The organism is Halanaerobium hydrogeniformans (assembly GCF_000166415.1).
Taxonomy (GTDB): domain Bacteria; phylum Bacillota; class Halanaerobiia; order Halanaerobiales; family Halanaerobiaceae; genus Halanaerobium; species Halanaerobium hydrogeniformans.
In genome coordinates, this window is record NC_014654.1 from 2,018,503 (window position 1) to 2,133,845 (window position 115,343).

The 115,343-nt window shown below is 33.8% G+C and carries 128 protein-coding genes and 1 other annotated feature (2 of these 129 only partly in view); of the genes, 5 read left to right on the top strand and 123 right to left on the bottom strand.

Annotated features, from left to right (window positions below; genetic code table 11):
- The 6 genes from HALSA_RS09250 to HALSA_RS09270 all read right to left on the bottom strand — a co-directional run.
- Positions 1-315, bottom strand: the start of a protein-coding gene (locus HALSA_RS09250) for a phosphatase (RefSeq protein WP_013406304.1). Its footprint begins 438 nt before the window's first position; 315 of the gene's 753 nt are visible here — the first part of the coding sequence; its start codon is at positions 313-315; the stop codon falls past the left edge of the window.
- 213 nt (positions 316-528) lie between these two features.
- Complete coding sequence (gene pyk, locus HALSA_RS09255; RefSeq protein ID WP_013406305.1) at positions 529-2,283, bottom strand: pyruvate kinase; 1,755 nt, start codon at positions 2,281-2,283, stop codon at positions 529-531.
- 23 nt (positions 2,284-2,306) lie between these two features.
- Positions 2,307-3,305, bottom strand: coding sequence for a 6-phosphofructokinase (gene pfkA, locus HALSA_RS09260; protein WP_013406306.1), 999 nt, complete (start codon positions 3,303-3,305; stop codon positions 2,307-2,309).
- An 18-nt stretch (positions 3,306-3,323) separates the two neighbouring features.
- Positions 3,324-3,500: a hypothetical protein gene (locus HALSA_RS12835; RefSeq protein WP_013406307.1), complete on the bottom strand. Its 177-nt coding sequence runs from the start codon at positions 3,498-3,500 to the stop codon at positions 3,324-3,326.
- A 30-nt stretch (positions 3,501-3,530) separates the two neighbouring features.
- Positions 3,531-3,761, bottom strand: a complete 231-nt coding sequence (gene mtrB, locus HALSA_RS09265; protein WP_013406308.1) for a trp RNA-binding attenuation protein MtrB — start codon at positions 3,759-3,761, stop codon at positions 3,531-3,533.
- Between the two features lie 122 nt (positions 3,762-3,883).
- A complete protein-coding gene (locus HALSA_RS09270; RefSeq protein WP_013406309.1) occupies positions 3,884-7,243 on the bottom strand; it encodes a DNA polymerase III subunit alpha in 3,360 nt (1,119 codons plus the stop codon).
- A 114-nt stretch (positions 7,244-7,357) separates the two neighbouring features.
- On the opposite strand from HALSA_RS09270, the gene HALSA_RS09275 reads away from it, so the two are divergent.
- Positions 7,358-7,579 (top strand): NifU family protein, encoded by a 222-nt coding sequence (locus HALSA_RS09275; RefSeq protein WP_013406310.1) that lies wholly within the window; start codon positions 7,358-7,360, stop codon positions 7,577-7,579.
- 37 nt (positions 7,580-7,616) lie between these two features.
- Here HALSA_RS09275 and HALSA_RS09280 read toward each other — a convergent pair whose 3' ends face one another.
- From HALSA_RS09280 to rlmD, 6 genes are all read right to left on the bottom strand, one after another.
- Positions 7,617-7,997, bottom strand: coding sequence for a YlbF family regulator (locus HALSA_RS09280; RefSeq protein ID WP_013406311.1), 381 nt, complete (start codon positions 7,995-7,997; stop codon positions 7,617-7,619).
- Complete coding sequence (locus tag HALSA_RS09285; RefSeq protein ID WP_013406312.1) at positions 7,997-8,491, bottom strand: metallophosphoesterase family protein; 495 nt, start codon at positions 8,489-8,491, stop codon at positions 7,997-7,999. Before HALSA_RS09285 ends, HALSA_RS09280 begins: the two co-directional genes overlap by 1 nt.
- Positions 8,492-8,508: 17 nt before the next feature.
- Complete coding sequence (locus HALSA_RS09290) at positions 8,509-9,651, bottom strand: DUF362 domain-containing protein (protein ID WP_013406313.1); 1,143 nt, start codon at positions 9,649-9,651, stop codon at positions 8,509-8,511.
- A gap of 58 nt (positions 9,652-9,709) precedes the next feature.
- Positions 9,710-9,925: an FmdB family zinc ribbon protein gene (locus HALSA_RS09295; protein WP_013406314.1), complete on the bottom strand. Its 216-nt coding sequence runs from the start codon at positions 9,923-9,925 to the stop codon at positions 9,710-9,712.
- A gap of 23 nt (positions 9,926-9,948) precedes the next feature.
- A complete protein-coding gene (locus HALSA_RS09300) occupies positions 9,949-10,221 on the bottom strand; it encodes a hypothetical protein (RefSeq protein ID WP_013406315.1) in 273 nt (90 codons plus the stop codon).
- Between the two features lie 160 nt (positions 10,222-10,381).
- Positions 10,382-11,752, bottom strand: coding sequence for a 23S rRNA (uracil(1939)-C(5))-methyltransferase RlmD (gene rlmD / locus HALSA_RS09305; RefSeq protein ID WP_013406316.1), 1,371 nt, complete (start codon positions 11,750-11,752; stop codon positions 10,382-10,384).
- Between the two features lie 186 nt (positions 11,753-11,938).
- On the opposite strand from rlmD, the gene HALSA_RS09310 reads away from it, so the two are divergent.
- Positions 11,939-13,321 carry an MATE family efflux transporter gene (locus tag HALSA_RS09310; protein WP_013406317.1) on the top strand — a complete coding sequence of 461 codons (1,383 nt, stop codon included), beginning with the start codon at positions 11,939-11,941 and terminating at the stop codon, positions 13,319-13,321.
- Positions 13,322-13,359: 38 nt separating this feature from the next.
- On the opposite strand, the gene HALSA_RS09315 is transcribed toward HALSA_RS09310, so the two are convergent.
- From HALSA_RS09315 to HALSA_RS09355, 9 genes are all read right to left on the bottom strand, one after another.
- The gene (locus tag HALSA_RS09315) at positions 13,360-15,123 is read right to left on the bottom strand and encodes a CoA-disulfide reductase (protein ID WP_013406318.1); all 1,764 of its coding nucleotides are present in this window, start codon (positions 15,121-15,123) and stop codon (positions 13,360-13,362) included.
- Positions 15,124-15,170: 47 nt separating this feature from the next.
- The gene (locus HALSA_RS09320) at positions 15,171-15,506 is read right to left on the bottom strand and encodes an ArsR/SmtB family transcription factor (protein WP_013406319.1); all 336 of its coding nucleotides are present in this window, start codon (positions 15,504-15,506) and stop codon (positions 15,171-15,173) included.
- 118 nt (positions 15,507-15,624) lie between these two features.
- Positions 15,625-16,239, bottom strand: coding sequence for an NUDIX hydrolase (locus HALSA_RS09325; RefSeq protein WP_013406320.1), 615 nt, complete (start codon positions 16,237-16,239; stop codon positions 15,625-15,627).
- Between the two features lie 48 nt (positions 16,240-16,287).
- On the bottom strand, positions 16,288-17,733 hold the full coding sequence (gene gatB, locus HALSA_RS09330) for an Asp-tRNA(Asn)/Glu-tRNA(Gln) amidotransferase subunit GatB (protein ID WP_013406321.1): 1,446 nt from the start codon (positions 17,731-17,733) through the stop codon (positions 16,288-16,290).
- Positions 17,734-17,754: 21 nt separating this feature from the next.
- Positions 17,755-19,197 (bottom strand): Asp-tRNA(Asn)/Glu-tRNA(Gln) amidotransferase subunit GatA, encoded by a 1,443-nt coding sequence (gene gatA, locus HALSA_RS09335; RefSeq protein ID WP_013406322.1) that lies wholly within the window; start codon positions 19,195-19,197, stop codon positions 17,755-17,757.
- A 20-nt stretch (positions 19,198-19,217) separates the two neighbouring features.
- Complete coding sequence (gene gatC, locus HALSA_RS09340; protein WP_013406323.1) at positions 19,218-19,505, bottom strand: Asp-tRNA(Asn)/Glu-tRNA(Gln) amidotransferase subunit GatC; 288 nt, start codon at positions 19,503-19,505, stop codon at positions 19,218-19,220.
- Positions 19,506-21,518, bottom strand: coding sequence for an NAD-dependent DNA ligase LigA (ligA, locus tag HALSA_RS09345; protein WP_013406324.1), 2,013 nt, complete (start codon positions 21,516-21,518; stop codon positions 19,506-19,508).
- A 12-nt stretch (positions 21,519-21,530) separates the two neighbouring features.
- Complete coding sequence (gene pcrA / locus HALSA_RS09350; protein ID WP_013406325.1) at positions 21,531-23,678, bottom strand: DNA helicase PcrA; 2,148 nt, start codon at positions 23,676-23,678, stop codon at positions 21,531-21,533.
- A gap of 23 nt (positions 23,679-23,701) precedes the next feature.
- Positions 23,702-24,163, bottom strand: a complete 462-nt coding sequence (locus tag HALSA_RS09355; RefSeq protein ID WP_013406326.1) for a GIY-YIG nuclease family protein — start codon at positions 24,161-24,163, stop codon at positions 23,702-23,704.
- Between the two features lie 389 nt (positions 24,164-24,552).
- On the opposite strand from HALSA_RS09355, the gene hflX reads away from it, so the two are divergent.
- Positions 24,553-25,785: a GTPase HflX gene (gene hflX / locus HALSA_RS09360; RefSeq protein WP_013406327.1), complete on the top strand. Its 1,233-nt coding sequence runs from the start codon at positions 24,553-24,555 to the stop codon at positions 25,783-25,785.
- Here hflX and hslO read toward each other — a convergent pair.
- From hslO to HALSA_RS09400, 8 genes are all read right to left on the bottom strand, one after another.
- Positions 25,782-26,672 carry an Hsp33 family molecular chaperone HslO gene (hslO, locus tag HALSA_RS09365; protein ID WP_013406328.1) on the bottom strand — a complete coding sequence of 297 codons (891 nt, stop codon included), beginning with the start codon at positions 26,670-26,672 and terminating at the stop codon, positions 25,782-25,784. The two genes, hflX and hslO, sit on opposite strands and share 4 nt — an antisense overlap.
- A gap of 109 nt (positions 26,673-26,781) precedes the next feature.
- Positions 26,782-27,066 (bottom strand): hypothetical protein, encoded by a 285-nt coding sequence (locus HALSA_RS09370; RefSeq protein ID WP_013406329.1) that lies wholly within the window; start codon positions 27,064-27,066, stop codon positions 26,782-26,784.
- A 16-nt stretch (positions 27,067-27,082) separates the two neighbouring features.
- Positions 27,083-29,386, bottom strand: a complete 2,304-nt coding sequence (gene recJ / locus HALSA_RS09375; protein WP_013406330.1) for a single-stranded-DNA-specific exonuclease RecJ — start codon at positions 29,384-29,386, stop codon at positions 27,083-27,085.
- A gap of 53 nt (positions 29,387-29,439) precedes the next feature.
- Positions 29,440-30,243, bottom strand: a complete 804-nt coding sequence (locus tag HALSA_RS09380) for a PD-(D/E)XK nuclease family protein (protein ID WP_013406331.1) — start codon at positions 30,241-30,243, stop codon at positions 29,440-29,442.
- The gene (locus tag HALSA_RS09385; RefSeq protein WP_013406332.1) at positions 30,233-32,443 is read right to left on the bottom strand and encodes an ATP-dependent helicase; all 2,211 of its coding nucleotides are present in this window, start codon (positions 32,441-32,443) and stop codon (positions 30,233-30,235) included. Before HALSA_RS09385 ends, HALSA_RS09380 begins: the two co-directional genes overlap by 11 nt.
- Before the next feature lie 2 nt (positions 32,444-32,445).
- The gene (locus tag HALSA_RS09390) at positions 32,446-34,425 is read right to left on the bottom strand and encodes a UvrD-helicase domain-containing protein (protein ID WP_013406333.1); all 1,980 of its coding nucleotides are present in this window, start codon (positions 34,423-34,425) and stop codon (positions 32,446-32,448) included.
- A gap of 11 nt (positions 34,426-34,436) precedes the next feature.
- Complete coding sequence (locus HALSA_RS09395) at positions 34,437-34,916, bottom strand: DUF456 domain-containing protein (RefSeq protein WP_013406334.1); 480 nt, start codon at positions 34,914-34,916, stop codon at positions 34,437-34,439.
- A 156-nt stretch (positions 34,917-35,072) separates the two neighbouring features.
- Positions 35,073-35,534, bottom strand: a complete 462-nt coding sequence (locus tag HALSA_RS09400) for a redoxin domain-containing protein (protein ID WP_013406335.1) — start codon at positions 35,532-35,534, stop codon at positions 35,073-35,075.
- A 242-nt stretch (positions 35,535-35,776) separates the two neighbouring features.
- On the opposite strand from HALSA_RS09400, the gene HALSA_RS09405 reads away from it, so the two are divergent.
- Positions 35,777-37,177 (top strand): NAD(P)/FAD-dependent oxidoreductase, encoded by a 1,401-nt coding sequence (locus tag HALSA_RS09405; protein ID WP_013406336.1) that lies wholly within the window; start codon positions 35,777-35,779, stop codon positions 37,175-37,177.
- Positions 37,178-37,238: 61 nt separating this feature from the next.
- On the opposite strand, the gene HALSA_RS09410 is transcribed toward HALSA_RS09405, so the two are convergent.
- From HALSA_RS09410 to cdaA, 35 genes are all read right to left on the bottom strand, one after another.
- Positions 37,239-37,538 carry a YerC/YecD family TrpR-related protein gene (locus HALSA_RS09410; protein WP_013406337.1) on the bottom strand — a complete coding sequence of 100 codons (300 nt, stop codon included), beginning with the start codon at positions 37,536-37,538 and terminating at the stop codon, positions 37,239-37,241.
- A gap of 23 nt (positions 37,539-37,561) precedes the next feature.
- Positions 37,562-39,100, bottom strand: a complete 1,539-nt coding sequence (gene guaA / locus HALSA_RS09415) for a glutamine-hydrolyzing GMP synthase (protein WP_013406338.1) — start codon at positions 39,098-39,100, stop codon at positions 37,562-37,564.
- A gap of 167 nt (positions 39,101-39,267) precedes the next feature.
- Positions 39,268-41,892, bottom strand: coding sequence for a pyruvate, phosphate dikinase (gene ppdK / locus HALSA_RS09420; RefSeq protein ID WP_041595818.1), 2,625 nt, complete (start codon positions 41,890-41,892; stop codon positions 39,268-39,270).
- Positions 41,893-41,906: 14 nt separating this feature from the next.
- The gene (locus HALSA_RS09425) at positions 41,907-42,716 is read right to left on the bottom strand and encodes a pyruvate, water dikinase regulatory protein (protein ID WP_013406340.1); all 810 of its coding nucleotides are present in this window, start codon (positions 42,714-42,716) and stop codon (positions 41,907-41,909) included.
- Between the two features lie 316 nt (positions 42,717-43,032).
- The gene (gene groL / locus HALSA_RS09430; RefSeq protein ID WP_013406341.1) at positions 43,033-44,697 is read right to left on the bottom strand and encodes a chaperonin GroEL; all 1,665 of its coding nucleotides are present in this window, start codon (positions 44,695-44,697) and stop codon (positions 43,033-43,035) included.
- Between the two features lie 197 nt (positions 44,698-44,894).
- Positions 44,895-45,188 carry a co-chaperone GroES gene (locus tag HALSA_RS09435; RefSeq protein ID WP_013406342.1) on the bottom strand — a complete coding sequence of 98 codons (294 nt, stop codon included), beginning with the start codon at positions 45,186-45,188 and terminating at the stop codon, positions 44,895-44,897.
- Between the two features lie 223 nt (positions 45,189-45,411).
- Positions 45,412-46,761 (bottom strand): DUF512 domain-containing protein, encoded by a 1,350-nt coding sequence (locus HALSA_RS09440; protein ID WP_013406343.1) that lies wholly within the window; start codon positions 46,759-46,761, stop codon positions 45,412-45,414.
- Between the two features lie 8 nt (positions 46,762-46,769).
- Positions 46,770-47,810, bottom strand: coding sequence for a tRNA (adenosine(37)-N6)-threonylcarbamoyltransferase complex transferase subunit TsaD (tsaD, locus tag HALSA_RS09445; protein ID WP_013406344.1), 1,041 nt, complete (start codon positions 47,808-47,810; stop codon positions 46,770-46,772).
- A 5-nt stretch (positions 47,811-47,815) separates the two neighbouring features.
- On the bottom strand, positions 47,816-48,544 hold the full coding sequence (gene tsaB / locus HALSA_RS09450; RefSeq protein ID WP_013406345.1) for a tRNA (adenosine(37)-N6)-threonylcarbamoyltransferase complex dimerization subunit type 1 TsaB: 729 nt from the start codon (positions 48,542-48,544) through the stop codon (positions 47,816-47,818).
- A complete protein-coding gene (locus HALSA_RS09455) occupies positions 48,525-49,010 on the bottom strand; it encodes a bifunctional tRNA (adenosine(37)-N6)-threonylcarbamoyltransferase complex ATPase subunit type 1 TsaE/phosphotransferase (RefSeq protein WP_013406346.1) in 486 nt (161 codons plus the stop codon). The genes tsaB and HALSA_RS09455 overlap by 20 nt, the downstream gene beginning before the upstream one ends.
- Positions 49,011-49,814 carry a pyrroline-5-carboxylate reductase gene (gene proC / locus HALSA_RS09460; protein WP_013406347.1) on the bottom strand — a complete coding sequence of 268 codons (804 nt, stop codon included), beginning with the start codon at positions 49,812-49,814 and terminating at the stop codon, positions 49,011-49,013.
- A 19-nt stretch (positions 49,815-49,833) separates the two neighbouring features.
- Positions 49,834-51,090: a glutamate-5-semialdehyde dehydrogenase gene (locus HALSA_RS09465; RefSeq protein ID WP_013406348.1), complete on the bottom strand. Its 1,257-nt coding sequence runs from the start codon at positions 51,088-51,090 to the stop codon at positions 49,834-49,836.
- Entirely contained in the window at positions 51,080-52,216 is a 1,137-nt protein-coding gene (proB, locus tag HALSA_RS09470; RefSeq protein ID WP_013406349.1) for a glutamate 5-kinase, read from the bottom strand. The genes HALSA_RS09465 and proB overlap by 11 nt, the downstream gene beginning before the upstream one ends.
- 81 nt (positions 52,217-52,297) lie before the next feature.
- Positions 52,298-52,777, bottom strand: coding sequence for a PTS sugar transporter subunit IIA (locus HALSA_RS09475; RefSeq protein WP_013406350.1), 480 nt, complete (start codon positions 52,775-52,777; stop codon positions 52,298-52,300).
- 182 nt (positions 52,778-52,959) lie between these two features.
- Positions 52,960-54,684: an NADH-dependent [FeFe] hydrogenase, group A6 gene (locus tag HALSA_RS09480; RefSeq protein ID WP_013406351.1), complete on the bottom strand. Its 1,725-nt coding sequence runs from the start codon at positions 54,682-54,684 to the stop codon at positions 52,960-52,962.
- Positions 54,685-54,711: 27 nt separating this feature from the next.
- The gene (nuoF, locus tag HALSA_RS09485; protein ID WP_013406352.1) at positions 54,712-56,514 is read right to left on the bottom strand and encodes an NADH-quinone oxidoreductase subunit NuoF; all 1,803 of its coding nucleotides are present in this window, start codon (positions 56,512-56,514) and stop codon (positions 54,712-54,714) included.
- A 22-nt stretch (positions 56,515-56,536) separates the two neighbouring features.
- A complete protein-coding gene (locus HALSA_RS09490; protein ID WP_013406353.1) occupies positions 56,537-56,902 on the bottom strand; it encodes a (2Fe-2S) ferredoxin domain-containing protein in 366 nt (121 codons plus the stop codon).
- Positions 56,902-57,459 (bottom strand): ATP-binding protein, encoded by a 558-nt coding sequence (locus tag HALSA_RS09495; RefSeq protein WP_013406354.1) that lies wholly within the window; start codon positions 57,457-57,459, stop codon positions 56,902-56,904. The genes HALSA_RS09490 and HALSA_RS09495 overlap by 1 nt, the downstream gene beginning before the upstream one ends.
- Position 57,460: 1 nt before the next feature.
- Positions 57,461-57,943 (bottom strand): NADH-quinone oxidoreductase subunit NuoE, encoded by a 483-nt coding sequence (gene nuoE / locus HALSA_RS09500; RefSeq protein ID WP_013406355.1) that lies wholly within the window; start codon positions 57,941-57,943, stop codon positions 57,461-57,463.
- A gap of 21 nt (positions 57,944-57,964) precedes the next feature.
- Positions 57,965-58,705, bottom strand: coding sequence for a PHP domain-containing protein (locus tag HALSA_RS09505; protein WP_013406356.1), 741 nt, complete (start codon positions 58,703-58,705; stop codon positions 57,965-57,967).
- Position 58,706: 1 nt separating this feature from the next.
- A complete protein-coding gene (locus tag HALSA_RS09510; RefSeq protein ID WP_013406357.1) occupies positions 58,707-59,036 on the bottom strand; it encodes an iron-sulfur-binding protein in 330 nt (109 codons plus the stop codon).
- Positions 59,026-60,363 (bottom strand): [Fe-Fe] hydrogenase large subunit C-terminal domain-containing protein, encoded by a 1,338-nt coding sequence (locus tag HALSA_RS09515; protein ID WP_013406358.1) that lies wholly within the window; start codon positions 60,361-60,363, stop codon positions 59,026-59,028. Before HALSA_RS09515 ends, HALSA_RS09510 begins: the two co-directional genes overlap by 11 nt.
- A 19-nt stretch (positions 60,364-60,382) precedes the next feature.
- Complete coding sequence (locus HALSA_RS09520; RefSeq protein ID WP_013406359.1) at positions 60,383-60,808, bottom strand: ATP-binding protein; 426 nt, start codon at positions 60,806-60,808, stop codon at positions 60,383-60,385.
- A gap of 37 nt (positions 60,809-60,845) precedes the next feature.
- The gene (locus tag HALSA_RS09525; RefSeq protein WP_013406360.1) at positions 60,846-61,208 is read right to left on the bottom strand and encodes a hypothetical protein; all 363 of its coding nucleotides are present in this window, start codon (positions 61,206-61,208) and stop codon (positions 60,846-60,848) included.
- Between the two features lie 157 nt (positions 61,209-61,365).
- Positions 61,366-61,716: a type II toxin-antitoxin system PemK/MazF family toxin gene (locus HALSA_RS09530; protein WP_013406361.1), complete on the bottom strand. Its 351-nt coding sequence runs from the start codon at positions 61,714-61,716 to the stop codon at positions 61,366-61,368.
- Entirely contained in the window at positions 61,697-61,993 is a 297-nt protein-coding gene (locus tag HALSA_RS09535) for a hypothetical protein (RefSeq protein WP_013406362.1), read from the bottom strand. The genes HALSA_RS09530 and HALSA_RS09535 overlap by 20 nt, the downstream gene beginning before the upstream one ends.
- Before the next feature lie 40 nt (positions 61,994-62,033).
- On the bottom strand, positions 62,034-62,180 hold the full coding sequence (locus tag HALSA_RS12840) for a hypothetical protein (protein WP_013406363.1): 147 nt from the start codon (positions 62,178-62,180) through the stop codon (positions 62,034-62,036).
- Between the two features lie 100 nt (positions 62,181-62,280).
- A complete protein-coding gene (locus HALSA_RS09540; RefSeq protein WP_013406364.1) occupies positions 62,281-64,530 on the bottom strand; it encodes an IGHMBP2 family helicase in 2,250 nt (749 codons plus the stop codon).
- A 15-nt stretch (positions 64,531-64,545) separates the two neighbouring features.
- A complete protein-coding gene (gene dcd / locus HALSA_RS09545; protein WP_013406365.1) occupies positions 64,546-65,088 on the bottom strand; it encodes a dCTP deaminase in 543 nt (180 codons plus the stop codon).
- Positions 65,089-65,125: 37 nt separating this feature from the next.
- Complete coding sequence (locus tag HALSA_RS09550) at positions 65,126-66,727, bottom strand: bifunctional ADP-dependent NAD(P)H-hydrate dehydratase/NAD(P)H-hydrate epimerase (protein WP_013406366.1); 1,602 nt, start codon at positions 66,725-66,727, stop codon at positions 65,126-65,128.
- 2 nt (positions 66,728-66,729) lie between these two features.
- Complete coding sequence (gene acpS, locus HALSA_RS09555) at positions 66,730-67,107, bottom strand: holo-ACP synthase (RefSeq protein ID WP_013406367.1); 378 nt, start codon at positions 67,105-67,107, stop codon at positions 66,730-66,732.
- Positions 67,108-67,264: 157 nt separating this feature from the next.
- Complete coding sequence (gene glmS / locus HALSA_RS09560; protein WP_013406368.1) at positions 67,265-69,094, bottom strand: glutamine--fructose-6-phosphate transaminase (isomerizing); 1,830 nt, start codon at positions 69,092-69,094, stop codon at positions 67,265-67,267.
- Positions 69,095-69,439: 345 nt separating this feature from the next.
- A complete protein-coding gene (gene glmM / locus HALSA_RS09565) occupies positions 69,440-70,792 on the bottom strand; it encodes a phosphoglucosamine mutase (RefSeq protein WP_041595819.1) in 1,353 nt (450 codons plus the stop codon).
- Between the two features lie 43 nt (positions 70,793-70,835).
- Entirely contained in the window at positions 70,836-71,228 is a 393-nt protein-coding gene (locus tag HALSA_RS09570; protein WP_013406370.1) for a YbbR-like domain-containing protein, read from the bottom strand.
- Positions 71,229-72,005 carry a diadenylate cyclase CdaA gene (gene cdaA / locus HALSA_RS09575; RefSeq protein WP_013406371.1) on the bottom strand — a complete coding sequence of 259 codons (777 nt, stop codon included), beginning with the start codon at positions 72,003-72,005 and terminating at the stop codon, positions 71,229-71,231.
- Between the two features lie 179 nt (positions 72,006-72,184).
- Here cdaA and HALSA_RS09580 point away from each other — a divergent pair, with 179 nt between their 5' ends.
- The gene (locus HALSA_RS09580) at positions 72,185-72,907 is read left to right on the top strand and encodes a hypothetical protein (protein WP_013406372.1); all 723 of its coding nucleotides are present in this window, start codon (positions 72,185-72,187) and stop codon (positions 72,905-72,907) included.
- Positions 72,908-73,119: 212 nt separating this feature from the next.
- Here the strand turns inward: HALSA_RS09580 and amrS are convergent, their stop codons facing one another.
- The 59 genes from amrS to gltX form a co-directional block, all read right to left on the bottom strand.
- The gene (gene amrS, locus HALSA_RS09585) at positions 73,120-74,112 is read right to left on the bottom strand and encodes an AmmeMemoRadiSam system radical SAM enzyme (protein WP_013406373.1); all 993 of its coding nucleotides are present in this window, start codon (positions 74,110-74,112) and stop codon (positions 73,120-73,122) included.
- Positions 74,105-74,632 carry an AmmeMemoRadiSam system protein A gene (gene amrA / locus HALSA_RS09590; RefSeq protein ID WP_013406374.1) on the bottom strand — a complete coding sequence of 176 codons (528 nt, stop codon included), beginning with the start codon at positions 74,630-74,632 and terminating at the stop codon, positions 74,105-74,107. Before amrA ends, amrS begins: the two co-directional genes overlap by 8 nt.
- A gap of 28 nt (positions 74,633-74,660) precedes the next feature.
- A complete protein-coding gene (amrB, locus tag HALSA_RS09595) occupies positions 74,661-75,479 on the bottom strand; it encodes an AmmeMemoRadiSam system protein B (RefSeq protein ID WP_013406375.1) in 819 nt (272 codons plus the stop codon).
- An 87-nt stretch (positions 75,480-75,566) separates the two neighbouring features.
- A complete protein-coding gene (rpsI, locus tag HALSA_RS09600; protein WP_013406376.1) occupies positions 75,567-75,962 on the bottom strand; it encodes a 30S ribosomal protein S9 in 396 nt (131 codons plus the stop codon).
- 35 nt (positions 75,963-75,997) lie between these two features.
- Positions 75,998-76,426, bottom strand: a complete 429-nt coding sequence (gene rplM, locus HALSA_RS09605) for a 50S ribosomal protein L13 (RefSeq protein WP_013406377.1) — start codon at positions 76,424-76,426, stop codon at positions 75,998-76,000.
- A gap of 139 nt (positions 76,427-76,565) precedes the next feature.
- The gene (gene truA, locus HALSA_RS09610; RefSeq protein ID WP_013406378.1) at positions 76,566-77,312 is read right to left on the bottom strand and encodes a tRNA pseudouridine(38-40) synthase TruA; all 747 of its coding nucleotides are present in this window, start codon (positions 77,310-77,312) and stop codon (positions 76,566-76,568) included.
- Between the two features lie 9 nt (positions 77,313-77,321).
- Entirely contained in the window at positions 77,322-78,113 is a 792-nt protein-coding gene (locus HALSA_RS09615; RefSeq protein ID WP_013406379.1) for an energy-coupling factor transporter transmembrane component T family protein, read from the bottom strand.
- A gap of 1 nt (position 78,114) precedes the next feature.
- Positions 78,115-78,963 (bottom strand): energy-coupling factor transporter ATPase, encoded by an 849-nt coding sequence (locus tag HALSA_RS09620; RefSeq protein ID WP_013406380.1) that lies wholly within the window; start codon positions 78,961-78,963, stop codon positions 78,115-78,117.
- Positions 78,957-79,778 (bottom strand): energy-coupling factor transporter ATPase, encoded by an 822-nt coding sequence (locus HALSA_RS09625; RefSeq protein ID WP_013406381.1) that lies wholly within the window; start codon positions 79,776-79,778, stop codon positions 78,957-78,959. The genes HALSA_RS09620 and HALSA_RS09625 overlap by 7 nt, the downstream gene beginning before the upstream one ends.
- Positions 79,779-79,798: 20 nt before the next feature.
- Positions 79,799-80,140 carry a 50S ribosomal protein L17 gene (rplQ, locus tag HALSA_RS09630; RefSeq protein ID WP_013406382.1) on the bottom strand — a complete coding sequence of 114 codons (342 nt, stop codon included), beginning with the start codon at positions 80,138-80,140 and terminating at the stop codon, positions 79,799-79,801.
- Between the two features lie 13 nt (positions 80,141-80,153).
- Positions 80,154-81,098: a DNA-directed RNA polymerase subunit alpha gene (locus HALSA_RS09635; RefSeq protein WP_013406383.1), complete on the bottom strand. Its 945-nt coding sequence runs from the start codon at positions 81,096-81,098 to the stop codon at positions 80,154-80,156.
- Between the two features lie 52 nt (positions 81,099-81,150).
- Positions 81,151-81,777, bottom strand: a complete 627-nt coding sequence (gene rpsD / locus HALSA_RS09640) for a 30S ribosomal protein S4 (protein ID WP_013406384.1) — start codon at positions 81,775-81,777, stop codon at positions 81,151-81,153.
- A 27-nt stretch (positions 81,778-81,804) separates the two neighbouring features.
- Positions 81,805-82,203: a 30S ribosomal protein S11 gene (rpsK, locus tag HALSA_RS09645; protein WP_013406385.1), complete on the bottom strand. Its 399-nt coding sequence runs from the start codon at positions 82,201-82,203 to the stop codon at positions 81,805-81,807.
- A gap of 22 nt (positions 82,204-82,225) precedes the next feature.
- Complete coding sequence (gene rpsM / locus HALSA_RS09650) at positions 82,226-82,612, bottom strand: 30S ribosomal protein S13 (RefSeq protein WP_013406386.1); 387 nt, start codon at positions 82,610-82,612, stop codon at positions 82,226-82,228.
- Between the two features lie 19 nt (positions 82,613-82,631).
- A complete protein-coding gene (gene rpmJ, locus HALSA_RS09655) occupies positions 82,632-82,745 on the bottom strand; it encodes a 50S ribosomal protein L36 (protein WP_013406387.1) in 114 nt (37 codons plus the stop codon).
- 23 nt (positions 82,746-82,768) lie between these two features.
- Positions 82,769-82,993, bottom strand: a complete 225-nt coding sequence (infA, locus tag HALSA_RS09660; protein ID WP_013406388.1) for a translation initiation factor IF-1 — start codon at positions 82,991-82,993, stop codon at positions 82,769-82,771.
- A 129-nt stretch (positions 82,994-83,122) separates the two neighbouring features.
- Entirely contained in the window at positions 83,123-83,872 is a 750-nt protein-coding gene (gene map, locus HALSA_RS09665; protein WP_013406389.1) for a type I methionyl aminopeptidase, read from the bottom strand.
- Complete coding sequence (locus tag HALSA_RS09670) at positions 83,872-84,522, bottom strand: adenylate kinase (protein WP_013406390.1); 651 nt, start codon at positions 84,520-84,522, stop codon at positions 83,872-83,874. The genes map and HALSA_RS09670 overlap by 1 nt, the downstream gene beginning before the upstream one ends.
- Positions 84,523-84,537: 15 nt before the next feature.
- Entirely contained in the window at positions 84,538-85,806 is a 1,269-nt protein-coding gene (gene secY / locus HALSA_RS09675; protein ID WP_013406391.1) for a preprotein translocase subunit SecY, read from the bottom strand.
- A 1-nt stretch (position 85,807) separates the two neighbouring features.
- Positions 85,808-86,251: a 50S ribosomal protein L15 gene (gene rplO, locus HALSA_RS09680; protein WP_013406392.1), complete on the bottom strand. Its 444-nt coding sequence runs from the start codon at positions 86,249-86,251 to the stop codon at positions 85,808-85,810.
- Positions 86,252-86,270: 19 nt separating this feature from the next.
- Positions 86,271-86,771: a 30S ribosomal protein S5 gene (gene rpsE, locus HALSA_RS09685; RefSeq protein WP_013406393.1), complete on the bottom strand. Its 501-nt coding sequence runs from the start codon at positions 86,769-86,771 to the stop codon at positions 86,271-86,273.
- Positions 86,772-86,787: 16 nt separating this feature from the next.
- Positions 86,788-87,144, bottom strand: a complete 357-nt coding sequence (gene rplR, locus HALSA_RS09690) for a 50S ribosomal protein L18 (protein ID WP_013406394.1) — start codon at positions 87,142-87,144, stop codon at positions 86,788-86,790.
- 18 nt (positions 87,145-87,162) lie between these two features.
- Positions 87,163-87,696: a 50S ribosomal protein L6 gene (gene rplF, locus HALSA_RS09695; protein ID WP_013406395.1), complete on the bottom strand. Its 534-nt coding sequence runs from the start codon at positions 87,694-87,696 to the stop codon at positions 87,163-87,165.
- Positions 87,697-87,735: 39 nt separating this feature from the next.
- Positions 87,736-88,134 carry a 30S ribosomal protein S8 gene (rpsH, locus tag HALSA_RS09700; protein WP_013406396.1) on the bottom strand — a complete coding sequence of 133 codons (399 nt, stop codon included), beginning with the start codon at positions 88,132-88,134 and terminating at the stop codon, positions 87,736-87,738.
- A 20-nt stretch (positions 88,135-88,154) separates the two neighbouring features.
- On the bottom strand, positions 88,155-88,340 hold the full coding sequence (locus HALSA_RS09705; RefSeq protein WP_013406397.1) for a type Z 30S ribosomal protein S14: 186 nt from the start codon (positions 88,338-88,340) through the stop codon (positions 88,155-88,157).
- Between the two features lie 29 nt (positions 88,341-88,369).
- A complete protein-coding gene (gene rplE, locus HALSA_RS09710) occupies positions 88,370-88,909 on the bottom strand; it encodes a 50S ribosomal protein L5 (RefSeq protein ID WP_013406398.1) in 540 nt (179 codons plus the stop codon).
- A gap of 21 nt (positions 88,910-88,930) precedes the next feature.
- On the bottom strand, positions 88,931-89,245 hold the full coding sequence (rplX, locus tag HALSA_RS09715; protein ID WP_013406399.1) for a 50S ribosomal protein L24: 315 nt from the start codon (positions 89,243-89,245) through the stop codon (positions 88,931-88,933).
- Between the two features lie 14 nt (positions 89,246-89,259).
- On the bottom strand, positions 89,260-89,628 hold the full coding sequence (gene rplN / locus HALSA_RS09720) for a 50S ribosomal protein L14 (protein ID WP_013406400.1): 369 nt from the start codon (positions 89,626-89,628) through the stop codon (positions 89,260-89,262).
- Positions 89,629-89,657: 29 nt separating this feature from the next.
- On the bottom strand, positions 89,658-89,912 hold the full coding sequence (gene rpsQ, locus HALSA_RS09725; RefSeq protein ID WP_013406401.1) for a 30S ribosomal protein S17: 255 nt from the start codon (positions 89,910-89,912) through the stop codon (positions 89,658-89,660).
- A gap of 24 nt (positions 89,913-89,936) precedes the next feature.
- Positions 89,937-90,140 carry a 50S ribosomal protein L29 gene (gene rpmC, locus HALSA_RS09730; RefSeq protein WP_041595821.1) on the bottom strand — a complete coding sequence of 68 codons (204 nt, stop codon included), beginning with the start codon at positions 90,138-90,140 and terminating at the stop codon, positions 89,937-89,939.
- The gene (gene rplP, locus HALSA_RS09735) at positions 90,130-90,564 is read right to left on the bottom strand and encodes a 50S ribosomal protein L16 (protein WP_013406403.1); all 435 of its coding nucleotides are present in this window, start codon (positions 90,562-90,564) and stop codon (positions 90,130-90,132) included. Before rplP ends, rpmC begins: the two co-directional genes overlap by 11 nt.
- A gap of 29 nt (positions 90,565-90,593) precedes the next feature.
- A complete protein-coding gene (rpsC, locus tag HALSA_RS09740) occupies positions 90,594-91,235 on the bottom strand; it encodes a 30S ribosomal protein S3 (protein WP_013406404.1) in 642 nt (213 codons plus the stop codon).
- Positions 91,236-91,238: 3 nt separating this feature from the next.
- Complete coding sequence (rplV, locus tag HALSA_RS09745; RefSeq protein ID WP_013406405.1) at positions 91,239-91,580, bottom strand: 50S ribosomal protein L22; 342 nt, start codon at positions 91,578-91,580, stop codon at positions 91,239-91,241.
- A 27-nt stretch (positions 91,581-91,607) separates the two neighbouring features.
- Positions 91,608-91,892, bottom strand: coding sequence for a 30S ribosomal protein S19 (gene rpsS / locus HALSA_RS09750; protein ID WP_013406406.1), 285 nt, complete (start codon positions 91,890-91,892; stop codon positions 91,608-91,610).
- A gap of 18 nt (positions 91,893-91,910) precedes the next feature.
- The gene (gene rplB, locus HALSA_RS09755) at positions 91,911-92,747 is read right to left on the bottom strand and encodes a 50S ribosomal protein L2 (RefSeq protein ID WP_013406407.1); all 837 of its coding nucleotides are present in this window, start codon (positions 92,745-92,747) and stop codon (positions 91,911-91,913) included.
- Positions 92,748-92,775: 28 nt separating this feature from the next.
- Positions 92,776-93,066 (bottom strand): 50S ribosomal protein L23, encoded by a 291-nt coding sequence (gene rplW, locus HALSA_RS09760; protein ID WP_013406408.1) that lies wholly within the window; start codon positions 93,064-93,066, stop codon positions 92,776-92,778.
- Complete coding sequence (gene rplD, locus HALSA_RS09765) at positions 93,063-93,692, bottom strand: 50S ribosomal protein L4 (protein ID WP_013406409.1); 630 nt, start codon at positions 93,690-93,692, stop codon at positions 93,063-93,065. The genes rplW and rplD overlap by 4 nt, the downstream gene beginning before the upstream one ends.
- 26 nt (positions 93,693-93,718) lie before the next feature.
- The gene (gene rplC / locus HALSA_RS09770; RefSeq protein WP_013406410.1) at positions 93,719-94,339 is read right to left on the bottom strand and encodes a 50S ribosomal protein L3; all 621 of its coding nucleotides are present in this window, start codon (positions 94,337-94,339) and stop codon (positions 93,719-93,721) included.
- A 21-nt stretch (positions 94,340-94,360) separates the two neighbouring features.
- The gene (gene rpsJ / locus HALSA_RS09775; RefSeq protein WP_013406411.1) at positions 94,361-94,672 is read right to left on the bottom strand and encodes a 30S ribosomal protein S10; all 312 of its coding nucleotides are present in this window, start codon (positions 94,670-94,672) and stop codon (positions 94,361-94,363) included.
- 87 nt (positions 94,673-94,759) lie between these two features.
- Positions 94,760-95,953: an elongation factor Tu gene (gene tuf, locus HALSA_RS09780; RefSeq protein WP_013406412.1), complete on the bottom strand. Its 1,194-nt coding sequence runs from the start codon at positions 95,951-95,953 to the stop codon at positions 94,760-94,762.
- Positions 95,954-95,994: 41 nt separating this feature from the next.
- On the bottom strand, positions 95,995-98,061 hold the full coding sequence (gene fusA, locus HALSA_RS09785) for an elongation factor G (RefSeq protein WP_013406413.1): 2,067 nt from the start codon (positions 98,059-98,061) through the stop codon (positions 95,995-95,997).
- Positions 98,062-98,106: 45 nt separating this feature from the next.
- Positions 98,107-98,574, bottom strand: coding sequence for a 30S ribosomal protein S7 (gene rpsG / locus HALSA_RS09790; protein ID WP_013406414.1), 468 nt, complete (start codon positions 98,572-98,574; stop codon positions 98,107-98,109).
- 15 nt (positions 98,575-98,589) lie between these two features.
- Positions 98,590-98,961, bottom strand: a complete 372-nt coding sequence (gene rpsL, locus HALSA_RS09795; RefSeq protein ID WP_005488205.1) for a 30S ribosomal protein S12 — start codon at positions 98,959-98,961, stop codon at positions 98,590-98,592.
- Between the two features lie 20 nt (positions 98,962-98,981).
- Positions 98,982-99,224, bottom strand: a complete 243-nt coding sequence (locus HALSA_RS09800; RefSeq protein WP_013406415.1) for a ribosomal L7Ae/L30e/S12e/Gadd45 family protein — start codon at positions 99,222-99,224, stop codon at positions 98,982-98,984.
- A 177-nt stretch (positions 99,225-99,401) separates the two neighbouring features.
- On the bottom strand, positions 99,402-102,881 hold the full coding sequence (rpoC, locus tag HALSA_RS09805) for a DNA-directed RNA polymerase subunit beta' (RefSeq protein ID WP_013406416.1): 3,480 nt from the start codon (positions 102,879-102,881) through the stop codon (positions 99,402-99,404).
- A gap of 26 nt (positions 102,882-102,907) precedes the next feature.
- Complete coding sequence (gene rpoB / locus HALSA_RS09810) at positions 102,908-106,162, bottom strand: DNA-directed RNA polymerase subunit beta (protein ID WP_013406417.1); 3,255 nt, start codon at positions 106,160-106,162, stop codon at positions 102,908-102,910.
- A gap of 208 nt (positions 106,163-106,370) precedes the next feature.
- Entirely contained in the window at positions 106,371-106,739 is a 369-nt protein-coding gene (gene rplL / locus HALSA_RS09815; protein ID WP_013406418.1) for a 50S ribosomal protein L7/L12, read from the bottom strand.
- A 24-nt stretch (positions 106,740-106,763) separates the two neighbouring features.
- The gene (gene rplJ / locus HALSA_RS09820; RefSeq protein ID WP_013406419.1) at positions 106,764-107,279 is read right to left on the bottom strand and encodes a 50S ribosomal protein L10; all 516 of its coding nucleotides are present in this window, start codon (positions 107,277-107,279) and stop codon (positions 106,764-106,766) included.
- Between the two features lie 79 nt (positions 107,280-107,358).
- Positions 107,359-107,489: a sequence feature (ribosomal protein L10 leader region), on the bottom strand.
- Positions 107,490-107,530: 41 nt separating this feature from the next.
- A complete protein-coding gene (rplA, locus tag HALSA_RS09825) occupies positions 107,531-108,235 on the bottom strand; it encodes a 50S ribosomal protein L1 (RefSeq protein WP_013406420.1) in 705 nt (234 codons plus the stop codon).
- Positions 108,236-108,317: 82 nt separating this feature from the next.
- A complete protein-coding gene (rplK, locus tag HALSA_RS09830) occupies positions 108,318-108,740 on the bottom strand; it encodes a 50S ribosomal protein L11 (protein ID WP_041595823.1) in 423 nt (140 codons plus the stop codon).
- 51 nt (positions 108,741-108,791) lie between these two features.
- Positions 108,792-109,322 carry a transcription termination/antitermination protein NusG gene (gene nusG, locus HALSA_RS09835; protein WP_013406422.1) on the bottom strand — a complete coding sequence of 177 codons (531 nt, stop codon included), beginning with the start codon at positions 109,320-109,322 and terminating at the stop codon, positions 108,792-108,794.
- Positions 109,323-109,358: 36 nt separating this feature from the next.
- The gene (secE, locus tag HALSA_RS09840; RefSeq protein WP_013406423.1) at positions 109,359-109,562 is read right to left on the bottom strand and encodes a preprotein translocase subunit SecE; all 204 of its coding nucleotides are present in this window, start codon (positions 109,560-109,562) and stop codon (positions 109,359-109,361) included.
- A 37-nt stretch (positions 109,563-109,599) separates the two neighbouring features.
- Positions 109,600-109,749: a 50S ribosomal protein L33 gene (rpmG, locus tag HALSA_RS09845; RefSeq protein WP_013406424.1), complete on the bottom strand. Its 150-nt coding sequence runs from the start codon at positions 109,747-109,749 to the stop codon at positions 109,600-109,602.
- A gap of 253 nt (positions 109,750-110,002) precedes the next feature.
- Entirely contained in the window at positions 110,003-111,196 is a 1,194-nt protein-coding gene (gene tuf / locus HALSA_RS09850; RefSeq protein ID WP_013406412.1) for an elongation factor Tu, read from the bottom strand.
- Positions 111,197-111,342: 146 nt separating this feature from the next.
- Positions 111,343-111,996, bottom strand: coding sequence for an RNA polymerase sporulation sigma factor SigH (sigH, locus tag HALSA_RS09855; protein WP_049773933.1), 654 nt, complete (start codon positions 111,994-111,996; stop codon positions 111,343-111,345).
- Positions 111,997-112,059: 63 nt separating this feature from the next.
- Positions 112,060-112,800: a 23S rRNA (guanosine(2251)-2'-O)-methyltransferase RlmB gene (gene rlmB, locus HALSA_RS09860; protein WP_013406426.1), complete on the bottom strand. Its 741-nt coding sequence runs from the start codon at positions 112,798-112,800 to the stop codon at positions 112,060-112,062.
- Entirely contained in the window at positions 112,800-113,495 is a 696-nt protein-coding gene (thyX, locus tag HALSA_RS09865) for an FAD-dependent thymidylate synthase (RefSeq protein ID WP_013406427.1), read from the bottom strand. The genes rlmB and thyX overlap by 1 nt, the downstream gene beginning before the upstream one ends.
- 1 nt (position 113,496) lies before the next feature.
- A complete protein-coding gene (gene cysS / locus HALSA_RS09870; RefSeq protein WP_013406428.1) occupies positions 113,497-114,951 on the bottom strand; it encodes a cysteine--tRNA ligase in 1,455 nt (484 codons plus the stop codon).
- Positions 114,952-115,043: 92 nt separating this feature from the next.
- A protein-coding gene (gene gltX / locus HALSA_RS09875) for a glutamate--tRNA ligase (protein ID WP_013406429.1) crosses the window boundary here: on the bottom strand, positions 115,044-115,343 show its end. It continues 1,167 nt past the right edge of the window; only the last 300 of its 1,467 coding nucleotides appear in the window; the start codon falls outside the window, past its right edge; it ends in the stop codon at positions 115,044-115,046.

Sequence of the window (115,343 nt, forward strand, 5' to 3'; positions counted from 1 at the left end):
TGTTTGACGGTGGATACCTGCACTAACAAAATCAAGGGTTTTTAGCATATCATTTTCTAGATCCAGTCTGCCTTCATCTAGTATATTTGCCTCAACACCTTTTAAAATAGTAACCCCGTATAATTTATTAGGAATGACATTAATATTGCCAAAATGATATAAATGAGGGCCTCCTGGCATTTTTGGCCCATGATCAGTTATCGCAATCAATTTTATATCATTTATAAAAGCTCCTTTGGCCATTTCATCTACTGTAGAATAAGCATGACCACTAGCTACAGTATGAGTGTGTAAATCACTTTGTATTTCTAACATATTAGCACTTCCCTTCTTTATTATTTACTTATAATCTTATAGAAGTTATGTTAATGATATATTGAATTATCATTAATTATCTGTAAACATTTTAACAATACTTTGCGCTAAAAGCAAGTATTTATTCAAAACATATTCTTAGATTTAAATAATCAAGCTGCGGCAATATAACCGCAGCTTGATTATTAATTATGAAAAAAATTATTTTTGATATTATTTTAAGTGAGCCTGTCCTCTGTAGACCAAACCTCTTACACCATCAACTGTAATGATTTCTCCATCTTCAAATAAATCTGAGAGGTCCCCAGTATTAACTACAGCAGGAATACCAATATTTAAACCGACTATAGCTGGGTGAGAGGTTAAACCACCACTATAAGTAACAACTGCAGAAGCTTTCTTTAAAGCAGGAATATAATCTCTATCTGTAATCCGGGTGATAAGTATATCTCCCTCTTCAACTTTCTCCATTGCTTCCTCTGCTGAACTTACAACTCTAGCTTTACCAACAACAATACCTTTACCAATACCCTGGCCTTCTGCAACTGGTTTACCAACAACATCAATTTTGATTAGGTTAGTAGTGCCAGAAATACCAACAGGTGTACCAGCAGTAATTGTTACCAAATCACCTTCTTCAATCAATCCATGCTCAAGAGCAGAATCAATTGAATTCTCCATCATTTCATCTGTATTACTACTTCTAGCAGCAAGTAAAGGATAAATACCCCAGCTTAACACCAGCTGATGTAATACCCTTTTGCTTGGAGTTACAGCGATAATAGGAGTTTGAGGTCTATATTTAGAAACCGTTCTTGCGGTTAAACCTGAACCGGTAGAAGTAATTATGGCATCTGCTCCCAGTTCTTCCGAGGTTTCACAGGTAGCTAAACTTATAGCACCAGTTACTGAGTTAGCTTTAAACTTATAATCCTTAACAAATTTTTCTTTATAACTTTGTGATTCCTCAACTTCTATAGCAATTTGAGCCATTGTTTTTACAGATTGAACTGGATATTTCCCGGCTGCTGATTCTCCGGAGAGCATAGTTGCATCTGTTCCATCAAAAATAGCATTTGCAACATCAGAAGCTTCTGCTCTTGTTGGTCTAGGATTTCTAATCATAGAATCAAGCATTTGAGTTGCTGTAATAACAGGTTTAGAAGCTTCATTACATTTGCGAATCATCATTTTTTGGACAATCGGAACCTTTTCTGCAGGAATTTCTACTCCTAAATCTCCTCTAGCTACCATAATTCCATCTGCAACCTTTAAAATATCATCAAGATTTTCTACACCTTCCTGGTTCTCTATTTTAGCGATAATAAAAATATCTTCATTTCCACTTTCTTCTAAAAGCTTTCTGATTTCTATAACATCATCTGCTTTTCTAACAAAAGATGCAGCGATAAAGTGAACTCCTTCTTTAACTCCGAAGCGAATATCTGAAATATCTTTTTCAGTTAAAGATGGTAAATTTACACTAACTCCAGGTAGATTAACCCCTTTTCTTGAACCAACTTCACCACCATTTAATACTTTAGTAACTAGATCATCACCGTCTATCTCCATAACTTCTAATTCTATTAAACCATCATCAATTAAAATTTTATCCCCAATATTCATATCTTTAGCAAGTTCTTTATAAGATACGGAAATCTTTTCGGAATTACCAATTATATCTTCACCAGAAATAATTAGTTGATTACCTTCTTCTAAAGTGATTTTATCCCCATCCATATCACCAGTTCTTATTTCTGGGCCTTTAGTATCAAGCATAATTCCAATCGGGTTACCTGTTTCTTTTTCTACTTCCCTAACTAAATCAAATCTCTCTTTATGTTCTGCGTGATTACCATGAGAAAAATTGAATCGGGCCACATTCATTCCGGCCTCTACTACCTTCTTAATAGTTTCTTTATCATTTGTTGCAGGTCCTAATGTACAAACAATCTTTGTTTTTCGCATGTTTACCTCCCAATATAATTTGTTTACATGGATAATATACTAGATAAATTATATATATCCATATCTATTTGCTGTTTTTCCACAATAGCATCAGCAATTTTACAACTGCCAATGGAATTATCTTTATAATTTATCATAATATCTCTATGACCTTCAATTAACAGATCAACTGCTTTTGCTCCCATCCGACTGGCAATGATTCTATCAATTGCAGTTGGGCTACCACCTCTTTGCAGATGGCCTAATATAGTAACTCTTGTTTCCATGCCAGTTTTTTCTCTAATTAAATCTCCCATTGCAAGACCAGGGCTACCATTATAACCGGTCAGATCAACAAAAGGTGCTTTTACACCTTCCGCTATTAAAATAAGGCTGTGCAATTTACCTTTATTAAATCCCTGTACTATTCTATTTGTTACCTCCTGAGGAGTGAAGTCAATTTCTGGTACTAAAATAAATTCTGCTCCTCCAGCTAAACCTGTCATTAAAGCTAAATATCCTGAATCTCTTCCCATACATTCAATCACAAATGTTCTTTCATGAGAAGTAGCAGTATCTCTTATCTTATTTATAGCATCAAGTATTGTATTCATTGCTGTATCTACACCAATTGTATAATCAGTACATGATAAGTCATTATCTATAGTTGCAGGAATACCCACAGCACTAATCTCACTTTCTTGATTAATTTTTTGTACTCCGTGTAAAGAACCATCTCCACCAATTACTACAAGAGCATCAATTCCTTCTTCTCTCATATTTTGATAGGCTTTTTCTCTTCCTTCTCTTGTTCTAAATTCTTCACAGCGAGCAGAAAAAAGAACAGTTCCTCCTTTCTGAATTATATCTGCAACTGAACTTCTCTTCATATCAAAAAAATCTTTTTCTATTAAACCTTTAAATCCATATCTGACCCCTACTACTTCGATGTTATAAAAAATAGCTGTTCTAGCAACTGCTCTAATAGCAGGGTTCATTCCTGGAGCATCTCCACCACTTGTTAATATTGCTATTTTATTCATCTATACTATTCCTCCATTTTAAAAATTTTCATGCAAACATGTGTAGGCTTCCTCAGCCTCACTAGCAGGTACCTTGATTTGATAATTGTTTGACCCAATATCATCTATTTCTATCATGAATCCTTCTCTTTCCATTATAAATAATATTTCTTCTGCTTCTTCTTTTGAAGAAGCTATATATAATACCTGCCACATTTTAAAGCTCCTTTCAATAAAAACTCTCAATTAATTACTTTGTGAACTATCAGCTTCAATTTTGCCATGTTTACTTAATAATTCGGCTTTTCCTCTAATTTTCATAGCTGAAACATTTTCTGTGAATTGAGCAGCAAGAATCTCTCCTTTATCCAACTTTTCTGTATGATTAAATCTAGTATCTTTCCCTCGGGTTAGCCCTATTATTGTCACCCCATCTTCTAAAGCTTTAATTATAATAAAATCAGCATTGACATCCATGGTTATTCCTCCTTTATTCTAATTAATAATATAATAAGAAAAAAAGCATTGTCAAGAAAATTTACAATTTTTACTTGTATATTTTAATATGTTGAGATTTTTTTCTCAAATAATTTTTATCTTTAATCAATAAATTCAAAAGATGATGCCCCGATTGCCTTGCCCAGTTCTTTAATTGTTCTTCTATTCTTAGTTAAGTTAAAAGATGAATCGGTAATAACCATCTTATTATCTTTTTTCAACAGAACAATTACATCACCTTCTTTTTTAGACAAATATTTTTTTAAGCCAATTATTTTTTGTTTTTTCAATTTAGAAATATCAATAATCAAATAATTATTGTCTAAAGATAAAATCTTTTCTGCTATTAGTTGATTGTCGTTTTTGCGTGCCAGGACACCAATGGCATTTTGATCTGAAAGCACAAAGTTAATGCTTTTAAATAAATCAGCGAAAACTATGATCTCTATTTTATCATTCTGATCACTGATTGTTAAGAAAGCCATCTTATTATTTCTTTTAGTAATATGTTCTTTATAAGAAATTATATTGCCAGCGGTAAAAACTTTTTCTCCATCAGATGCCTTTATCGCTTGAGAAATATTAGCAATATTCAATTTAGTAATTTTATGCTGATAATTGTCTAGGGGATGAGCTGACAAATAAATACCTAAATATTCTTTTTCCTGTTTTAATATTGTTTCAGTTTCCAGCTCTTTTATATCCTCATATTTAAGATCTTCCTCGATAAATTTATTTTCTTCTCCAAAAAGTTCAGCGAAGGATCTCTGGCCCTGTGCCCTCTGTCTGGAAAGATTATTATATTTTTGATATAATTCCTCATAATTTATTAAAAGAGCAGCTCTACTTTCTACAATATCATCAAAAGCTCCTGCTTTAATAAAAGCCTCAAAACTTTGAATATTTAACGCACTCATATCTATTCTTTTTAAAAAATCTACAACTGATTTGAACTCTTTTTCTTTACGAGCATTTTCAAGAGCATAAATAGTATTAGAACCAACATTTTTTATAGCTTTAAGTCCATAACGAATCTTATTATCTCCTTCTGCTTTAAAATCATGATAGCTTTTATTTATATCAGGTGCTAAAATTTCTAAATCAATTTCTCTTGCTGCTTTAATATAATCTGCAATTTTATCCTGATTACCCATTACCGATGAAAATAAAGCTGCCATAAATTCAGCCGGATAATAATATTTTAAATAAGCAGTTTGATATGCCAAAAATGCGTAAGCAGTAGAATGTGATTTATTAAATCCATAACCAGCAAAATATTCCATTTGATCAAATATTTTTTCTGCTGTTTCTGCTGCTATTCCATTATTTACAGCACCCTGAACAAATTTCTCTCTTTCTGCTGCTACAATTTCTAATTTCTTTTTCCCCATCCCTCTTCGCAAAAGATCTGCTTCTCCCATTGAATATCCACCAAGACTACTGGCTATTTCCATTACCTGTTCTTGATAAAGAATCATACCAAAGGTTTCTTCTAAAATTGCTTTTAATTTAGGATGAAGATAATCGGCTTCTTTTTCACCATGTCGAATTGCGATAAAATCATCCACAATGTTACTGCCAAGTGGGCCTGGTCTACCTAAAGCTAACATAGCAATTAAGTCATTAAAACGTTCAGGTTTAAGTCTTTGATTCAAAGACTTAAACAAATAGGACTCCATTTGGAAAACACCTGCTGTTTTACCGGTACTTAAAAAATCATAAACATTTTTATCATCAAAAGGTATAGAATTAATATCAATTTTTTCATTTTTCCTGCTTTCTATTAATTCTAAAGTGTTTTTTATAACTGTTAAATTTCTCAGACCCAAAAAATCCATTTTCAATAAGCCCAAAGCTTCTAAATCATCCATTGGCAGCTGAGTTATTATATTCTCATCCTGTTTTTGTAAGGGAACAATTTCAGCTAAAGGCTCAGCACCAATTATTACTCCTGCTGCATGGGTAGATATATGCCGGGGAAAACCTTCTACTCCCTTAGCATAATCAATCATTTTTTTTATCTGTCCATCTTCCTTATATAAATTTCTCAATTTTTTATTATTATTTAATGATTCTTCAATCCCAGAACGAGAGGAGATTAATTTAGCAGCCTTATCAACTTTTCCATAAGGAATCCCAAGTGCTCTACCAACATCCCTTACTGCAGCTCTAGCTGCCATAGTACCAAAAGTACCAATTTGTGCTACTCTGTCTCGACCATATCTATCCCTTACATATTCTATTATTTGATCTCTATTTTCATCAAAGTCAATATCAATATCAGGCATAGTTACTCTTTCTGGATTTAAAAATCTTTCAAAAATTAAACCATATTTTAAGGGATTAACCTTGGTTATCTTTAATAAATAAGCTACTAAACTACCGGCAGCTGAGCCCCTGCCAGGGCCAACCATGATATCATTATTTTCTGCATATTTCACAAAATCATAAACGATCAAAAAATAGGCTGCATAACCCATTTCAAAAATTATTTTAAGCTCATATTGAAGTCGTTCAACAGCTTTTTCATCTTCAGCCATTCCTCTTTCTTTAAGCGCTTTTTTGCAGAGCTTTTCCAATAATTCCTCTGGGTTTTTATTGTCTTTAAGATCCGGATAATCTGGTAAATAAAAATGATTGAAATCCAATTCTAAATTTACCCTATCTGCAATTTTAACCGTATTTTCATAAGCAGAATCCAAATCAGGAAAAAGCTTTTTCATCTCTGAAGGAGATTTGTAATAATATTCCTGACCACTAAAACTCATTCTGTTTTCGTCATCAATAGTTGTTCCTGTCTGTAAAGCAAGTAATATATCCTGTAATTCAGAATCTTCACGTTCTAGATAGTGAGAGTCATTACTCACAACCAGGGGAATATTTTCTTCATTGCTAAGCTTAATCAGACCCTGAGCAGCTTCTTTTTCCTCTTTTAGGTTATGGTCCTGCAGTTCAAGAAAAAAGCTGTCATGACCAAATATAGCCTGATAATCAGAAACTGCTTTTTTAGCCAGATCATAATTGCCATTTAAAATAAGTTGTGGTACTTCTCCCTGTAAACAAGCAGAAAGACAGATTAATCCATCACTGTGTTTAGCCAGGAGTTCTTTATCAACTCGTGGCTTATAATAAAATCCTTCCAGCCATGATTTAGTAACCAATTGGATTAAATTATGATAGCCCTCATTGTTCTCAGCTAATAAAACAAGATGGTAGTTCTTTCTATTTCTATTGCTTAATTTGTTTTCAGCTAAATATAATTCACAACCAATAATAGGTTTAATATTCTCCTTTTTAGCCTGCTGATAAAATTCTATCATCCCATATAAAACTCCATGGTCAGTTATGCTAACTGCAGGTAGAGAATATTCTTTGCTTTTTCTGATTAAGTCCTTAATTCTGATAGCACCATCTAAGAGACTATAAGCTGTATGGTTGTGCAAATGAACAAAATTGGCCATTTTAATCATTCTCCCACTATTATATGATCTAAAAAATAAGAAAAAGATTTTAAAGCTTGTAAAAACTTGAGTTTTTTTGTATAATAAAACAAAGTCATTTTAGGAGGTGCAAGTATGAAAGAAGAAGTTCAAAAATATCTTGATAAAATAAGACCAAGCCTTCAAGCTGATGGTGGAGATGTAGAATTGGTTGAAGTAACTGAAGAAGGCATCGTAAAAGTAAAACTTCTTGGCGCATGTAGTGGTTGTCCAATGTCAACCTTAACCATTAAAAATGGTATAGAACGCACATTGAAACAAAATGTAGATGGAGTTAAAGAAGTCCAACCTGTTTAAATTATGCACTTTTTAAAAGCACCCAAATTGGGTGCTTTTATTTTTCTGAATTTTCTTCTTCGGTTTCTGCTTCTAGTTCTTCTTCAGCTATCCCAATCTCTAATTCGGAAAAAACTATTTTCTGAATGTCATTAATCATTTTGCTTAACTGGTATTCAGCCTCTAAATATTTTTTTACATTACTATTAATTTCAATTAAATTTTGCAAATTCTGCAATTTTTCTTTATCTTCTTCAGCAAGTTCTTCGCCAGCAATCCTTTTATTCTGTAATTTCATCATCAAGTTTTGATAATCAATTAGCATTTTTTTGGAACCTGATTTTTCCATTACTTTTTCTCTTAGCTCTTGATAGTTCTGGTATTCTTTAGAATCTTTAAGCTTTCTTTGTAATCGTCTTGCGTGATCATAAACAGACATTAAGACCCCTCCTCCAAAATTTTTATCTCACCATTAACCTTATCTCCAATATCTATTATACCAAAAGTATGGTTTTTCTCCAATCTTTTATCTGTTGGAGAACCAGGGTTAAAAAATAATTTGCCCCCTAATTCTTCGTTAACTGGTCGATGAGTATGACCAAAAATAATTACATCACTTTCAGGAAAACTATAATTCAAACTCTGCAAGACATTTCTACCACCAAATTGATGGCCATGAATGACAGAAATTTTCTTATTTGCTATCTCAAAGCTAAGTTGCTCATTTAATTTTTCCTGAAGTGGAAAACTATCTCTATTACCTGCAACTGCCTTAACTTCATTTAAAGATTTTAAACAATTTAAATATTTTTCCTCAGTAAGATCTCCAGCATGCACAATTAAATCGACTTTTCTTAATTCTTCAAGTAATTTTTTTGGTAATTTTCTTCCTACACCTGGAAGATGGGTATCTGAAATAACTCCAATTTTCATTTATTTTTAAACCCCCATTATTTTGCAAAAAACAATCTGGCCAGCAGCGGATATTTTATCTCTACAGCATCATAAGGACATAATTCTTGACAGCAAAAACAGCGTATACAACCATCAAGCTCTACTTCTGGAAAATTATCTACCATAGTTATAACCTTCGGTGGACAATTTGCAGCACAGTTACCACAACCCACACAATTATCTTTTTTAAAAACTGGTTTTGGTCGAAGAAGATTTTCCAAAATATCGGCCAAAAAGTCAGGCATCCTTTTCTTTAAAAAATTAGTTTCTTTTTCTATTTTCGGAATATCTACTGAGGCAAAAGGAATAAAATCATCACCTTTTAAGATTAATTTATCTTTTTCAATAATCGAATCTTCAACTGCAGCTTTTATAGATGGGACCCTTTCAGCAGGATTAATGCCCAGTAATTTTACTGCTGCTAAATCTAAATAAAAAGGTGATTTAGAAGCCAATAAATAATTAAATCTTTTTGGACTCCCATTAGAAGGCCCTTCTCCTTCCATCCCAATTACTGCATCCATTATAGTTAAACTTGGGTTAACAAGTAAAGCTAAGTCATTAAGCATTCTAGAAAAATCATAGGCAGACTGCATCCTTAAATGGTATTCCGCTTTAATAACTCCCGGTATACAACCAAAGAGATTTTTTACAGCTCCTGTATACATAGTTAATCCATGAGTTTTAAGTTTGGGCAAATTAATTATTAAATCTGCCTCATTGATAAAATCAACCAATTGAAAAGATTTATTTGCTTTCCCCTCAGCAAACTCTACTTTGTTTGATTTAGTATTAAAATTTAATTTAAAATTATTTTTTGTGGCAATTTCTGTAAGTCCACTTTTAGCATAGGCTCTTTCTAATAATTTCCCATTAAATGGTCCGCCTGGACTATCAGCTATAATCACCTCAGCCCCTAAAGCCTGAATTTTTTTGCCCAATGCTGCAATTAATTGAGGATTAGTAGTTACAGCAGTTTCAGGTTTTTTACCCATTAATAAATTAGTTTTCAATAATACTTTTTGCCCTTTTTTGACAAATGTAGATAGACCACCTAATTCATTAAGCAGTTCATCAATTTGTTTATCTAATTCTTTGTCTTGATAAGAATTGCATTTTTTTAAAACAACTTCAGACATATTTCTACCTTCTTTCTTGTCTAAAATTAAAACCGGCTCAAAGGCCGGCTCATCTTATTTAAGAAGCTTTATGATCTTTTTTGTTACTTTTAGATGAATCTTTTTTAGCCTGATTAACATAAAAGTTTGAGCTCTTAAAAAGAATCCCCGGAGAACCTATTATTCTCTTCACTTCAGACCCACATTCAGGGCATTTTTTTAAAGCTTCATCTTTAATATTTTGAAATTTTTCAAACCTTCCACATTCTTCACATTCATACAAATATGTCGGCATTTTTTATTCCTCCTTCAAAGCTTTTATTTCATTTGAGCATTTAATAATCCCCAGTAATTATATAACTGAATAAATATAAATAAAGCTAAAATCAACCATTCTTGAGAATATATAAAATAGCCTCCACCAATTAGGGTAGTTGATATTATAGATGTTAAAACAAATTTTTTCTTCATTTTAATTTTCAAAACCTGCCAGGGAATAAGACCAAATCCAATAAAAACACCAGCATCAACATTATAAAAAAGTCCAGCAAAACCAATTATTACAAAAACAATTAATAAAAACAGATTCATTTATTCTACCCCTTCCTTAAATGGAGTATTATAAAGTAACTTTATAATATAATATATCATAAATATACCTATTTTAGCAAGTAATCAAGCTATTGGCCCTCCTTGGGGCAAGCCCATGAGGTTTACAAGCAGAATTTTACTCTTTCACAACTATATCTGACTATATTTCACCAGACTTATTTTTAAGTTTTAATAAAGCTACAGATTCAATATGATAGGTATTAGGAAACATGTCTACTCCCTGTATTTCAATTAACCGGTATTTGCCTTTAAGCTTTTTAAGATCTCTTGCCTGAGTAGCGGGATTACAGGATATATAAATTACCTTTTCTATTTCCAAATTATTTAATAAATCAATTGTTTTTTCAGCTAAACCTTTACGAGGTGGATCAAAAATAATGCTATCAATTTTTTCTTCAGCAAGTATTTTAGCTAATTCATCTTCTACAAGACCATTAATAAATTTTATATTTTTAATTTTATTTAATGCTGCATTCCTTTTTCCATCTTTTACGGCTGGTTTTAATGATTCAACAGCAAAAACTTTTTCTGCTTTTTCAGCAATATATAAGGCTATACTCCCGGTACCAGAAAAGGCATCTACTATTTTTTGCTCATTATTTTCTTCTAAAAAATCTAAAACTTTATTATATAATTTTTCTGCTTGAAGGGTATTGACTTGAAAGAAAGATCTGGCAGATATTAAATAAGCTGTTTTATTTATATATTCCTTAATATAGTTCTCTCCTCTGATAATTATATCTTTTTTGCCAAAGATAACATTGGTATTTTTATTATTTATATTTTGAATTACTCCTTTTAATTCAGGAATAGCAGCCAATATCTTCTCAGCAATATTCTCTTTAGCTTTAAATTCATTTCCGTTTGTAACAAAAATTAATAAAGCCTGATTTGTACACACTCCAACCCTAATTACTAAATGTCTTAATAATCCTTCAGCTGTTTCTTCATCATAAACGCTTATCTCTCTTTTATTTAATTCTTTTAAGGTTGTCTTTAATATTCTATTGATTAATGGATGCTGAATTAAACAATCATGATAGGGAACAACCTCATGGCTGCCCCTTTTATAGAAACCAGCAGTTATTTCCCCACTTTCTTTAGTAGTTAAAGGAAATTGAGCTTTATTACGATAACGAAAATCATCTTCTGCAGCCAGCACTTCATTTATTTTATATTCATCAATTCCAGCAATTCTTTTTATGATCTGCTGAAGATTGTTATTTTTGAGTTCCAGTTCTTTTTTGTATTCTAAATGCTGTAGTTGACAACCTCCACAATCATTATAAACTGGACAGGGTGGCTTTTTTCGGCCTTTTCCTGCTTCTATGATTTCAATTAATTTAGCAAATGCATAGTTCTTTTTTATTTTGGTTATTTTGGCTTTGATTAAATCACCAGGAATAGTTAACGGTATAAAGACTGCTATTCCTTCTTTTGTTCTGGCAACTCCATCTCCACCATGGGCGAGGTCTTCAACTTTTAACTTCTTGATTTCTCCTTCATACATTTAATATCTAACTCCCTTATATTTTATCTGATTATTAAAGTTAAGCTAAGTAAATATTATCATAGTTCAAGCAGCTTGACCAGCCCATAGTATTTTGACATCAAAAGCTCTTTTGTGATAGAATGATATGCTAGATTATTCTATAAAAATTATATATTTTAATCAATCCAGTCTGGAGGATGTCTTATGCAGAGCAGTTCAGAACGTCTAGAAAATGAAGCAATCATTCCGTTATTATTTCGCCTATCTGTTCCCTCAATTATAGCAATGGCCACTCATGCACTTTACAATGTTGTTGACAGTATTTATGTTGGCCGCTTAAGCACTGAGGCATTATCTGCTTTATCTCTTGCATTTCCAATACAAATTGTTTTAATCGGAATCGGAGTTGGAATCGGAATCGGTGTTAGTTCTTTAATTGCAAGACGGTTGGGAGAAAACAATAAACATGCAGCGGTAAATGCTGCTGAACATGGAATTATGATGATCTTTATAGGTGGTTTAGTAGTCGCCATTATTGGTTATTTTTTTTCAACTCAAATATTAGAACTTTTCACTAATGACGAAATTTTAGTTCAAATGGGTAGTGAATACATTAAAATAATTTTAATAGCTTCTATTTCTATTTTTTACCCGATGGTTGTTAACCATATTTTAAGGGGAGAGGGTAATACATTTGTTCCCATGGTAGCAATGTTAATTGGCTCAATTTTAAATATAATAATAGATCCCTTTATTATTTATGGCTGGTGGATATTCCCCCGAATGGAAATCGCAGGTGCTGCAATTGCTACAGTAATTTCTCAACTAATAAGTGGTGTCTTTTTAACTTATATTTTGCTCAGTGATAAAAACGAATTAAAAATCTCTTTAAAAGACTTTAAATTTAATTTTAAAATTATTAAGGATATTTATATAGTTGGCTTTCCAGCAATGGTAATGCAATTTTTAGCCAGTTTTATGTTAGGTGGTATGAACAGAATCCTGGCCGAATTTGGTAGTACAGCCATTGCAGCTGCAGGTATATATTTTCGACTGCAGTCCTTTGTTTTTATGCCAGTTTATGGTTTAAACCAGGGTTATATGCCTATTATGGGATATAATTATGGTCATAATAACCCTCAGCGGATGAAAAAAACATTTAAATCAGCCCTTTTAGTTGCTTTTATTTTCACAACAATTGGCTTTTTTGTCTTCCAATCAATACCAGAATTAATGATTACGCTTTTTAATAATGACCCTGAATTAATTAGAATTGGCACAACAGCCCTCAAAAGAATAAGTATTGCTTTCCCAGTTATAGGACCAGCAATAATTATTTCAACTACATTTCAGGCTTTAGGTAATGGTTTTCCAAGTTTGTTCTTTTCTTTTTTAAGACAAATAATCGTTCTACTGCCATTAATGTATTTATTAGGCCAATGGTTTGGCCTTGAATATTTATGGTTTGCCTTTCCAATTTCAGAAATTGTGAGTGTTATCCCAGCTGCTTTCTGGATTAAGTTAACTTTGAATGATGTTTACCAAAAAATGACTAATAATATTGCAAACAAAAAGGCAGTTCAATGAACTGCCTTTTATTATATAAAATTAACTGAAAACATTTGTTATTTGTTTCTAATATTCTTGATGATTAAATCTGCAATCATTTCTGCATCTTCTGGGGTAAGAAGAGAATTTAATTCTGCTTCTTCTTCTTTTTCAATAACCTCGTTTTTATCATCCATAACTGCCTTATATAATTTATAACCACCACTTAGATTGCGAACTTTATTAAAACCATTTTGCATTAAAATCCTGGCTGCAATATAACCACGTAGTCCAACTGCACAATATGTTATATATTCTTTATCTTTATCAAGTTCATCTAATCTATCTCTTAAAGAATTTAAAGGAATATGAATAGAATTAGGGATTTGACCTAATTCAAGCTCTATATTTTCTCTTATGTCAAGTAAAATAATTTCTTCATTATCAAGCTCATCTAATTCTTGCCAAAATGCTGGCTTAACCAGGCCATTATAAATATTCCCAGCAGCAAAGCCAAGCATATTAACAGGATCTTTTGCTGATCCAAAAGGAGGAGAGTAGGCAAGTTCTAATTCCTGGAGATCAAAAATATTCATCTGATGCCGTATAGCAGTAGAAAGTACATCTATTCTTTTATCTACTCCGGCAAAACCGACAATTTGAGCTCCCAGTATTCTACCATCTTTTTTTTGATAAATTAATTTCAACATCATTGGCAGGGCACCTGGATAATAGCTAGCATGGTTATTAGAAGTAATATGGACTACTTGATAATTAAAGTCATTTTCTTTTAATTTCTTTTCTGCAGCTCCTGTAGAAGCAGGAATAATATCAAATATTTTTGCTATTGATGTTCCCTGGGTACCATTATATTTTTCTTTTCTTCCCGTTATGTTATTGGCGGCTATTCTACCCTGTTTGTTGGCAGGACCAGCCAGTGGAATTCGACTGGGCTCATTAATAACAAAATCTTTAACTTCTATAGCATCACCTATTGCATAGATATTTGGGTCACTTGTCTGGAGATATTGATTAACTTTTATCCCTCCACTAACACCAATATCCAGCCCGGCTTTTTCAGCAAGCTCTGTTTTGGGTTTAACTCCAATTGATAGTATTATTAAATCTGTTTCTATTCTTTTACCACTTTGTAGTAAAGCAAATTTTTTCCCGTTTTCTTTTTCTACCGCTGCGATTCCATCACTTAAATTTAAGTCTACACCTTTAGTTCGCATATGATTATGAACCATTGATACCATTTCTTTATCAAGGGTCCTCATAACCTGATCAGTTAATTCTAATAATGAAACCTTTAATCCTCTTTGGTGAAGATTTTCAAGCATTTCTAGACCAATAAAACCACCACCAACTACTACAGCATGTTTTATCTCATTGTTATCAATATATTCTTTAATCAAATCCATATCTCTAATATTTCTAAGTGTATAAACTTCTTCTATGTCCAGGCCCGGTAATGGTGGTTTGATTGGATCTGCTCCGGGAGATAAAACAAGTTTATCATAACTTTCTGTATATATATTACCAGTTTCTAGATTTTTTATTTTCAGATTTTTTTCTTTTCTATCAATATCTAATGCTTCATGCATAATTCTAACATCAATATTAAAACGTGCTTTCATTGCTTCAGGGGTCTGAACTAAAAGCTCTTCTCTTTTTTCGATTACCTCACCAATATGATAAGGCAAACCACAATTAGCAAAAGAAATATACTCACCTTTTTCGAGCATTATAATCTCAGTATCTTCACTCATTCTTCTTAACCGAGCAGCAGTGCTTGCTCCACCTGCTACACCCCCAACAATAATAACCTTTTTACCCATCTTTTTCTCCCCTTTGTTAAAGTTATTGTTTATTTTGTTATTAGTTTTTATTCTTCTTTTGAGTATTCTAATTCACTTAAAGTTTTAATGATTTTTATTGCTTTATCATTTACAACAAAATAATGTCTTTCAAGGCCATTCCGCTCACTTTTAAGTATACCAGCATCTCTTAATTTAGCTAAGTGCTGAGAAAGTGTAGATTGTGGTATATCCAAACACTGCTGCATCTCAGAAACATTACAACCTTCTTCAGCTAAAAGACCTTTGACAATAGTGAGACGAACAGGATGGGCTAAAGCTTTTAAAAGTTCTGCTTCCTCTTCTAAAACAGCACTATTTTTTTCTATAATTTTAGATGATTTATCACTTGTAAAAAAAGTCATTTTTAATCCTCCTAATCTCCAAGAATATTGTTTTATTTAAATAATACGATATAGTGGATAAATTGTCAAGTTTATTTATGAATTTTTTAACAAGTTTTAAGAGTTTTAATTTTAATATTTACTCATTTTTAATAATATCAATGAAGTTTTTACTCAGTTCTGCAGTAATGCCCCAGATAACTCTGTCTTTGTAACGATAAAAATATATATCATACTCACTTTTTAACTTTTTATGATTTTTCCCTTCAGGTAGTAAGTGGTAGGGGAAATCAGCATCAAATTCACTTTTTAAAAAAGCACCATATTTTTCAGGTTCATTCTCTAAAAAAAATTCGAGTGGTACGGTAAAAACTTCTGCTACCTCATTATTTGTTTTAATTTCAGATAAACTATTTACTTTCAAACAACCAATAAAAGCATAAATTATAAAATCAAAAGGTGTGATTAGATAATCTATCTCACCTAACAATTTTATTTTTTCCTGATCTATCAGTAATTCTTCAGCACATTCTCTAACAGCTGCTTGAGAAAATTCTTCACCTCTTTCTACTTTTCCACCAGGAAAAGATATTTGTCCTGGTTGAGTAGAAAGATCACTTGCTCTAAGTTCATAAATCAGATGTAATTTGTCGTCTATCTCTATGATAGGAATTAAAACTGAATAATAAGATTGAATCCTGGTGGGGCCTGGAATACGATTTTTGATCCTTCTCCGGATTGTTTTAATATTCAAAAAAATCATCCTTTATTAAGAGCCCGCTTTGACACGGGCTCTATTATTTTAATCCATCAATTTATCTCTTAACATCTTATTTACCAGTCCTGGATTTGCTTTTCCTCTAGTTTCTTTCATTATTTGACCAACTAAGAAACCTATTGCTCGATCTTTACCGTTTTTAATATCTTCAACAGCATCAGGATTATCGTCTATGATTTGATCAACTAGACTTTCTAATTTACCCTCATCACTTATCTGTTTTAATCCTTCTTCTTCAACAATTGTTTCTGGATCTTTACCACTTTCATACATTATTTCAAATACTTTTTTGGCAATTTTACCACTTATGACATCTTTATCTATCATTTTAAGCATCTTTGAGAGATTTTCCGGTGTGACTCCAGAATCATAAGGACCTTCATTATTTTCATTTAGCAGCCTTAAAAATTCTCCCATCATCCAGTTACTAATATTTTTAAGATCATCATAATCTTTAAGTACGGTCTCAAAGAATTCTGCCATATCCCTATTACCTGTAATTACACCGGCATCATAGGCAGGTAAAGAGAATTCAGAGATAAAACGTTTATATTTCTCTCTTGGTAGTTCTGGCAATTTATTCTTTATTTCTTTTTTCCAGCTTTGATTTATTTCTAAAGGAAGTAGATCAGGATCAGGGAAATAACGATAATCATGGGCCTCTTCTTTACCACGCATCGAAATAGTTTTATTTAATTCTTCATCCCAGGTTCTTGTTTCCTGGACCACTTTATGTCCTTCTTTTAAAAGTTCTTCCTGTCTTTTCATCTCATACTCTAAACCTTTTTCTACTGCACTAAATGAATTCATATTTTTAAGTTCTGCCTTTGTCCCAAATTCTTTTTGACCTTTAGGTCTTAAAGAAACATTTGCATCACAGCGCAGAGAACCTTCTTCCATATTACAATCAGAAATATCAAGATATTCCAAAATTAATTTTAGTTCACTTAAATAAGCTTTAGCTTGAGCTGGAGTTCGAATATCAGGTTCAGAAACTATTTCAATTAAGGGAACACCAGACCTATTATAGTCAACAAGACTGGCCTCTGATTTATCAATGCTTCCTTCATGAACTAATTTACCAGCATCTTCTTCTAAATGAACCCTAGTAACTCCAATATTGAAAATGCCATTATCTGTTTCTATTTCAATATTACCATTTTCAGCAACCGGTAAATCAAACTGCGAAATCTGATATGCTTTAGCTAAATCTGGATAAAAATAATTTTTACGGTCAAATTTACTGTATTCTGCAATATCACAATTTAAAGCCATTCCTGCCAAAATGGCATAGTCAACTGCTTTTTTATTTAAAACTGGCAAAGAACCTGGTAAACCTAGACATACTGGACAGGTGTTTTTATTCGGTGCTTTACCAAATTCTGTACTGCAGCCGCAAAATATTTTAGATTTTGTTGACAATTGAACATGGACTTCAAGTCCAATAACTGTTTCATATTTAGTGGACATTTTTTCACCTCTCTCAAAAATTTATAATTCTGCTCTTTTATCTTTTATATCAAGAATTTTTTCAAGTGTATATGCTGCCTGAATAATTTTCCCCTCACCAAAATGGGGACCTATTAACTGCAGACCGATTGGCATATTATTACTGTCAAATCCACAAGGAATTGACATTGCAGGAACACCTGCTATATTGATTGGTACTGTAAATATATCTGTATAATACATTTCCAGGGGATCACTTTTTGTCCCCAGTTCTATAGCTGTTGTAGGTGCGGTTGGTGTTACAATCAGATCAAAATCATTGAAGATTCTATCAAAGTCATCTTTGATTAGGGTTCTTACCTTTTGGGCTTTAAGATAATATGCATCATAATAGCCCGAGCTTAAAGCATAGGTACCGATAACTATTCTTCTTTTTACCTCATCTCCAAAGCCCTCAGATCTTGTGTTAAAAAACATTGTTTTTACATCATCAGCTTCTTCACTGCGCAGTCCATATCTAACACCATCATAGCGGGCTAGGTTTGAGCTTGCCTCTGCTGGACCGATAATATAATAGGCGGCCAGAGCATAGGCAGCATCGGTAATATGTACTTTTTCTACTTCTGCCCCTGCTTTTTCTAATTCTTTAACAGCTGCCAGCACACTGTCTTTAACCTCTTGATCAAAATCTAAATTAAAATATTCTTCAGGAATCCCGATTTTCATTCCACTGACATCTTTTTTTAAATATTTTCTATAATCTTCTGCCTTATCTTCAACTGATGTAGAATCTTTTTCATCATAACCGGTAATAACATTTGTCATGATGGCACAATCCTCTACATCTTTTGTAATTGGACCAATTTGATCAAGAGATGAGGCAAAAGCTACCAGACCATAACGTGAAACCATACCATAAGTTAATTTTAAACCTACAACACCACAGTAAGAAGCAGGCTGTCTGATCGAGCCTCCTGTATCAGAGCCCAGAGCAGCTGCACATTCACCGGCAGCAACTGCAGCAGCAGAACCACCACTTGAGCCACCTGGAGCATGATTTAAATTCCAGGGATTATTTGTATTAAAAAAAGCAGAGTTTTCAGTTGAAGAACCCATCGCAAATTCATCCATATTGGTTTTACCTATAATTAATGCCCCAGCATCATCTAATTTATCAATTACTGTAGCATTAAAAGGCGGCTTATAATTTTTCAGCACTTTTGAAGCACAGCTAGTTTTAATAGCCTCGGTTGAAATATTATCTTTAACCGCTATTGGAATCCCTGCCAGCAGTTGTTCCTTTTTTTCTTCATATTTAGCAGCACTTTTTTCTGCTAAATCATCAGTAAGTGTTATATAAGATTTAACTTTATCTTCTACAGCAGCTATTCTATCATCAAAAGCTTTTCTGATTTCAGCTACTGTGGTTTCACCTTTATTTAATTTATCTTTTAATTCGTGAATTGTAAGATCATATAAATTCAATTTAACTACCTCCTATCAAGTTATTCAGACATAATTTTTGGTACTCTAAATTGGCCGTCTTTTTTATCAGGTGCATTTGCAAGTGATTTTTCGCGATCTAATGATTCTTCAACTTCATCTTCACGCATTACATTTTTCATTGGTACAGTATATGCTGTTGGCACAACATCTTCTGTATCAAGCTCATTTAGTTTCTCTACATAATCAAATATTTTAGCAATTTGTTCTGTATAAAGATCTTTTTCTTCTTCACTTAATTTCAAATGAGCTAAGTCAGCAGAATATTCCACATCTTTTTTATCAATCATTTATTTTTCCTCCTTATTTTCTAATAGTTCTTTGAATTCTGATTCTGATAATATTTTTATTCCTAATTCCTGGGCTTTTTGGTACTTTGAGCCCGGGTTATCTCCTATAACTAAATAATCTGTTTTAGAACTAACAGAAGACACGGATCTTCCTCCTGCTTTTTCGACCAGGTCCTTAACCTCTGAACGGGTAAAGTCATTTAATGAGCCGGTAAAAACAAATTTTAATCCCTCAAGAAATTTTTCTTTTTCTTCAGTATTTTCCCGGCTAAGGTTTATACCTGCCTGTCTTAAACGGCTTATTAAATCACGATTTTGTTTTTCTGCAAAAAAATCAATAATACTATCTGCAATAACAGGGCCAATTTCATCAATCTCTTCCAGTTCCTCATTAGAGGCCTCCATCAATTGAGATATAGAACTGTAATTATCACTTAAGGTTCTAGCTGCTCCTAAACCAACATGACGAATTCCCAGGGCATAAATAACCCTAAAAAATTCTCTGTCTTTACTTTGCTTAATAGCATCAATGACATTTTGAGAAGATTTTTCTCCCATCCTCTCTAAATTTTGAAGATGATGTTTTTTAAGAAAATATAAATCTCCATAATCATCAATTAAATCATTTTCTAATAACTGATCAACTAATGCAGGCCCAACACCCTCTATATTCATTGCATCACGAGAAACGAAATGAAGAATTTTTTCTTTGCGCTGAGCAGGACAGCTAATATTTGTACAGCGGGTTACCGCCTCCCCCTCAGGCCGTTTTACTTTAGTACCACAAACCGGACAATGATCAGGCATTTCAAATTCCTTTTCACAACCGTCACGTTTTTCTTTAATAACTTTAACAACTTCTGGAATAACATCTCCTGCCTTTTGTACAAGTACAATATCTCCGATTCGTATATCTTTTCTTTTGATTTCATCCTCATTGTGTAGAGTAGCTCTGCTAACAGTTGAACCAGCTATTTCCACCGGTTCTAAAACTGCAGTAGGAGTTAAAGCTCCTGTTCTTCCTAAAGATATTTCAATGGATTTAACTCTAGTAGTTTTTTGTTGAGCAGGAAATTTATAAGCTATAGCCCAGCGAGGACTTCTTGCAGTAGAGCCAAGTTCTTCTCTTAGATTTAAATTATTTATTTTTACCACAAGCCCATCAATTTCAAAATCAAGACTCTCTCTTTTCTCTTCCCATTCCTGACAAATTTCAATCACTTTTCCGATATCATCTGCTTTTTTATGCCAGTTAACATTAAAACCCTGTTCCTCTAAATAAGCAAATACTTCAAGATGGGTTTCAAACTCTCTATTTGAATGAGATATCAAATCATAAATTAAAATTGATAAACGTCTCGAAGCAGCAATCTTACTATCAAGCTGTCGAACAGAACCTGCTGCTGCATTACGAGGATTAGCGAAAGGTTTTTTTTCATTTTCTAATCTTTTTTCATTAATTCTCTCAAATTCACTTTTGCTTAAATAAATTTCACCCCTTAATTCAAGTTCTGCTTTATCTTCAATTTTAAGTGGTAAGGAGCGGATTGTTTTCATGTTTTCAGTAATATTTTCTCCAACTTCTCCATTACCTCTAGTAGCTCCTAACTGAAAGCTTCCTCCTTGATATCTTATTACAGCAGAGAGGCCATCAATTTTATGTTCTACAATATATTGATAATCTCTTTCAGTTGTATTTTTTTTAACCCGTTGGTCAAAACCTCTTAATTCCTCAGCATTAAATGAATTATCTAGACTCAGCATTTCAGTTGAATGTTCAACTTTTTCAAACTCATCTAAAACTTCTCCACCAACTCTCTGAGTTGGAGAATCAGCTGTTACTAATTCTGGGAATTGGCTTTCTAATTTCAATAAATCCTGCATCAATTTATCAAATTCTGCATCAGATATTTGAGGATCATCTAAAACAAAATATCTATATTCTGCTTTTCTGATTTTTTCTCTTAAAGCTTTTATTTTCTTTTTAGCCTTTTCTTTATTTAAATTATTCACCTTTTCACCTACCTAAACCTTCTGAATTGGAGCAAATTCTGCCAAAAGTGTTCTTGTTTTTCCTTGTTGAAAAGAAATTTTAAGCTCTGTATTTTCCTTGCCTCTAATAGAGAGTATAATTCCAATTCCCCAACGAGGATGAACGATTTTTTGGCCGATCACATATTCTGTAGCTGAGTTGTTATCATTAACCAATTTTGCTTCTTTTGCAATGTCAGTTTTTTCTTTTTTGGGATCAATCAGTAATTCTTCTGGAATTTCTTCAAGAAATTGAGATGGTGGATTTATCTGTCTTTCTCCAAAACGAAGCCTTATTTTAGCTCTACTTAAAAATAATCTATCCATAGCCCTTGTCATACCAACATAGCAGAGCCTTCTTTCTTCTTCTATCCCATCTCTTTCATAAAGCGAATTGGCATGAGGGAAAATCCCCTCTTCTAAACCTACCAAAAATATGACTGGAAATTCAAGTCCTTTTGCAGAATGGATAGTCATCAAAGTAACTGCAGATTGTTCTTCTTCCAGAGTATCTATATCTGACATTAAGGTTACTTCTTCTAAAAATCCGGCCAGCGTATTTTCGTTACTATTTTTCATGTAATCATTTATAACGGAAAAAAGTTCTTCAATATTTTCTAACCTTGTTTCTGCCTTATTAGTTTTCTCTTCTTCAAGATCTTTTCTATAACCACTCTTTTCAAGTAATGTTTCAGTTAATCTGGCTAAAGCAATTTCATCTTTCTGTTCTCTAAGTTCCTCAATTATTTTTGTAAAAGCTAATACACGTTTTTGATAGCTGCTACTTAAATCAGGATTGCTTTTGGACTGAAGTGCTGCCTGATATAAGCTTATTGATTCGGTTTCTGCATATTGCTGAATTTTAGCCAGTGTACCTGCTCCAATTCCTCTTTTTGGCCGATTTGTTATCCTTAAAAAACTAATATCGTCAGCAGGGTTATAAATTAAGCGCAGATATGCCATAATATCTTTTATTTCCAATCTTTCGTAAAATCTTACCCCTCCAGTAATTTGATAAGGAATCCCATATTTCATCAACATATCTTCAAAAGCACGAGACTGAGAATTAGTTCTATACAATACAGCCATATCATCATAACTATAATCTTTAGATTTCTTTAATTCTTTAGCCATTCTGCAGAAAAAATCAGCCTCATCTTTCTCACTTTCAGCTTCATATAATTCAATTTCAGGGCCAGATTCTTTTTCTGTCCAAAGGCTTTTTTCTTTGCGGGAACTGTTATTTTTAATCACAGCTTGTGCTGCTTTTAAAATATTTGCTTTTGAACGATAATTTTGTTCAAGTTTAATTATTTTAGCATCTGGATAATCATCTTCAAAATTAAGGATATTTCTAATATCTGCTCCTCTAAAACCATAAATACCCTGATCAGGATCACCAACAACACAAACATTGCGATAACGCTCAGCAAGTAAATTTACCAGCTCATATTGGGCATGGTTAATATCCTGATATTCATCTACCAAAATATATTTAAAGCGTTCCTGATAATGCTCTAAAACCTTCGGATATTTTTTGAAAAGCTTAACTGTTAGCTGGATTAAATCATCAAAATCAACTGCATTATTTGCCTTTAATTGTTTTTGGTATTTCTCATAAAGATCTGCAATATTTTTTGCATAAAAACTGCCGGCAGAATTTCTGAATTGCTCAGGACTTTTCAACTCGTTTTTTGCATTACTAATTTTATTCAAAACTGAAGAGGGCTTTGTTTTTTTAGGATCAATGTTTTCTTCTTTAAGAATTTTTTTGATTAATTTGCGCTGATCTATGCTGTCAAAAATTACAAAATTGCTTTGATAACCTAATTTTTCTGCTTCTCTCCTTAGAATTCTTACACAAAAAGAATGAAAAGTACTAATTAAAAGGCTTTTATCAACCCCATCTACCATTTTTGCTACCCTGTTTTTCATTTCTTCAGCAGCTTTATTGGTAAAGGTAACTGCCAGAATATTATATGGAGATACTCCTCTTTGCTTAATTAAATATGCTATTCTCCTTGTTAAAACCCTTGTTTTTCCACTACCTGCACCAGCCAGTAAAAGCAGGGGACCTTTATCATGTTGAACTGCTTTTTTTTGTTCTTTATTTAAATCTTTTATTATATCACTATCTTCCACACATTAAACCTCCTCTTTAAATTCTAACCCTTTAAAAAATTACTAAATTCGCTATTTAAATCTCTATTATCTAGTATTTTATCAATTATATCTTCACCTTTTTTAAAGTCAAAATAAAGTAAATGACTATTACAACTACAGTCACTTGCCCCAAAGGAGCTGACAATAGTTTTTGCTCCAGCTGATCTTAAAATTTCTGCCAAAAAACATTCTCCCTGCCTGGTAAAATTAAAAACATAATCAGTTTCTAATACAGATTTTTTTAACAAATAATCTATATGCCAGTGTAATTTTTTCTTTTGACTATAATGTCTTTTGAGCCTTGATAGAAGATTTCTCTGAGCAGTACCTGCATAAAAATAATAACCTGCAGGAAATATCTTTTCTCCTAGTGCACCAACAGTAATTTTAATCTTTTTTTTGACTTTTATTTTGAGCAAATAAACTCCGCTTTCTGGATATTTTTTCTGCTTAGCCTTTTCCATCTTAACCTCCAGCTTAAAGATTTGATCTTTTTGAGTTATTTAAAATAAAAATCTAGATTTTTCAAAAAATAAAACATGATTTTCTGTTATTAAAAAAACACCTAAAAATATATTTCCCGAAAAGTTATTAAAACCCTTCTATTTAATAGAAAAATGCCGGTAACCCGGCAAATCAATTATAATACATTTAACAGCTTTTATCAATTATTAAAAGCTTAACTTCATTATTTTTTATCGAGCCTTTAGAAGGATATTCAACTATTTTAAAAAAATATTTCTTCACAGCATTTTAGAAACTTTAAAAAAATGTTATAATGTAGTTAAGCGAATGCTAAAACAAGGAGGTAATATTTATTAATAATAATTTTGAGCTTAGCCAGGATAATAAAATGTATAAAGTTGATCAACTCAAAGAAAAGGCTCTGCTTGTTGGTGTTGATGAGAGTGATTTAGAAGAATTAAAATTACTTGTAGACACTGCAGGTGCAAAAGCAAAATTAACTATGACCTATCATGACCGTAAAATTGATCCAGCTTTTTATGTTGGCAAAGGCAAAGTAAATGAAATTAAAAATACAGCTGAAAGTACTGATATAAATTTGATTGTATTTGACAATGAACTTTCACCGGTTCAACAGCGTAACCTTGAAGATTATATTGGAATAAAAGTTATTGACCGTTCTCAGGTAATACTGGATATTTTTGCTAGACATGCCCATAGCAAAGAAAGCAAAATCCAAGTGGAGCTAGCCCAATTAGAATATCGTCTGCCAAGATTGAGAGGACGAGGGATAGAAATGTCTCGTCTGGCTGGTGGTATAGGAACCAGAGGTCCTGGTGAAAGTAAGCTTGAGGTTGATAGAAGAAGGATTGAAAAAAAGATTCACCGCCTCAAAGAAAAATTAAAAGATATAAAATCAAGCCGTGATGTACAGCGAAGTCAGCGAAAAGACCCTCTTGCTGCCCTGGTTGGCTATACAAATGCCGGTAAATCAACCATAATGAATTTGCTTTCTGGTGCAAACAGTCATGTTGCAGATCAACTATTTGCTACTCTTGATTCTACAATGAGACAGCTAGAACTGCCTGTAGGAAGAACAATAATATTAAGTGATACTGTAGGCTTTATCAGTAAATTACCCCACCAATTGTTTGCTTCTTTTAGAACCACTTTAGAAGAAATAGAAAATGCTGATATAATTCTTCATGTTATTGATAGCTCAGATCCTAAAATGGAAAAAAATATTAAAGTTGTTGAGGAAGAATTAGAAAATTTAAATTCTAGCAAAAGCAAAAGAATAAAAATCTTTAATAAAATTGACTTATTAAAGCAATCAGAAATTAATGATCTAAAATTAATTTATCCAGATGCAATTTTTATTTCGGCTTTAAAAGGCATCGGTAAAGATAAATTATTAGCTAAATTAAATCAAATAATCAGACAAAATATGGTGGAAATCGAGCTTGATTTGCCCTATTCTAAAGGTAAGTGGATAGAAAAAATCCACAATAATGGTCAGGTAATTAAAGAGGAATACCAAAAAAACAATATTTATCTTAAAGCTTTAATTTCTGAAGAAACAGCTTCAAGACTGGAAAGATACAGCAGAGAGCATAGTTAATGCTCTTCTGCTTTATCTATTTCTGATAATAACTTTTCGATTTCATTTTTTGTAAATACATATGTCTCACCACAAAAATGACATTTTATCTCTATCTGTTCTTCTTTCTCTAAAGTTTCTTTAATATCTTCTTTCCCTAATCCTGCAATAAGTTCATAACTTCTAGCCCTGCTGCATTTGCATTTGAACTGGACTTCCTTTCTGGCCATGACTCTGTAATCTAGATCACCCAATAAACTATCTAGAATTTCTTCTGGGCTAAAGCCCTGATCAATTAAACTACTGATAGATTTTAATTCCGCCAGATTCTTTTCTAATAATTTTATCGTTTCTTCTGAAGCTTCGGGTAACAGTTGAATTAAAAATCCGCCAGCTGCCTTAACACTTAGATCTTTATCCACCATAACTCCCAGGCCAACTGCTGAAGGAATCTGTTCTGAAGCAGTAAAATAATAAGTTAAATCCTCTCCGATCTCTCCAGAAACCAGAGGAACACTCCCTGTATATGGTTCTTTCATATCCATAATTTTTGTTAAAGAGAGCTCTCCTGCTCCCACAGCCTTAGCAACATCAAGTTTACCCTCTTCAGTGGTATTAAATTCCAGCTGGGGATTAGCGATATAACCTCTTACTTCTCCTTTTTGATTTGCTTCTGCTATTATTTTTTTAGCAGGACCAGTACCATCAATTTTAAGCACAATCTCTTCACCTGATTTTACAAGGGATGCAGTCAAAAGAGCTCCATTTAATACTCTTCCCAGGGCTGCAGTAGCCACTGGTGTTGTCTTATGCCTTTTTTGTGCTTCTGCTACTAAATTTGTAGATCTAAGAGCTAAAGCACGAAGTTCTTTATTAGTAGTAATTGCTCTAATTAAATAATCTTCCATTTCTTGATACCTCCATCTTTAAATCAAAATTAATTGTCCAAGAAAATCCCCATCTATTAAACAGATGGGAATAATCAGAATATTTTATAGTTAAAAGATTCCTCTATACTTAGTTTAAATTAAAGAAGTTATTAAATATGCCTAAATATGAATTTTTTGAGTCAGATGTCTCCACAGTAAAAATACTAAAAAACAGATAATCACTTTCATCAGTTCGCATCTCTAACATTGGTCTGGAAAGAGCACCTTCAAAAATTCTCTGCAATTCTGATTCAGCCTCAGAAGCAATTTCATCTACACTCCAGTCAATAAACTGACTCCTAGATGGGTTTGTTGCTGCAGCTATTAATAAGACGATCAATACAATCACAATAATAACTAAAATTTTCTTCATTGTTTAACCCTCCTAATTATTTATTCAAGTTATTTAGGACTTGTTCAATATCACTAATAGACTTGTTTAAAATAAACCTTCTAAAAGCCGAGCTTTCTTCCAGTAAATTATGCAGTTGTTTTGCTCTCAAATTGCTCAATCCCTTATCTTCTATTCCCCCTTTAGAAATAAGTATTTCATCATAGCTTATATATTCATAGTTTAACATTGCTCTTGCAGCTAAATACTGAATCCCTCTTTTAATGGTTATTTCTTTTTCACTTAAAGTCACTGCAGCTCTTCTAAGATTAAAAATTCCATTTTCATGATTAAGATTATATTTTATCAAAGCCATCAGCATTTTGATGAATTTTTTAAAGCTTTTATCAGCTGGATGAAGATCCGTAATAAAAATTTCTTCTGCTTCAGTTAAAATAATCATTTCTTTAATTATCTCAACTGAAGGTGGAATAGTTAAGAAAACAAGTCTTTTCGCTTTTTTTTGATACTCTCTATTTACTACTGGGTAAAGCGAAAACTCTTCTTTGCTTTCTAAAAAATATGAGGTGTTTTCTAGTCCCGCCTTTAAATCTGCTGCTGACTTATTTTTATAATTGACTATTTTTATAAAACTTGAAGTTTTCTGAGAAGCTTTATCTATATCTACTGGATCTTTTTGCTTATCTAATGGGCTTAGTGCTTTGATTTCTAACTCTAAACTCCTATTCCCCTGATAAATGTTCTCGCTTAATTTAAAAGCCAATTTCTGTTTTTGATGGATTTTTATATCTTTTGCCCACCACCAAAGAGCAGTTATTTTATCTTTACCATCAGAAACAACCATTTTTTTATGTCTACCATTGGAGAGCTCCCTACTATTTAATATCTCAACTTCTGTGTAAAAAACAGGTTCAGGATTTGCTTCCCCGAACGGAGCAAATAATCTTAATTTTTGATAAAACTCATGGTTCAGCTCAGCTAATTCTACTTCCAGGTCTGTTGTAATAACTAGGTTTTGCTCTAAGCTTTTTAGTTCTTGATTAATTAATCTTTTTAACCGCAATCTGAATTTTTCCAATCTATCTTTTTTTAATGAAAAACCTGCTGCTGCAGCATGACCACCATGTTTTTCGAGAAGAGAAGAACATTTAGAAATCAAATTATTAATATTTATTCCTTCAATAGATCGAGCAGAAGCAGTTATTAGATCTTTATCCGGATTATAGGTCATCAACACAACCGGAATTTGATAATTTTCTGCAATTCTACCTGCTGCAATACCTATAACACCTTGATGCCAGCTCTTATTATAGAGAATAAGTGCTTTTCTTTGCTCACTATCAATAGCTTTTTCAGCTTCCAGGAAAATTTCCTGGCTAATTTTTTTTCTCTGTTGATTTATATCTTTTAATTGAGCAGCAAGTGAAAAAGCCTGGGTTTTATCTTCTGCCAGAAGCAATTTTAAGGCTTTTTCAGCATTATCAATCCGTCCAGCAGAATTTAAAATTGGAGCAATTTGAAAACCAAGTACTTTTTCATTGATCTCATGAGCATTAATATTTAATTCATTATAGAGAGCTTTTAAACCAGGTCTTTGGCTCTGCTGCAGTTTTGTTAAAGCAGTTTTAAATAAATATCTGTTTTCACCAATTAAAGGAACTACATCTGCTATAATAGCCAGCAAAAGTAAATCCAAAAAATCTTTTTCTTCCCCGGCCCGTTCAATTTTTTTATAGATAGCTTTGACCAGAAAAAATGCCATTCCAGCTCCAGGCAGCCAATATCCCTGGTGATTTTCAGCTAATAATCTGGGAGAAAGAATATAATCTGCAGGTGGTAATTTTTCTGGAAGATCATGATGATCTGTCACAACAAAGGCCATCCCCATTTTTTTAGCAAATTTTACTTCTTCATAGTTACTAATCCCACAATCACAACTAATAACTAAATCAATACTTTCTGAATATGATTTCAAAACATCTTTATTCAAACCATAACCTTCTTTAAAACGATCTGGAATATGATATACAATATTATCACTCAGCCTTTGCAAAGCTCCCATTAAAATCGCGGTAGAGCTTATACCATCAACATCATAGTCACCATAGATTAAAATATTTTTATTATTTTTAATATAAGATAAAATAAAGTCTACTGCTTCCATAATTTGAGGGAAAGCCTCTAAATTAAGCTCTTCATAATTGTCTAACTCAAGAAACTTCTTTAGTTCATTTTTATTATTTAAACCTCGTGCAGCAGCTAAAGCAGCTAGTTTTTCATCCTGAAAATAATCAATTAATTCGGCTTTTAGATCAGCTTCCTTTGGTTTCTTTATCTGCATTATCCCACCCCAGAATACTAATATTTCTGATCTTTTTTAGAGTTAAAAGCAATTTACAAAAACTCCATTTCTTCAACCGCTTCCCAATCAAGATCAAGGTTTAAGTCTTCTTCAATTAATTCTTTCCCCTCTGCTTTTTTACCTCTGCAAATTGGCCTGTATTCACAAAAGCGGCAGAGATTTAAGTTATCAGTAAGATCAAAATTTTCTTGCCCTAAAATTTCTTCGATCAAGGCCTCGAAAAAATCGCGATCCTTTTTATGATCTTTTTTATTGTAATTAATTTTAATTTCTTCCTTAGGATAACGTGGATTCCAATAAAGCAGTTTCGGCATTCCCTCTAACTGATAAGCATCAGCAAAATATTTGTAAGCTGCTTCAACCATCAGATATAAATAAAAGCGGCTCTGAATTGAGTTTACTAAATCTTTTTGATATAAACTTTTATGATCTGTTTTCCAGTCATAAATAGTTATGCTCTTATCTTCAGAATTATATTCTAAAAGGTCATACTTAGCAAGAAATTTAAGTTTATTATTTCGAAAACGTATTTCCTGTTCAGCAGCAATAATATTTTTAGTCAGAGGACAATAATTTTTAAGCCGGCTGAACCATGCCTGGAGCTGATTATTTTCTTTTAAAACAGTACTGGCAATACTCTTATTATAATATCTTTCTGCAAGCAGATGAAATTTTCTACCGCGATCAATATCTTCTTTAAATTCCTCTTTCATTCCCCATTCAGAGGGCCAGTAGAGACCATCAAGATAACGATATTTAAATTTTCTTCGGCATTTGTTAAAAATTTCCAGAGCAGATTGGGAAAAATATAGATCTGATAGACTATTATTTGCCATTTCGGTCTGACCCTCCTTTTTGTTTCTCGTTTATGAAATCTTTGAGATCACTAAAAACATAAGCAGGAGATTTATCCCAACTGCCCCTTTTCTTATGACTGCTCAAAAACAGATTTTCTTTTGCCCTGGTAATCGCCACATATAGCAGCCTGATTCTCTCTGCAATTAATTGTTGTCTGGCTTTTTTATCAGCATTTTTTTCTTTTTTGTCATTTATTAAATATTCTAATTCTGCTCTAGCAGCTGCCTTAGGATTTTTTATTTCTTCACTTAAATAAAATTTTTCTCCCATGAAATAATCATCATCACTATGCTGAAATTGATCAGATGTTAAACCACCTATAAATACTGTATCCCATTCCATACCCTTTGCTTTATGCATAGTTGATAGGCTTACCTTATCGGGAGCTGTTTCAAAACCTTCCATTTCCGTTAAAGTTTCAGCAAACTGTTTTAATCTATCCCTTATTTCTGGAAGTTCTGCAGTGAGTTGATCAAGTCTCCAGGCTGGATTCTCTTTTAAAAGACGCCCAAATTCTAGAGAAAGATTTTGAGCTAAAGCAAGTTTTTTACCACTTAGTTCTATTCGTTCTGCTAAAAATAATACAAGTTCATCTGGTGGAATCTCCATTGAGGCCTCCAACCACCCCTGTAATTTTGTTACTGCCTTAAAAATTTCATTAAACCCTTCTTTTTTCCTTAATGTAATATTAAAGATATCTCTGCTTAAACCTGCTGTGGGGAAAATAATTTCTGCTACTTCTTTTTCTTCTAACAGCTCTTCTAACAGCTGCCTGGCTTGTTGATCATCTTCTAAAAACACCTCATTCAAAAGCAATTTTAAATTATTGGCAGAATTAGGTGAAGTTAAAAATTTTAAAATAACTTCAATTTCCGTTAAAAAAACATTAGAAGCAGTACTGCCAGCAAGTTGATATTCTCCGCCTAACTTGTTTATTTCAGCTCCTATTTCTTCCAATTGTCTGCCAATTGGCATCAACACCGCAGTAGTTTTATTCGAATTTTCCTGTGATTTACGAAATGCCTGTCTGGCTAAAAACTTTTTTTCTTCCTTCCAATTTTTAAATGAACGAATACCAATTCGATATCCCTCCGGCTCAGGATTAGAAACAGGATCATCTTCTAATACAGGCTCTATATATTTTTTTTCTAAAGCATCTAAATTTCTATTTTCAAATTCACTTTGACTCCAATCCACCAAAAAATTTGCTAAATCAATAATATCCTGGCTGCTTCTACTGGAAACTGACATTGTTTGGACTTTAACTTCATCTGAACGGCAATAATTACGAAAAATTTCAGGGTCAGAAAGGGTAAAGCTTCCTGTAATTGCTTGATTACTATCTCCAACCCTTAACAAATTTTTATTTTCTCCGGCCAATAAATAAAGCATCTCTTCCTGAGCCTGATTTGAATCCTGAGCTTCATCTTCAAAAACATAAGAATATTGAGCTGAAATTCTTTCTGCAAAATCAGGATCTTTTTTAAGTAGTTTTAGACTGTGTTGAACTAAATCATCAAAATCTAACAGACCGGACTGGGCCAGTTTAAATTGATATTCAGCATATATATCAGCTGCCGGAGTTAAAATATTTCTCTTTCTTAAATTCGAATATCTAATCATTTCTCTTAACTCATCAGCTTCTAGAAGTTTAAGTTTAAAATAAGATATCATCGAGGAAACATATGCAGGAAAATCTTCATCCTTCCACCTTTTGGAATATTTTTTAAAGTGATAGCTGTTTTTTTCAAGATTAAAATAATCCAGCAAAAGATCATTGTTTTCTGCAGCCCATTTGCTCGATAACTGTTTTATCCAGCGAAAACGCCTGCCTGACTCTATTAACTCAAAATCCTGGTTGATAAGCCTTGCTTCAGGTTTTTCCTTAATAATTTCTAAAGCAAGTGAATGCAATGTTTTAACACTATAACCCCTACTTCTGGGCAGACCTTTTGCTGCCAGACAATTACCAATCATTTTTCTAAAATTAGCTACTGCTGAATTCATATAGGTTACAATCAATATTTTTTGTCCACTGTTAAGTTCTTCAGTTATTAAATCAGCTGCTAAATGAGCCAAAACCGTTGTTTTACCTGCACCTGGTACTGCTGGTACTGCAAGCTGTCCCCCGCGGTATTCTAATACTTCTTTTTGACCTGGTCTTGCTTTGAAATCCATCTTTAATCTCCTCTCACATCAAGCCAGCGGTATAATGGTCCATCCTGTTCTTTACCACTGCTGTTAAAAAAACTATCTGCTATATATATACCATCATTTACTTTATAAACAAGACTAACAAGAAAATCACTTAATTGTTTTAATCTAATATTCTGATCTATCTTATCGTTCCATTCATTCTGATGCTGCCAGCTTTCTGAATATATATAGGGATTTACCAATTCTTTAGCAATACTCCTTAACCAGTGGCTGCTGGAAATATCAACTAAAAACAAATGATTGACTCCCTCAAGCTCTGGAGAAAACAAAAATTTGTAAGGAGAAGCTAAGATAACACCTTTTTCCTGTGATTGTCCTTTAAAAAGTGTTTCAGCGGCTAAAGTACCTTCATAAATCATATCAATATATCTGCTGCTTAAATCTTCTTTGTTTTTATGAAAATTTTCAACAGCAGAACGAAAACGTGCTACTGATTCAATCATCTGCCTGCAGGCAAAAATATCTTCCTGAGAAGGACTTAAAGGAGCCAGAAGCTCACTGAATACAAGCTGGAAAAAGGCATCTATTGTTAACTCCTCATTTTTTTTATCTGCCAGCCAATCTTTTAAATAATCATATTTTTCTGCAGCAGCAAAGTTTATCTTTAAGCGTAGATTATTATCTTTTAGTTCAATAAAACTCATTCCGGCTGCTGCGATTTCTTCTGCTAGAATATAAGATCTTAGAGGGTCTAATTCTAATAATAAGCTTAAACTCTGCTGTAAAGAAGAAATTCCGATCATTTCTGTTTTATCTGAATAAAACAAATATAGGACCAATAAAGCTCTGGCAAATGGTATATCAACTAATCTTTTAGAGCGATTAAAATTACTTAAATTATAACCATTTTTCTCTAAAATTCTTTCTAGACTAAAACTTAAAACTTTGTCAATTTGAGGTGAAATAATAGCAATTGAGTTTTCTGCTGCCCCTTTTTTTAAAAGTGATATAATTTTTTGTCCTACCTCTAACAGCATTTCACCCCTTAATTCACTATCAATTTCCTCCTTAAGTAATGGTGATTGTAGTAATTTACCCTCTCTTTTTTTTACTACTGATTTTATTTTTTTTGCTAATTCACTGCTTTCTTCTGCAGATGTATAGCTTTTTTCAAGTTTAATAATCTCCTGAGCATCAGAAAAGAATAATTCTTTTGCTGCTGCAGGATTACCACCAAAAAATCTATTAAAACCTCCACTTTCATTAAAAGAAAAATATCCTTCTATATTTTCGGTGCTTAATTTTTTAATTAAACTTTGACCAGCTGGTATAAGCTTTTCTAAGTCATCAACCATAAGATAGTCAAATCTTAAATTTAAATTATCAATATATTTAGGATCAGTTAAAAGATATTGATTAAAAATTGTGATAGCTGTGGAATAATCAAAAAGTCTATAGCGAAGGCAAAAATTACGGAACTTTTCCATAATCTCTACTGACTGTTCTGCATATTTTTCACGCTGAAGATCATTATTTGTCCAACGATAAAGCCTGTTTTTTAGTTCATTAAATTCAAGTATATTAAAAGAAGCCAGATTAAGATTATCAATCAACTGCACCGCAATCTGAACTGGCTTGGCTTTAATTTCGCGAAAATATGACTTTTCTTTTCTATATTTTGCTACATAATTGCTCATTAAAAAATGGGAAGTTTCTATATTCATAAAAGTTGGTTCAATTACTTTGTTTTCTCCACTATATTTTCTTTCTACAGCAGGCCAATTTTTGTTCAATTCTTGATTAACAAAGCCAAAGTAAGTATAAATATTTAAATTACCAACTAAATTTAAGTCCAGCTCTTCTCGGTAGGAATTTACTGCTTTAGCACTTTTCAAAAAGAATAATATTTTTTCACTCAAATTATTCTGGGCTAATTTTTGGTATTTTTCTTTTAAAATTGTACTTTTCCCGGTGCCAGTATCTCCCCGATAAATTTTATACATAAATTGTCCCCCTAAATAATTTCTATAAAAAACCAGATTATTAAAAATAGCTGCATAAAGAATCTGGCAAAAGCACTGGCAAAAAATGCAGAAAGGCTGCTTAAGGCTAGGCGAAGAGCATTATCTCTGTTTTTACTCTGCCAATACTCTACAACAAAGATCAAGAGAAATGGTCCAATTATAAAACCAAGTGGGCCCATAATTAAAGTTCCCAGGAAAATTCCAAGCACCGCTGCTATAACAGTTTTATTACTTCCACCCTGTCTTTTTACAAAATATGCATTTGATAAATAATTTGCTAAAAAAACCAGGACAGTTATAATTACAGCAGCTATCCAAAAATAAATAGAATACTCAAAGTCTGGAATAATTACTCTGTATAAAATAACAGCTGCCCAGAAAAATACTGAATCAGGCAGTAGTGGTATAAATATGGCTGCTAATTCTACAATAAATAATAATATAATAATAATATAAAGCAATACTTCCATTTATTAGCCCCCAGTGTGTGAAATCAAAGTATTAAATTAACTATCTTCATTCTAAGATAAATTATACCACAAAAAACAAAGAGCAAGCAAAAAGGCTTTTAATATTAGCCGCCTTTTACTTGCTTTTTAATTTAAAGTATCTTTACATTTATAAAATTAGCTGTTTGCTTTAACCTCTTTTAAGACCTCATCGATATCTGGAAGATCATGTATATCATAAACTTTAGACCACAGGATTTCTCCCTGATCATTGACTAAAATATTTACTCTACCTGAAATACCTTTTTTCTCTATAAAAATACCAAGCTCTGAAGCAAAAGTTCCATGAGGCCAAAAATCTGACAGCAATTTAAGATTTTCAAAACCAAGTTCTTCTGCCCAGGCTTTTTTGGCAGGAACAGGGTCAACACTTACACCCAGTGGGACAGTATTATTTTCTTTAAAAACCTGATAATTATCTTCTAATGATTCCATCTGCATTCTGCAAACTCTAGTCCAGGCCAGGGGATGAAATGATAACAAAATATTTTTACCAGCAAATTTTTCTAAGCTAAGAGTTTCACCAGTATGATCACTAAGATTAAAATCAGGAATCTTTTCTCCTACTTTATATTTCATCTATATCTCCTCCAAATAAATTATTGTAAACTTGAGTCACTAACTACAGTTTAAGTTATTTTATTTTTAATATCAAGTTATGATTTTACATTAAAGTAAATATCTCGAGTTTTTATTGAAGATATTTTAAATTAATGGTGATTTATTGCTAAAAAAGAAGGATTTTTGCCCCCTGTCAAGAATAGTATTAATTGGTTTGTCTAATAATTTAGACATAATTAAAACCTGGAGGTTTAAAAGTAATGACAAAAAAAGATTATGATGTAATAATTATCGGTGCTGGTCCTACTGGTATCTTTACTGCAATGGAATTAATTAAAAAAGATGCAGGCTTGAATATACTAATTTTAGAAAAAGGTACTGACCTAAAAAAAAGAATTTGTCCAATGAAAGAAAACCCTGGAAAAGGTTGTGTAAATTGTAAAAGTTGTGCAATTGTTTCCGGATGGGGAGGTGCTGGGGCTTATAGTGACGGCAAATTATCTCTATCGCCTGATATAGGAGGTAACTTAGAAAAATATATTGGTAGACAGGCTTTAACAGATAATATCGCTTATGCGGATGATATTTATATGGAATTCGGAGCTCCAGATAGAGTTTTTGGAGTACCAAAAGATCAACAAAATGAAATTCGCAAAAAAGCAGTTAAAGCAAAATTAAAATTTATTCCTGCTAGATTGAGACATTTAGGAACTGGCTACAGCCAGGTGGTCTTACAAAATATGCAGGATTATCTTGAAGAACATGGGGTTGAAATACGTTTCAATACCAATGTTAAAGAGTTTATAGTTGAAAAAGAAAAAATAAAAGCTGTTAAAACTGCTGACGGTAAAATCATTAAAGCTAAATTTGTTATGGCTGCTGCAGGAAGAGAAAATGCAGAATGGCTAACAGATCAGGCTAAAACCCTTGGAATTGAAACAGCCATTAATCCTGTTGATATTGGAGTCAGAGTTGAATGTCCAGCTGCAATAACTGAATATTTAACAGACAATTTATATGAGACCAAACTAATATATCATACACCTACTTTTGATGATAAAGTTAGAACATTTTGTATGTCTCCGTATGGAGAAGTTGTTAGTGAAAATAATCAGGGCTTGATAACAGTAAATGGTCACAGTCATTCTGATATCAAAACACATAATACTAATTTTGCCCTTCTTGTTAGTAAAACATTTACTGAGCCGTTTCATCAACCAATTACCTATGGTAAGGATATAGCAAAATTGGCAAATCTACTGGCTGGTGGGGTATTAGTCCAAAGACTTGGAGATTTATTAGATGGTAGGCGCACAACTGACGAAAGACTGGAAAGATCAATCACTGAACCTACACTTAAAGATGCTACTCCAGGTGATTTATCATTAGTTCTTCCTCACAGACATCTAACAGGAATAATTGAAATGTTAAAGGCTTTAGATGAGCTAGCTCCAGGTTTATACAGCCGTGACACTCTTTTATATGGTGTCGAAGTTAAATTTTATTCCTCACGCCTTTCGGTAAAAAATAATCTAGAAAGCAAAGTAGATAATCTCTATTTTGGTGGTGATGGAGCAGGTATAACAAGGGGACTAATGCAGGCTTCAGTTTCTGGAATAGTAATTGCCCGTTCAATTATGAAAAAAGAAAACATCAAATAAATTTGATTTAATATTTGAAACCGGCTGTTGTTACAACAGCCGGTTTTTATATTGCTTTTATTTAATTTTCATTATTTTTATTCAATCTTGCTAAAATTAAATTATAACCATCTTCCCCATATTCTAAAGAACGCTTGACTCTGCTAATTGTAGCAGTACTAACACCTGTTTCCTCCACAATCTGATCATAAGTATAGCCTTCTTTAAGCATTCTTGCTACTTCTAATCTTTGCCCAAGAGCTTTAATCTCACCAACTGTAGCAATATCTCTAAAAAAGTCATAACACTCTTTTTCATCTTTTAAAAGCAAAATTGCCTTAAACAACTGATCAGTAAATTTATCATCTACTTTTCTTGACAAAGTTTACACCCCTTTTCTCTTATTTACTCCCATTCAATAGTTCCAGGGGGTTTAGAAGTAATATCATATACAACTCTGTTAACTTCAGATACCTGATTTACAATTCTATTAGAAATAGATTGCATTAACTCATAAGGCAATCTTGCCCAATCAGCAGTCATAGCATCATCACTGTTTACCGCTCTTAAAATAATTGGATAACCATAAGTCCTTTCATCCCCCATAACTCCAACGCTGCGAAGATCTGGTAACACAGCAAAAGATTGCCATATTTCTTTATAAAGACCTGCATCTCTTATTTCTTCCTGTACAATTGCATCTGCATTTCTTAAGATATTTAATTTAGACTCATCAACATCACCAATTATTCTAATCGCCAAGCCTGGTCCAGGAAAAGGTTGCCTCCAGACGATTTCTTCAGGTAGACCTAAAACCTCACCAATTTTTCTTACCTCATCTTTAAACAAAAAGTGAAGTGGTTCTACCAATTCTAAATTCATCTCATCAGGAAGTCCTCCTACATTATGATGACTTTTAATTGTGGCTGATTTTTCGGTACCTCCACTTTCAATAACATCAGAATAAATCGTACCCTGAACTAAATAACGTACATTTTCAAGTTTTTCCGCTTCTTCATCAAAAACCTTTATGAATTCTTCTCCAATTATTTTACGTTTTGCTTCAGGTTCACTAACACCACTCAATTTATCTAAAAATCGCTCTTTTGCATCTACATAAATTAATGGGATATTGAATTCTTCCCCAAAGGTTCTTCTAACCTGTTTTGCTTCTCCTTTGCGCAGTAAACCGTGATCAACAAAAATACAGGTTAACTGATCACCAATTGCTTTATGTACAATTGCAGAAGCTACGGCAGAATCTACACCTCCGGAGAGACCACAGATAACTTTACCTTTACCAACCTGTTTTCTTATCGCTTCTATTTCTTCATTGATATAATCTGCCATATTCCAACTTGCTTTAGCTTTTACTATTTTAAAAAGGAAATTATGAAGCATTGTTTTTCCTTCTAAAGTGTGATTTACTTCAGGATGAAATTGCACTCCATAAAAATCTCTTTCAAAATCTGCCATAGCAGCTGTATCTGTTAATTCAGTCTTAGCAATTCTTTCAAAACCATCTGGAAGCTTTTTGACATGATCACCATGACTCATCCAGACCTGGGTTTTACTTTCGATATCTTTGAAAATATCCTTACCCGAAAAAATTTCTAAATTTGCCTTACCATATTCACCATGTTCAGCTTTTTCTACTACTCCACCTTCTAAAAGCTGAGCCATTAACTGCATTCCATAGCAGATTCCCATAATTGGTATCTGCAGTTCAAAAATTCCCTGATTAACACCTGGAGCTCCAGCTAAGGTTACACTATCAGGACCTCCTGACAAAATAATAGCTAATGGATCAATTTCTTTAATTTCAGCTAAAGAAATATTATGTGGTTTTATTACCGAATACACATTAAATTCTCTTATTCTTCTTGCAATTAACTGACTGTACTGTCCCCCAAAATCAAGGATCAGTATTTTATCGTATTCCATCTAATTCCCCTTCCGCTTTTATTTACTAAAGTATACAGTGGAAAATACACTTTTGTCAAGGTAGAAAATAAAGATATTAATCTAAAAGCTCCCCTGCTTGAAAACAAATTTTCCAGAGGGGAGCTGTTAATTCTTGATTTAATATTTAATTTTAATTGTCTTGATAATTAATCATTATTTATTGCTGACTGAGCAGCTGCAAGTCTGGCAATAGGAACCCTATATGGTGAGCAGGAAACATAATCTAAACCTACTCTATGACAGAAATCTATTGAAGAAGGTTCTCCACCATGTTCACCACAAATTCCTATTTTTAAGTCTTTTTTCGTTTGTCTTCCGAGCTTAACAGCCATATCTACTAATTTCCCAACACCCTCTTGATCAAGGGTCGCAAATGGATCTTTTCGGAATATTTCTTTATCCATGTACTGATTAATGAATTTACCGGCATCATCACGAGAGAATCCATAGGTCATCTGGGTTAAATCATTGGTTCCAAAGGAGAAGAAGTCAGCATGTTTAGCAATATCATCTGCTAATAAGGCTGCTCTTGGAATCTCGATCATGGTACCAATAGTATAACTGAGATCAACACTAGATTGATCTATCAATTCTTCTGCGACCTCTAAGGCCTGCTCCCTTAAAATAGCCAGTTCTTTTTCAGTGCCAATTAAAGGAATCATGATATCAGCCTGAACATCATATCCCATTTCTTCATTAACCTCTAATGCTGCGGAAATGATAGCTTTAACCTGCATTTTATAAATTTCAGGATAGCTGATACCCAGACGGCAGCCTCTATGGCCCAGCATAGGATTCATTTCTTCCAGCTCTTCAATCGTTCTTTTTAAGCTTTCAACTGGAATAGAAAGTTCATCTGCTAAAGATTTAATATCTTTTTCATTTTGTGGTAAAAATTCATGTAACGGTGGATCCAATAGTCTAATTGTTACAGCCTTATCTTCCATAACTTTAAATATTTCTTTGAAATCATCTTTTTGATAGGGGAAAAGCTTATCTAAAGCTTTTTGCCGTTTTTTCTTGGTATTCGCAACTATCATTTCCCGAACCGAAATGATCCTGCCGCTTTCAAAGAACATATGCTCTGTTCTACATAAACCAATTCCTTCTGCACCAAAATCAAGTGCTACTCCCGCATCCTTAGGTGTATCTGCATTTGTATAGATACCAAGCTGTCTGTATTCATCAGACCATTCCATTAGCATCATGAAATTATCACTTAAATGTGCTTCTGTGGTTTCTATTACACCTGCATATACTTCACCTAAGCTACCATTTAGGGATATATAATCACCTTCATTAAAGACTCTATCATCAACATAGAACTTTTTAGCATCTTCATCTACTCTGATATCTCCAACACCTGCAACACAGCATTTACCCATACCTCTTGCTACAACAGCTGCATGAGAAGTCATACCACCTCTTGAAGTTAAAATACCTTCAGCTTTGACCATTCCTTCAATATCTTCAGGTGATGTTTCTTTACGAACCAGAATCACATCTTCACCGGCTTCTGCAGCATCTACAGCATCTTCAGAAGTAAAATAAACTTTACCTGTTGCTGCCCCTGGTGAAGCAGCAAGGCCTTGAGCTAACTTATCAGCTTTTTCTAATTCATCTTTTTTGAAATTAGGATGAAGCAGCTGACTTATATCTTCAGGATCTACTCTTAAAATTGCTGTCTCTTTATCGATCAAACCTTCTTCTTCCATATCTACTGCAATATTAACCGCAGCATCTGCAGTTCTTTTACCTGTCCTGGTCTGGAGTACATATAAGTCTCCTTCTTGAATGGTAAATTCTATATCCTGCATATCTTTGTAATGCTCTTCTAATGTTTCAGTTAATTCTACGAATTCTTCATAAACTTCAGGCATTAATCTTTTGAGTTCACTAATATCTTTAGGAGTTCTTATTCCTGCTACAACATCTTCACCCTGAGCATTGAGTAAAAATTCTCCAAAGACTTTATTTTCTCCAGTTGCTGGGTTTCTGGTAAAAGCAACTCCAGTACCAGAATTTTCTCCTATGTTACCAAAAACCATTGTTTGCACATTAACTGCAGTACCTAAATCATGAGGAATATCATTAATATTCCTATATGATCTGGCTCGAGAGTTATTCCAGGAACTAAAAACAGCTTTAACAGCCATTAAAAGCTGCTCTTCTGGTTTTTGTGGAAACTCTATGTTTTTGCGCTTCTTAATTAAATTTTTAAATTTTTCAATTATATCTTTTAAATCTTGAACTTCAAGATCAGTGTCATTGTCATAACCATTTTTTTCTTTTCTTTTTTCTAGAAAATTATCAAACTCATAAGCAGGAATACCTAAGACAACATTACCAAACATCTGAATGAGCCTTCTGTAGCTGTCATAAGCAAATCTAGGATTTGATGTTTTTTTAGCAAGACCCTCAACACTTTTATCATTTAAGCCCAAGTTTAAAATAGTATCCATCATACCAGGCATAGAAATCACTGCACCTGAGCGAACAGAAACTAACAAGGGGTCTTCTAAATCACCAAACTTTTTACCCTGCTTTTTTTCTAACTCTTTCATGTAATCAAAAATACCCTCTTTAATTTGGTCTTCAAGCTTTTCACCCATTTCAAGATATCTAATACAGGCTTCGGTTGTGATTGTAAATCCTGGAGGTACTGGCAATCCAATATTGCTCATTTCAGCAAGATTAGCTCCTTTACCACCTAACAACGACTTCATTTCTTTTTTACCTTCGTCAAATGAGTAGATATACTTTTTCAACAAAACCCCTCCTTAAATTAATTTAAATCATTGATAATATCAATAATTAAATTTGCTGCTTCTTCAACAGCTTTTTTTGTCATATCTATTACTGGGCAACCCACTCGCCGCATAATTTTTTCAGCATAATCTAATTCTTCAATGATTTTATCTATCGAAACATAATCAACTCCACTATCAAGCCCAAGCACTCTAATCCTCTCTCTTCTTATTTCAATTAGATCTGAAGGATCAATTGTTAAACCAATCACTTTTTTTCTTGGAGCTTCATAAACCTGATCAGGTACCTTAGCACCTTTTACAAGGGGAATATTAACCACTTTATAATTTTTATGTGCCAGGTACATACTTAAAGGAGTTTTTGAAGAACGAGATACTCCTATGAGGACTATATCTGCTTTTAAAATTCCTCTTGGGTCTTTGCCATCATCATATTTTACGGCAAATTCTACTGCCTCTACTCGCTTAAAATAATCTTCATCTAATTTTCTTATCACCCCCGATTCTCGTGCTGGTTCTTGGCCAATAAAATCAGTAAAAGTTGAAAGACAGGGGCCCATTATATCAATAAAGGGAAACCCTTTTTTTTGACATTTATCTTCTAAATATTGAGCTGTTTCTTGATTAACTATTGTATATACAACAATAGAGTTTCTATTATCTATTGGGTCTAAAATATCATCTATTTTAGTTCTACTTTCCACATATGGATGTTTTTTAATTTCATAATCTGCATTTTTATACTGTTCTGCTGCCGCCCGAGCCACCTGCTCAGCTGTATCACCAACTGAATCAGATATAACATAAATATCAAATTCTTTTATCATATAACCACCCTATCCCACAGCATTTTATTGTTAAATTTTAATTTAATCCATCTATATTATAACACTACAAAGAAAAAAATTCAATATTTAGAAAATTAATGTTATTTGTAAATATATAGAAATTTTTAAGGATAAATAACTTAATAGTTGAATTTAAGTTTTATTTATTTAAAATTATTTCCTTAAAAATCTATAATCAATTTCTCTAATTATTTTATTCTCTAAAAGAATTAAAAAACCTTTTATAAATTTAAAAAAGTGCACCCCTGAGGGATGCACTTTATAATAAGTCAATTATTTATGAATGGAATCAGGCTTACATCATACCGCCCATTCCACCCATTCCGCCCATTCCGCCCATTCCTCCGGGCATTCCTCCGGGCATTCCTCCACCATTATCGTCATCATCATCACCTTTGTCGGCAACTAAACATTCGGTGGTTAAGAGCATTGCTGCAGCACTAGCAGCATTTTGTAGAGCAGAACGAGTTACTTTGGCAGGGTCAATAATTCCAGCTTCGATCATATTAACATATTCGCCTTTCATGGCGTCAAAGCCAATTCCTGGTCCTTTTTCTTTTACCCTCTCTACAATAACTGAACCTTCAAAACCAGCGTTTGAAGCGATTTGCTTTATTGGAGCAGATAAAGATTTTCTTACAATGTCTACTCCTGTACCCATGTCACCTTCAAAATTGAGATCATCTAAAGCTGACAGAACTTCTAAATAAGTAGTTCCTCCACCTGCAACTAGACCTTCTTCTACAGCTGCTCTAGTAGCAGATAAAGCATCTTCAATTCTATGCTGTTTTTCTTTTAATTCAGTTTCTGTAGCAGCACCAACCTGGATTACTGCAACTCCACCAGCTAATTTAGCGAGTCTTTCCTGTAATTTTTCACTATCAAACTCAGAAGTAGAAGCTTCAATTTGCTTTCTTAATTGATTGATTCTATCCTGAATTTTTTTCTTATCACCATTACCTTCTACGATAGTGGTATCATCTTTTGTAATTGTAATTTTATGTGCTTGACCCAAGTCATTAACACTTGCATTTTCAAGTTTAAGACCAAGATCTTCAGTAATTAAAGTACCACCTGTTAAAACAGCAATATCTTCTAACATTGCTTTACGACGCTCTCCAAAGCCAGGTGCTTTAACAGCTACACAATTAAAGGTTCCACGAATTTTATTAACTACAAGTGTAGCTAATGCTTCTCCTTCAACTTCTTCTGCAATAATTAACAAGCTTTTACCTGATTGAGCTACCTGTTCTAAAAGAGGTAATATATCCTGAATACTATTTATTTTCTTATCAGTAATTAAAATATATGGGTCTTCTAATGAAGCTTCCATCGTATCTGTATCTGTTACCATATATGGGGAAAGATATCCACGATCAAACTGCATACCTTCAACAACTTCTAAAGAAGTTCCCATACTCTTTGATTCTTCAACAGAAATAACTCCGTCCTGACCTACTTTTTCCATAGCTTCTGCTATTAAATGACCTATTTCATCATCATTTCCAGCCGAAATTGTGGCAATCTGTGATACAGCTTCTTTTCCTTCAACCGGTCTGGAAACTGAAGCAATCTCTTCAGTTAATGTTTCAACAGCTTTAAGTATTCCTCTTTTAAGTAACATTGGATTTGCACCAGCTGCAACATTTTTTATTCCCTCTTTAAATATTGCTTCTGCTAATACTGTTGCAGTAGTAGTTCCATCACCAGCAACATCATTTGTTTTTGTTGCAACTTCTTTTACTGCTTGTACACCCATGTTCTCATAATGATTTTTGACTTCTATTTCTTTAGCAATACTTACTCCATCATTAGTAATTGTTGGAGCACCAAAACTCTGTTCTAAAAGAACGTTACGACCCTTTGGTCCAAGTGTAACTTTTACAGCATTTGCTAAAGTTGTAACTCCACTTTCTAATTTGCGGCGAGCTTCCTCACCAAATTTTAATTCTTTTGGCATTATTTAAACCTCCTATGATAAAACTGAGTTATATTTTAATATTATTACTAAACTTCTTTCTTTATCAGAAATTCAACAACATTTAACAGTCTTTATTGAGAATAGAAATTATGTTTTTGATTACTCAAAAAAGAAAATACAATCTCCTAAACATTAAAAAAACTTTAAAAGTATTAAAGAATTTTTAGACTGAATATCTAGTTAATTACTGCTAAAACATCTTTGATTTCAAGAATAATATATTCTTCTTCGTCAATTTCTACTTTTGTTCCAGCATATTTATCAAATACTACTAGATCTCCAACCGCTACTGGATCATCCTGTCCTTCTTCAGCGATGTTATCTCCCACAGCAACTATTTTACCCTGTTGTGGTTTTTCATCTTTTTGAGCTGAATCAGGAATTACAATTCCACCTTCTGTGGTTTTTTCTTCTTTTTCATCTTTTAAATATTGTACTGCAACTTTGTTATTCAATGGTTTAATACTCATTAAAAAATAACCCCCTTCATTTTATTTTCATTTATGATTAGCACTCAATTGAGGTGAGTGCTAACAAGCACTGTAAATATAATATCTAAGAAGGAAATTAAAATCAAGCTCAATAAAAGACCAATAAGAAGGTTTATAGTTTAATAAATGCTCTTAAAGTTAATTATCTCTTTCATTCTTTTAATATCTTTAAAATTATTAATTATATAGTGCTATTTGCTAATTATAATAAAATAACCTCACAATCATATCTATCTTCAAGTTCTGTATATGCATTTCCAGCTAAATCATTTCCATAATAATCATAAATTATCTCTGGTAAAATCAATCTTTTGAAGTTAAAGTTAGACTTTTCAATAATTTTTATAAGATCACTATTTAATAACAAACCGGCAGCAAAAATATTACCTCCAAAAAATTCATTTTCCGCTTTTAATAAAGCAAAATTATATTTTCCCTTTAAAAATTTTTTTGTGATATTTTTTAGTAGTGGAAAGGCAATTTTTGAACAAAGAACTGCAGTTGAAATGTTTTCTTTAGCTTTTAGACTCTGTTCAAGATAAGCTAATAGTTTTTCTTTTTTTCTGGAAGATATATCATAGGCCATAATAATACCTGATTTTTCTTTTCCCTTTTTTATTAAACTAATGGTTATTGTTTGTTTTTTTCTTTTAAGCAATAATTCTGGATCTGCGGATTTTTTGATTTTATAAAAAGCATCAACCCTACTTTGGGTTTTTTCTCCATTTACTTTTATAATTATATCACTTTTTTTTAATCCTGCTAAATCTGCTGCAGAATTTTTAATAATCCCCTCAATATTAGCATTTAAATTATCAATGATCTGCGGCTCAATTATAATTGGATAAGAATATTTTTCCGCTTTACTGTCAAGAAATTGTTTTAATTGAAAATAATATTCTGCTCCAGCAACATTATCTCCTCTTGCAAAATCGCTAAAACCAGCCAAAAATATTCTTAAAGTTTGAGGTGGATTATGTTTTTCTAAAAAATCAAGAGTTTGTTCTAAACTTGAAAAGCCTCGCATATGGTGCATTGAAACTATACTTGCCTGAAAATTTATTGGATAATTTTTTAGTTCTTTAATTATTTTAAAGACATTATCTGGCTGTGGATCATTCATTAAAAAAACCCGTTCTTCTGGACCGGGGGCATTTAAAGAAATATTTAACTCCAATGGTGCTAATTTTGCTAATTGCTTTAGTTCTTTTTCTTCAATAAAAGAAGCACTTGTGGTTATTTTAATTTCTACTCCAGGTCTTTTTTTTCTTAAAAGTTTTAGTATTTTCATTATTTTAGGATGAGCAAATGGCTCTCCCTCAATAATTTTACTGGCTGATTCTCCTATAATAACGGGCTTTTTATGATCAAGAAATTCCAACATGATTTTAATAAGCTCAAAATCTAAATGCCCAAAGCTGTATGTTTCAATTTCAGGAGGATTATTTTTATGGCTGCAAAAAATACAATTCAATTTGCAAATAGAAGTCAAAGGCAAAATATTATTTTCTTTTACAGTTTTAAATAAAATTTCTTTTTTATCTTTTAGCATCTTTTCACCTACAGCTTTAAAGACGGATCAGCACTTATGGCAAGTGAGGCAAAATCCCTGTCAAGATATTGGTAATAAGCTACTGCACCTATCATTGCAGCATTATCAGTACAAAGCTCCAGAGAAGGATAATAAAAATCTATCTCAAGCTCCTTCATTTTAGATGCAACTATTTCTCTCAGCCGTTGATTTGCTGCAACTCCACCTGAAAGTACAACACTTTTAATATTATATTTTTCAACTGCCTCCAGTAATTTTGAGCTTAAACTATCAATTACAGCTTCCTGAAAGCTTGCAGCAAGATCTGCCTTATTTATTTTTATATTTTTCTGCTTTTGATTATTTATATAATTCATTACAGCTGTTTTAAGACCACTAAAACTAAAATCAAAACTATTATCATTCATCACAGCTCTTGGGAAATCTACAGCTTCTGGATTACCATTTTGAGCAGCTTTTTCGATTGCAGGACCACCTGGATAACCTAAACCCATATATCTTGCAATTTTATCAAAAGCTTCTCCAGCCGCATCATCCCTAGTTCTACCAAGAATTTCATAACCTTTAAGATCTTCAAAATAAAGTAAATCTGTATGACCACCAGAAATCGTCAAACAGATTAAAGGTTTTTTTATCTCAGGATTATCAATGAAGTTGGCATAAATATGTCCTGCAATATGATTTACTGCAATTAATGGTATCTCTAAGCTCAAAGAAATAGCCTTAGCAGCTGTTAAACCGACTAATAGGCCTCCAACAAGGCCAGGGCCATAAGTGGCCGCAACAGCATCTAAATCTGCAAATTCGAGCCCTGCTTTCTCAAGAGCTTCATCAATTACCGGCAGTAAAAGTTCTAAATGTTTGCGAGAAGCTATTTCAGGAACCACACCACCAAATTTTTTATGCAGCTCTACCTGAGAAGATACAACATTAGATAAAACTTCCAATCCATTTTTAGTAACTGAAGCTGCAGTCTCATCACAGGAACTTTCTAAAGCCAATATAAAAATGTCATCTTCTTTATTCTTATAATTTATCTTAGAATTCAAATTAATTAACCTCCATATTTCTGCTGCCAATTTAATTCTGCCTGTGGTTTTTTTAAATAGGTTGGTTTGAGCTGATAAATGTCATCTCTTTGACCAGCACTGATATAATCTCTGCCCAATCTAGCTAATACTGCCGCTCTAGGATAATTATTTTCTGCTTCTGCTTTTAATATATTAAAATTTGAATTTCTTAATATTTCTGCAGTTTTATCAGTTTTATCACCAATCAGCAATATTTCTTCAGCTTTGTAATCAGATAATAATTCAGCTAAATTATTTATTTCAATACTTGAAGCCTTATAAATCTCTTTTAATTTAAATTTCTTATCTAATTCAGTTTGAAAATCATCTGTTTTTCTACTATAAAAAGAATAATATACCCTGTTTCTTTTTGCATCAAGCATTGCTAGTATATAATTTGCTCTCTGACCAGCAGCCATTATCTCCAAAGTGGAAATACCTTTAACTGGAATCGAAAAAATTCTTCCAAGCATTTTTGCTGTAGTTATCGCTATTCTAAGACCTGTAAATGAACCTGGTCCTGTAGCAACTGCAATAGCATCTAAATCTTTGGCTTTCAATTCAAATGTTTTAAAAAGTTCATCTATTAATGGCAGTAATTTTTCACTATGTTGTCTCTTTAAACTTAAATTATATTCTGCTTTAATTTTATCATCTTCCATAAGAGATAAAGCTAAAAAATCTGTTGAAGTATCAATCCCAAGAATTAACATTTTCAAACAACCTTTCTACAAATCGTTCTGTCTTTTTGCCCTCACCACTAATAATTATTTCTCTTTTATTAGAAGTTATTTTATTAATTTCTATAAAAATAAAATCAGCCGGAATTAAAGATAAAGCAATTTCCGGCCATTCTATTAATATAACAGCATCTCTGTTTAAATAATCTTCAAAACCGATTTCTATTAATTCTTCGCTTTTATTGAGCCTGTATAAATCCATATGAATTATCTCCAGAGCACCCTGATATTCCTGAACAAGATTAAAGGTTGGACTGGTAACCTCTTTTTCATAACCCAAAGCAGAGGCTATACCCTGGGCAATTAAAGTTTTGCCAGAACCCAATTCTCCTTTAAGTAAAATTAAGACTGGCGGCTCTATATAAGCAGCTATTTTTTGGGCAAAATCACTACTCTCTTCAGCAGAGTTACTGATAAATTTAAACTCTTTATTGCCCATTTATTTGCCCAGCTCCTCTGATCTTTTCGCTGCAGCAGAAACAGCTTTGATTACCGCTGATCTAAAAGCGGATTCTTCTAAAGAAGCTAGTCCTGCAATAGTCGTCCCCCCAGGAGATGTTACCATATCTTTTAATTCAGCTGGATGCTTTTTACTCTGCAAAATCATTTCTGCTCCACCTTTTACAGTTTGAGCAGCAAGTTTAAGAGCCTTTTCTCTGTCCAAACCATTTAAAACTCCTGCATCAGATAATGCTTCTATAAAAAGATAAACGAAAGCAGGCCCACTACCACTTAAGGCAGTAACTGCATCCATTTGTTCTTCTTCTATCTCTATAATCTTGCCAAAAGATTTAAAAATACTTTTAACAAATGTTTTCTCTTTTTCAGCAAGCTTTTTTGAAAAGGATAGAGCACTCATCCCCTCTCCAACAAGAGCAGGAGTATTTGGCATTACCCTTACAACACCAGTATTATTAGGTACTTGTTCTTCAATAAAAGCTCTTTTAATACCAGCAGCAATAGAGATAATTGTCTTATCATCACATATAGTTTTTATTTCACTAAGTACTTTAGAAAAAATCTGGGGTTTAACAGCCAAAATAACATAATCAGCTTTCAAAACTGCCTCTTTGTTCTCTGCTGTAAAATACAGACCTGGATATTTATTTTTTAAACTAAAATCATCTGCCGCAAACTTTTTGTCAGCTGCTGCAATTTCTTCGGCCACTAAAATATTATTTTTTAAAATACCATCTAAAATAGTCTGACCCATATTCCCAAGTCCAATAATAGCTAGTTTCATCATAACCTCCTAAATAAAACTATTCTCTAATCTGTCCATCACCCATAATTATATATTTAGTAGTGGTCAACTCTTTTAATCCCATAGGACCACGAGCATGTAATTTCTGGGTGCTAATTCCTGTTTCTGCTCCCAGGCCGAATTGACCTCCATCAGTAAATCTGGTTGAAGCATTGACATATACAGCCGCAGCATCTATTTCATCTAAAAATTTTCTTGCTGTAGTATAATTTTCTGTAACTATAGCTTCAGAATGTTTTGTTCCATATTTATAGATATGCTCAACTGCCTCAGAATAGTTTTCTACAACTTTAACAGCCATAATATAATCTTTGTATTCGGTATAATAATCCTCATCAACAGCATCTTTTATACCTGGAAGAATGGCTTTTGTTTTTTCACAGCCTCTTAACTCAACATTGCTCTCTGAGAATATACGTCCCATTTCAGGCAAAAATTCCTCTGCTATTTCACTATCTACAAGCAGGCTTTCTGCAGCATTACAGACTGCAGGACGAGAATATTTTGCATTAAATACTATTTTTTTGGCCTTTGTTATATCTGCATCTTTATTAACATAAACATGGCAGTTACCAACTCCGGTTTCTATTACAGGAATCTTGGATTCATTGACAACTTTTTGAATTAAGCCAGCTCCACCTCTAGGGATTAAAACATCTAAATAATCAGTTAAAGTAAACAATACATCAACAGCCTTACGATCAGTTGTTGAAATAAGCTGAACACTATCTTTATCTAAACCTGCTTCTTTTAAACCATCCTGAATAATATTGCTCAAAATCTGATTTGAATTAAAGGCATTAGAGCCTCCCCTTAAAATTACAGCATTACCTGATTTTAGACAGAGACCTGCCACATCGACTGTTACATTAGGACGAGCCTCATATATAATTGCTATTACTCCAAGTGGAACTCTAATCTGACCAATCTGAAGACCATTTGGACGCTTCCACATTTTTGGGACTTCTCCAATAGGATCTTCTTGAGCAGCAACATCTCTTAAACCCTGGGCCATAGATTCAATTCTTTCTTCTGTTAATTTTAAGCGATCAAGCAGAGCCCTGCTTAAGCCGTTCTCTCTACCATTGTGCATATCCTCTTCATTAATTTTTAGTATCTCAGCCTGTCTTTCGATTAACTTGTCTGCAATCAAATTTAATGCCTTATTTTTATCACCTGTAGCAGTATTAGCCAATTTTCTTGAAGCCTGTTTAGCTGCATCTGCTTGAGAAATCAACTCTTCTCTAATACTCATAATGATCTCCTCCTATTACCATATTATCCCTATGGATCACTTCACTTTTATTAAAATAACCAAGAATATCTTTAATTTCTTCTGAATGAGCTCCTTTAATTTTTTTAATCTCATCAGAACTATAATTTACAATACCCCTACCAATAATTTTCTTTCCATTACTGATTAAAACAAGTTCTCCACTATTAAAATTTGCTTCTACTCCAGTAATACCGCCTGGAAGTAAACTTTTACCTCTTTTAATTAAAGCTTCTGCAGCACCTTTATCAACAAAGATTTTGCCAGAAGGCGGTAAATTAAAATTGAGCCACTGTTTTCTTTTTGATAAACTTTCTTTTTCAGCTAAAAATGTAGTCCCCATGTTATATTCTTTTTTTTCAGCCATTTCCACTAAATTTAAAAGAGAATTTTTATCTTCTGCAGAACCAATAATCATAATAACACCTGAATTAACTGCAATTTTTGCCGCTTCAATCTTAGTCTGCATTCCACCGGTACCAAAGGAACTGCCTTTACCACCAGCCATATCCTCTATCTCTTTATTGATCTTTTCAACTAAAGAAATTAATTTTAAATCCTTGTTGTTTTGATTTGGTGAAATATTGTATAGACCATCTACATCAGAAAGATTAATTAATAAATCAGCTTCAACAAGCCCGGCAACTCTCGCTGAGAGTGTATCATTATCTCCGACCTTGATTTCATTTGTAACGACAGTATCATTTTCATTAATAACCGGTACTACACCATGTTCTAAAAGTTCTTTTAGAGTATTAAATGCATTTAAATATCTGTTTCTATTTTCTAAATCACTTGAAGTTAATAAAATTTGAGCACATTTTTCTCCATATTCGCGGAAAAACTTATTATATATACCAATTAATAGACCCTGCCCAACTGCAGCACATGCCTGTTGTTCAGGAATAGATTTAGGCCTTTTTACAAAACCTAATTCTCCCATACCGGCAGCAATAGCACCAGAACTAACAAGTATTACATCTCTGCCCTGGTTTTTTAAATCAACCAGCTGTCTTGTCAGATCATCGATTTTTGTAAAATTAAGTTTAGCATTTTTGCTGCTTAGAGAACTGCTCCCTATCTTTACTACAATTCTTTTAAAATCCATAAAATATCATCCTGTCTTTTATACTTTAAAATTTATTATATCAAATTTAAAAAGAATAAAAAAGGCAAAAGCCATTATAGATTAATAAAGTTCCACCTCGATTATCTTTTCCCCTGCTTCTACATTCTCATTTTTTAGTATTTTAATATTTTTAACCTTATCCATATTTGTAATCACAAGCGGTGTAGATATCGCATCTGCATTTTCTTTAATATATTCTAAGTCAATTTCAATCAAAGGTGTACCAACTTCAACCCGATCCCCGTTTTTTATTTTCTTTGTAAAACCTTTACCATTAAGTTTAATCGTATTGATGCCAATATGGACTAAAACTTCTAAACCTAAATCTGTTTGAATTCCAAGGGCATGGCCGGTTGTAAATACCTGCACAACTTCTCCAGCACAAGGAGATTTTACTATGTTCTCTTCAGGATCAACTGCAATACCATCACCTAAAATCTTTTTTGCAAATGCTTCATCATTTAAATCCTGTAATTTAACTATTTTGCCTGCAAATGGTGCAAATAGATATTCTGTCTTTTTCTTAAACATATCCAACATTTCTCTCTTCTCCCCCTCTCTTTTATTTATTATAATACAAATAAAATAATTTTAACAGAAATAATTATTTATAATTCCAGATAGAAAAAAAGCTGTACCATTTAATTGCTTAAACAGTACAGCTTTGTAAAAAAATCAAATTAAATATTCAACAGCAAAGTGCTGAATGTAGATCTCTATCTTTAGTTTTTAGGCCTGCTTTTATAAGTTGTGTGTAATAGGTGATGTGATTCTCCACTTAATGGCTTACCTAAGAACTCTTTATATAATTTTATAACCTGTGGGTTTTTGTGAGATTTACGTACTGCACTTTTATCATCAATCCCACTTAAACCTACACCCCGCTTAACTTTCTTTTCATATGTTGCAGGTCTTGGCTGACCTCCTCCACCAACACAACCGTGGGGACAGGCCATAACTTCTATGAAGTCACAATCACAATTCCCATCTTTACATGCATTTAGAAGTTTTTCGGCATTACCAAGGCCATTTGCAATTGCAATTTTTACGGTTCTATCTCCAATTTCAACCTCTGCAAAATTAACTCCTCTAAAACCAAGATTTAATTGCTCCAGTGGTTCTCCTGTTAACTTTTCTTTAACAGTTCTTACTGCAGCTTCTGCAACTCCACCTGTAGTACCAAAGATAGTTCCTGCTCCAGTTGAAGTACCCATTAATTCATCAAAATCTTCATCATCTAGTTTAGAGAAATTTATTCCCATTTCTTTAATCATGCGGGCTAACTCTCTGGTTGTCAATACTGCATCTGTATCTTTAAAACGGGTTGCATTAATTTCTTCTCTATCTTTTTCAAACTTTTTAGCTGTACAGGGCATGATAGCAACAGTATAAACATCCTTTGCCTTAACTCCTGACTGCTGAGGATAGTAAGTTTTACCAAGGGCAGAAAACATCTGCATCGGTGATTTAGCAGTTGATAAATGGTTTAAAAGGTCAGAATAATTATGCTCAGCATATTTAACCCAGCCTGGACAACAGGATGTAATATGAGGCAATGTTCCTTCTCCTTCTAATTTCTTTAAGAATTCACTTCCCTCTTCTAATATTGTTAGATCAGCAGCAAAGTCTGTTGAAAATACTTTATCAAAACCAAGTCTTCTTAAAGCTGCAACCATTTTTCCAGTTACTACTGTACCGTTTGTAATATCAAATTCTTCACCCAAGGTAGCCTGAATAGAAGGAGCAGTTTGAACAATTACATGTTTTTCATCATCTTCTAATGCAGCCCATACGTTTTCGATTTCACTTTTTTCATTAATAGCACCAACAGGACAAACAGAAGCACATTGTCCACAATTTGCACAGTTAACATCTCTTTGTGGCATGTCAAAAGCTGTTGTGACTACAGAATCAAAACCTCTTTGGGTAAATTGTAAAGCAGAAACTCCCTGTACCTCTTCACAGACTCTAACACAACGTCCACAGAGTATACATTTATTTAAATCTCTTCTTAAAGCAGGTCCCACATCATCAATTTCGTGTTCTCTTACTGCTCCAGAAACTCTTTCTATATCTTCTTGGGTAATACCTAAGTCATAGGTAATATCCTGAAGTTCACAGCTGCCATTACGATTACAACCTAAACAATCATTAGGATGATTGGCTAAAAGAAGTTCTACATTTCTTCTTCTTGCTTTTCTGGCCCTAATACTACGGGTATTAATTTTCATTCCTGGATTAACCGGAGCAGCACAGGAGGCAAGAAGTTCTCCACTCTCTTCTTCCTCTACAACACAAACTCTGCAGGCTCCATGTGTGCTTAAATCAGGGTGATAACATAATACTGGCACATCAATACCTACTGACTTAGCAGCATCCAAAATAGTACTACCTTCACTAACTTCTACTGTCTGATTATCTATTTCAATTTTAACTTTATTCTCCATTAATTTAATTCCCTCCTATTATCAGGATTAACCCTGTGAAATTGCATCGACTGGACAAACGGGTTCACAGGCTCCACAAGCTATACAAATATCTTCATCTATTTCAAAAATACCTTTTATTTCTCCACTAATTGCATCAACAGGACAAACTTTTGCACATTTTCCGCAACCTATACAATCTTCTGTAGTAATTACATAAGTGCTCAGCAGATCCTGACAGGCTCCAGCAGGACAATTTTGTTTGTGTATATGGGCTTCATATTCTTTGCGAAAATGGGTTATGGTAGATAAAACTGGATTAGGAGCTGATTTTCCGAGTCCACATAAAGAAGTACTTTTGATATGATCTCCCAGTTCTTCAAGTAATTCTATATCACCTTCTCTACCTTCACCTGTAGTTATCCTGTTTAATATTTCCAGCATCCTTTTTGTACCCTCTCTACAGGGAGTACATTTACCACATGATTCACTTTGGGTAAAGTTCAAGAAGAAACGAGCTACATCAACCATACAGGAATCTTCATCCATTACAACCATACCACCAGAACCCATCATAGTTCCAGCATCTAGAAGTGAATCATAGTCAATCGGAAGATTTAAATATTCTTCAGGTAAACATCCTCCAGATGGTCCACCGGTCTGGACAGCCTTAAATTTCTTGTTTTTATCCAGTCCACCACCTATTTCAAAAATCACTTCTCTTAGAGTTGTTCCCATGGGTACTTCTACTAAACCAGTATTATTAATTTTACCGGTTAAAGCAAAAACCTTAGTTCCTGCACTACTTTCAGTTCCTATAGATGAAAATGCTTCTGATCCCTCATTAATAATAAATGGAACATTAGCAAAAGTTTCCACATTGTTTATATTGGTAGGTTTACCCCAGAGACCGCTTACTGATGGATAAGGTGGTCTTGGTTTGGGCATTCCTCTTTTTCCTTCAATAGAATTCATCAATGCAGTTTCTTCTCCACAAACAAATGCACCAGCACCTTTTTTAATGTGGAGTTTAAAATCAAAACCGCTATTAAAAATATTTTCCCCTAGTAGTCCATATTCTTCCGCGTCTTTGATCGCCTTTTCCAATCTTGTTATTGCCAGAGGATATTCAGCCCTTACATACACATAACCTTCATCTGCTCCAATAGCATAAGCTGCAATCATCATACCCTCTATAATAACATGGGGATCTCCTTCGAGAAGACTTCTATCCATAAAAGCTCCAGGATCTCCCTCATCTGCATTACAAATAACATATTTTTTATCGGATTCTGTATTTCTGGCAAACTGCCACTTTAAACCAGTTGGGAATCCACCACCACCTCGTCCGCGTAATCCTGATTCTTTAAGTTCATCAATTACTCCCTGAGGCTCCATTAAAGTTAAAGCTTTACCTGCTGCTTCATAGCCACCTAATGCAATATATTCATCGATATCTTCTGGATCAATGTGTCCACAATTTTTCAATGAAATACGCTTTTGTTTTTTATAAAAATCTATATCCTGATAAGAAGGAATCTGCTCTTCTGTCATCGGCTCCTTAAAAAGCAGTCTTTCTACGGTTCTTCCTTTTAATAAATGCTCATCTACAATTTCTTTGACATCTTTTTCATTTACCTCACAGTAAAATACACCTTCTGGATAAACGATCATTATTGGCCCTTTTTCACAAAAACCGTGACATCCTGTTTCTACTATTTTAATCTCACCACTCATATCTTTAGCAGCAAGTTCTTCGTCTAAGATAGTTTTTAAATCTTTTGCACCAGAAGAAACACAACCTGTTCCAGTACAGACTAAAACATGGGAACGATAAATAGTCTCATTCATTTAGAAAATGCCTCCTTTAAAATTATTCACTATGTCTAGCGATTACTAATTCTTGTACTACATTGCCATTGATTACATGTTTGCTGATAATTTCTTTTACATCAGTTTTGCTTAAATTTCCATAAGTTATTCTTTCTTTGCCAGGCATCCTTACATCAATTAAAGGTTCTTTTTCGCACATACCTATACAGCCTGTCTGGGTAACCCTTACATCAATATCTCTGGTTTCTACTTCTTCTAAAATTGCTTTTAATATTTCTCTCGCTCCTGCAGCAATACCACAGGTTCCCATCCCAACAATTATTTCTGGTCTTGTTCCCTGATCACGCTTTTTCATATCTTTTTGAACTTTATCTCTCAGTTCTTTTAATTCAGCTAAAGATTTCATTAAAAAGCTTCACCTCCGCGGATTTCTTTGATATTTTCTTCCAAATATTCTCTGATCCATCTCACAATAGCTGGAGATTGTATAGAAAGATCTTCTAATTCTTTTTTTACTTCCCTGCTGTCAAATTCGAATTTTTCTTGCTCAAAACAATGTTCATAAATTATTTCTAGCTGCTCACCATTTGCAGCAATAAAATTGCTGATAGTTGTTGCAATATCTCCAAGTGGAGCTCGGTCAATATTATCATACTCAAATTCTGCCTTTACCACTGTACCCTGTCCTTCCTCAGATTTAATCTTAAAATCACCATTTGTTCTTTCGGCAGCATTTTTAAATAGAGAAAGACCTAGTCCAACCTCCCTTGTTGTTCTTGAAGTAACGAAGGGATCTGTAATATTTTCCAAAAGTTCTTTTTTGATACCCTTACCATTGTCAACGATAATAATAACAAAGGAATTATCCCCAGGATCCTCTGATATTTTAAGCTCAATCTTATCTGCTCCTGCTTTTCTTGAGTTTTCTAAAATATCAAGAATATGTAATGACAGTTCCCTCATTTTATTTGTATTTCGCCAGAATTGAAGGGATTTCTTCCGGGATTAAGCGGCCATGGGTATCATCATTGACCATGATTACCGGAGCTAAACCACAGGCACCAATACAGGCGACTGATTCTAAAGTGAAGTTTAAATCGTCAGTTGTTTCACCACTATCAATTTCAAGTTCTTCTTTAAGCGCACTTAAGATTTGGCCTCCACCTCTAACATGACAGGCAGTTCCCATACATACTCTGATAATATTATTCCCTCTTGGCTCCTGGTGAAATTGACTGTAAAAAGTTACCACTCCATAAACCTGGCTTAAAGAAAGGTTTAAACGAAGAGCAATCTCTGTCAATACCTCTTCAGGTAAATAACCATATTCTTCCTGAGCTTCCTGTAAAACTGGGATCAAATATCTTTCTTTTTTTTCATATCTCCCTAAGATCTCATTTACAGGTTTTAAATATTTTGCTAATTTTTCTCCTTTAAGATGTGCCATCAATAATTGCCTCCTTGATAATTAGTTTTCATTTAAAATAATCTTTCTGCCTTCTTCTTTTTTAATAGCTTTAACAAATTCAGCAAAGCTTGCTTCTTCCATTACTAAACTATGATAGGATTTGATGTCCTGTAGATAATGGCTGTCAGAGTTTTGAATAAACTGATAGGAAAGAAGCTCTTGATTATTTTTCAAAAAATCTTCTTTATTAGTGTTTTTAGAAATCTCTATCGTCTCAATTTCAAGTCCTGGTGGAATAAAACCAAGTTGACTGATAATACTATTTCTCCTGTCCATATGAGATGGAATAACTACTCCACCAAGCGAAGAAATTATCTTTAAACACTTTTCTAAACTCAACTCACATGATCCAGCTAAAAAACGTAAAACTTTACTTTGAAATTCATCTGAAAAAGAGCATTTTATTTGGGGACCAAAAAATTCTTCGTCATTTTCTATTTGAGGTAGATTAGCATAAACCATCTCCTGCCACTTAAATAGTGAGGTTAAGTTCGGAAAATAACATAGTATGTGAATTTCTTCTTTAGTCTGTGTTTCCATAGCTGGAATGAAAAATATATTGTTTTGTTCACAAAAATATTTAAAAACTTCTGCATTTGCTGCAGAATTGTGATCTGTTAAAGCTAAAACTTCTATCCCCTCTTTTTTAGCTTTATTCACAATTTCTGCTGGTGACATTAATAAATCAGCACAGGGGGAAAGTACAGAATGAATATGAAGATCTGATTTAAATTTCATCATTTTAAATATTGCTTTCACATAAACTGCATACTAATTTATAAGCTTTTCTTTTAGCTTTTAATAGATTTACCCCTTTTTGACAGGCTTTTTTTACTGCAGCTTCATCATAATCAAAATCTTCAACTAAAATTACTGCAGAAAGATCTACCAATAAAGCTACTGCTACAACATTCTGATGGCCCTGTACAGTTAACCAGAGGTTATCCTGTTTGGCACTTGCCATAACATTACTCAATAAATCACCAATATATACACCATCAATTTCTTTGTCCAAACTTGGACCTGCAACTACCTCGAGATTAAACTTATCTACAAGCTCTTTAACATTCATAATCTTCCTCCTTTTCACCTTTAATAAGTGGTGGTAATGAATTTGCTAGCTCACAAAGATCACCTGCAAGATCACTAATCCTTTTTCTCAACATAAAAGTACAATCTGTTCTTACTGCAAGATCATTTACTATATCTTCTGCAAATGTTTTGCAGTCTGGTGCCCCACAGGCAGCACAATCAAGCCCTGGAAGCAGTTCAATTTCTTTTTGCATCTGTTCTAACTTTTGCATTGCTATTTTAAAATCTTTATCAAGCTTCACTATATTATCTGCTTTTATTTCTTTAGAAAGTGCAAAATTATAAATTTGATCTTCTTTATTGATCTTATCTAATTTGTTTTTATTAAGCTTATTTTTTAAGTTTTTAATTCTACTTTCTAAATTAAAAGCTGCCTGATAAGGATTAATAACATTTAATATTCCACCTAAACACCCATTTGCACATGATGTTAGTTCAAAATAAGAAATTTCTTCAGATATATTATTTCTTTCGATCTCATCTAAAAGCTTTTTGACAGATTTAATACCGGAAACACTAATTGTATTAATTTCCTGCCATGATTTAAGGATTCCTTCTTCTCCTCCATGTTTTCCCCAGGCTATTGATAATGGAAGCTTATTTGCTTTTTTTATATCCTCTTCATTTATTTCACCTAACAGAGAATGGATTTCCTGATAAATCTTATCAACGGCAATTGCTCCATCTAAAAAGCTTTTTTCCTGACCAATAGCTCTGTTAACCGTTGTCAGTTTAGCAGGACAGGGAGTTAAAAAAAACACCTTAGCTTTAATATCTTTCTCATTTATGAGTTCTTTTTTGACCTTTTCTGCAATCAGCTCTACAGGAGATTTCATTGGTAAAATCATTTCAATCAAATCTGGATACTGTAATTTAATCAACCTGACAATTGCAGGACAGGAAGAAGATACATAATTATTAGAATTTTGATTAATAAATTCTAAACTTCGGCGGGAAAGAGCTGCTGCAGCATCTGCTACATCATAAACCTTTTTAAATCCTAGCTTATAAAGAGCAGCTTTTATTTTATCAGAAGAAATATCAGCTGAAAACTGGCTGTAAAAACTTGGTGGTATTAATAAAACTGGATAATCATGGTTAATAATTTCATCCAGCTGATCTGACTTGCTATATTTAGCATGATATTCACAAACCCTTATGCATTCTGCACAGTCAACACAAAGGTCTTCTTTAATCCTGGCTTTACCCTGATGTACCCTTATTGCTTTTGTAGGGCAGCCTTTAACACAATTTGTACAGCCCTCACATTTTTCTTCTTTTAGAAGCACAGAATGCTTTTTTGTCATTATAACCCTCCTGCTAAAATTAATTAGCTAATATTATCTTTATTTTAACAGTTGTTCCTTCTTTTTCATTTGATTCTATAGAAAAATCATCTGCATATCTTCTAGCATTGACAAGGCCCATTCCTGCACCAAATCCCATTTCCCTAATTTTATCACTTGCAGTAGAAAAACCGGGTGTTAATGCTTTATCAATATCCGGAATACCGGGACCTTGATCAGAAACCTTTATTTCAAGTTCCTCTTCGGAAATCCTGGCTTTTATTTTGCCCCCTAAAGAATGGATAATTACATTCATCTCTAATTCATAGGTCACAATGGCAGTTTTTCTAATAATATTTGAGTCTACTCCTAATTTGCGGAGAATATTTTTTAATTCACTTGAAGCTTCTCCACCACTTTGAAAATTAAAGCTTTCAATCTCTTTTTCCAATATCTCTTTTTTCATAAAAAAATCAGCTCCTGACTAACTATAGATTTGGAGTTTATAGATAGTTAATCTCTTCTGCTCCAACCCCATTGTTATATAAAATTCCACAAGCCTCAAAAAGTGGTTTGGCTGTGGAATATAGAAAAATATCTAATTGATTTGCAAGAGCAACCGTTTCAATCTGTGGTTCTTTAGCTCTAACAAATACTATGATTTTAATCCCAACCATTTCAGCAGTTCTAACCACCTGAGGATTTGTTAAACCAGTTAAAAGTAAGGTCTTGTCATTAGAAAAAGCCAGAACATCACTCATTAAATCAGCTCCACAGGCTGTTACTATTTCTAAATCATCAGCTGTATTAACTTCCTCAAATATGGTATTTGTTTGCAAAAGAGATTTAAGTTTTTTTAGTTTCATTTTAATCCTCCATAATAAAATAATAACTTATTTTGAGTAAATATGCAATTAAAAGAAATTGGAAAAAGATAGTGAATAAACTCACTTGTATATACAAAAAATATACATTTAGAGTATACGATATTTTTTTCACAATGTCAAGTACTTATTTAAATTTTTATAGGTCTATTAAACCTAAACTGATTTCTAAAGAAGTATTTACATCTTCAATAACATCATCACCTAAATGCGCAATATGTCTCTGCAGACGCTTTTTATCAAGTGTTCTAATCTGTTCAAGCAAAATTACTGAATCTTTATCAAGGTTTGTATAATCAGCAGGGATTTCAACATGGGTTGGCAGTTTAGCTTTATTAATTCTAGAAGTAATTGCTGCAACAATAACAGTTGGACTATATTTATTACCAATATCATTTTGAATTATCAAAACCGGTCTAGTACCTCCCTGCTCAGATCCTACAACCGGATTTAAATTTGCGTAAAAAACATCACCCCTTTTTACTTTCATTTTTTTCACACTCCACCAGTCGTTGTTCATAACATAAATATGAGTAGCAGTCACTTGATAATCCCTCATCTGCTAATTTTTGATTTAGACCGGCCATTTTTTGGTAACCTGCTTTAAGAAGTGATCTAACCTCTTCTTTTTTAAGTTCTCTTAAATATAATTCCACTGCCTTTAACAAAAAATTATTGCGCGGTTCATTATTCTGTTTACAATAACTCTCGATTTCTTCGACAAGCCTATGCGGTAATTCTATTTTTAATTTTTTTAATTCAACCAAAACTTCCACCCCCAAAGATTAGTTAAACGAAAAGATGAGACTATTTAGCCCCATCTTCGAGTAGAGAAACCTTTTTAATGAAATCTTCATTCACTTCTGCCATCTTTTTGTAACCACTAATCATAGCTTTGATAATTTTTTCTTTTTCAGTTTTACTAAGATTTTTTTCACGATGCAGCCTCTCCACTGTTACCCCACCTCATTGTAAAAAAGATTAATAAAATCTTAAAAATTATTCTGTTTTAATTATACATTAGTTTTGAAAAGCTGTCAATGAAAATCACCTTTTAAAGCCTATAATATAAACCAACTCTTTTAATATAAGTTAATAAATTTTTGTAACTTTGATGCTGACAAATTGTACTGCTATCACCAATGAATATAATTTTTCTTTTTGCTCTCGTTAAAGCTACATTTAACCTTCTGAGATCTCTTAAAAAACCAATATTAGCATCATCATTACTTCTAACAGCAGAAAAAACTACCATTTCTTTTTCTCTACCTTGAAAAGCATCAACTGTATCAATTTCTATCTCAGTTAAATTATTATGCTGATTTAAAAGATCAACTTGATCCTTATATGGAGTAATCACAGCAATGTTATTTTCATCCATTGAAAGCATGGCTGCTCTATCTAATATATCCAGTACTATTTCTGATTCTACTGGATTATCATAAGAATTTGAAGCCTTAAGTGATCTTTCTGAAGCCTCCATCTCCTTTGTATCTAAAAACACCATTGGATACTCTGGTTTTAAAGCTTTTTCGGTAAAACACTTTTCTGATTGAGGGTAAACTCCTAAATCACCTAAATTATGTTGAGCAACCGAAGGGGCTGCTCTTAAACTTCCATCATAAAAATTAAGGCTTGAAAAACCCATTATCTTTCTATTCATCCTATACTGTATCTTCAATGTAGAAAGCGCATCAGTTGGATGAGTCTCAGATAATCTTTCAAATAAAGATTTAGCAAGACCTCCTTTGGCAGCCTGTTGGTTAATAACTGTTGGTGGAAGTTGTTTATGGTCCCCAATCAAAACACTTTTATCTGCCATAAAATAAGGAATCAGTGTTGCAGGCTGGGTTGACTGGGTAGCCTCATCTATAACACTTAAATTAAAATGAAAGTCTTTTAATATTTCTGAACCTGCAGTTATATTTGTCGAACAAATTACATCAGCTTTATTTAAGATATCTTCTACAGCCTCATTTTCTAATTTCTCTATTTGTTTGAAATATTTATCTATTTTAGATTGAAGTTCAAGCCAGCTTGCCATTTCATTAATTACCTTAGGACTAATCCCTCGAACATGATGTTCTATATCTCTTTCTGCATATTCTTTAATTTCCTGATCCGAAAGTCCTCTCCGGTATTTACCTCCTGGATAAATATAAGAATCCTGTTTGTTAATCAAATCAGATACTTCATCTCTTAATTTCTCAGCTTCTATATAAGAGTGATGTTTTAAAACTCTGTCATCTAAAGTATTCTTTCTTAATTTTTTATTAACTCGAATTGGATGGCCAACTCTTACAACATTAAGATCTTTTTCAATTAATAATTCTAAAAGATTATCTACAGCAGTATTAGAACCAGCGGTTGTTAGAACTTTATTACCCTTTTTTACCGCTTCAAGAACAAGTTCAACTGCAGTAACAGTTTTTCCAGTCCCAGGTGGTCCCTGGATCAAATAAAAATCTTCTGCTGCAAGAGAGTTCTCTATAGCTTTTATCTGACTTTGATTAAGAAAATCAGAATTATAACTGATTTTTGCTGTATTTGTAAATTCTTTTTTTGCTAATAAAATATCTCGTTTTCTAGTTTCAATTTCATTTTGAGGTTTTTTTACAATTTCTAAAGCAGAAAACATTCTATCAAAAGTTGTTTCGTTAACAAATAAATCCAATCTTACCCCTTTACTATATATAAATTCTGGTGGATGTTTATCAAAAGCAACTGTTATAGAATAGCTTGTTTTTTCGGCTACTGTTCCAGTTGGATTATCAGGATGTAATGGTTTATTTAAACTAATCATTACTAAATCACCTGTCGTTATTTCAGTTTCAGGTAACTTTTTACCAGAATATTTTGAACTAAATTTTACAAGTGGTTTATGGCCAAAACCTGAGCCGGCATCTTTACCTCTTAAATCAAGCATAGCTCTTCCCTTAGCCTGTCTTTCACTTGGGGTTAAGTATTTAATTTCTAATTTATGTCTATCTATTTCTTCTTCTCTTTCTAAATCGAGTAGCTCCGAAAATTTATTATAATAATCCATAATTTCTTTATCTACTAAATCATCAGGATTTTTTGCCTTTATATTAACCTTAACTCCACCAATTTGATTGCCATCCATAACTTCAATAATTTTTGGCGCAGAAACCAGTTCAACTTCTACCTCTGCTTTTTTTGAATTTTTATCTATTCTGATTTTGCCAATATTATTACTATCAGTACCTACTTCATTTATAAAAGCTCCTACAATATCACCTGGTCCAATACTGTTATCTATTTGCGAAATAACTAAAGTAACCATCATTATACCTCCAACTTAACTGTTTGTGTTCTCTATATCTTCAAAAACTTTTGTTCCGACAGTATTTCTCTGCCCCTGATATTTACCTCGATAAGGGTTTTGAGCAGAATTATCCATTTGAGCAAAAACTAACTGACAGATTCTTCGCTCTGCTTCTAATTTAATAGGTAAACGGTTTGCATTAAATAATTCAAGTGTTATTTGGCCTTCAAAACCGGGGTCGACCCAACCAGCATTCTGAATAAAAAGTCCCATTCTACCAATAGAACTTCTACCTTCAACAAAAGCTGTTAGATTATCAGGCAGTTTAATATATTCTTTAGTTGTAGCTAATAAAAAAGAATGGGGAGGAATAATTATTTCTTTCCCCCTTACTTCTTCATAGCCAACTTCCTCAGTTAAGGTCATTAAAGGAAGACTATTTTCGTTGACTTTTAAAAAATCATTACCCAACCTCATATCTACAGAAGCCGGTTGGATCTGTATACTATCTACTGGATCAATTACTAAAGTTTTTTCTTTTATCATCTTCTTAATTGTCTTATCTGATAAAATCATCTTTTTTCTCCTCATATTTTATTTTAAAGCTAAAAAGTTAATTGTTATAAATTAAAAACTTCCATACCTCTGGCAAATAATTAATTAAATCACCTGATTTAAGTCCAAAATCACTTTTGTCTAAAGAAGCTATCTCTCCAGCTTTGCCATGGACATAAGTTGCTAAAGCTGCTGCTTTAAAAATATTCATTTCCTGCCCGATCAATGCAGATACGATCCCGGTCAAAATATCACCACTACCAGCAGTTGCCATTCCATTTGTTCCAGTATTATTAAGATAAACTCTTCCATCTGGAGCAGCTATCACGGTTAATGCTCCTTTTAGAATAAGATTAACTTTATATTTAAGAGCAAATTCTTTTGCTATATCAATTTTATTTTTATTTATTTCTGTTGCTGGAAGATCTATTAATCTTGCCATCTCTCCGGGGTGTGGTGTCAATAATATTTCTCCACTATAATTTTTTAACAACTTTAAATCAGAAATTGAATTAAGAGCATCTGCATCCAGAACCAGAGGTATATTTAAATTTTGCAGTATTTCTTTTAGCACCATTTGGGTTGCCTTATTTAAACCTAACCCCGGTCCAACTGCTAAAAGATCAACTTTTTTAGCAAATTCAATTATAGGTTTAACTGATTTTTCAGAAATAATTCCATTTTTAGAAGGTAGATCTTTGCTTAAAACCTCTCTTAGCTCTACACTCAACTCCTTTTGTATTTCCTCTGGCAAAAGTAGATAAACAAGCCCTGAGCCACTTCTTAAAGCAGCATCAGCAGTTAATAGTGCTGCACCATCCATACCACATGAACCTGCTAAAATTGCAATTTTGCCGAATGTACCTTTATGTCCATCTCTTTTTCTATGCGGAAGAAATTCTTTAGCTTTTTTTTCAGTGATTAACTGCAAGCCATCAGCATTTTTAGCTAATATAGCCTGCTTTATACCAATATCAATAATTTTAACTTCTCCAGTATAATCAACCCCAGGGAAAATAAGCAATCCTCTTTTATAAGCAGCCATTACTGCTGTGTAATCTGCTTTAACTGCTTTACCTAAAACTGAACCTGTTAAACCATTGATACCTGATGGAATATCTACCGCTAATACTTTTGTGTTTTTTTGCTTTAAATCATTAATTAAAGCGATAATTTCTCCGACATTGCCTCTGACCTCACCTTTGATTCCGGTTCCTAATAAGGCATCAATAATAAGATCACTTTTTATTATTTTTTCTTCGATAGTTTTTTTATTTAAATTATTATATACATTACATTTAATATCATTATATAAAACTAATTCATGATTTTTTCTGTTAATGCCCTCAAGTTTATCTGCAGTTGTAGTTAAAATAATCTCCGGCTGATAGCCCCAATTTGCTAAAAATCTGGCTGCAGCCAGACCATCACCACCATTATTACCTTTACCTACAAATATCAAAATTTTAATATTTTCTTTATCAAAATCTTCTATTCTCTTATAAAAATTGCCCTGGCAGAAAAAATATTCTTTAATAATTTGATCAGCCAATTCTGCTGTTCCACGAGCTGCTGCTTCCATTAATAAAATTTCTGGAAAACCAGCATCTATAGTTTCGTGATCTGATTTAGCCATTGCATTCGGGGTTAATATATGCATTTTTAAGCTCCTTCCAAGATTATTTGAGCAATACTGAACTCTTTTTCATGTGATATACTTAAAAAAATACTTTTCACATTCAAATTTTCAGCCTGTTCGGCTGTTTTATTATAAAGATTAACTTCAGGTTTACCCAAATCATTATTTATTATTTCTATATCCTGCCAGCTATTATTACGCAGTCCAGTTCCCAAAGCCTTTAAAAAAGCTTCCTTAGCAGCAAAACGAGCAGCATAAGAGGCAGCATAATCAGAATGCTTACCGCAGTATTCGATCTCAGCAGCTAAATAAATTTTATTTAAGAATCGATCTCCATATTTATTTATTAGTTTCTCAATTCTTTGATTTTTTACAATATCAATTCCAGTTCCAATTATCATCAAAAAACCTTCTTCCTTAACTAAACTATCTATTATTTAAGATCTTAAATAATACTTTCTCTTTATAATTATATTAAAATTAAGCTATAAATGCAAAATCCGGGCCATAGAAACTGACCCGGAGGCTTTTTTATTAGTAAATGATTTTAACTTTTAGTTATTCAACAGTAACACTTTTAGCAAGATTTCTCGGCTGATCTATATCCTTATCACATATTAAAGCAGTATAATAAGCCAATAACTGCAGCGGTATTATAGCTAACAACCCTGCAAAATATTGATTTAATTGTGGTAGTTCCAGAATATGATCTACACTTTCCTTTTCATAATTCTGTCCCTCCATTGTAATCAGAAATGTATCAGCACCTCTTGCTTTAACTTCTTTTAAATTGCTAAACAACTTATTGAAAATATCAGTTCTACTACCTAAAGCAACAACTGGAACTCCATCTTCAACCAAAGCTAGAGTACCGTGTTTTAGTTCACCGGCCGGATATGCTTCAGCATGAATATATGAAATTTCTTTTAATTTCAAAGCTCCTTCAAGTGCTAAAGTATAATCTGTGTTTCTGCCGATAAAAAAGATGTGTTTTTGCTCAGCATATGATTCAGCAATATTTTTTATTTTAGCTTCACTTTGATTGATCATCTGTCTGCTCAACTCTGGAAGCCTAATCAAATCATCAGTAAATTTTTTTACAAGTTCTTCCTCAATATCAGCTCTCTGACTCATTCCATCTACAGCAAGCATATAAAAAGCTGCAACCATATTGGTATAAGCTTTTGTTGAAGCGACAGCTATTTCTGGACCAGCATTCAAATAAAGCACCATGTCTGCCTCTCTTGCAATACTACTATCTCTACAGTTTACAAAGGCTAAAACTTCTGCACCTTTAGCTTTGGCCAGGCGTAAAGCTGCAAGAGTGTCTGCAGTTTCTCCTGACTGACTAACTACTATCATTAATGTATTCTCATTGACCAAAGGGTTACGATAACGATATTCACTGGCAACCTCTACTTCAACCGGTAATTTTAGCATATCTTCCAGCAGATATTTAGCTAAATAACCAGAATGATAAGCAGTTCCACATGCTACGACATGGATTTTATCATAATTGCTAAGCCAATTGGATTCTAAACCACTTTCACTTAAGTCCAATTTGCCATTTTGCAGGCGATCCTTTAATAACCATTTTAAAGACTCTGGCTGTTCATTAATTTCTTTTAACATAAAATGGTCATAGCCCTGCTTTTCTGCCATTTCTGAACTCCAATTAATCTTGGTACTGTTTTTATCAGCAATTAAACTTCCACTAAAAGAATATATTTCAACTTTATCCTTTCTAATATCAGCCATCTCTTCATTTTCCAGAATATAAAAATCATCAGTGTAATCAAGATAAGCCGGGATATCAGAGGCTAAAAAGTTTTCATTTTTACCAAGTCCAACAATTAGTGGACTATCTTTACGAACTGCGATTATTCTATCATTTTCAGTTTTGGACATAACAGCCATTGCAAATGAACCTTCAAGTTTAGTAATCGCTTTATTTACAGCAGTTCTAAGATCACCATTATAATACTTAGAAATCAAATGAGCTGCAACTTCTGTATCAGTATCAGAAGTAAATTCCATACCATCAGCAACTAAGCTTTCTTTTAATTCACTAAAATTTTCAATAATTCCATTGTGGACAAGAACAATTTCGTCAACAGAATCTGTATGAGGATGAGAATTCCTGTCAGATGGTTTGCCATGGGTTGCCCATCTAGTATGTCCTATCCCTGTAAATCCACTAAAAATCTCTTTTTCTGCAGCCATATTGAGCTCATTTAATTTACCCTGTTTTTTAACAAGCTTTATCCCTTCTTCTTCCTGTATCGCTATTCCAGCTGAGTCATAACCACGGTATTCCAATTTTTTTAAACCAGAAAGAAGTATAGGAGCAGCTTTCTTATCTCCAATATATCCAACAATTCCACACATATATATTGACCTCCATTTTATTTGCGCTTTATTTTATACTATTTACAAATTTAAATTTCAGCTGCTAATTATCTTCTCTGTCTCGGCAGTTACCCACCAATTTTAAAAGATAATATTTAGGTAGAACAGCTACAACCTGAGAGCATCCGCCGAAAAATCGATAACTCTCTCCCTCGTCAACCTAATTTGATATCTTTATAATTAGGTTCTGGCGCTTTCAACCGAATCTAATTATTCTCACCTCCCTCTTTAAATTAATTTCTGCGACTTAAAATAACAACAATTACCAAATATAATAATAAGCTAAAAAGCCATAAAAAGCAAATTTTAGCTCTTATTATTATTTTAATTTAGCTCTTTAGAAATAATATCACTTAATATTTCTTCCCATTTTCTCAATAATACTTCATCTTTTCCTTCCAGCATTACTCTAATAAGGGGTTCTGTACCAGAAGCTCTTACAAAAACCCTACCATTATTTGCTATTTCTGCTTTAGCCTCATTAATTTTTTTCTTAATTTCCTGATTCTCCTCCCAATTATCTTTATCTTTGACTTTTATATTGGCAAGAATTTGTGGCCAGTAGTTCATTATTGATTTTAGTTCACTTAAAGTTTTATTTTCTTTAAGCATGATCTCTGCGATTTTAACAGCTGTTAAAATACCATCACCTGTGGTGTTATAATCGCCAAAAATAATATGCCCAGATTTTTCTCCGCCAAGCTGATAATTGTTTTTAAGCATTTCAGCCAAGACATAGCGATCACCATTTTTTACTATTTTTACTTGACCTTCCAAATCTGCAAGACTTTCCTGTAAAGCTAAATTACTATACCTTGTGGTGACAATAGTATTTTCATTTAAATTATCCTGAGAAATCATATAACGGGCAGCTATTGCCATAATATTATCTCCCTCAACAATTTCACCTTTTTCATCAACTAAAATAACCCTATCTGCATCCCCATCATGAGCAATTCCCAGGTCAGCAGCTTGATTTATAACTTCTTGAGCAATTATTTCTGGCTTAGTTGAGCCACAATTAACATTTATAACCTCTCCATCAGGATGATTGTTCATCACAATCACTTCTGCACCTAAAGTTTTAAAAACTTCTGGTGAAGCTTGATAAGCTGCTCCATTAGCACAATCTATAACAATTTTTAGTGAAGAAAAATCCTCATCAGTTATATTAATAATAAAATCTATATATTGATCGATCCAATCATATTTTTCTTCTATCAAGCCAATCTTATTATCAATGGGATAAGGTAATTCCTGAGAGTAATCATTAAAATATAATTTTTCTATTGCCAACTCATCTGCATCTGTTAATTTAATTCCATTTTCATCAAAAAACTTAATTCCATTATCAGCTGTAGGATTATGTGAAGCAGATATCATAATTCCTCCATTTACTTCCATCTCTCTGCTCAAATAACAAACTCCAGGGGTAGGTATGATTCCTAACCTATAAACATTTATTCCAACTGATGTTAAACCTGCCATTAAAGCAGCTTCTAACATATCCCCCGATAATCTGGTATCTTTACCTATAATAATAGTTGGTTTTTCAATCCCACTATTTTTAGTAATATAATAACCACCTATTCTAGCAATCTTATAAGCTAAATCACCTTTAAGTTCATGATTTGCTACTCCTCTTAATCCATCAGTACCGAATAACTTCTTATCCAAACTCTTCACCCCAATATTTATAATATATTTATATTAAATCGATTCAATCATTATTTCTTTCTCTAACCTTTACAATAATATAACCTGGATCAGTTCCCATTAGCCTGGTTCCAGATGGTAAGTTCACTTCAATTATCTTTAAATTGTCTCCAGGATCAACATCACTCAAATCCACAAATGCTCTGATATCATCCTTACTGACACTGGTAAAATAAGAGATATAATCAAGTCTGACCACTACACGATTACTGGATAATGATTCGATTTCATAATCTGGTGGTAGGTTTCTTGTTTCAATATTGATTAAAAATGAAGCTGCCTGTTCTTCTCCTAAATTAAAAATATTACTTGTTTGATCACTTGCATAAGTCCATAATAAAACTGCAATAAAAAAAGCCAGTATTAATTTTTTGTGATTTTCGCTAAGAGAAAACATTTAGATATGCCTCCTCATAAAAGATTTTTCTTTTGATTTTTCAAAACTAGCAGCTAAGTTTTCTCTGAGCTCACCTTCATCTAAATCACGTCTCAGTTTGCCATCTTCTGCCATCGAAATAACTCCACTTTCTTCTGAAACCACTAAAGCAATTGAATCTGATTCTTCAGTAATCCCAATTGCTGCTCTGTGTCTAGTCCCTAAGCGTGGATTAATATCAGACCGGGTAGACAAATTCAAAAAACAGCTAGCAGCCTGCATTCTTCCATTTTCAATTATAACTGCTCCATCATGTAATGGAGAAGCATGTTGAAAAATACTAATTATTAACTGTTTGCTAATTTTAGAATTTAGCTCAATTCCAGTTTCTATGTAATTTTTCAAACCAACTCGCCTGGAAATAACTATTAAAGCACCGGTTTTATTTTTTGCAAGATCTGTAACTGCAGATATAATATCATTAATCTCCTTTGGCCCCCAGTTTTGCCAAAAATGTTCTTTTAAAAATCCACCCCTACCTATTTGTTCTAATGCCCTTCTTAATTCAGGCTGAAAAACAATTGGTAAAGCTACCAGCACAATTGTTAAAAAACTATCTAAAAACCAGTTAACTGTATTTAGTTCTAAAAGTTGAGAAAGCAAAGCCACAGCAAATATCAAAATTAAACCTTTTATCAGCTGTACTGCTCTTGTTCCAGATATAATATTTAATAAATAATATATAATAAATGCGATAATAAAAATATCGAGTAAACTTGTTAAAATTCTCCAGGTCAATTTTATCACCTCTAAATTAAATATTCGTCAAAAAGGGGTTATAAACCTGCTTTATCTTTTAGATTTATTTTTATTAATCAAAATTTAAAATAAATCTATACTTTTTTAAATAATTATTACCTGGATTTTAAAGGATAATCATTTAAGAAATAGAAATAAAACTTATGAGGTGATCTATTTTGGCTAATAACTTATTTAAAGATAAAAGAATCAATTATAAAGATTTCTTAATCATACTTAGCAGCTGGTATTTTATTGTTTTCAGCAATTATTTTTTAAAAGAAAAAGAATTCGCTTCTCTTTTATATATTAATGAATTTTTGGGCTTTATCTTAACTACCCTTGGTTATATGTTATTTTTCTTTTTAATTTATATTTATTTTCAAATGCTTTATGATTTACCCTTAAAAGATTTAGGGTTTAAATTAGATTTTAAAAAGCTTAATTTAAAAACTCTGTTTCCTGCACTAATCCTGCTTATATTTGGAGTAATTTTAATCAATGTTAGTGCAGCTAAAATTAACCCTTTAAATTTCAAACCCCTTTATATAATTAATGACTTTGCTGTTATTATTAGAGCTTTACCTGTTTTAGCCGCTATATTTTTAGCTGCATTTTTTCAGGCTGTTGCTTTACAATTTTTATTTAATAAAATTATTTTTTCAATATTTATTTTATATCTTCCCAGCTTTTTAGCTTCAATATTTACCGCATTATTTGCAGCAATAATACTTTTACAGTTTGAGCCAGGATTTATATTGATGATTTTTATATCAGTAATTATAAGTAATTATCTTTATCTCAAAAGTGACTATAACCTTCTCGGAGCAACAATATTTTATGCCTCATTTTTAACACTATATATTAGCTTTATTTATGGTTTTAATTTTTTAGCTTTTTAATTTATAAAAGCCGACCAATTTTTGGTCGGCTTTTAGATCAAAAATTTACTTTCTTCCTGAATTTTAAAACCATCTTCAACTTTTTTAAATACATAACCATGAGCTTATATTATATAACTTAACAACAGTAAAGCAACTTCTATTAAAGTTGTCAAAGATGGGTTTAAGCCTTATATTAAGATATTTTAAAGCTATTATTCTCGTAAATATTTTTATTCAAATTTTCCATATATTTTACTTCCACAATTTTTACAAAATCCCTGATCATAATTTTTAATTACCCCATAACCACTCCGAGTAATTAATTTTTCTCCACATTGAAAACAATAGGTGTCTCTGGTATTTTTTATATTGGCATTTCCCAAATACACATTTTTTAAATCCTTTTTAGCAAGCTGATATGCTTCTTCCATCAAGCTTAAATCAGTTGCTGGATTATCTAATTTATATGATGGATAGTATCTACTTAAATGGAGAGGAATCTCTTGATTAAGTTCTGCTATAAATTTAAAGATTTTTTCCAGTTCAGTTAAATCATCATTTAAATCGCTTATAACAAGAGTTGTAATTTCCAGGTGTATTTGATCAGCTAGATGCTTTATTGTTCTTTTTACAGCATCTAAACCTCCCTGACAGTGCTTTTCATAAAATTCATTGTTAAAAGATTTTAAATCAATATTGGCAGCATCTAAAAATGGTGTTAACTCTTTTAAAGCTTCTTCCTCAATAAAGCCATTACTCACCAAAATATTTTTTATTCCTTTTTGAGAGGCAAGCTTTGCAGTATCCAACATATACTCATAAAAAACTATTGGTTCTGAATAAGTGTATGCTATTAAGTCAAGTCCTTTTTTTCGAGTACTATTAACAATTTCTTGAGGAGAATAGTCATTCAGAGCTGGTTTTTGCTGACTAATCTGCCAGTTTTGACAGTAAATACAGCTCATATTACAGCCATAACTGCCAATAGAAAATACATTTTTAGCCGGATAAAAATGATATAAAGGCTTTTTTTCAATTGGATCTATACCTAAAGCAGAAACTTTTCCATAATTTAAACTTTTTAGTTTACCATTAATATTTTTTCTAACCTGGCAAATTCCTATTTTGTTTTCTTTAATTATACAGTGGTGAGGACAGAGTTCACATTTAAGCTGCTTGTCCTTATAAACACTATAATATTTAGCTTCATGATATTCAGTCATTTTCTTTAAACCTTTTTACTTTAAAGCGATAAATATCGATTTGTGAATCTGATTTTAAACCAGCTTTTTTTCTGGCGATACTAAGCTGTTTATCCACTGTATCTATCCCCTCTAGATCAGGAAGCAGTAAACCTGTCTGATGACCTCCCTTAACTAAAATACCATATTTTTTAGGATCTAGTTCTGTTTTATCATTTACTCTTTCTGCTTCCGATAAAATATCGACAGAGATAGTTAATTCTTTTAATTCAGATTTATGAACTTCTGGAAAACGCGGATCACTTTCAGCAGCAGTCATCGCATTATTAATAATTTCACTAGCAGCATTATCTTGAACAGGTTGAAAAGTACCCATACAACCTCTTAAATTACCGTTTTTCTTTAAAGTAACAAAAACTCCGGCAGGTTTTTTTAAAATTTCAGGGAGCTCTTCATAATTTACTTCAACCTCATTACCATTAACTATATATTCTTCAACAGCTTTTCTAGCCAAATCAGTAATATATTTTTCAGCATCCATAATTTTAACACCTCTCATTATTAAAATTTTATTCTATATAAACAGCAGCATACCCAACACCAAATGGTGCTTCATAAGAATTCACTTCAAGCTCCACTTCCTGCTCGGCAATACTTCCTAGCATAACTGCAATAGGTCGCAAACCACATTCACCAGCTTTATCAATTAACTGAGAATCTATATCTAAAATCGATTTGAAATCCTTTTTTTCTAATAATTCTAGCAATTTTTCGTCAAATAGATGTGCTTCCGGATCATAACCGGCCGGTGCTCCCCTTTTTAAACGATGGGAAAGATCTCCACTTGCTATCACAGCAATATTATAATCAAGCTCATTAGCAGTTTGAGCAATCTTTTTACCGATCTCAAAAAGTTCTTGATAAGAAATAAAACCGATTGAAAGCGAAACAATAGGCAGGTCAATTCCTGCTTTTTTAAGATAGTTCAATGGTACTAATACACCATGGTCTAATTCTTCATTAATTCCATAATTAAGCAGATCATTTGCCTTTAATCCCTGTAAAGATAAGTTTTCATTCTCACAATTATCAATCAGTCTTTGGGCAAATTTAGGATCAGACTTTTCATTGAATTTGAGCTGAGGATAGGAAAAATCACTAAAACTACCAGTTAATTCTTCATTTACAATTACTGATGCTGTTGAGCGAAAAGCAGGTCCATGAGGAGTAATTATCAGCATAAGATCAAGGTCATCAAATTTTGCAATACTCTGAGCTGTTTTTTCCATACCTTTTACTGTCTTTTCAGCCTTTTTCAACTCTTTACCACCAATTTCCTCAACCACTATTGGGGGATGAGGTAATAGAGCAGCACATTTTACTGTCATTTTTCCACCTCCAAATAATTACATAATATACATTTTTTTAAAAAACAAAAACAGAGAGATATATATCTCCCTGCTGCATAAAAAACTTTATCTTTTTGAGAATTGTGGTTTCTTTCTCGCTTTTTTGCGACCATACTTTTTTCTCTCTACCATACGAGAATCTCTGGTTAAATAACCGGCCTTTTTTAAAGGTGTGCGGTAATCCTGATCTACCTCCAGTAAAGCTCTTGCAATCCCATGACGAACTGCACCAGCCTGACCTGAAAGTCCACCTCCATTAACATTTACATAAATATCAAAAGTGTTATCTGTGTTTGTCAATTCTAAAGGTGACATTATATCTTTAATTAGAGATTTTCTATTAAAATAGTCGCTGATTTCAACATCATTAACTAGAAAATTTCCATCTCCAGGCAGCAGGCGAACTCTAGCAGTAGAAGTCTTTCTCCGTCCTGTACCTCTATATTGTACTTCAGAAGCCATCTATAAAATCCTCCTTCCTGTTTTTTAAACTTGGATTATAACTCTAATTTTACGGGCTTTTGAGCCTTGTGTGGATGCTTATCTCCACTGTATACTTTTAATTTTTTTATCATTTTTCTCCCAAGTTTATTACCTGGTAGCATACCTTTAACAGCTTTTTCAATTATAAATTCTGGATCTTTTGCTAATAATTCTTTGTAAGTCATTTCTTTGATTCCACCAATATAATTTGAATGACGGTAATATTTTTTCTGATCCCATTTATTTCCTGATAATTTTATTTTTTCAGCATTAACAACAATTACAAAATCTCCCATATCTACATGAGGTGTAAAGGTTGGCTTATGTTTGCCACGTAAATACTGAGCAATTTTTGAGGAAATCCTACCTAATGTTTTATCTTCAGCATCAACTACATACCAGTTGCGCTCAACTTCTTCATTTTTAGCCATATATGTTGACATACTATACCTCCTTAGTAAAAAATATTCTCTAATTACATGAATATATTCTCAACGGGGCTGTGTTGGACAGAATAATTCATAGTAATTTTAATACAATCTTCTTCTTTTGTCAAGTTAAAATATAATTATTGCTTTTAATTTAATCATAAAAAACCTCTAGCAAAGTTAATCCTTTAGCTGGAGCAGTAAAACCAGCTCTTTCTCTTTGAGTACCAGCCAAAATTTCTTCTAAATCAGCCAGATTCCTTTTACCCTTGGCAAGTTCAATTAAAGTTCCAACTAATATTCTAACCATATTATATAAAAAACCACTTCCAGAAATATCTATCTGAATTTCTCCATTTGTTTTTGAATTAATATCAAAAGAATAAATTTCTCTTATAGTTGAATCAACTGAAGATCCAGCTGAACAAAAGGCAGCAAAATCATGAGAACCTAAAAATATTTTTGCACCTTTTTGCATAATATCAAGGTCTAATCTCTGATGAACTTTATAAACATAATTACGGACAAAAACTGAATTAAAATTACTGTTCAAAATTCTATAACGATATTTTTTGCCCCGAGCATCATAACGAGCATGAAAATCTTTAGCTACTTTTTCTGCTTTATAACATATTATGTCATCTGGCAAATGAGTATTAATAGCAATTGGTATTTTGTAAGTTGGTATTTGAATGTCCAAAAAGAAATTAGCCGTCTGACCAGCCGCATGAACCCCGGCATCTGTTCTTCCTGAACCTATTACTTCAACTTTGTTTTTATTTATTTTGCTTAAAGCATTTTCAAGCTTTTCTTGAATGGTTTCTTTAGTATTTTTTTGTCTCTGCCAACCACTATAATTACTGCCATCATATTCTAAAGTTATTTTGTAATTATTAGCCACCACAATCACCTAAAAGAAATATACTGTAACTGCAAGTATTAATACTATTGATAGAGCAATAAAATCATAATAGCTGTATTCTAATTCATGCAGCCTCGTTCTACCTTCACCACCGCGATAACATCTTGATTCCATTGCCAAAGCCAGATCGTCTGCTCTTCTAAAAGCACTTATAAATAAAGGCACTAATAAAGGGATTAAACTTTTGGCCCTATTTATAATATTTCCTGACTCAAAATCTGCACCTCTGGCCTGCTGTGCTTTCATAATTTTTTCAGCTTCTTCTAGCAGAGTTGGGATAAAGCGCAACGCTATGGTCATCATCATCGAAAGCTCTGCTGCAGGAACTCCAAACCTTTTTAAAGGACTTAAAACATATTCAATACCGTCTGTCAGCTGGAGTGGAGAGGTTGTTAAAGTTAATAGTGAGGTAAATAAAATTAAAATAAAAATTCTACTAACCATAAAAAAACCAGTATAAACCCCTTCTGATTCTATCGAAAGAAATCTCCAGGACCATAATACATTTCCACCTTTTGTTAAAAAAACATGGATTAAAAGTGTTAAAAGTATTAAAAATAAAATAGGTTTTAAACCTTTAATGACCTTTATAAAAGGTATTTTAGACAGTAAGATAACGATTAAGATAAAAATCGAAAATACACCAAAACCATTAAAAGTATTTATTGTAAATAAAGCAATTATTAATATTGTTGTGAGAATAATTTTCATTCTTGCATCAAGGGAATGAATTATAGATTCTCTAGCTATATATTGTCCAATTGTTATATCTTTTAACATTTTAATGGCTCCTTATAGCTTTAATTATCGCGTCTGAAGCTTTAGTTATAGAAAATATCTCCGTTTCTAAATTTAAACCCTTTTCTTTTAATCTGTGCAGGATTTCTGTTATTTGAGGAAGATCCAGGGCTAATTTATGAAGTTTTTTTTCATTGGCGAAAACTTCTTTTGGACTACCATCTAGAACAATTTTTCCCTGATGCATTACTATAACTCTATTGCAAAGTTCTGCAATCTCTTCCATACGATGAGATATCAAAATTATAGTCATATTTAATTCATCATATAAATATTTTAATAAATCTGCCAGACTTTTACGACCCTGTGGATCCAAACCTGCACTTGGCTCATCAAGAACTAAAACTTCTGGTTTTAAAGCTAATACACCTGCAATAGCAACTCTTCTCTGCTGTCCACCGCTTAAATTGAATGGAGATCTATCTTTAAATTGAGAGTATTCTAGCCCAACTAATTCCATTACCTCTTTAACTCTTGATTCAATTTCTTTTTCATCCAAACCAAGGTTTTTGGGGCCAAATGCAATATCCTTGTAAACACTTTCCTCAAAAAGTTGATGTTCAGGATATTGAAACACAAGCCCAACATGTCTACGGGTTTCTTTTAAATTACTTTTTTCATTTGTAATATTTTTTGAATTCACCCTAACAGTACCAGTTGAAGGAATTATTAAACCATTAAAAAGTTGAACTAAGGTTGATTTTCCAGAACCTGTATGACCAACTATTCCAATGAATTCTCCTTTATCTATATTCAAATTGATATCTTTAAGAGCGGTGATATTATTTTCATCATTATAAATATGGGTTACATTATTCACTTCAATTAACATATAGAATTCACCAACTCATCTATAGTCAAAATATCGTCCACAGCGATATTATTTTTTCTTAAATACTCCGCTACTTCTACAGCAACAGGAATATCCAGATTTACTTCTTTTAGTTCATCAACAAGTCTAAAAATAGATCTTGGTTTCCCCTGCTGAATAATCTCCCCCTGATTCATAACGATAACTTTATCAGCAGAAACTGCTTCTTCCATAAAATGAGTTATATGGACAATTGTAATATCTTTTTCTTTGTTTAAATATTCTATTGTTTCCATAACTTCTTTTCTCCCTTGAGGATCGAGCATTGCAGTTGGTTCATCCAAAACTATACAGTCAGGCTCCATTGCAATAACACCAGCAATAGCAACTCTCTGTTTTTGCCCACCTGAAAGTTTGTGAGGAGCAAATTTTTGGAAACCAGCCATACCAACCATCTCAAGAGAATTATCAACTCTTTTACGAATTTCATTGCTTGGTATACCTAGATTTTCTGGACCAAATGCTACATCATCTTCAACTATAGAAGCAACTAATTGATTATCTGGATTTTGGAAAACCATACCAACTTTTTGCCTTATTTTCCAGGTGTTATCAGGATGTTTAGTATTCAAGCCATCAACAATAATATCACCATTTGTCGGCACCAAAAGTACATTTAATAATTTTGCAAGGGTAGACTTACCTGAACCATTTGAACCAATTATAACAGCAAAATCACCGGCTTCTATCTGCAGGTTTATATTCTGCAGGGCCGGTCTCTCACTGCTGTCCTTTTGATAACTAAAATCTACCCCATCAATTTTTATCAGGCTCATAATAACACCTACATTTCGGATTATTCAACCAGTTCAATTATTGCCTTTTTTGCTGCATCTCCTCTGCGGGGATACATCTTTAAAATCCTGGTATATCCACCTGGTCTATCAGAATACTTTGGTCCTATTTCATCAAACAATTTTGTCACAACTTCTTTATCTTTTATTTTATCCATTACCTTTCGCCTTGAACTTAAATCGTTATTCTTGGCAGTGGTAATGATCTTCTCAGCATAAGATCTCAATTCCTTAGCTTTAGGCAGAGTTGTTTCTATCCGCCCATGTCGGAATAATGAGGTTGCCATGTTTTGAAACATAGCTTTACGATGTGAAGATGTTTTTTGAAGTTTACGCTTAGACATCTAAACTCCCTCCTTATATTTCAGTATCTTTTAATTCTAATTCAAGTTCATCAAGTTTATCTTTTATCTCCTGTAAAGACTTTTTACCTAAATTACGAACTTTCATTAGATCATCTTCTGTTTTATCAACAAGTTCTTCAACAGTATTAATTCCAGCTCTTTTTAAGCAATTAGAAGAACGAACTGATAATTCTAACTCTTCTATTGTAGTATCAAGAATTTTATCTTTTTCCTCTTCTTCAACTTCAACCATGATTTCAACATCTTCAATTTCATCTGTTAAATTAATAAACAATTCTAAATGCTCTACCATGATTTTAGCTGCAAGACTAATTGCATCATCTGGATGAATACTACCATTAGTTTTTACTTCTAAAATTAATCTATCATAATCAGTAACCTGGCCAACTCTAGTGTTTTCAATATTAAAATTAGCTCTTTCAATAGGGCTAAATGAAGAATCAATAGGGATTAAACCTATAACTTTATCAAAATGATCTTTATTTTCTTCTGCAGTATGATAACCTCTACCTTTTTCTACAGTAGCTTCCAAAAGTAGCCTGCCATCTTCTGCTAGAGTTGCAATATGATGATCTTTATTTATTACCTGGACATCACCTGAGGTAATAAAGTCACCAGCTGTCACTTCTCCTTCTCCCTCTGCTTCAATCCTGATAGTTGACTGCTCTTCACCGGAAAATTTAACAACTACCTCTTTCAGATTTAAGATTAAATCTGTCATGTCCTCTACAACACCAGAAATAGCTGAGAATTCATGTTTTACTCCTTCGACTTTAACCGATGTTAAAGCAGCTCCCGGTAAAGAAGACAATAAAATTCTGCGCAGAGAATTACCTAAAGTAGTACCATAACCTCTTTCCAGAGGAGAAATTTCATAACGTCCGTAATTATCATCACTTTCAAGTCTTTCCACACGTGGTTTTTCAATTTCTATCATATTATCAGTTTACCCTCCTTATATGGACAATTTTATGACTGAGGGTATTCATTTACCGTGAATAATACTCGACAATCAGGTGTTCTTCAACCGGATAATCGATATCTTCCCTCTCTGGTAATGCTACAACTGTTCCTTCTGCTTTTTCTAAATCAGAATTTATCCATTCCTGAGTTGCAAAATCTGAATTATATTCAAAAACCTCTTTAAAACGCTTAGATTTGCGACTTGAATCTTTAACACTAACAACGTCATCTACATCAACTTGATATGAAGGAATATCTACTTTGCGTCCATTTACTTTGATATGTCCATGTAATACAAACTGTCTTGCTTCATTTCTGGAACTAGCAAAACCCATTCTGTAAACTACATTATCAAGTCTTCTCTCTAAGAGCTGTAAGAAGTTTTCACCTGTTACACCAGCAGTGTTTTCAGCTGATTTAAAATAATTACTGAACTGTTTTTCCATAATACCATAAATTCTTCTTACTTTTTGTTTTTCCCGTAATTGCAAACCATATTCTGATACTTTATGACGCCCCTGGCCATGTTCTCCAGGAACATATGGTCTACGATCAAAAGAACATTTTTTACTATAACAACGGGCGCCCTTAAGGTATAATTTTTCACCTTCACGCCTGCATAATTTACAAACTGAACCTGTATATCTTGCCATTTTTACACCTCAACTTTCCTTTTATAATTATATACGTCTTCTTTTTGGTGGTCTACATCCATTGTGGGGAATAGGGGTTATATCTTTGATTAAAGTAACATTTAAACCAGCTGCCTGAAGAGTTCTAATTGCAGACTCTCTTCCTGAGCCGGGTCCTTTAACAAAAATCTCTATTTCCTTAAGTCCCATATCTTTAGCCTCATCAGCTACATTTTCTGCTGCAAGTTGAGCTGCAAAAGGAGTGCTTTTTCGTGATCCTTTGTAACCAACTTTCCCAGCGCTTGACCAGGCAACTACTTTACCTTCAGTATCAGTAATTGAAATTATTGTATTATTAAAAGTAGATTTTATATGGGCCTGACCTTTTTCTATATTTCGCTTAACTTTTTTTCTTCTTCTTGCTTTTTTCTTCTTAGATTTAGCCATATTAAATAAATCCCTCCTTACTCTATTCCGGTTTTTTTGCTGCTCTAGTTTTTATACCAACAGTCTTTTTAGGTCCTTTACGTGTCCGAGCATTAGTTTTAGTTCTCTGACCACGTACAGGTAATCCTCTACGATGACGAAGACCCCTATAACAACCTATATCTTTTAATCTCTTAATATCAGCTCTTTTTTCCCTTCTCAGTTCACCCTCAACAATATAATTATTGTCAATCTCTTTTCTCAAAGAAGAGATTTCGGCTTCAGTCAAATCTTTAACCCTGGTATCTGGATCAATACTAGTATTTTCAAGTATATTCTGAGAAGTTGTTTTTCCAATACCATAAATATATGTCAATCCAATCTCTACCCTTTTATTTCTTGGTAGATCAACACCTTCTATTCTAGCCATTATTTCACCTCCAGTATTTTTATCCCTGTCTTTGCTTATGCTTTGGATTTTCACAGATGACCATTACTTTACCTTTGCGTCTGATTACTTTACATTTGTCACAGATCGGCTTAACTGATGGTCTCACTTTCATTAACAATCACCCCTTGCGGTAATTTATTTCGCTTTATGTCGATAAGTAATCCGGCCCCGACTCAAGTCATAGGGAGAAAGTTCTACAGTAACCTTGTCACCAGGTAAGATTCTTATAAAATTCATTCTCATTTTTCCTGAAACATGTGCCAGAACTTTATGTCCATTTTCTAATTCCACTCTAAACATTGCATTTGGTAGGGGTTCAACAACCGTACCCTGGACTTCAATAGGATCTTCTTTTCCCATAAACTATTTAGCCTCCTCTTATTTAAATAATAATTTAATTTGACAACTTCAATTTATATTTTAATTTGATATCTCTTTGAACACGCACTGCATATTATACCATATATCTATTGATTTCTGCAATAAAACTTAATCCCGGCTTAAAATTTCAAAACCGTTCTCATTAATCACTATTGTGTGTTCAAAATGGGCAGATAAACTTCTGTCTTTTGTAACAACTGTCCAGTCATCTTCAAGAGTTTCAACCTCATAACTCCCCATATTAACCATAGGCTCAATTGCCAGAGTCATACCAACTTTTAATTTTGGACCTTTTCCTGGTGGCCCAAAATTAGGAACCTGAGGATCTTCATGCATATCTCTACCAATTCCATGACCTACATAATCACGAACTACAGAAAACCCATTACTTTCAACATAGTTTTGAACTGCATGTGAAATATCAAATAATCTGTTGCCAATAACAGCTTTCTCTATACCTATATGAAGAGATTTTTCTGTTACATCTAATAGTTTTCTGGCATCTTTAGAAATTTCACCAACTGCATAGGTTTTGGCAGCATCTCCATTAAAACCGTCATAAAAGGTCCCAATATCAATACTAACAATATCACCGTCTTTTAGAAAACGATTATTACTTGGAATCCCATGTACTACTTCTTCATTAATCGAGATACAAACTGAGGCAGGAAACCCCTGATAACCTTTAAATGAGGGTAAAGCACCTCTACTGCGTATATATTGATCTGATAATTTGTCTATTTCTGCAGTAGAAATTCCAGGCTCAATTTTATCTGCCAGATAGGAATGAGTATCTGCAACAATTTTATTTGCTTTACGCATTATATCAATCTCACGTTTTGATTTCAAAATGATCATTATCTATACGCCTCAATTACCTTAATTAATTTGTTTTGTACATTTTCTATTCCACCTGTACTTTGAACCTCTTCTAAAATTCCCTGATTCCTATAATAGTCTGCAAGTTTAACAGTTTTTTCTTTGTTAACTTCTATTCTGTTTTTTACAGTTTCTTCTTCATCATCACTTCGCTGAACAACATTGCCACCACACTCATCACAGATATTATCTTTTTTAGGTGGCATATTTTCTATATGATAGGTTGCTCCACAGTCTACACAAACTCTTCGGCCTGACAATCTTTTAATCAGAACCTCTTTCTCAGCCTGTAGAAAAATTGATATATCAAGCCCTCTATTTTGTTCAGCTAAAATGTTATCAAGAGCTTCAGCCTGTTTAATTGTTCTTGGAAACCCGTCAAGAATCATGCCTTCCTCACAATCTGGCTCAGATAACCTTTCTTTTACGATTCCAATAGTAATTTCATCTGGTACAAGTTCACCAGCTTCTATAAATGACTCAGCTTTTTTACCAAGTGCTGTTTTCTTTTTAATTGCTTTTCTGAAGATATCTCCAGTAGCAATATGAGGAATACCAAGTGTTTTTTCTAACATTTTTGCTTGAGTTCCTTTGCCAACACCGGGTAGTCCAAGTAAAACAATATCCATTGTCCATCCTCCTTTTTAATCCATAAAACCTTCATAATGTCTCATCAGGAGTTGAGATTCAATTTGCTGCATTGTCTGTAAAGCAACACCTGTCATAATTAGTAGTGATGTACCACCAAAACTAATTGCTACTCCAGTTAATGGTCTCATAACAAATGGAAGTAGTGCAACTATCGTTAAGAAGATTGCTCCTGCTAATGTAACGCGCATTAAGACTTTATCAAGATATCTTACAGTAGAACGTCCTGGTCTTATTCCAGGAATAAACCCACCATATTTTTTCATATTATCTGCAACTTCTTCTGGGTTAAAGGTTATAGCAGTATAAAAATAAGTAAAGAATAAGATCATCAGTCCATATAATACTAAATAAAGTGTAGAACCTGGACTAAGCATATTTGAAATTGAAGCTGCCCAATCATAAGGTAGTACTTCAGCGATTATACCCGGGAAAAGTAGCACAGATGAAGCAAAGATAACTGGAATAACACCAGCCTGATTTACCTTCATAGGTATATGAGTACTTCTACCACCATATACTTTTCTTCCTACAATTCTTTTAGAATATTGAACCGGTATTCTTCTTTCACCCTGCTGAACAAAAATAATACCAGCAACTATAATAACTGCTAAAACACCGAAAATCATTACATTTAAGATAGAAATAGTTCCAGCCTGTAATAGTTCATATGTGTTATACATATCAGAAGGGAAACGTGAGATAATAGATGTGAAAATGATAATAGAAATACCATTTCCAATTCCTTTATCAGTAATCTGTTCTCCCAACCACATTAAGAAAGCAGTACCTGCTGTTAAACTAGTTATAATCAAAACTATATCAAAAATACTTGGATCTGGAATTGCTCCAAAACGCTGTATATAAAGTGTAATACCAAAAGCCTGAATAACAGCTAAAACAATTGTTCCATACCTAGTATATTGGGCGATCTTTTTACGTCCTTCATTACCCTGTTTAGACAATTCTTCTAATTTAGGAATTACTACAGTCAATAACTGCAAAATAATTGAAGCGGTAATGTAGGGTGTAATACTCATAGCAAAAATCGTAAAATTACTTAGAGCACCACCAGCAAAAAGGTCGAGAAAATCTAGAGCTCCACCAAATTGGCCTGCAAAAAGGCGCTCTTGGAGTAATGCAACATCTACACCTGGAACAGGTATATGTGCTCCCAGACGATAAACTGCCATCATAGCAAGCACAAATAAAACTTTATTTCTAAGTTCTTCTATTTTAAATACATTACTGAGAGCTTTTAGCAATTTAAATCACCTCTGGCTTTCCGCCAGCAGCTTCAATTTTATCTTTTGCAGAAGCTGAAAATGCGTGTGCTTTAACATTAAGTGCAACGGTTACTTCACCTTTGCCTAATATTTTAACACCATTTTTTGCAACTTTATCGATTAAACCAGCTTCTATTAATACTTCTGGACTTATTGTATCATCAGCTGAAAATCTATTTAATTGATAAACATTAACTATATTAAATTCTTTTTTAAATTTATTATTAAAACCTCGTTTAGGAAAACGTCTAAAAAGAGGAGTCTGTCCTCCCTCAAAAGTCAGACGAACACTACCACCGGAACGTGAATTCTGTCCATTGGCACCTCTACCAGATGTATAACCACGACCAGAACCGGTACCTCTACCAACTCTTTTGCGATCTTTTTTATATCCAGCTGCAGGTTTTAAATTGTTAAGTTTCATCCTTACACCTCCTTCTATATTATCCAATTAATTCTTCAACAGATTTGCCTCTTAATTTGGCAACTTCTTCTGCACTTTTTAATTCTTTAAGACCAGTCATTGTAGCATTGATCATATTAATCGGATTTGATGTACCAAGAGATTTTGTTAAAATATCACTAATACCAGCAAGTTCAATTACCGCTCTTACAGGACCTCCTGCAATTACACCAGTACCAGGTGCAGCTGGTTTTAAAAGAACTCTTCCAGCTCCAAATACTCCAGTTATTTCATGTGGAATAGTAGTATCTACAATAGGTACTTTAATAATCTCTTTTTTCGCTGCATCAATACCTTTTCTGATGGCTTCAGGTACTTCATTAGCTTTACCGATACCTGCACCAACATGGCCGTCTTCATCACCTACAACAACTAAAGCACTGAAGCTAAATCTACGGCCACCTTTTACAACCTTGGAAACACGATTAATATTTACTACTCGTTCATCAAGGTTGAGTTTGCTTGCATCTATTTTTTTCATTAATTTACCTCCTTATTTAAAACTTTAGCCCTTCTTCTCGGGCAGAATCAGCCAGAGCTTTAACTCGACCGTGATATTTATAACCACTTCTATCAAATACAACTGTATCAATTTCTTTTTCCAGAGCTCTTTGTGCAACAAGTTTACCAACTTTTGCAGCAGCTTCTTTATTACTTGCTACATCAACTTCATCGCGCAAAACTGGATCAAGAGTAGATGCAGAAGCAATGGTTTCTCCAGAAAGGTCATCTATAATTTGTACATATATATGCTTTAAACTGCGGGTTACATTCATTCTTGGACGATCAGGTGTTCCCACAACTTTATTTCTAATTCTTTGATGGCGTTTTATTCTTGCTTCTCTTTTACCCATCAGACTCACTCCTTTCTATTAACCAGTTTTACCTACCTTACGTCTAATATGTTCTCCAACATATTTAATACCTTTCCCTTTATAAGGCTCTGGTTTCCTTACTTCACGAATTTTAGCCGCTGTATCACCAACAAGCTGTTTATCAATACCTTTTACGGTAATATTAGTATTTTTTTCAACTTCAAACTCAATTTCTCCTTCAGCTTCAATAATTACTGGATGAGAGTAACCAACCTCAAGTTTTAATTTATTACCCTGCACCTGAGCACTGTATCCAACACCTACCATCTCAAGTTTTTTCTCAAAGCCTTTAGTAACACCGTTAACCATGCTTTCAATTAAACTTCTAACAAGTCCGTGCATAGAACGAGATTCGATGTCATCGCCATTACGCTCAACAATTATTTCATTATCTTCAACTTTAATATCAATACCAGCTTTAAATTCTCTTTCTAATTCGCCTTTTGGTCCTTTTACTGTGACCTTCTGGCCGTCAACGCTAACATCAACTTTTTCCGGTATTTCTATAGGTAGTTTACCAATACGTGACATAAATTTCACCTCCGTAGATTTTATCTTAAAAGTTCTCCCTTACCATACATAGCAGAGAACTTCTCCACCGATTCCTTTTTCTCTGGCTTCTTTATCACTCATAACACCCTGAGAAGTAGAAATTACGGCTATACCAAGACCACCGAGTACTCTAGGAACTTCATCTTTATTTACATATACTCTTAAGCCTGGTTTTGAAATTCTTTTTAATCCAGTAATTACTTTTTCATCATTTTCTCCATATTTTAAATATACACGAATCATATTTTGAGGCTTTCTTTCTACTAATTTTACATCAGAAATAAAACCTTCTCTTTTAAGCAGTTCACCAATATTATTTTTAATATTTGAAGCAGGTATATCTACTCTGCCTTTACCCACACTATTTGCGTTACGAATCCGGGTCAGCATGTCTGCTATTGGATCTGTTATATTCATTTACAAACCTCCTTCCAGTTTTACCAGCTTGCTTTTTTAACTCCAGGAATTTCGCCTTTATGGGCTAATTCACGGAAACAAATTCTACAAAGATCAAACTTTCTCATATACCCACGTGAACGACCACATCTATTACAGCGATTCACTTTACGTGTTTCATGCTTAGGCTCTTTGTTGGCCTTTTCAATTAAAGCTTTACGTGCCAAAACTAAAACCTCCTTCAGTTTATAGGTCTTTATTTCTTAAAAGGCATTCCCATTATTGATAATAATTCGAATGCTTCTTCATCTGTTTCAGCAGAAGTAACTATAGTAATTTCCATTCCATGGACATTATCTACATCATCAATATTAATTTCTGGAAAAACAGTGTGTTCACTTATTCCAAGACTGTAATTACCTCTTCCATCAAATGACTTAGGAGATACTCCTCTAAAGTCACGAATACGAGGCATAGTAATATTTATAAGTTTGTACAAAAACTCATACATATACTCACCACGCAGGGTAACCTTAACTCCTACAGGCATTCCCTCTCTAATTTTAAAATTAGCAATGGATTTTTTTGCCCTTGTAACTGTAGGATTCTGCCCGGTTATTCTGGCAACCTCATCTACAACAGTATCCAGAAGTTTAGTATCTTCTTTAGCATCACCTAACCCAACATTGACAACAACTTTTTCTAATTTTGGAGCTTCCATAACATTATTGTATGAAAACTTCTCAACTAGTTGGGGTAGAATTTCTTCTCTATATTCTGTAGCTAATACTGACATTTCTGGACCTCCTTCCAATTATTATTTATCAATTATTTCATCACATTGTTTGCATTTTCTAACTTTTGTTCCATCATCTAAATATTCAGCTCCAACCCTGGTTTTCTCATCACAACGGGGGCAGACGAGTTGAACATTTGAAGCATGTATTGGTGCTTCATTTTCAATAATTCCACCCTGTGGCATATCCTGGGTAGGACTCATATGACGATGTACAATATTAACTTCTTCCACAATGACACGGTCTTTTTTTGGTATAACACTCAAAATTTCACCGCGTTTTCCTCTATCCTTACCTGTGATAACTTCCACAGTATCACCTTTTTTTATTCTCAATCTAATCCCCTCCTTTATAATACCTCCGGTGCAAGGGAGATAATCTTCATAAAATTCTTTTCCCTCAATTCACGGGTCACAGGACCAAAAATACGTGTACCCTTAGGATTATTATTATCATCTATAATAACTGCTGCATTTTCATCAAATTTAATGTAGGTGCCGTCTCTGCGTTTTAAAGGTTTTTTGGTTCTAACAATAACTGCTCTTGCTACCTCACCTTTTTTTACCATTCCATCTGGAATAGCTTCTTTCACACTGACAATAATTTCATCTCCAATTTTAGCATATTTCTTTTTGGAGCCGCCAAGTACTTTAACACATAATAGTTCACGGGCACCTGAATTATCCGCGACTTTCAAACGGCTTTCAGATTGTATCATTTTCAGGCCCTCCTTTCTACTAACAGGACTTATTTTGCTTTTTCAAGAATTTCAATTAAACGCCATCTTTTTGTTTTACTTAAGGGGCGAGTTTCCATGATTTTAACTTTGTCACCTTCATTACAAACATTTTCTTCATCATGTGCTGTATATTTTTTTGTTTTCTTAATTACCCTTTTATATTCAGGATGCTGAGTTCTTCTTTCAACAGCAACAGTTATTGTTTTGTCTCTTTTGTCACTGACAACGATCCCTACTCTTTCTTTACGATTATTTCTTTCCATGAGAAACCTCCTTTCAAAAAAGAATTATGCCCTTTCTAAATTAAGTTCTCTTTCCCGCAAAATTGTTTTAATTCGGGCAATAATCCTCTTAACCTCTTTGATCCGCATTGGATTATCCAGCTGTGCTGTTGCATGCTGAAAGCGGAGGTTAAATAATTCTTCTTTAAATTCGCGGGCTTTTTGTTCTAACTCTGCTTCAGTTAAATTTCTTAATTCATCAGCTCTCATCGGCCTCACCATCCATTCCCTCTCTTGCTACAAATTTTGTTTTAATTGGCAGTTTGTGAGATGCAAGCCGCATTGCTTCTCTGGCAACCTCTTCTGGAACACCAGCTAGCTCAAACATAATTCTCCCAGGCTTAACTACTGCTACCCATTTTTCCGGAGCACCTTTACCACTACCCATTCTAGTTTCGGCTGGCTTAGCTGTTACCGGTTTATCTGGAAAAATCTTTATCCATACCTTACCTCCACGTTTAATGCTTCTAGTAAGGGCAACACGAGCAGCTTCTATCTGTCTATTGGTTATCCACACGGGTTCTAAAGCCTGTAGGCCATATTCACCAAAGGTGATTTCTGTACCCCGTACAGCTTTACCTTTCATTCTTCCTCTCATTTGCTTACGATGTTTAACTCTTTTTGGTACTAACATCAAAGAGCCTCCTTTCCTGCATAATCTATCTATTCGTCTATCTCGGGAAGTATTTCTCCCTTATTAATCCATACTTTAACTCCAATTGTACCATATGTTGTATCAGCTTCTGCAAAACCATAATCGATATCTGCTCTTAAAGTATGCAGTGGAACACTACCTTGACTGTAACCTTCACGTCTTGCCATTTCGGCTCCACCTAAACGGCCACTGCTCTGCACCTTAAAACCTTCAGCACCCATGCGCATTGCACGGTTTAATGCCTGTTTCATAGCTCTACGAAAGGAAATCCTTCTTACAAGCTGTGCAGCTATATTTTCAGCTACTAATTGAGCATTCATTTCTGGATCTTCTACTTCTACAACATTTATCTGAACAGTTCTACCTGTTAAAGTTTCTACTTCATTTCTTAAAGCCTCTACTTCAGAACCACCGCGACCGATAACCATACCAGGTCTAGCAGTATGGACATCAAGTTTAAGTCTGTTAGCAGCTCTTTCTATAACAATTCTAGAAATTCCAGCTTCATACATCTTCTCCTTAACATGATTGCGGATCTCCTGGTCTTCTTTTAAAAGTTTGGAATAATCTTGTTTATCTGCATACCATTTTGCATCCCAATCTTTAATAACTCCGACTCGGAGACCATGTGGATTTACTTTTTGACCCAAGTTCTATCCCTCCTTTTGATCGCTTAAAACGACTGTGATATGACTAGTTCTTTTTTTGATAGGGCTAGCCTGACCCTGTGCACGTGGTTTCCATCTTTTCATAGTAGGACCTTCATTAACAAAAGCTTCTTTAACAATCAGGTCATCTACGAACATATCATGATTATTTTCAGCATTTGCTACAGCTGAATTTAATACTTTTTCTACCATTTTAGCAGCTTTTTTTGGTGTATTCTTTAAAATTGCAACTGCTGTATTAACATCTTTGCCCTTAATTAAGTCTGTAACCAGTCTCGCTTTACGGGCAGTAATACGCAGGTGCTTTGCAACTGCTTTAGCTTCCATTTTAAAACCCCCTTAATACCTAATTCTTTATTTAAGTGCTGTTGAGCGTTCTGTATGGCGGCCGTGACCTCTGAAGAGTCTTGTTGGAGCGAACTCTCCCAACTTATGCCCTACCATTTCTTCAGTTATATATACAGGTACATGTTTGCGGCCATCGTGGACAGCAATTGTATGTCCAACCATTTCAGGGAAAATGGTTGAGCTTCTAGACCAGGTTTTAATAACCTGTTTTTTTCCACTCTCATTCATTTCTCTGATTTCAGCAATTAATTTTTCTGAGACAAAAGGTCCCTTTTTAACAGATCTAGCCATCTATAATCCTCCTTTCTACTATTTGCGTTTCTTAGCATGACGGGAACGGATAATATACTTATCTGAACGTTTTGGTTTCCGTGTCTTTTTACCCATAGTAGGTTTACCCCAAGGTGTCACAGGATGTCTACCAGCAGGTGACTTACCTTCTCCACCACCGTGTGGGTGGTCATGAGGATTCATTACTACACCACGCACGTGAGGTCTTTTACCCTTCCAGCGGGTGCGTCCGGCTTTACCAATTGTTATATTTTCATGATCAATATTACCAACCTGTCCTATTGTTGCCTTACATTCTTGATGAATTAATCTAACTTCACCTGAAGGCATTTTTAAATGAACAAATTTTCCTTCTTTTGCAAGAAGCTGTGCCATTGTTCCAGCAGAACGAGCAATCTGTCCACCTTTTTTAGCCTGGAGTTCTACGTTATGAACTATTGTACCAACAGGGATATCTTTAAGCTTTAGTGCATTACCTGCTGTAATATCAGCTCCAGCTCCAGTTTCTAAGGTATCTCCTACTTGAACTTTATTTGGCGCAAGAATATATCTTTTTTCTCCGTCTACATATTGCAGAAGAGCAATTCTTGCAGAACGATTTGGATCATATTCTATAGTTTTTACTTTTGCAGGAATTCCATCTTTATCCCGCTTAAAATCTATTATACGATAGCGGCGTTTATGGCCACCACCTTGATGACGGCTGGTAATTCTACCATCTACATTACGTCCACCCTGTCTTTTAATAGGAGCTAACAAACTCTTTTCCGGCTCATCAGTTGTTATATCATCAAAAGATGAAACGGTCATGTAACGCCTAGAAGGTGTGGTTGGTTTAAAACTTTTAATCGCCATCTCAATTCCCTCCTTTATTAATTAATTTTTAGAGGCCTTCATAAATTTCTATTTCATCATCCTCGGTCAATGTTACTAAAGCTTTTTTCCAGTCAGGCTTTTTCCCTTCATGGAAGCCGAGTCTTCTTTTCTTACCTCTAACATTCATTGTATTAACATTGATAACTTTAACTTTAAATATCTCTTCAACTGCATTTCTAATTTCTACTTTATTAGCATTTTTAGCTACTTTAAAAGTATAGGTATTATTTTCTTCCATCTGTTCCATACTATTTTCCGAAATTATAGGTGCTATTATAATATCTCTTGCATCTTTCATTCTCCCAGCACCTCCTCAATCATCTTGACCGCTTCTTCTATAAAAATAATCATTTCATTATCTAAAAGATCATAAGCATTAATTGAACCGGCCAGCAGTGTTTTTACATTGGGTATATTCCTAGCTGATAAATAAAGATTATCATCCTTTTCAGGCATTACAATTAAAACCTTTTTGTCTTCTAAATTTAAATCGGCCAGTATTTTTATTACTGCTTTAGTTTTTGGTTCAGATAGTGCTATTTTATCAACCAGAACTACCTCATCTCTGTTTACTTTATCAGTTAAAACAGATTTTAAAGCTAATCTTTTCATTTTCTTGGTTAGCTTTTTATCATAGCTACGGGGAGATGGTCCAAAAGTAACTCCTCCTCCGACCCAAAGTGGAGAACGGATACTACCATGACGAGCACGCCCGGTTCCTTTTTGGCGCCAGGGTTTCCTACCACCACCACGAACATTGGCTCTATTTTTTGTAGAAGCAGTTCCACTTCTACGGGCAGCTAGCTGAGCATTTACTACCTGGTGTACAACATGTTCATTAATTTTATTATTAAAAACAGAGTCATTTAAATCAACCATATCTAACTCATTACCACTCTGATCAAATTTTGTAACCTGCGGCATCTAAAATCCTCCTTTCTTTAACTTATTTAATTTTTAGCTGATTTAATTTCAAGTATTGTTTTTTTGCTTCCTGGCACAGAACCAGCAATCAATAAAACATTACGTTCTAAATCAACTTTTACTATTTCTAAGTTTTCCTCTGTAACTCTATTATGACCCATTCTACCGGGCATTTTTTTACCTTTAAATACTCTTCTTGCATCTACAGATCCAATTGAACCTGGTGCACGGTGAAAGTGTGATCCGTGAGACATCGGCCCTGAATGGTGATTCCATCTTTTAATATTACCCTGGAATCCTTTACCTTTTGAAACACCACTTACATTAACGATATCACCAACTTCAAATATATCTGCTGCAACCTCACTACCTTCACTTAAATCAAGGTCTAAACCTTTAAATTCTCTTAAGTATTTTTTAGGTTCAAGGTTACGGCTTTCAAACTGGCCAAGTTTTGGTTTGTTTAATCTGTGTTTTTTTACTTCTCCAAAACCTAATTGTACCGCATCATAACCATCTTTTTCTGTAGTTTTAATCTGTGTAACAACACAGGGGCCGGCCTCAACTACAGTTACAGGCACAACATCTCCATTATCTTTAAAATACTGAGTCATCCCCAGTTTTTTTCCTAAAATAGCTTTCGCCATGGCCTAATACACCTCCTGACATTAAAGTTTAATTTCTATATTTACTCCTGCGGGCAAATCAAGCCTCATCAGAGAGTCTACAGTTTTAGATGTAGGATCGAGTATATCGATCAAACGTTTGTGTGTTCTCATTTCAAATTGTTCTCTTGCATCTTTATGAACATGAGGTGAGCGAAGTACTGTGAATACCTCTTTCTCAGTTGGAAGAGGTACCGGACCAGATACATCTGCACCTGTTCTTTCAGCAGTTTCTACAATTTTCTCTGCTGACTGATCGAGGAGCTCATGTTCATAAGCTTTAAGGCGAATCCTTATTTTTTCATGTTTTGCCATTTGCTTACCTCCTTAATCTTTACGATTTAAGCTCAGTTGGAGGCATAGAAAAAGCGAGGAGGCTTTCTCCTCTGCTTTTTTTAATGCCTACTCAATAATTTCAGTAACAACTCCGGCTCCAACTGTATGACCACCTTCACGAATTGCAAAACGTAGTCCTTCTTCCATTGCTATTGGAGTAATTAGTTCTCCTGTCATTTCAATGTTATCTCCAGGCATTACCATGTCTACTCCTTCTGGTAAATGAATATCTCCTGTTACATCTGTTGTCCGGAAATAAAACTGTGGTCTGTATCCATCAAAAAATGGAGTATGTCTTCCTCCCTCATCTTTGCTTAATACATAAACTTCTGCATGAAACTTTGTATGAGGTGTTATACTTCCTGGCTCTGCTAATACCTGACCTCTTTCTATATCTTCCCTCTTTACTCCTCTTAATAATGCTCCGATATTATCTCCCGCTACTGCTTCATCCAGTAACTTACGGAACATCTCTACTCCTGTTACTACTGTAGTTGTTGTATCTTTGATTCCCACTATTTCTACCTCATCCTGTGGGTGTAAGGTTCCTCTCTCTACACGGCCTGTCGCTACTGTTCCACGACCTGTTATTGAAAATACATCTTCTACCGGCATTAAGAATGGCTTGTCTGTCTCTCTTTGTGGCTCTGGTATATAACTGTCCACTGCTTCCATCAGTTCTATTATCTTGCTTCCCCATTCTCCTTCTGGATCTCCATTTTCCAGTGCTTTTAGCGCTGATCCTACTATTACTGGAATGTCGTCTCCTGGGAAGTCATACTCATCTAATAATTCTCTTACTTCCATTTCTACTAACTCTATTAATTCCTCATCATCTACCATATCTGCTTTGTTTAGGAATACTACTATGCTTGGTACTCCTACCTGTCTTGCTAGCAAAATATGTTCTCTTGTCTGAGGCATTGGTCCATCTGCTGCACTTACTACAAGAATCGCTCCATCCATCTGAGCTGCTCCTGTTATCATGTTCTTTACATAATCAGCATGTCCTGGACAATCTACGTGAGCATAGTGTCTGTTTTCTGTCTGATACTCTACGTGAGCTGTTGCTATTGTGATTCCTCTTTCTTTTTCTTCTGGTGCATTATCAATTGTATCAAATGCCCTTACTTCTGCTCCACCGTAGTTTGCAAGCACTGTTGTGATTGCCGCTGTCAGTGTTGTCTTTCCATGGTCAACATGGCCTATTGTTCCTATGTTAACATGTGGTTTGGTTCTTTCAAATTTTTCTTTTGCCATCGTTTTTCTTCCCCCTTAAAAATTTAACTTTTCCTTTTTGATTATTCTCCAATAATTTCTTTTGCAATATTTTTAGGTGCTTTTTCATAATGAGAAAACTGCATTGTATATGTCGCTCTACCTTGAGTTTTAGATCTTAAATCAGTTGCATAACCAAACATCTCAGAAAGAGGTACATAAGCATTTATAACCTGAGCATTAGCCCTGGAATCCATTCCTTCTACTCTTCCCCGACGTCCGTTTAAGTCACCAATAACATCACCCATATATTCCTCTGGTACTACAACTTCAACACTCATTACAGGTTCTAAAATAGCAGGATTTGCTCTTTTAGCGCCCTCTCTGAAACCCATTGAACCGGCAATTTTAAAAGCCATTTCAGAAGAGTCTACTTCATGGTAGCTACCATCATTTAAAGATATTTTAACATCAACAACCGGATATCCAGCCATTATTCCATTTTCCATAGCTTCTCTAACCCCATCTTCTACAGAAGGAATATATTCTTTAGGTATTGATCCACCGGTAATATTGTCTTCAAATTCAAATCCTTCACCCTGTTTTTGTGGTTCAATGTCCATTACAACATGACCATATTGTCCACGTCCACCAGATTGACGGATGAATTTACCTTCAATACCTGTAACTTTTTTAGTTACAGTTTCACGATAAGCAACTTTAGGTTTACCAATATTTGCATCAACTTTAAATTCTCTTAATAAACGATCAACTATTACTTCAAGATGTAATTCACCCATACCCTGAATTATAGTTTGACCTGTTTCTTCATCACTACGAACTCTAAAAGTTGGATCTTCTTCTGCAAGACGCTGTAAAGCTTCACCTAATTTGTCCTGATCTGCTTTACTTTTTGGTTCTATCGCAACATCAATTACAGGTTCAGGAAACTCCATTGATTCCAGTACAATTGGATGATCTTTATCACAAAGTGTATCTCCAGTACTTGTATTTTTCAAACCTACTGCAGCTCCAAGATCTCCTGCATATATTTCATCTCTTTCTTCCCGGCGATTAGCATGCATCTGAAGTATACGTCCAACCCTTTCTCTTTTGTCAGTACTTGAATTATATACATAAGATCCTGCTTCTAATGTTCCGGAATAAGATCTAAAGAAAGCAAGTTTACCCACATATGGGTCTGCCATAATTTTAAAAGCCAAAGCAGAAAATGGAGCATCATCATCTGCTGCTCTAGATTCAGTTTCTTCAGTGTCAGGGTTAACCCCTTCAATTGCAGGCACATCAACAGGTGAAGGCATATAATCAATAACTGCATCTAACAGCATCTGTACACCTTTGTTTTTAAATGCTGACCCACAAAGAACTGGAACAACATTTACATTTAATACTGCCTGACGAAGCAAGTCTTTAATTTCATCAGTAGTAACTTCACCCTCTAAATATTTCATCATAAATTCGTCATCTTCTTCAGCAAGGACTTCCATCAATATCTCACGGTACTCCTCAGCTTTTTCTTTCATAGCTTCAGGTATTTCAACTCTATCAAAATCAACACCAAGTTCATCTTCATAAACAATAGCATCCATTTCTACTAAGTCTACTACACCATCAAAACTGTCCTCACTTCCTATTGGAAGTTGAATCGGTACTGCATTAGCACCAAGTCGCTCTCTCATCATATTAACAGCTCTGAAAAAATCTGCTCCCATTCTATCCATTTTATTTACAAAGGCTATTCTAGGAACTTTATATTTATCAGCCTGTCTCCAGACAGTTTCAGATTGAGGTTCTACACCACCCACTGAACAGAAAAGTGCAATCGCTCCATCCAGAACTCTAAGTGATCTTTCAACCTCTACAGTGAAGTCCACGTGTCCGGGCGTATCTATAATGTTAATTCGATTGTTATCCCATTGACAGGTAGTTGCAGCAGAAGTAATTGTAATACCTCTTTCCTGCTCCTGTTCCATCCAGTCCATTACAGATGCACCATCATGTGTTTCGCCCATTTTATGAACTCTACCTGTATAATAAAGAATTCTTTCAGTTGTAGTCGTTTTTCCAGCATCAATATGTGCCATTATTCCAATGTTACGTGTTTTTTCTAGTGGAAATTGTCGGGCCACTATTCTCCCCCCTTATATATATTATACATCCATCACGCAACTAAATTACCATCTATAATGAGCAAAAGCTCTATTAGCTTCAGCCATACGATGGACTTCCTCTTTCTTTCTAACTGCGCCACCTGTATTGTTATATGCATCCATTAATTCTCCAGCAATTCTTTCCCTCATTGTTCTCTCGTTGCGTGATCTGGCAGAAGTAACCAACCAGCGTAAACTTAAAGTAATTTTGCGATTTTCATCAACTTCTACAGGTACCTGATAATTTGAACCACCAACACGTCTTGATTTAACTTCAAGTGCAGGCTTTATATTTTCCAGTGCTTCATTAACTACTGTTAATGCATCTTCACCAGTTTGTTCAGAAATTATATCAAGGGCACTGTAGAATGCTTTTTCTGCCAGTCCTTTTTTGCCATCTAACATTAATTTATTAATAATTCTACTTACAATTACATCATCATATACCGGATCTGGCGTAACATCTCTTTTTTCAGCTCTATTTTTGCGCACTAAAATCCCCCCTTTTTATTTCGGTTTTTTAACACCATACTTGGAGCGTCCTTGTTTTCTGTCTTCAACTCCAGCTGTATCAAGTGCTCCTCTAACAATATGATATCTAACACCTGGTAAATCTTTAACTCTTCCACCTCTAACCAAAACAACAGAGTGTTCCTGTAGATTATGTCCAATACCAGGAATATAGGCTGTAACCTCTTTTCCATTAGTTAAACGTACACGAGCTACTTTTCTTAAAGCAGAGTTAGGCTTTTTAGGAGTAGCGGTATATACTCTTGTACAGACACCCCTTTTCTGTGGAGAACCCTCCAAAGCAGGAGCGGAAGTCTTCTTTTTAGTCTTTTCACGACCTTTGCGGATCAACTGACTAATTGTCGGCATGCAATCCCACCTCCTTCCAGTTATTTCAATAAAGCTGCAGTAGCTGCAGAAACATCGATTCCACATACTCTGCCCAGTTCATTTTTACTTGCAAATATTTCGATAGGAATATTATTATTTTTAACAGCCTGTAAAATTTTAAATTTAAGAGGCTGATCAATATCTTCAGCTAAAAAAATTTTTTTGACTTCATTATTTTTAATAGCTTTTAAGGTTTGTTTGCTCCCAACAAGCATCTTATTGTTGTTATTATCATTTATCAATCTAGCTAACCTCCAAAATCGTTCTTTCCTTGAGCACACTTAAATAGTTTAACAGCTTTGCAGCTCCTTGTCAAGCATAAAATCTAAGAGATTCTCCCATCTAAATTATAAGAAATTATTAGCTAATTATTAGCTAAGGTATCTTAATTTAATAATGGGAGAATTGCTCTTAAATTATTAATCTACATCTGTTAAAGTTTCTTTTAAATCTTCAAAAAGTGTACCATCTTCTTTTACTACATCAATATCTCTATAATAACTCATTCCGGTACCTGCAGGAATTAACTGACCAATAATTACATTTTCTTTAAGTCCTAGCAGTGGATCAACCTTGCCTTCTAAGGAAGCTTCAGTCAGAACTCTGGTTGTTTCCTGGAATGAAGCCGCTGATAGGAATGAATCAGTAGCTAGTGAGGCTTTGGTAATTCCAAGCAGTTCTGGTTTTGCAACTGCTGTCGCCTTGTTTTTGGCAGCTGCTTCTTTATTTGACTTACGGTAATCATAACGATTTACAAGCCCACCAGGTAGCAATTCAGTATCACCAGGTTTGACAATTTTTAATTTTTTCATCATCTGACGGATAATAACCTCAATATGTTTATCATTAATTTCTACACCTTGAGAACGATAAACATTCTGAACCTCTTCTAAGAGGTAATTTTGTACTGCTTTTTCACCTTTTACTTTAAGCAGAACATTGGGATCTAATGGTCCTTCAGTTAATTTATCTCCCTCGGTTACATGGTCACCATCTTTTACGATCATTTTTGAGCCATAAGGTATTTTGTAGGTTTTCTTTTTGCCTTCATCATTTTCTATAACAACTCTTTTAGAGTTTTTCTTTTCTATTACCGTTACATAACCTTCTCTTTCAGTCATTATAGCCTGACCTTTTGGAGTTCTACCTTCAAAAAGCTCTTCTACTCTGGGTAAACCCTGAGTAATATCATCACCAGCAACACCACCTGTATGGAAGGTACGCATTGTCAGCTGAGTTCCAGGCTCACCAATTGATTGTGCTGCAACAATACCTATTGACTCTCCAATATCTACCAGTTTTCCTGTAGCAAGATTTTTACCATAACATTTACGGCAGACACCATGTTGTGCTTCACATGTAAGAACTGATCTAATTTTAACTTCTTCTATACCTGCTTCTTCTATTTTATTCATAATTTTTTTATTAATCATTGAATTAGCTTCTATAATAACTTCTCCACTTTCAGGAGAATTAATATCTTCAGCAGTAAAACGACCAACACATCTTTCTGATAAAGGCTCAACAGCTGTTTTACCTTTTGCACCGATAGCTTCAACGGAAATACCCTGCTCTGTTCCACAATCATCTTCTCGAACAATAACATCCTGAGAAACATCCACAAGTCTTCTGGTTAAATAACCTGAGTCAGCAGTTCTCAAAGCAGTATCTGCAAGCCCTTTACGCGCCCCGTGAGTTGATAAGAAATATTCTAAAACATCTAGACCTTCACGGAAACTAGAACGAATTGGAACATCAATGATTCGTCCTGAGGAATCAGCCATTAGACCACGCATTCCTGCTAACTGAGAGATTTGAGAGGTATTACCACGAGCACCTGAAATAGCCATTATATAAATGTTATTACTTTCATCTAAGTTATCAAGCAGTTCATCTGTCACATCATCTTTGGCTTTATTCCAGATATCTACAACTTTTTGATAACGCTCATTTTCTGTAATCGCACCTCTGCGGTAATGATTTTCAATTGGATGTACTTTATCCTCGGCATTTGTTACAATCTCTTTTTTTGCAGGTGGAATTTCTGCATCACTAACCGCTATAGAAATACCAGATCTTGTTGCATAATCATATCCCATTTCTTTGATCTTATCTAATGTTTCAGCTGTTATATCATTGCCAACTTCATCATAGAGATCGGTAATTAAATCACCAAGATCACTTTTGGCGATTCTTTTATTTTGGAAAGACATATTGGCAGGTAATGCTTCATTAAAAATAACCCTTCCAATTGTTGTTTCAATTATCTCGCCATTAAGTCTTACTTTAACTGGTGATTGCAGGTGAACTTTGTTTGTTTCAAAAGCTCTGACAGCTTCATCACTATTCGCAAATATTTTTCCTTCACCAGCTTTTCCTTCTTTTAAAGTAGTTAAGTAGAATATTCCTAAAACCATATCCTGAGTTGGAATGGTAATTGGACTACCATCTGAAGGGTTTAGCAAGTTAGTTGTTGATAACATTAAAAGACGTGATTCTGTTTGAGCTTCAGCTGATAAAGGCAAATGAACAGCCATCTGGTCACCATCAAAGTCCGCATTATAAGCTGGACAGACCAGCGGATGTAATTTGATAGCCTTTCCTTCAACCAAAACAGGCTCAAAAGACTGAATACCTAACCTATGCAGTGTTGGTGCCCTGTTTAATAGAACAGGATGATCTTTAATACATTCTTCTAAAATACCCCAAACTGCTTCATCTACATCTTCAACCATTCGTTTAGCATTTTTAATGTTATGAGCATGACCTTCTTCAACTAATCCTTTCATTACAAAAGGCTTAAATAACTCCAGTGCCATTTTTTTTGGCAGGCCACACTGATGCATCTTAAGATCAGGACCAACAACTATTACAGAACGACCTGAGTAATCTACCCGTTTACCGAGAAGATTCTGACGAAAACGGCCCTGTTTACCTTTAAGCATATCACTCAAAGATTTAAGAGGTCTATTTCCGGCTCCGGTTACAGGTCTTCCTCTTCTACCATTGTCAATTAAAGCATCAACTGATTCCTGAAGCATCCTTTTTTCATTGCGAATAATTATCTCAGGAGCTCCAAGATCCAAGAGTCTTTTTAATCTATTATTACGATTTATTACTCTTCTGTATAAATCATTTAAATCAGAAGTAGCGAAGCGACCACCATCAAGCTGGACCATAGGCCTTAAATCAGGTGGAATTACAGGAATCGCATCAAGAACTAAATTTGCAGGATTAAGTCTAGATTCTAAAAGTCCATCCATCACTTCAAGCCTGCGAACTGCTCTTTTGCGGCGCTGTCCAGTTGCTTCTTTTACTTCTTTTTTTAATTCTTTCACTTCTTCTTCTACATCTATTCTACCCAGCAGTTCTTTAACAGCTTCGGCTCCCATCTCAGCTTTAAAACTATTACCGTATTTCATCTTCGCTTCTCGATATTCACTTTCAGGCAGCAGCTGTTTTTCGCTTAATGGAGTATCACCAGGATCTGTTACGATATAGTGAACAAAATAAATAACTTTTTCTAATGCTCGTGGTGACATATCCATAATTAAACCCAGACGACTGGGGATACCTTTGAAATACCAAATGTGTGTGCATGGTGCAGCTAATTCAATATGCCCCATTCTTTCTCTTCTCACTTTAGATCTAGTTACTTCTACTCCACAGCGGTCACACACAACACCTTTATAGCGAACCCGCTTGTATTTACCACAGTGACATTCGTAATCCTTGGTGGGACCAAAAATTTTCTCACAGAAAAGCCCATCTTTTTCCGGCTTTAATGTTCTATAATTAATAGTTTCCGGTTTTTTGACCTCGCCTCGGGACCAGTCACGTATCTGTTCTGCAGAAGCAACTCCGATCCTCATTGAATCGAAATTATTCACATTTAACAAGGGTCTCTCCCCTTTCTATAGTGTAATTATTCGTCATTATCATCATTATCACGACTAAGTTTTAAATCAGTATCAAGACCAAGTTTTTGTGCAGTCTCCATCATTTCATCTTCATTTTCTGCAACCTGAAGTTCTTCTTCATCAGAAGTAAAGATTCTGGCATCTAAGCCTAAACTCTGCATCTCTTTAATCAGAACCTTAAATGATTCTGGAATGCCTGGTTCAGGTACATTTTCTCCTTTAACTATTGCTTCATAGGCTTTTACCCTTCCCACAACATCATCTGATTTAACAGTCAACATTTCCTGGAGGGTGTAAGCAGCACCATAAGCTTCAAGTGCCCAAACTTCCATCTCACCAAAGCGCTGACCACCAAATTGAGCTTTACCTCCTAGTGGCTGCTGTGTAACAAGGGAATAAGGTCCGGTCGAACGCGCATGAAGCTTGTCGTCCACCAGGTGATGTAATTTAAGTATATACATAAGCCCAACTGTTACTCTGCCTTCAAATCTTTCTCCAGTTCTACCATCATAAAGTACTGTTTTACCATCTCTAGCTAAACCAGCCTCTTCTAAAACATCTTCAACCTCTATCTCAGTAGCACCATTAAATACAGGTGTCTCAGTATAAATTCCAAGTTCTTTGGCTGCCATACCAAGATGAGTTTCAAGTACCTGGCCAATATTCATCCGTGAAGGTACTCCTAATGGATTTAATACTATTTCTACAGGCTCACCATTTGGTAAAAACGGCATATCTTCTTCAGGTAATATTCGAGAAATAACACCCTTGTTTCCATGCCGGCCAGCAAGTTTGTCACCAACAGATATTTTACGTTTGGTAGCAACATAAACCCTTACTAATCTATTTACACCAGGTTTTAAATCATCACCCTGTTCACGAGAAAAGACTTTGACATCTACAACTTTACCCTCTTCTCCATGAGGAACTTTAAGAGAAGTATCTCTTACTTCTCTGGCTTTTTCGCCAAAAATTGCTCTTAGAAGTCTTTCTTCAGCTGATAATTCAGTTTCTCCCTTTGGAGTTACTTTACCAACTAAAATATCACCTTCTTCAACCTCGGCTCCAACTCTAATTATTCCTCTATCGTCAAGATTTTTTAAAGCATTTTCACCGACATTGGGAATATCACGAGTAATTTCTTCCGGTCCAAGTTTTGTGTCTCTGGCTTCAGCTTCATGTTCTTCAATATGAATAGTTGTAAATGAATCCTCTTTTACTAGGTTTTCACTTATTAAAATAGCATCCTCATAATTATAGCCTTCCCAGGGCATAAAAGCGATTAAAGTATTTCTGCCAAGAGCCATCTCGCCTTTTTCAGTTGAAGGACCATCAGCAATAATATCATTTTTATCAACAATATCACCTTTTTCAACTATAGGCTTCTGGTTCATACAACTTCCCTGATTAGAACGCTTATATTTCATTAATTTATAACTATCTATTAAACCTTCATCATTTTTAATCATAATTTTATTAGACGTTACATTAACAACTTCTCCACCTTTTTCAGCAATTACTACTGCTCCTGAATCCTTTGCTGCTTTATATTCCATACCAGTAGCAACAATTGGGGCATCTGTAATCATAAGTGGTACTGCCTGACGCTGCATATTAGCTCCCATGAGAGCTCTGTTTGCATCATCATTCTCTAAAAAAGGAATCATAGCAGCAGAAACTCCTACCAACTGTTTGGTAGAAACATCCATATAATCAATATCATCAGGATGAACTTCTAAAATATCTCCTCTTTTACGAGCAACAACAAACTCACTAACAAATTTATTTTCTTCATCAAGTTCAGAATTTGCCTGAGCTATAATGTACTTATCTTCTTCATCAGCAGTTAAATAATCAATATTTTCTGTAACCTGATTATCCACAACTCTCCGATATGGAGTCATTAAAAAACCAAACTCATTTGTTTTAGCATAAGTTCCCATTGTACCAATAAGGCCAATGTTTGGACCCTCAGGTGTTTCAATCGGACAAATCCTTCCATAATGAGAATGGTGAACATCACGTACATCAAAACCAGCACGTTCTCTACTTAAACCACCAGGTCCTAAAGCACTTAATCTTCTTTTATGAGTTAATTCAGACATCGGATTGGTCTGATCCATAAATTGTGAAAGCTGACTGCTTCCAAAAAATTCCTGGATAGAAGCTACAACAGGACGAGTATTAATCAATGCCTGTGGTGTTACTACATCCACATCCTGAATAGTCATTCTTTCCCTTACTACTCTTTCCATCCTGGAAAGTCCAATTCTAAACTGATTTTGCAGTAGCTCTCCTACTGTTTTTAACCGTCTATTACCTAAATGATCAATATCATCTATATAAGCATCATCATTATGATAAATTAAATTGACCATATATCTAACAGTTTCTACAATATCATCTATATGCAAATATTTTCTATCTTTATCAACTTCTAAATCTAATTTTTTGTTTAATTTATAACGACCTACAGCAGCCATATCATATCTTTTGTGATCAAAAAATAATGAATCCAAAAGATTGGTAGCACTTTCAACTGTTGGCGGTTCTCCAGGACGAAGTCGTTTATATAATTCTATTAAAGCTTCTTCCTTAGACTCTGTACTATCTCTCTCTAAAGTATCATGAATTACTTCAGAATCACCAAATTCATCAATGATTTCTGAATCAGTTCCATAACCAAGTGCTCTCAATAATACTGTTGAAGGAAGTTTTCTTGTTCTATCAACCCGTACAGATATAATTCTTTTTTTATCATATTCAAACTCTATCCAGGCACCTCGATTAGGTATAATACTACCTGTTATTAATCGACGTCCATCTTTAGTTCTCTCATCACTAAAATAAACACCAGATGATCTAACTAACTGATTTACTACAACTCTTTCAGCTCCATTTATGATAAATGTTGCTTTGTCAGTCATTAAAGGGAAATCTCCCATAAAAACTTCTTGTTCTTTTACTTCTCCAGTTTCTTTATTTATTAATCTAACTTTAACCTGTAAAGAAGCAGAGTAAGTATCATCTCTATCCCGACATTCTTGCACCGTGTACTCGGGATCCTCTAAATAATAATCAACAAATTCTAATACCAGATTCTCAGAAAAATCCTCTATTGGAGAAATTTCTGCAAAAACTTCTTTTAACCCTTCTTCCAGAAACCACTGGTAAGAGTTTAACTGTGTATAAATTAGGTCTGGCAAATCCATCGCGTCTTCAATCTTACTAAAACTACGTCTTTCCCTTACCGTTGACATCATTGCACCCCCAGGAAATACTTATTAATTAGCCGAAACTATCCCATTTTATTATCAAATCATTAACCCTATAGACATCTAATAATGATAGCACAGCTGTAATGAGTTGTCAAGAACTTTTAATCGAATAATTTTTATTATATATGATGAAAAATAGCCCTACTGTATACATACAGCAGGACTATTTTAAAATTATTATTTATATTTTTTATTTAAGTTCTACAGTTGCACCAGCTTCTTCGAGTTTTTCTTTCATTTCTTCAGCATCTTCTTTGCTTAGTCCTTCTTTAATATTTCCAGGTGCATCATCAACAACACCTTTAGCTTCTTTAAGTCCAAGTCCTGTTAATTCACGCACTGCTTTAATTACTTTAATTTTCTTGCTTCCAATATCAGCAAGGAAAACATCAAATTCAGTTTGCTCTTCAGCAGCAGCGTCTCCACCAGCTGCTCCACCAGCAACTGCAACAGGAGCAGCAGCACTAACACCAAATTTTTCTTCTAATTCTTCTACCAGTTCTGAAAGTTCTAAAACACTCATCTCTTCAATTGCTTTAATAATATCTTCTTTACTCATTATAATAAATCCTCCTTATGTTTTTTAAGCTTTTTGATCTTTAATTTGTCCTAATACTTGAACTAATCCACGAATATTACCCTGTAATACATTAACCAATCCAGTAAGGGGTGCTTTCATATTTGCAAAAGCTTGTGCAAGTAATACTTCTCTGGAAGGTATTTTAGCCAGGGATTGTACTTTTTCTTTAGTTATTATTTCTCCATTTAAAAGACCAGCTTTAATTTCAATAACATCATGGTCTTTAGCAAAGTCAACTAAGATTTTAGCTGGTGACACTGGATCTTCTTCCCCAAAAGCTATTGCAGTTGGGCCTGAGAAAAATTCTGTCATAGCTTCCATCTCAATTTGATTAGCAGCAATGGTAGCCAAAGTGTTTTTTACAACTTTAAATTCTACTCCTGCTTCTCTTAGCTGCCTTCTTAATTCTGTCATTTCAGCAACATTCAAACCAAGATAATCAGTTATTACAATAGATTTAGCACTACTAAATTTATCTGTTAATTCTTTAACAACGGCTTCTTTTTCTGGTCTTGCCACATTTTCACCCCCCTCAAAATCAAAACAGTATTCCAAAAAACAAGACATTTTCGATATTTTAAATATTTATAGTAAAATGTCTGGCAAATAAAAAACCTCCTGTCGACAGGCAGGAGGTATAAGTGCAAAAATAATTTGCAGAAGTCTTCACCTCGGCAGGAAATTTAAGCATTATGCCCCTGCTGTCTTCGGATAAGTTATTTTCTTTTCTAAGTAACTATAACACAAAAATACATTTAGGTCAAATTAATTTAACGACCTATAAATGCCATCGTAGCAACTGGGTCAACTTTTACTCCAGGTCCCATTGTTGGTGAAACAGCAATGGTTCTAAAGAATTTACCCTTTGCAGCTGCTGGACGCTCTTTAGCAAGAGTATCCATTATTTTATGATAGTTATTTAATAATTGTTCTTCACTAAAAGAAGCTTTCCCAATCGGGATATGAACAATACCAGTTTTATCTACCCTATATTCAATCTTACCAGCTTTAAATTCTTCTACAGCTTTTTCTAATTCAAAAGTTACTGTACCAGCTTTTGGATTAGGCATTAAACCTTTTGGACCTAAGATCCTTCCTAAACGTCCAACAACACTCATCATATCAGGTGTGGCAACAGCTAAATCAAAATCTAACCATCCACCTTCAATTTTTTCTGCTAATTCTTCTCCACCCACAAAATCTGCTCCAGCATCTTCAGCTTCTTTAGCTTTTTCACCTTTAGCAAAAACAACTAAAGTTACTTCCTGACCAGTACCTTCAGGTAAAACTACGGTTCCCCTAATATTCTGATCGGCATGTTTTGGATTAACTCCAAGTTTTGCAGAAAGCTCTATTGTCTCATCAAAATTAGCAGTTGCTAGATCCTTTACAAGTTTAAATGCTGTTTCTGGTTCATAAAGTTTTTCTTTATCAACTTTTTTTGCTGTTTCTTTATAACGTCTGCTTTTTGCCATTATACTTCCTCCTTTGTGGTATTATCGGTTAAAACTAACCTCCCACATATTTTAAACGATTTCAATCTATAATTCATAAAATTTACTCAACTAAAATTCCCATACTTCTTGCTGTACCTTCGATCATACTCATTGCTGCTTCCAAACTTCCTGCATTTAAATCCTGCATTTTTGTTTCAGCAATTTTTTGAACTGCATCTTTACTAACTGTAGCAACCTTGTTTACATTGGGTTCTCCAGAAGCAGTATCAATACCTGCTGCCTGTTTTAATAATACTGCAGCTGGTGGAGTTTTGGTTATAAAATCAAAGCTGCGATCTTGATAAACAGTAATTTCTACTGGAATCAATGTGCCCTGATTTTCCTGTGTTTTAGCATTAAAAGCTTTACAGAACTCCATAATATTTACTCCGTGCTGTCCTAAAGCAGGTCCAACCGGTGGAGCAGGATTAGCCTGTCCGCCAGGTATTTGCAATTTAATTACAGTCATAACACTCTTAGCCATCTTAAAAACACCCCTTTCATACATAATAATACTCTAAATTTATTAATCTATCTAAGTAGTTTTAATTTGAGAAAATTCAAGCTCAACAGGTGTTTCACGTCCAAACATTGAAACTAGAACCTTTACTTTACCCTGTTCAGGATGAATTTCTTTAACTATACCTTCAAAATCTTCAAATGGTCCACTTGTTACAACAATTTGATCTCCAACTTCAAATTCAACCGAAACTTTTTTGGCTTTTTCTCCCATGCTGCGTAATATATTATCTATTTCATCTTTTTCAACAGGTAATGGTTTATTACCACCACTTACAAAGCCAATAACCCCTGGTGTGTTTTTAACAACATACCATGATTTATCATTTAAATCCATTTGTAAAAGAATATATCCCGGAAAGATCCGTTTTTTAACAACTTCATCTTTTCCTTTTTTCTTTTCGATTTTTTCTTCTGTGGGAACTAAAATACGAAAAATATTATCTTCCATACCTGTACTGGCTATTCTTTTTTCAAGATTTGCCTTAACTTTTTTTTCATGCCCAGAATAAGTGTGGACAACATACCATTTGCTTTCTTCACTCATATTTAAGGATTCGGCTAAGAATCCTCACCTCCTCAATCAAGTAATTAATGGAGTTATTATATTAGCCAGTGTTAAATCAAGAATACCAATAAAAATTATTAAAGCAATTATCGTTAAAATAACTACTAGAGTATTTGAAGTAAGCTCTTTTTTGTTTGGCCAATTAACTTTTTTCAGTTCGCCTCTAACCTGCTTAATAAACTTAGTTATTTTGCCAAAAAACCCTAGTTCTTTTGCCATTTTAAATCACTTCCTCAACTTAAAATATTAAGTATATTTACTTTGTTTCACGATGGAGGGTGTGCTCCTTGCAAAACTTACAATATTTTTTCAGTTCCAGTCTATCCTTTGTGTTTTTCTTATTTTTTTTGGTAGAATAATTGCGATTTTTACATTCATTACATTCCAGTGTTATAATTTCTCTCACCGTAAATCCACCTCCTCAATCAAACAAATCCTCTTTAAATCTATATAATATAAAGTTATATTAAACAAAAAAGTTTTTTCTTTTTCAATTATTTTAATTATTCATAGCCTTAATAAATTTAACATATCTTAAAGCAATTGTCAATATTATTTAGAAAAAAAACATGTGCAGAAGGCCTGCACATGTCTATTGAATTAAATTTAAGTTTTTATACTGAATGTAAATAAATCACGAATAACTCTGCAGTTTTAAGTTACTCAATAATTTCAGTAACAACTCCGGCTCCAACTGTATGACCACCTTCACGAATTGCAAAACGCAGTCCTTCTTCCATTGCTATTGGAGTAATTAGTTCTCCTGTCATTTCAATGTTATCTCCAGGCATTACCATGTCTACTCCTTCTGGTAAATGAATATCTCCTGTTACATCTGTTGTCCGGAAATAAAACTGTGGTCTGTATCCATCAAAAAATGGAGTATGTCTTCCTCCCTCATCTTTGCTTAATACATAAACTTCTGCATGAAACTTTGTATGAGGTGTTATACTTCCTGGCTCTGCTAATACCTGACCTCTTTCTATATCTTCCCTCTTTACTCCTCTTAATAATGCTCCGATATTATCTCCTGCTACTGCTTCATCCAGTAACTTACGGAACATCTCTACTCCTGTTACTACTGTAGTTGTTGTATCTTTGATTCCCACTATTTCTACCTCATCCTGTGGGTGTAAGGTTCCTCTTTCTACACGGCCTGTCGCTACTGTTCCACGACCTGTTATTGAAAATACATCTTCTACCGGCATTAAGAATGGCTTGTCTGTCTCTCTTTGTGGCTCTGGTATATAACTGTCCACTGCTTCCATCAGTTCTATTATCTTGCTTCCCCATTCTCCTTCTGGATCTCCATTTTCCAGTGCTTTTAGCGCTGATCCTACTATTACTGGAATGTCGTCTCCTGGAAAGTCATACTCATCTAATAATTCTCTTACTTCCATTTCTACTAACTCTATTAATTCCTCATCATCTACCATATCTGCTTTGTTTAGGAATACTACTATGCTTGGTACTCCTACCTGTCTTGCTAGCAAAATATGTTCTCTTGTCTGAGGCATTGGTCCATCTGCTGCACTTACTACAAGAATCGCTCCATCCATCTGAGCTGCTCCTGTTATCATGTTCTTTACATAATCAGCATGTCCTGGACAATCTACGTGAGCATAGTGTCTGTTTTCTGTCTGATACTCTACGTGAGCTGTTGCTATTGTGATTCCTCTTTCTTTTTCTTCTGGTGCATTATCAATTGTATCAAATGCCCTTACTTCTGCTCCACCGTAGTTTGCAAGCACTGTTGTGATTGCCGCTGTCAGTGTTGTCTTTCCATGGTCAACATGGCCTATTGTTCCTATGTTAACATGTGGTTTGGTTCTTTCAAATTTTTCTTTTGCCATCGTTTTTCTTCCCCCTTAAAAATTTAACTTTTCCTTTATTTTACTTTCCGAATAAAAAATCCATAAAAAAGGCCTGTCGGCTGCAGGCCGTTTACTGTCATTTTAAAAAATAACAGTTTATATTTTTTAAAAATCAGAAGCAAGTTCTAGATATCATTTTTTTCTAGAAAAACCTCTAATTTTCTTTTTACTCTCTGTAAAGCATTATCAACAGATTTAACATGTTTATCAAGGGTATCCGCAATTTTTTGATATGATTTACCATCAAGATATTCCTGTAAAACATCAAACTCTAAATCACTTAACATAGATGATATTTCTGATTCTATTAAATCATATGTTTCATTGCTGATAAATAAAGATTCAGGGTTTGAAAGTTTTCCCCCTTTAAGCACATCAAGAAGGGTCCTATCCGATTCTTCGTCATAAATAGGTTTATTTAAAGATATATAGGTATTAAGTGGCTGATGTTTCTGACGAGTTGCAGCCTTAATAGCAGTGATAATCTGCCTGGTAATACATAGTTCAGCAAAAGCTCTAAAGGAAGCAAGCCTTTCAATTTTATAATCTCGAACAGCTTTGTAAAGACCAATCATACCTTCCTGAACAATATCTTCCCTATCTGCCCCAACTAAAAAGTATGATCTTGATTTAGCTAAGACAAAATTTTTATATCTTCTGATTAGGGTTTCTTGAGCTTCCATATCTCCCTGGTGAACCAGTTCAACAAGCTCATCATCGCTCATCTGTTTATACTCTTCAAAACTAATATCATCAAAGTCAAGTTCATGAGCATTCATTTTCAAGCAGAATCCCTCCCTTATCCATTACATATCCTATTATACTTGTTTAAAAAAGTTTCGTCAAGAATTATCTTTTTCTTCCTGACGAAAAATTTCATAAATTATAACAGCAGCTGCAACTGAAGCATTTAAAGACCCCAGCTCCCCTTTCATTGGAATCTTCACTAGGAAATCACAGTTTTCTCTCACAAGTCTTCTTAAACCACTGCCTTCACTACCAATTACAAGAGCTGTGGAACCTGAAAAATCTGCTTCAAAATGACTTTGCTCTCCTGCAGCATCTGCACCAACAACCCAAAAATGGGCATCTTTAAGAGCTTTAATAGCATAATTAATATTAGAAACCTTTACAAGGGGTATATGTTCTGCCGCTCCTGCAGCAGCTTTTAAGACAACGGGAGTTATATCAACTGCCCTTCTATCCTGATAAACAACTGCATCTGCTCCAGCAGCATAAGCTGTTCTAATTATGGCCCCAAAATTATGAGGGTCTTTGATTTCATCGAGTATTATAGTCAGTGAATCACCAGGTTTTTCATCCTTTATATTTATTATATCATTAATATTATACTCTTTTAAATGGTCTGCTTCTGCTATTATACCTTGATGAGCATGTGAACGAGCAGTTTCAGATAGTTTTTTATTTGAAATTCTGGTGATAGGTATATTGTCTTTTTCAGCCATTTCTAAAATATCATCTATGATTTCAGAAGAACTGTTTTCTTTTATATAAATCCGATGTATTTTGCGGCCGGCACGAAGTGCTTCATAAACAGCATTTCTTCCTTCAATTCTTGGCATTAATTATCATCCCTTTTTTTTATTCTTTCTAAACGTCCACAAGAAAGTTCCCCTTCTGGACAATAACCTTCTGCAATACAGGGAGCACCAGCCTTTTCAAAAAGCACAGGAGATATTTCTTTAACCTGTTTTAGCATTTGATTGGCTAAACTTCTAATTTCCCATTGGGCCCTGGTACAACAGCGCAAACTGAAAAAATGATAAAGTGAACGAGCATTATAAGAGACCATTAAATTTGTTTTTATTGTCGGTAGTACAAAACGAGCATCTTCAGCTGGAATATCTTCTTCTAAGATTTTATTATATATATTTTCCCCTTTTTTCATCCATTCTCTATATTCTTTAGCTGCTTTTTCGTTTTTGGCAATCTTAGGAGGAATAATATAATCAAAATTATCTTCTTTAACATAACGCTGGGAGCGCTGACTATAAGATGTGCCCACCCTTTGCCTTACCAGTTGATGGCTGGCAACTCTGCTGCAGACAATATGAAAGTAAAAATAACTGTGTTCTAAAGTAGAATGATGGCCTAGTGAAACAACTTTTCTAACAAGATTGTTCATTTCTTCCTGTGACATTTTTTTTTGCAACTCTTCTGCTCCATCTTTTGAATAACAGAGTCTGGCTGCAATCGCAACATTTCTTTCTGGATTTTTAGTATAATCAATAAGTTTAGCCTTAGGCTTTACTTCCATCTTAATTCTCCTCTTCTTTTTGCACAATTTCCCATTCGGTCCCTCTCTGGGTATCGATAACCTCGATTCCAATTTCTTTAAGTTGATCTCGAATATAGTCTGCCTCTTCCCAATCATTTTTATCTCTAGCTTTTTGTCTTAACTCTAATAATAGTTCAATTAAAGGTTCAACAAAACCATCATTTTTTGTTTTAGACTTTTCGACTGAAAATTTCAGACCTAAAATATCTGCTAATTCTAAAAATAACTCTTCACTTTCTTCTAAAACAGAAAAGTTTTTCTCATTTAAAGTAAATTCAGAACGATTTATATATGAATTTATTTCTCCCACAAAATCATGTAAAACCCCTATTGCTTCAGCAGTATTAAAATCATCATCAAGGGCTTTTTTAAATTCTGCCCTAATTTCTTTAGTTTTTTTCAGAAAATCTTTGTCCAGTCGATCTCCAGTAGATGATTCTATATCACCACTTAAAACTTTTGCAAGTTCCTGGCGGGTATTTGTCAATCTCTGCAGAGAAGTTTGTGCTTCTTCTAATTTTTCATAAGAAAAATCAATGGGACTTCTATAATGTCTGGTCAACAAGAAATATCTTATTACCTGAGCTGAAAACTCTTTTAAAACTTCTCGACTGGTAAAGAAATTACCCTGTGATTTAGACATTTTTTCGCCACTAAGATTAACAGTACCATTATGTAGCCAATATTTAACGAATTTCTGTCCACTGTAAGCTTCAGATTGAGCTATTTCATTTTCATGATGAGGAAAAATTAAATCTACTCCTCCACCATGAATATCGAAGGTCGCTCCTAACCTTTTCATTGACATTGCTGAACACTCAATATGCCAGCCTGGCCAACCTTCACCCCACGGGCTATCCCATCCTTCTCCTGCTTCTACCTTTTTCCAAAGAGCAAAATCTAAGGGGTTTTTCTTATCTTCATTTACAGCTATCCTGGCACCTGCCTGCATATCTTCTATTGACCGACCAGAAAGTTTACCATAATCCTCAAAGCTATCTACACTAAAATATACATCTCCATTAATTTCATAAGCATAACCTTTTTCAATTAATTTGGACACCATCTCTATAATTTCATCAATGTTTTCACTAACTCTTAAATACTGATCGGCAGCTTTAATATTAAATGACCTAATATCTTCTAAAAAAGCATTCGCATATTTATCAGCTAGTTCTGCTGCTGTCATTCCTTCTTCTTCAGCTCTTTTTACTATTTTTTCATTAATATCTGTAAAATTAGAAATATATTCTACTTCATAACCTGAATATTCTAAGTAACGACGAATTACATCATAATTTATAGCACTTCTGATATGGCCGATATGTGAGTAATTCTGTACTGTCAAACCGCAAACATACATCCTCACCAGACCGGGTTCTACAGTTTCAAATTTTTCTTTTTTATTATTTAATGTATTATACACCTTCAACATTTTTTTCACTCCTCTCTGGCTGAAATGTTTTAGTAAATATTTTAAAAAAGAGCCTCCTCTATTTTTTAGAAAAGACTCTTTAATTATTAAATTTATTCAGCCAATTCAAGTGCATTATCAAGCCGCAAAGCAACCTCATCGGCTCCAAATATTGAAATTACACTTGTCATTTCAGGACCAGATCCTTTACCAGTAATTGCTAATCTGGTTGGATGATAGATTGTCCTAGCACCAACATCTAATTCATCTTTTAATTCTTTAAATATCTCCGCCACTCTCTCAGGTGTTAATTCTTTTTTAGCATATAATTTTTCTTTTAAGGCAGCAAAAACCAATTTAACATCTTCACCACTAAATTCTTCTGCTGCTGATTGAGGATCTTCGAATTCTAG

Bases quoted from the DNA above. Each gene is read 5' to 3' on its own strand.
- pyk (WP_013406305.1), bottom strand. From the start codon at position 2,283: ATGCGAAAAACAAAGATTGTTTGTACATTAGGACCTGCAACAAATGAT.
- pfkA (WP_013406306.1), bottom strand. From the start codon at position 3,305: ATGAATAAAATAGCAATATTAACAAGTGGTGGAGATGCTCCAGGAATG.
- HALSA_RS12835 (WP_013406307.1), bottom strand. From the start codon at position 3,500: ATGTGGCAGGTATTATATATAGCTTCTTCAAAAGAAGAAGCAGAAGAA.
- mtrB (WP_013406308.1), bottom strand. From the start codon at position 3,761: ATGGATGTCAATGCTGATTTTATTATAATTAAAGCTTTAGAAGATGGG.
- HALSA_RS09270 (WP_013406309.1), bottom strand. From the start codon at position 7,243: ATGGCCAATTTTGTTCATTTGCACAACCATACAGCTTATAGTCTCTTA.
- HALSA_RS09275 (WP_013406310.1), top strand. From the start codon at position 7,358: ATGAAAGAAGAAGTTCAAAAATATCTTGATAAAATAAGACCAAGCCTT.
- HALSA_RS09280 (WP_013406311.1), bottom strand. From the start codon at position 7,997: ATGTCTGTTTATGATCACGCAAGACGATTACAAAGAAAGCTTAAAGAT.
- HALSA_RS09285 (WP_013406312.1), bottom strand. From the start codon at position 8,491: ATGAAAATTGGAGTTATTTCAGATACCCATCTTCCAGGTGTAGGAAGA.
- HALSA_RS09290 (WP_013406313.1), bottom strand. From the start codon at position 9,651: ATGTCTGAAGTTGTTTTAAAAAAATGCAATTCTTATCAAGACAAAGAA.
- HALSA_RS09295 (WP_013406314.1), bottom strand. From the start codon at position 9,925: ATGCCGACATATTTGTATGAATGTGAAGAATGTGGAAGGTTTGAAAAA.
- HALSA_RS09300 (WP_013406315.1), bottom strand. From the start codon at position 10,221: ATGAATCTGTTTTTATTAATTGTTTTTGTAATAATTGGTTTTGCTGGA.
- rlmD (WP_013406316.1), bottom strand. From the start codon at position 11,752: ATGTATGAAGGAGAAATCAAGAAGTTAAAAGTTGAAGACCTCGCCCAT.
- HALSA_RS09310 (WP_013406317.1), top strand. From the start codon at position 11,939: ATGCAGAGCAGTTCAGAACGTCTAGAAAATGAAGCAATCATTCCGTTA.
- HALSA_RS09315 (WP_013406318.1), bottom strand. From the start codon at position 15,123: ATGGGTAAAAAGGTTATTATTGTTGGGGGTGTAGCAGGTGGAGCAAGC.
- HALSA_RS09320 (WP_013406319.1), bottom strand. From the start codon at position 15,506: ATGACTTTTTTTACAAGTGATAAATCATCTAAAATTATAGAAAAAAAT.
- gatB (WP_013406321.1), bottom strand. From the start codon at position 17,733: ATGTCCACTAAATATGAAACAGTTATTGGACTTGAAGTCCATGTTCAA.
- gatC (WP_013406323.1), bottom strand. From the start codon at position 19,505: ATGATTGATAAAAAAGATGTGGAATATTCTGCTGACTTAGCTCATTTG.
- HALSA_RS09355 (WP_013406326.1), bottom strand. From the start codon at position 24,163: ATGGAAAAGGCTAAGCAGAAAAAATATCCAGAAAGCGGAGTTTATTTG.
- hflX (WP_013406327.1), top strand. From the start codon at position 24,553: ATGTATAAAGTTGATCAACTCAAAGAAAAGGCTCTGCTTGTTGGTGTT.
- hslO (WP_013406328.1), bottom strand. From the start codon at position 26,672: ATGGAAGATTATTTAATTAGAGCAATTACTACTAATAAAGAACTTCGT.
- HALSA_RS09370 (WP_013406329.1), bottom strand. From the start codon at position 27,066: ATGAAGAAAATTTTAGTTATTATTGTGATTGTATTGATCGTCTTATTA.
- recJ (WP_013406330.1), bottom strand. From the start codon at position 29,386: ATGCAGATAAAGAAACCAAAGGAAGCTGATCTAAAAGCCGAATTAATT.
- HALSA_RS09380 (WP_013406331.1), bottom strand. From the start codon at position 30,243: ATGGCAAATAATAGTCTATCAGATCTATATTTTTCCCAATCTGCTCTG.
- HALSA_RS09385 (WP_013406332.1), bottom strand. From the start codon at position 32,443: ATGGATTTCAAAGCAAGACCAGGTCAAAAAGAAGTATTAGAATACCGC.
- HALSA_RS09390 (WP_013406333.1), bottom strand. From the start codon at position 34,425: ATGTATAAAATTTATCGGGGAGATACTGGCACCGGGAAAAGTACAATT.
- HALSA_RS09395 (WP_013406334.1), bottom strand. From the start codon at position 34,916: ATGGAAGTATTGCTTTATATTATTATTATATTATTATTTATTGTAGAA.
- HALSA_RS09400 (WP_013406335.1), bottom strand. From the start codon at position 35,534: ATGAAATATAAAGTAGGAGAAAAGATTCCTGATTTTAATCTTAGTGAT.
- HALSA_RS09405 (WP_013406336.1), top strand. From the start codon at position 35,777: ATGACAAAAAAAGATTATGATGTAATAATTATCGGTGCTGGTCCTACT.
- guaA (WP_013406338.1), bottom strand. From the start codon at position 39,100: ATGGAATACGATAAAATACTGATCCTTGATTTTGGGGGACAGTACAGT.
- HALSA_RS09425 (WP_013406340.1), bottom strand. From the start codon at position 42,716: ATGATAAAAGAATTTGATATTTATGTTATATCTGATTCAGTTGGTGAT.
- groL (WP_013406341.1), bottom strand. From the start codon at position 44,697: ATGCCAAAAGAATTAAAATTTGGTGAGGAAGCTCGCCGCAAATTAGAA.
- HALSA_RS09435 (WP_013406342.1), bottom strand. From the start codon at position 45,188: ATGAGTATTAAACCATTGAATAACAAAGTTGCAGTACAATATTTAAAA.
- HALSA_RS09440 (WP_013406343.1), bottom strand. From the start codon at position 46,761: ATGCTAAAAGATAAAAAAGAAATTTTATTTAAAACTGTAAAAGAAAAT.
- tsaB (WP_013406345.1), bottom strand. From the start codon at position 48,544: ATGTTAATTCTTGGGATTGATACTTCAACAGATTTTTTAGCTTTATCT.
- HALSA_RS09455 (WP_013406346.1), bottom strand. From the start codon at position 49,010: ATGGGCAATAAAGAGTTTAAATTTATCAGTAACTCTGCTGAAGAGAGT.
- proC (WP_013406347.1), bottom strand. From the start codon at position 49,814: ATGAAACTAGCTATTATTGGACTTGGGAATATGGGTCAGACTATTTTA.
- HALSA_RS09465 (WP_013406348.1), bottom strand. From the start codon at position 51,090: ATGAGTATTAGAGAAGAGTTGATTTCTCAAGCAGATGCAGCTAAACAG.
- proB (WP_013406349.1), bottom strand. From the start codon at position 52,216: ATGGATTTTAAAAGAATTGTAGTAAAGATAGGGAGCAGTTCTCTAAGC.
- HALSA_RS09475 (WP_013406350.1), bottom strand. From the start codon at position 52,777: ATGTTGGATATGTTTAAGAAAAAGACAGAATATCTATTTGCACCATTT.
- HALSA_RS09480 (WP_013406351.1), bottom strand. From the start codon at position 54,684: ATGGAGAATAAAGTTAAAATTGAAATAGATAATCAGACAGTAGAAGTT.
- nuoF (WP_013406352.1), bottom strand. From the start codon at position 56,514: ATGAATGAGACTATTTATCGTTCCCATGTTTTAGTCTGTACTGGAACA.
- HALSA_RS09490 (WP_013406353.1), bottom strand. From the start codon at position 56,902: ATGAAATCTTTAGCTGAATTAAAAGAACTGAGAGATAAAGTTCAAAAA.
- HALSA_RS09495 (WP_013406354.1), bottom strand. From the start codon at position 57,459: ATGAGGGAACTGTCATTACATATTCTTGATATTTTAGAAAACTCAAGA.
- nuoE (WP_013406355.1), bottom strand. From the start codon at position 57,943: ATGGCACATCTTAAAGGAGAAAAATTAGCAAAATATTTAAAACCTGTA.
- HALSA_RS09505 (WP_013406356.1), bottom strand. From the start codon at position 58,705: ATGATGAAATTTAAATCAGATCTTCATATTCATTCTGTACTTTCCCCC.
- HALSA_RS09510 (WP_013406357.1), bottom strand. From the start codon at position 59,036: ATGAATGTTAAAGAGCTTGTAGATAAGTTTAATCTCGAGGTAGTTGCA.
- HALSA_RS09515 (WP_013406358.1), bottom strand. From the start codon at position 60,363: ATGACAAAAAAGCATTCTGTGCTTCTAAAAGAAGAAAAATGTGAGGGC.
- HALSA_RS09520 (WP_013406359.1), bottom strand. From the start codon at position 60,808: ATGAAAAAAGAGATATTGGAAAAAGAGATTGAAAGCTTTAATTTTCAA.
- HALSA_RS09525 (WP_013406360.1), bottom strand. From the start codon at position 61,208: ATGAAACTAAAAAAACTTAAATCTCTTTTGCAAACAAATACCATATTT.
- HALSA_RS09530 (WP_013406361.1), bottom strand. From the start codon at position 61,716: ATGAAAGTAAAAAGGGGTGATGTTTTTTACGCAAATTTAAATCCGGTT.
- HALSA_RS09540 (WP_013406364.1), bottom strand. From the start codon at position 64,530: ATGGTTACTTTAGTTATTTCGCAAATAGATAACAGTATTGGACCAGGT.
- dcd (WP_013406365.1), bottom strand. From the start codon at position 65,088: ATGATTTTATCAGATAAGACAATTAAGAAGATGATAAAAGAAAAAACT.
- HALSA_RS09550 (WP_013406366.1), bottom strand. From the start codon at position 66,727: ATGCATATATTAACCCCGAATGCAATGGCTAAATCAGATCACGAAACT.
- acpS (WP_013406367.1), bottom strand. From the start codon at position 67,107: ATGATAATTGGAACTGGAATTGATATTGTAAAAAATCAAAGAATTGAG.
- glmS (WP_013406368.1), bottom strand. From the start codon at position 69,094: ATGTGTGGAATTGTTGGATATATTGGAGATAAGAAAGCTGCTCCTATA.
- HALSA_RS09570 (WP_013406370.1), bottom strand. From the start codon at position 71,228: ATGTTTTCTCTTAGCGAAAATCACAAAAAATTAATACTGGCTTTTTTT.
- amrS (WP_013406373.1), bottom strand. From the start codon at position 74,112: ATGACTGAATATCATGAAGCTAAATATTATAGTGTTTATAAGGACAAG.
- amrA (WP_013406374.1), bottom strand. From the start codon at position 74,632: ATGGATGCTGAAAAATATATTACTGATTTGGCTAGAAAAGCTGTTGAA.
- amrB (WP_013406375.1), bottom strand. From the start codon at position 75,479: ATGACAGTAAAATGTGCTGCTCTATTACCTCATCCCCCAATAGTGGTT.
- rpsI (WP_013406376.1), bottom strand. From the start codon at position 75,962: ATGGCTTCTGAAGTACAATATAGAGGTACAGGACGGAGAAAGACTTCT.
- rplM (WP_013406377.1), bottom strand. From the start codon at position 76,426: ATGTCAACATATATGGCTAAAAATGAAGAAGTTGAGCGCAACTGGTAT.
- HALSA_RS09615 (WP_013406379.1), bottom strand. From the start codon at position 78,113: ATGTTAAAAGATATAACAATTGGACAATATATAGCTAGAGAATCTATA.
- HALSA_RS09620 (WP_013406380.1), bottom strand. From the start codon at position 78,963: ATGTTAATTGAAGTGAATAATGTAACCCATATTTATAATGATGAAAAT.
- HALSA_RS09625 (WP_013406381.1), bottom strand. From the start codon at position 79,778: ATGAGCCTGATAAAAATTGATGGGGTAGATTTTAGTTATCAAAAGGAC.
- rplQ (WP_013406382.1), bottom strand. From the start codon at position 80,140: ATGTCTAAGCGTAAACTTCAAAAAACATCTTCACATCGTAAAGCTATG.
- HALSA_RS09635 (WP_013406383.1), bottom strand. From the start codon at position 81,098: ATGATAGAAATTGAAAAACCACGTGTGGAAAGACTTGAAAGTGATGAT.
- rpsD (WP_013406384.1), bottom strand. From the start codon at position 81,777: ATGGCAAGATATACAGGTTCAGTTTGTAAATTATGCAGGCGTGAAGGT.
- rpsK (WP_013406385.1), bottom strand. From the start codon at position 82,203: ATGGCTAAATCTAAGAAGAAAAAAGCAAGAAGAAGAAAAAAAGTTAAG.
- rpsM (WP_013406386.1), bottom strand. From the start codon at position 82,612: ATGGCTAGAATAGAAGGTGTTGATCTACCAAGAAATAAAAGGGTAGAG.
- rpmJ (WP_013406387.1), bottom strand. From the start codon at position 82,745: ATGAAAGTGAGACCATCAGTTAAGCCGATCTGTGACAAATGTAAAGTA.
- infA (WP_013406388.1), bottom strand. From the start codon at position 82,993: ATGGGAAAAGAAGATCCTATTGAAGTCCAGGGTACGGTTGTTGAACCC.
- map (WP_013406389.1), bottom strand. From the start codon at position 83,872: ATGATCATTTTGAAATCAAAACGTGAGATTGATATAATGCGTAAAGCA.
- HALSA_RS09670 (WP_013406390.1), bottom strand. From the start codon at position 84,522: ATGGATATTGTTTTACTTGGACTACCCGGTGTTGGCAAAGGAACTCAA.
- rplO (WP_013406392.1), bottom strand. From the start codon at position 86,251: ATGAAACTTAACAATTTAAAACCTGCAGCTGGATATAAAAAAGATCGC.
- rpsE (WP_013406393.1), bottom strand. From the start codon at position 86,771: ATGAAAAAAATAGATGCAAGCAAACTCAACCTTGATGAACGAGTAGTA.
- rplR (WP_013406394.1), bottom strand. From the start codon at position 87,144: ATGGGTAAAAGAGAAGCAAGAATAAAACGCCATCAAAGAATTAGAAAT.
- rplF (WP_013406395.1), bottom strand. From the start codon at position 87,696: ATGTCACGTATTGGTAAACTACCTATAGAAATACCGGAAAAAGTTGAT.
- rpsH (WP_013406396.1), bottom strand. From the start codon at position 88,134: ATGAATATAACAGATCCAATAGCAGACATGCTGACCCGGATTCGTAAC.
- rplE (WP_013406398.1), bottom strand. From the start codon at position 88,909: ATGTCAGTATTAGCTACAGAATATAGAGAAGAAATTCTACCCCAACTA.
- rplN (WP_013406400.1), bottom strand. From the start codon at position 89,628: ATGATACAATCTGAAAGCCGTTTGAAAGTCGCGGATAATTCAGGTGCC.
- rpsQ (WP_013406401.1), bottom strand. From the start codon at position 89,912: ATGGAAAGAAATAATCGTAAAGAAAGAGTAGGGATCGTTGTCAGTGAC.
- rpmC (WP_041595821.1), bottom strand. From the start codon at position 90,140: ATGAGAGCTGATGAATTAAGAAATTTAACTGAAGCAGAGTTAGAACAA.
- rplP (WP_013406403.1), bottom strand. From the start codon at position 90,564: ATGTTAGTACCAAAAAGAGTTAAACATCGTAAGCAAATGAGAGGAAGA.
- rplV (WP_013406405.1), bottom strand. From the start codon at position 91,580: ATGGAAGCTAAAGCAGTTGCAAAGCACCTGCGTATTACTGCCCGTAAA.
- rpsS (WP_013406406.1), bottom strand. From the start codon at position 91,892: ATGGCTAGATCTGTTAAAAAGGGACCTTTTGTCTCAGAAAAATTAATT.
- rplB (WP_013406407.1), bottom strand. From the start codon at position 92,747: ATGGCGATTAAAAGTTTTAAACCAACCACACCTTCTAGGCGTTACATG.
- rplW (WP_013406408.1), bottom strand. From the start codon at position 93,066: ATGAAAGATGCAAGAGATATTATAATAGCACCTATAATTTCGGAAAAT.
- rplD (WP_013406409.1), bottom strand. From the start codon at position 93,692: ATGCCGCAGGTTACAAAATTTGATCAGAGTGGTAATGAGTTAGATATG.
- rplC (WP_013406410.1), bottom strand. From the start codon at position 94,339: ATGGCGAAAGCTATTTTAGGAAAAAAACTGGGGATGACTCAGTATTTT.
- rpsJ (WP_013406411.1), bottom strand. From the start codon at position 94,672: ATGGCAAAACATGAAAAAATAAGGATTCGCCTTAAAGCTTATGAACAT.
- tuf (WP_013406412.1), bottom strand. From the start codon at position 95,953: ATGGCAAAAGAAAAATTTGAAAGAACCAAACCACATGTTAACATAGGA.
- rpsL (WP_005488205.1), bottom strand. From the start codon at position 98,961: ATGCCGACAATTAGTCAGTTGATCCGCAAAGGTCGTGAAAAGACTAAA.
- rpoB (WP_013406417.1), bottom strand. From the start codon at position 106,162: ATGTCAACGGTAAGGGAAAGACGTAGTTTTAGTAAGATTGAAGACGCG.
- rplL (WP_013406418.1), bottom strand. From the start codon at position 106,739: ATGAGTAAAGAAGATATTATTAAAGCAATTGAAGAGATGAGTGTTTTA.
- rplA (WP_013406420.1), bottom strand. From the start codon at position 108,235: ATGGCAAAAAGCAGACGTTATAAAGAAACAGCAAAAAAAGTTGATAAA.
- rplK (WP_041595823.1), bottom strand. From the start codon at position 108,740: ATGGCTAAGAGTGTTATGACTGTAATTAAATTGCAAATACCTGGCGGA.
- nusG (WP_013406422.1), bottom strand. From the start codon at position 109,322: ATGAGTGAAGAAAGCAAATGGTATGTTGTCCACACTTATTCTGGGCAT.
- secE (WP_013406423.1), bottom strand. From the start codon at position 109,562: ATGGCAAAAGAACTAGGGTTTTTTGGCAAAATAACTAAGTTTATTAAG.
- tuf (WP_013406412.1), bottom strand. From the start codon at position 111,196: ATGGCAAAAGAAAAATTTGAAAGAACCAAACCACATGTTAACATAGGA.
- sigH (WP_049773933.1), bottom strand. From the start codon at position 111,996: ATGAATGCTCATGAACTTGACTTTGATGATATTAGTTTTGAAGAGTAT.
- rlmB (WP_013406426.1), bottom strand. From the start codon at position 112,800: ATGCCAAGAATTGAAGGAAGAAATGCTGTTTATGAAGCACTTCGTGCC.
- thyX (WP_013406427.1), bottom strand. From the start codon at position 113,495: ATGGAAGTAAAGCCTAAGGCTAAACTTATTGATTATACTAAAAATCCA.
- cysS (WP_013406428.1), bottom strand. From the start codon at position 114,951: ATGTTGAAGGTGTATAATACATTAAATAATAAAAAAGAAAAATTTGAA.